The following is a 115343-nucleotide window of genomic DNA, read 5'->3' as shown; positions in this document are numbered from 1 at the left end:
TCCCGCATGCTGGCCAAACTCGGCGTCGAGCGACGCATCCAGGCAGCGATGATCGCCAGTCAGGCCAAGGGGGCGAACGCGGACGGCAAGCGGCCGGACGGTCGCCACTGACCCGCCCGTGGCGGGCGGCCGCCCGCGTCGCCGGGGTGCTCAAGGCCGGGCGGACCCGCCGGGGTGCCCGGGGAGAGGAACGCGCCACGCGAGCCGGGTGCCGCCGCTCGGCCGGGCGGTGGCCTCGAAGGTGCCGCCCAGTTGCGTCGCGCGCTCGCGCAGGTTGGCCAGCCCGCTTCGGCGCGTACCGGGGCCGAGGCCGCGGCCGTTGTCGCTGACCGTGAGCAGCAGCTCCGGGCCGGTGTCGAGCACGACCTCGGCGGCGGACGCCCGGGCGTGCTTGCCGATGTTGGACAGCGCTTCGCGCAGCACGGCCAGCAGGTGGACGCCGACCTCCTGGGGTACGGCGGTGTCGACCGGTCCGTCGAAGGTGACGGTGGGTGCGAAGCCGAGGGGGCGGCGGGCGGCGGCGACCGCGTCGAAGATCTGCGCCCGCAGGCTCGTGGCCTGCCGCGGGGCACGGTGCAGGTCGAAGATCGCGTTCCGCAGCTCCTGGATGGTGGCGTCGAGTTCGCCGACGACTCCCTCGATGCGGCCGACCGCCCGGTCGTGGTCGAGGAGGGCGGTCACGCTCTGCAGCGTCAACCCGGCGGCGAACACCCGCTGGATGACCATGTCGTGCAGGTCGCGCGCGATCCGCTCGCGGTCGGCCATCACCTCACGCTCGGCGCGGGCGGCGGCCAGCTCGGACTGCAGGACCAGGCGGCGGCCGATGTCCTGGGCGACGATGGAGTAGCCGGTCACGGCCCCGTCGGCGCCCCGCATCGCGGAGACGGTGACGGACACGTCGACGAGGCCGCCGTCGGCGCCGTGCCAGCGGGTCTCCACCGGCTCGGCGTGCTCCCCCGACGCCGCACCGGCCAGCGCGTCCTCGAAGGCCGGCAGCGCATGTTCGGGAAGGAGTTCGTCGGCGGACCGGCCCACGATGGCGTCGGCGTCGTGGCCGAGAAGGCGGGCGGCGCCGGGGTTCCATGTCCGGATCATGCGCTGTGGATCGATGGAGATCACGGCGTCGCCGGAGGCCACGACGATGGCGGCGAGCCGTGCGGCGGCACCGCGCGCCTCCTCCAGTTCGGTGTGCAGGGCGATGAGGCCGTGGTCGGCGTCGCTCAGCTCGCGGCTCAGCTCGGCGATCTGCCGTCCGGCCTCGGCCAGTTCGGTCTCCCGCCGCCGGAGCGCCTCCTGCGCTTCGACGAGCGTACGCGGCGCGGGCGTGCTCTTCATTTCGCCTCTCCCGGGTCGTACGGGCCTCTTCGCTCCCATGACGGCACCTCGGTGACGATCAGTACGGTGGCGTCGTCGGCCGGCCGGCCGTGGTCGCGGTGGAGCACGGCGGCGACCAGCGCGGGGGCGTGCCGCAGCAGGCCGCGGTGCGCGGTGAGGTCCCAGCCGCTGCGGATCCCGTCGGAGGCCAGTACGAGGGTGGCGCCCGGTTCCCAGGGAGCGCGCTCGACGTGCGGGCTCGGCGGCGCCGGCCGCGTGCCGAGAGTGCCGGGCCGGCCGAGGAGCGGCCTGCTCCCCCCGCGGTGCAGGACGCGTCCGCTGACGTTGCCGATCCCGGCGAACGCCAGCGCGCCGCGGTCGGCGTCGATCCGGCACACGCCGAGCACGCCGCCGCGGGTCGCGCGCATCGCCTCGTGCGCACGGTCCAGGTACGCGGCGGGGTCGGTCACCAACTGGCGCTCGAACTCCGCCAGTGCCGCACGTGTGGCCACCGCCGCCGCGGGCCCGTGGCCCAGGCCGTCGACGACGACGGCGTCCAGCCTGCCGTCGCCGGGGCGTACCGCCCAGCCGTCGCCGGATTCGCTCTCGCCCGCGTACGGGACGTTGACGCCGCCGTAGCGCCAGCGGGAGGGCACGGGCCGGGGGGTCCGGTCGAGGCGGGCCAGGACGACGGTGCCGGCGCGAGTGCTGTAGCAGTCGAAGTCGCGGGCCAGGCGCCGTACGGCGGGGAGTCCGGCGCCCAGCCCGCCGCCGGCGCGGGACGGCCGCGGGCCGGGTGCGGGGGCGCGTGCGGGTGGGCCGTACGGCGGCGGGGGCATGCGCTCCGGCGGGATCCCGGGGCCGTGATCGACGGAGATCAGCTCGATGCCCCCGCCGGCCGGGCGGAACAGCACGTAACCGCCGGGGTGTGCGTGGCGCAGCAGGTTGGTGCCCAGCTCCGTCACGGCCAGCTCCGCCTCGCCGGCACGCAGCCCGGGCCGGCCGGCGGCGAGCCGGGCGACCGCCCGGCGCAGGGCGCCGACATCCTCCTCGGTGCCGACGGGGAAGCGCAGGTGCGGGGCGGCGGTCACCGTTGCCACTTCTCGATCACCACCGTGGTTCCGGAGCCCGGCGCCGAGGTCACCGTCAGCCGGTCCACCAGACGACGCGCGCCGGGCAGTCCGAGACCCAGGCTGCCGCCGGTGCTGAAACCGTCGGTGAGCGCGGCGTCGACGTCCTCGATTCCCGGGCCCTCGTCGGTGAACGTCGCGCGGACACCCCGCCGGCCCCCGGCCGCGACCTGCTCCGCGATCAGTCTGCCGCGGGAGCCGGTGGCGTACTTGAGGATGTTGCGGGCCAGCTCGCTGCCGGCGGTGATGAGCTTGGTCTCGTCCACCAGGCCCAGGCTCGCGCTCCTCGCCTGCGCGCGCAGGGCCTGGCGCACCCGTATCAGATCGGTCTGGTCGGCGATGACGATGTCGTCCGTGTCCGACACCGCTGTCCCCGGGTCAGCCCGCACGGCGGTCGGCGCGGCGCAGCCGCGCCAGCAGCGCCAGTCCTTGTTCGGCGTTGAGGGCGGTGTCGAGACCGCCCATCGGAACGCCGAGTTCCACCAGGGTGACGGCCACGGCCGGCTGGATGCCGACCACAGCCACCTGCGCGCCGAGGAGTCGCACCATGGCGACCATCCGGGTGAGCACCCGGGCGATGAACGAGTCGACCACGCTCAGCCCGCTGACGTCGATCAGCATGCCGCCGGCGCCGGTGCGGGCGACCTCGTTCGTCAGATGCTCCTCGATCCTGACGACGGTGGTGTCGTCGAGATCGCCCTGCAGCGCGACCAGCAGCGTGTCACCGATCTGCATGACCGGCACGGGCCCGCCGGTCACAGGACCCCCCGCAGAGGGTCCGCGGCCGGGGGAGCTCCCTCGTCACGCTCCCGGAGGAGAGCCAGCGCCAACTGCAGGGCGTCACGCAGGGTGTTGCGGGAGCGCAGCCGCCCCATGTCGATACCCAGATGGACCATGGACTGGGCGGTCTCGGGCCGTACGCCGCTCATGATGCTCTCCGTGCCCATCAGCGCGGCGGCCTGGACGGTCCGCAGCAGGTGCTGCGCGACCTGGGTGTCGATGGTCGGTACGCCGCTGATGTCGAGGATCGCCACCTCGGCCTGGGTCTCGGCGATACGCTCCAGCAGCCCTTCGGTCAGCCGGGCCGCCCGGACCGAGTCGAGGGTGCCGATGAGCGGCAGGGCCAGCACCCGGTCCCACACCTGGATCACCGGGGTCGACAGTTCCATGATCTCGTCGCGCTGCCGCATCAGGCGCTGCTCGGTCTCGCGGCGCTCGGTGACGTCGCGGATCGCCGCGGCGACCAGGACCCCCTCGTCGGTCCCCAGCGGGCTGAGGCTGATCTCGACGGGGAACTCGGTGCCGTCGCAGCGCAGCCCCCACAGCTCCAGGCCCACGCCCATGGGGCGTGTTCGGGGGTCGGCGAGGTAGCCGGCGCGGTGTCCGTAGTGATGCCTGCGGAACCGCGGCGGGACCAGGACCTCGATCTCCCGGCCGATGAGCTGCCCCTCGTCGTATCCGAAGAGGAGGTCGGTCTGCCGGTTGGCGAGCCTGATGCGGCCGTCGGGTCCGATGATGACCATGGCGTCCGGAGCCGACTCCAGCAGGCCCTGGAAGAGGGCGTCCGCACGCCGCTGCTCGCTGGCGTCCTTGACCACCTCGGCGAAGCCGGACACCTCACCGTTCGCGTCCCGGATCGCGGTGAGCACCGAACTCGCCCAGTACCGGGCGCCGTTCCCGCGCTGCCGCCAGCCCTCGGACGCGTACCTCCCGTTCTTCCGCGCGGCGGCCAGCGCCTGCTCCGGCCGCCCCGCGGCGCGCTCGTCGGCGGGGTAGAACAGGGCTGCCGGCTGCCCCAGGACCTCGTCCTCGCCGTAGCCGTGCAGCACCCGGGCGCCACGGTTCCAGCCGGCGATCCGGCCGTCGGCGTCGAGCCGGACGATGGCGTAGTCGGTGATCGCGTCCAGCAGCGACTCCAGGTCTCGTAGCCGTGCGTTCGCCTCAGGATCCTCCGCCGCAGCCTCCGTCACCTTCGGCCTCCCTCCCTACGGGACCATCGAACTCCAGTCCGTGCGCCGGATGCTACTCCGACCCACGTCCCGCGGCGCAGACGACCTGCGACAGCCCGGCCTCACGGGTGAGTGCCGGTGCCATGCGCATCGGCCCGTGGCGAGCGGCGATCGAGGCGACGGAATCCGGGACCGCGGACGAGGCCGGTGCGCTCTCCACGCCCGTGCCGGAAACGGCTGCCAACAGCCGCTCCACCTCATTGCGTCGGGACGGCGTGAGAGCAATACGCCCTTCGGTGGTGTAACCCTCGAAGAGCCCGCAGCAATTTGCCAGTTACCCGTAGATGAGACGCAAGAGTGACATTGGTCGCCCAATCTGCAAATTCCCTGACTTCAACGCCTCGCAGAGCGTGACCGCGCCGTGTCAAAATCCGCTGACCTGTTCACCCGACAGGGCCTCGCGTACGGAAATGGGGTACCACCCATGCTCTCCAGGCTGTCCGTGAGAACCATCCTCGCCACTCTCGCCATCACCGGGCTGGTCGCCACCGCGCCCTCGGCGGTGGCCACCTCCCCGGACACAGTCGCCAAACCCGCCACGACACCGGCGTCCGCCACGTCGCCGTCCGCCGGTGTCACCGTGAAGATGCCGGACAAAGTCGCCGACCGTCTCGGCGCCGGCCGCAAAGCGCTGATCGACGCCGTCTCCGCCGATGTCCTCTCCCGGTCCCACGACGCCAAGGGCCTCGCCCCGGCGGAGGCTGTCAGCAAACTCGCCGCCGAGGGCCGCGAGGTGGTCGTCGACGTCCGCACCGTCTCGCCCGGATGGGCCCGCGGTGTGGCGTACGTCGAAGCCTCACGCAAGGCCCACGGCCAGCCGGAGGGCTGGCTCTACATCGCCCACCGCAAGAACGGGCGCTGGGTCTCCGGTCTCGAAGGCGACCGCGAATTCGCCGACCACGTGGCGACATCACCGCTCGTCGGCAAGGCGGAGCGGAAGGCCATGACGGACTACGCGCAGCGCACGGCGACCCCGGACAAGAAGGCGTCACCGACGGGGGCCACGGCCAACACCGGCGGGCTGCTCCTGCCTTGGATGCCCGACTACTACATGACCGTGACCGGCGGTCCGCACTCCCACACCGGCGGGTCCGGCTACTGGAGCAGCCTCGACTTCGCCGGCGGCAACGCCAGCGGGCGGGTCCGATCGTCCCGTGAAGGCACGGCGACCTCGATGTGCGGAGCCGGCGGCGGCTGGACCAGGGTCATCCACCCCGGCGGCTTCTCGACGGACTACTACCACATGTGGAACACGACCTACTACAACGGGACATCGATCGGGCGCAGCGCCCTGCTCGGCACCATCGGCACCGACGTCTGCGCCGGCGGTTCGGCGACCGGCGCCCACGTGCACTGGAGCCTGCGCACGTACGACGCGAACCTCAATGGCCAGTACACCTGGCTGAACGGCCGCACCATCGGCGGCTGGACCTGGTGGAACGGCTCCAGCCAGTACACCGGCTGCGGCACCCGCCTCGGCTACTCCGGCTGCCCCGGCACGGCGATCTACAACCGCACCAGTTGACGGCGGCTCGGCAACTCGGCCTTGGAGCCCTCCCGCGGGCCGCGGCGGGGCTCCAAGGGTCGCAGATCCGTCGTAGCGTCATTCATCACTTGAGATCCACTGTCGGTGCACAGTTGCCTTGCTACCGGTCACCAGGCTTGCCGGCGGAACGTCATCCGCCACGACTGCGCCGGCGGCGACCACCGCGTCACGGCCGATGCTGACGCCGGGCAGGATGGTGGCACCGGCACCGATCCACACATTCTCCGCCACGTTGATCGGTGCGCCGGTGAGGTACAGCCGCCGCTCCCCGGGATCGACCGGGTGGCCGCTGGTGATGAACGTGACCTTCGGTCCGATCATCACGCGCTCGCCGAGGCGGATGCCGGCATAGTCCAGGAACGTGCAGTTCTGGTTGATGAAGACGCGTTCGGCGAGGTCGAGGTTCAGGCCGTGGTCCGTGAAGAAGGGCGGATAGATCGTGACTCTCGGCGGCAGTGGCTTGCCGAGGATCTGTTCGAACAGTTCCGCCTTGCCCGCTTCGTCGTCGAAAGGCAGGACGTTCAGGCGGGAAGTGAGCTCAGTGACCCGCACGACCCGCTCGGCCATGGCCTGGAACTCGGCACTGTGGATGCGCATGAGACGGTCGCTGGACATTGCCACGGTCCTTGTGGAACCAATCATCTAGTCGTCGCCGCTGGTGTTGCCGTTGCCTCCACGACGTCGGCCGCCCGCGGAGCTGCGCACGACGTTCCCCGCGGCGAGCGTCAAGGTCGCCGCGGCGCGGACCCATCGGGGCCCTCCACGTGCCGCCCACACCACACATGCGCACCCCCCGAGAACGAGCGCCAGGACGACAAGCAGTATCGGAATGATCAAAACTCTCCACCTCTGCGTTCAGTCCTTCGATCCTGCCGATCATCTCAGGCCCGGGGGGCGTTCGGTGAGACGGCTGACGGCTCCGCCCCGCGGAGCAGTTGCTCTGTCAGGGCGCGCGTCGGGCAGGTCCTTGCGCACCTTCCCAGCCCTATCACGGCCCCTGCCCCTGCCCGGCAGGGGCAGGGGCAGGGGCAGGATCCGGCGTACGGCGGGCGCTAGCGTGCCTGGGGTGGCACGGGGAGGGCCCTGTCGCGGTCGAGCTGGAGCAGGGTCAGGACGAACAGGGAGTCCGTCCAGCCGAGCGGAACGACCGACGCCGGGTTGCCGTCGTTGTCGACCTTCTCCGGCAACTCGCCGAGGACGTTGCGCTTGGAGAGCACCCAGTCGAGCACCCGGCCGGCCTTCTCCTGCTCGCCGAGGCCGGCCCATGCCAGCCCGAAGAACGACGTGCTCGGTGTCCAGGTAGACGTGCCCCAGTTGTGGCCCGGGTCGTCGCCGGGGACGACGCCACCGTTCGGGCGCAGCAGAGCGTCATAGGTGGAGTCGAGCGCGTCCGGCAGATCGGAGGGCGCGGTGTTGAAGGGCGGTGCCATGAAGGCGGCCGCACTGTCGCGGCCGTGCAGACCGTCCACGGTGCGCTGGTAGCCGAGGGGGGCGAAGCGCTCGGCGATCGCGTCCGACAGCTTGCCTGCGGCCTCTGCCCATGTCGCCGCGTGGTCGTCATGGCCGAGAGCCCGGGCAAGGTCCGCCGCGGCGTTGAGGCCGCTGAGCAGCGGTGCGGCGGTTCCGATGTTCGGGGTTGTGGTGCCGAGTTCCCAGTAGTCCGGCGACGCGGGCGGCAGTCCCTCGCCGTCCAGGGAGTCGGCAGCGTAGTCGGCCGCCTTCTCGATCGCCGGGTACAGCTTCTCCAGGTCCGCGTCGCGGGTCCTGCGCGGAGCGGCCTGGTACCACTGCCACGTGGACCAGGGAACCCAGCCGTTCGCGTCGAGCTGCCAATGCCGGTTGTCGGGCGGTCCCGCGCCGTCCAAGGTGGTACGCGCTTCCCAGGTGCCGTCCGGGCGCTGGGTGGAGGCGTTGTACGCCAGGATCCGGTAGGCGTCCTCCGGGTGTCCCGTATGCGCGAACGCCGCCGCGACGTAGCTGGAGTCGCGGGGCCACGAGTATTTCCAGATGGAGTACCAGGCGGCGGCGGAGGCTCCGTTGGGCTGGACGAGAGCCTTCATGGAGAGCAAGGCCCGTGCGGCGGCCTTGCGTTGCGGTCCCGTCTTGCCGGGGACGGTGCCGCGCTTCAGCCAGGCGCGTGACTCGCTGATCTGACGCCGTGCGTCAGGGTCGTTCGCCCGCACCGTCACCGGCTCGGTCCCGCCCGCGGGAAGGTAGCGCCAGCGGCCGCTGGGGAGCCGCAGCACGTTGCTGTCCCGCACGTACTCGGAGCCGTACGCCTGCACGGGCGTGATGGCTTCCGTGGTCTTCCCGTTGGAGTACAAGCCCGCCGTGGAGGCGGCGAAGATGTGGTCGGGCACGGCGCGGTAGCACGCGTCCGGATCGCCGCAGCCCTCGGCACCGGTCGGGTTGATGAAGAAGGCGGTACGGGTGGCGTATGCCCGCCAGCCTCCGAGGACCGGGAGGTCGTAGTTCCAGCTGGTGAGCGACCCCTCGACGGGTGACCTGGTGCCGTGCCAGGCGATCGCCTTGCTCTCCGTCGTGGTCGCTTGCGCGAACAGGTAATAGGTCGTTCCGGGGGTGACGTCAACGCCGAGCGGGAAGTCGACCCACCCCGCTCCGCCGCCGCCGAGCTGCGCGAGGTCCCGCGTGCTCGAAGAGATCGCGGAGGCGGGATCCTCACGCACCGTCCGAACCTCCACCGTGAGGGTGCCCGAGGTGGCACGGCTCGCCAGATAGAGAGAGGCCTTCTCCACACGGCCGTCAGCCGTGGTGAACTCCTGGGCCGCGGCGTTGTTCGGGCTCTTGATGCTGAACAACGCGGTGTCGAAGCGCGGCTGTCCGTCGTACGCCGGCGCTGCGGCAGCCGCATCACGGGGCCATCCCTGCGACGCCACGAAGACCACCGCCAGGGCGAGCAGCGCTGCCCAGCGATGCAGGCGGCCGGGAGGGCGGGCCCTCACCGGCACGGGAGTCGAAGCACTGTGCACGATCAACCTCCAAGTGTCGCCTCAGGCGCCCGGGAGCCGCGATGGCGCCGATGCCCTGACGTCCTGCTCGCTGGAACAGGCATCCGCACGTGCCTGAGTTCACTCAAGGGTCGCGAATCCTGACAGACGCTCTGCTTTGCCCTCCTAAGCCCTCGTTGGTGACGGCAGAAGCACATGCACACGGCGTCAAGGTGCAGGGGATCTCGCCGGCACATTGCGGCAAGATTGGACTACACCACTGACCCGACGAGGATGAACGTCTCCCCCTGGGCCGTCAAGCCTGCACGGCGAGATTGCTCCAACCACGGCAAACGTGCCACGGCCCTTGCGTACGTGAAATCGGTACGGCAGCGACCGCCGCTCGGCCTGACAGTCCGGCAGGCCGAGCGGCAGTACGCAGACAGTGGCCGGTGGCGGAAGGCGAGGAACCGGAACGCCAGGGCGCGGATACCGGCCGGCCGGGATCAAGTGAGGGGCTGTGTCACCGTCTTGCCGAGGTTCGCGCCGGAGCCCAGCTCGAAGGTGGCGCGGCGAGTGCGGCCGGGGGCGGCGAGGGTGACGGCGACGGTCAGGCCGGGCTGGTCGGGGTTGGCGACGCTCGTCACGGCCGAGCTGCCGGACTCCTTGAGTATGACGACGGCGGGCTGATCGACCCGCAGCGTACGGCGCGAACCCAGGTCGAGGGAGCCTGCGGCATGGAAGGTGGCCATCGTCAGCCTCAGCCGCGGGTGGAGGACCGCCTGAACCTGCTCGTCGTTGCGCAGGATCCTGACCGCCGGCCCGGCCGCGTAGGACCGTACCGTCGCCGGTGATGCGCCGGGCAGGACGATGTAGGCGTATTCCGCCCGCTGCGGGGCTCGGCCGTGATCGAAGTAGAGCGTGAAGGCATTCCGCGTGACGGGATCGCGGTCGATCCAGCTCCCGTTCTGCTCCTTGTTCGAGACCTTGAGCGGTCCCCCCTCGGGGAATACGTAACCGATCTCGTCGTTGTATGCCCATGAGGCACTGATGGCTGCGGAATCGGTCCCCAGGCGCACGCTCTTACCGCCGACGGTGGCATTCGACCGGGCCGCGCCCTGGTTCACGGTCGTGTGGACGGCGTGCTCGGAGCCGGAGCTGATTCCCGCGCCGAGAGCGACCATCTCGTCGTCGAAGTAGAAGTAGCTCTTGCGTCCGGTGGTCGAGGACCGGTCGAGGGTGAAGACGTCGGCTCCGTAGTGCCCGTCGGAGACACCGCCGGTGAAGCTGCCGGCGTTACGCTTTCCCGACGTCGACGTCACCTTGGCGTACGGCGCTGTGATGCCTGGGTAGTGGAACCAGTCGAAGGCGGGCACGAGGTCGTCGTATTCCCGGTTCGTGACCTGGATCGACGTGACGCCCTGCGCGTTCCAGTCGATCTCGTTGCCGACTTCCGGCCGGAAGGTGGAGCGGTACTCGCTGCCGACCATGCGTGGCGAATTGATCCTCGTGAAGATTCCGTACCCGTCGCGCAGGTGCGAGGAGAACTCTGAGCGCCAGAAGTACTTGTGCCCGGTCACGCCGTTCTCGCGGGTCTTCCCGCGGATGTTGTCGGCGAGCTTCTTGTAGGCCGCCGCGTTGCCCTCGTCGGCCCGCGCCATCCGGTCGAGCGGATCCAGGAAGTCCGCCGCATAGCTCGTGACGCCGTCGATCGTGTTGGCGGGACGGTACCCGAGGTACATCATCCCGATCTCCCCGCGGATCAACCAGCGCGTCCCATCGAGGATGTAGAAGGCGATGGCGTCGACTTCTTCGTCGGAGAGGGCGAAGCTCGTGCCGCGCGAGACATCGGCCCACGCGGCGACGATGGTGAACAGCGCCATGCCGTAGCCCTCGCTGTAGAGCTGTGCACCGTGCGCCCAGAAGCTGGAGTCGACCTGCACGGCCTCCTTGATGCCGCCGCTGCTGTCGACCGCGATCGTCTGCGACATGGTGTCGTAGCCCTGCTCGATGTCGGCGGTCGAGCGCTTGGCGACAGCCTCGTAGAGGTAGTTCTCCGTCCTCCAGGATCCGTTCGCCCCGACCGGATCGAGCCGGCCGGTGTTGTGTGCGTAGGTCACTTCGCGTGCCTCGGCGCTGAGTTCGCCGCCGACGAAGATCGACACGCGGCCCATGGCCATGGACTTGCCGATCTCGACCTCCCACCAGTTCGTGCTGGTCGGTTTGACGCCGTCCCAGTACAGAAGTGCACGGTTCAGGGCCTCGATAACCTCCGGCTTCCCGTAGCCGGGCGCGTCCGGATCGCGGTAGGCGTGGGCCATCGCCATCATGCGGTAGAGCGCGTGATACGGCGACCAGACCCGGCCGTTCGCGGAACTCGTGGTGTCGGCGTAGTCCACATTCGGCCACGAGCCGTCGGCGCGCAGCGACTCGACATACGTCAGCGCCTCGGACGTACGGGCGAGGTAGATGAAGTTGGCGAGCTTGATCTCGTCGCCCTGGGCGAGAAAGCGCTGTTGAATGCGTTCGATGATGAGCTGAATGTCGTCCGCCGCTGTGCGGTTTCCGCCGGCTTCGGCGGCCCGCGCGATAGCCGGTGCCGACAGCGTCAGACCGGCCACGCCTGCGGCAAGTCCGAGGCCGCCGAGGAGGACACGGCGTCGGTCGAGAAGGGGTGCGGCTCCGTTTTCGGGCATGCGGGCTCCTTAGACGCACCCGGTGGCGACAACGCTGCCGGGAGATGTGCGCCCGTCCACCGACGGGCGCTTCCGGGTGCTGATTCGGTCACTACCTGGATAGGTATGCACCAATATTCAAACCGGTTTGAAGCGATGCGTAAAACAGTTACCGGCTACAACCTGTGTCCGTCAACCGTTGCGACAGAACGAATGTGGGCGGGTGAAGCCGACTTGATTGCAGCGGCAGTCCGGCGGGCGGCCCGGAGCGGTTGCCGGGCCCGCAGGCTGCGCCACGACCGGGAAGGCCACGGGTGCGAAGGCGCGGCCCCCTACGGACCAGCGCGAGTGCCGCGGACCAACTGCCGGCACGGATCGGTAAGCCGGCGACTCGCAGCCCTCGGCGTGCCGACCCGCGTACCGGAGATCCAAGTCGTAGCGGTGAGGTCACGACCGCAGACGACAGCCGGTAGCAGGCACCCGGCCCGCTGTCCGAGTGGACCGCCCGGGGTCTGCACCGCAGCCGGGACGCCGCTGCGGCCCGCCCGCGGCCGGGTCGGTACGTCGGTCGGATTCAGCGCGCCGGCGGCGCCGTACTGGCGCGGGCCACGAACTCGACCGGCGGGAGGGCAGGCGCCTGGAAGGGGTGCCCCTGGGCGAGCGAGACCAGTTGCTGGGCCGCGGCACGGCCCCATGCGATCACGTCCTGGCGGATGGTGGTCAGCGGCGGGGCGATGTACTCGGCCAGCGGGATGTCATCGAATCCCACCACCGACAGATCCTCCGGGACACGCAGTCCGCGACTGGTCGCGGCAGCGATCCCGGCGATGGCCATCAAGTCGTTGGCGTAGAGGATGGCGGTCGGCGGTTCGGGCAGGCCGAGCAGGTCGTGGGTGGCGCGGGCGCCGCCGGCGCCGGTGAAGTCCGCGGCTTCGAGTGGTCCTTCGGGCAGCCCGGCGTCGGCCAGTGCGGTCGTCCAGGCACGCCGGCGGGCCTCGGCGTGCACGTAGCCCTCGGCGCCGCTGACGTGCCCGATCCGGCGATGGCCGAGCGCATGCAGGTGTTCGACGGCGCGGCGCACCCCTTCGGCGTCGTCGACGCCGAGCGCCGGCACCGGGCTGTCCGGGCGCTCCGGGCCGATGATCAACGCGGCCAGGCCCAGCCGGTCGGTGAGTACCGGGCGCCGGTCGCCGAGTTGCAGATCGGTGAGGAACACGCCGTCGGCCCGGCCGTCGTGGCTCAAGCGCTCGTACGCGTTGCGCTCGGCCTCCTCGGTCTCGACGACCTGGAGGACCAGGGCGTAGTCGAGTGGTGACAGGCCGCTTTCGACCCCCGCGAGGAACTGCGGGAAGAACGGGTCGGTACTGAGCAGCTCGGGGGGGCGGCGGATCACCAGGCCGAGGGCCTGGGCACGACGGGTGGACAGTGCCCGGGCACCGGCGCTGGGCTGCCAGCCCAGCTCGGCGGCTGCCTCCAGGACCCGTTGCCGCGCGCGGGAGCTGACGCCGGCCCGGCCGTTGACGACGAAGGAGACGGTCGCCTTGGACACCCGAGCCAGCGCTGCGACGTCCCCGATGGTGGGGCGGCTGCGCCGGCGCGGAGGCGTCGGCGCCGCAGGCTCTGGCGCGGTCTGCCCCGCGCTCGGCTCAGGTTGCTGGTGGGCCATGCTGTTCGCCTCCTTGCCGCCGCCCAGTACCCGTGAGCCCGGGGGCGGACGCGCAGCCGATTGCCGGAACGTTTCGTGCGATCTCTTGACGCTCAGATTTTAAACCGGTTTGAATGGCGCCCGTAACCCCGGCTCGATCATCTGCCGGGACCGGTCGACGGCGGCGCGGAACGGGCAGCGGCCGCTGCTTACAGCATCTCTCCACCCTCATACCTTGAAGGGGTCAGGCCCTATGAAGCGTCATACGCGCATTGCGGTGCTGGTGACCGCCGCGACGGTGGTCCTGCCACTGTCCGCCTGCGGATCGGACGACTCCGGCGGCGGCAAGCCGACAGCGGGGCCGATCGACATCTGGTACTCGACCAACGAGCAGGAGCAGGCGTGGGCCGAGGCGGTCGTCGACGCCTGGAACGCCGAGCACCCCGAGGAGAAGGTTACCGCCCGGGCGGTGCCCGCGGGCAAGTCCACCGAGGACGTCATAGGCGCGGCGATCACCGCGGGCAACACGCCGTGCCTGGTCTACAACACCGCACCCGCCGCGGTCTCCGCGTTCGAGAAGCAGGGCGGGCTGGTGAACCTCTCGAAGACGTTCAAGGACGCCGAGTCGTTCATCGAGCAGCGCTCAGGCGACGCGGTGGACGGCTTCCGGTCCCCGGACGGCTCGCTGTATCAAATGCCCTGGAAGACCAACCCGTTCATGCTCTATTACAACAAGGACGCCTTCGCCGAGGCAGGGCTGGACGCCGAGCATCCCAAGCTGCGCACCTACGACGACGTACTGGCGGCGGCCGAGGCGATCAAGAGCGCCAAGGCGGCGGACTTCGCGCTGTATCCGCCGGCGACCAGCGACTACACCAACTCGCTCTTCGACTTCTACCCGCTGTATCTGGCGAACTCCGGCGGCACCCAGCTCGTCGAGGACGACAAGGCCACCTTCACCGGCGAGGCCGGGCTGCAGACCCTCGGCTTCTGGCAGCAGATGTACGCGGAGGGGTACTCCTCACCGGAGGCGTACAGCGGCGACATGTGGGCGGGCCCGTTCGCCGACGGGGTGGCCGCCATGGGCATCGCCGGGCCCTGGGGCAAGGGGCAGTTCGACGGCAAGGTGGAGTACGGCGTGGTGCCGCTGCCCACCGCCGCCGGCGCGGAGGAGACCTCGACGTTCGCCGATTCGAAGAACGTCGGGATGTTCACCTCGTGCCGGAACCAGCAGACCGCCTGGGAGTTCGCCAAGTTCTCCATGAGCGAGGAGAACGACGCGGCCCTGCTGGAGGAGACCGGCCAGTTCCCCACCCGCACCGATGTGACGACAGTCGCCGCCGGCTTCCTGAAGACGAACCCGTTCTACGAGCCCTTCGCCGACGCCGTCCCGCGCGCTGTCGACGTGCCGAACATCCCCGGCTCCAGCGAGGTGTGGACGACCTTCCGCAAGGCGTGGGACGACACCGTGCTGTCCGGCAAGGGCGACGTGAAGGACGCCTTCGGCGAGGCCGCCCAGACCATCGACGACCAGGCCAACGGCTGACGAGGCGCACCACCATGACCGCACCGCATCCCCACCGGCAGGAGACGCGAGCCGCCGGCGGCTCGCCCTCCGGGCCGCAGCTCCCGGGCTCCTCGCCCCCCGTTCCCCGCGCGAGCGCCCGGGCCGGCCGGCCGCCACGGCCCGGGCGGGCACAGCGCCTTGAACGCTGGCTGGGCCGGCACCCGTTCGGGCTCGCGCTCACCGCCCCGTACACGATCTTCGTCCTGGTCGTCTTCGCGATCCCGTTCGGCTTCGGCGTGTGGATGGCCTTCCACGACTACTTCTTCACCGCCCCCGGAGTGTCGGTCCCGCACCCGTTCGTCGGGTTCGACAACTTCACCGCCGTCCTGGGAGACGGGGACACCCGGCGCGCCTTCCGCAACCTTGTCGTCTTCATGGCGATCAACATCCCGCTGACCGTCGTGCTGGCCCTGTCGCTGGCGGCGGCGCTGAACGCGGCCACGCGATGGCGGGTGTTCTTCCGCGTCTCCTACTACGTCCCGTACGTCACCGCCTCGGTGGCCACCCTCGCCGTGTGGCTGTTCCTCTTCAACGGCTCCGGCGCGGTCAACCACGCGCTCGGCGCCTGGGCGCCGGATCCGTCGTGGCTGGCGAACAAGCACCTGGTGATGCCGCTCATCGCGCTGTACGTGACCTGGAAACAGCTCGGGTTCTACGTCCTGCTGTATCTGGCCGCACTGCAAAACGTGCCCCGCGAGCTGCACGAGGCGGCGCTCACCGACGGCGCGGGGCGCTGGCAGGCCTTCCGCGCGGTCACCCTTCCGGCCGTGCGGCCGGTGACCTCCCTGGTCATCCTCCTGTCGCTGATCACCTCCGGGCAGATCTTCACCGAGCCGTTCCTGCTCACCGGCGGCGGCCCGAACGGCGCCTCGCTGACCCCGGCCCTGCTGATCTACCAGCGCGGCCTGGAACAGGGCGAGCCGGACGCGGCCGCCGCGATCGGGCTGATCCTCGTCACCGCGGTGCTCATCCTCGCCACCATCTCCCGGCGCGTCATGGAGAGGAACTGACATGGCCCGTACGCTGCGCCTGCTGCGTTACGGCGCGCTCGGTCTGGGCGCCGTCGCCGCGCTGCTGCCGTTCTACTACATGCTCATCGGCGCGCTGCAGAAGAAGCGCGACACCAGCCTGGGCGGGCTGCTGCCGGACCCGTCCAACCTGACCCTGGCCAACCTCTCCGGGATCGACGATTCCTTCAGCCTCACCACCGCTCTGCTCAACTCGCTCATCATGACCGCCGGAGTGGTGGCCTGCACCCTGGTCTTCGGGCTGCTCGCCGGATACGCGCTGGCGATCCTGCACTTCCGCGGTCGCGGCCTGGTGTTCGCCCTGGTGCTGCTGGTCCAGGCGATCCCGTTCCAGCTGCTGATGATCCCGCTCTACGTGATGGTGGTGCGCTACTTCCACCTGGCCGACAGCTACGCCGGGATGATCCTTCCGTTCGCCATCAACTCCGTCGCCGTGCTCATCTTCCGCCAGTACTTCCTGCAGATACCGAGGGAGATATTCGACGCGGCCCGCATGGACGGCGCCGGCGAACTGCGCATCCTGCGCTCGGTCGCGGTGCCCCTGGTGCGGCCGGCGATCCTCACCGCGATGCTGGTGACCTTCATCGGCCCGTGGAACGAGTTCCTGTGGCCGTTCCTGATCACCAAGAACCCGGACATGCAACCCCTCGCGGTGAGCCTCGCGAACTTCTCCCAGGCCAACTCCACGTTCCAGGCCAACCCCATGGGCGCCGTGCTGGCCGGCGCGTGCGTCCTCGCCGTCCCGGCCGTGGTGCTGTTCCTGCTCTTTCAGCGCCACTTCACCTCCGCCAACCTCGGCTCCGCGATCAAAGGGTAGGTATGACCCAGCTCAACGCCGAAACCGCACTCCCCTACGCCCTGAAGCGCATCGGCGTACTCATGACCGCCGACCCGGCCGACCCGCTGGAGGCCGAAGGCGTCCTCAACCCCGCCACCGCCTGGGGGCCCGACGGCCACCTCTACCTGTTCCCGCGGATCGTCTCGGCCGGCAACATCTCCCGCATCGCCCGGGCCCGCGTGGTGATCGAAGACGGCGTCCCGGTCGGCGTCGAACGCCAGGGCGTGGTCCTGGCCCCGGACGAGGGCTTCGAGCGCGGCGCGCACAACGCCGGCGTGGAGGACCCGCGCATCACCTTCCTCCCGGACCTGGGCGTGCACGTCATGACCTACGTCGCCTACGGCCCCCTCGGCCCCCGTCCGGCCCTGGCCGTCTCCGACGACACCGTCCACTGGCGGCGCCTGGGTCCGCTGCACTTCGCGTACCGGCCGGGCCTGTCCACCGACCTGAACTTCTTCCCCAACAAGGACCTGGTGTTCTTCCCCGAGGTGCTGCCAGGGCCGAACGGGCGGCCCTGCTTCGCCATGCTGCACCGGCCGATGTGGGAACTGGACTGGCTGCGGCCGGGCGAAGGCGCCCCGGTCCCGACCGGGGTCACCGACCCCCGGCCGTCGATCTGGATCGCCTACGCGGACGCCGAAGCCGTGCGCGCCGACCTGTCCGCGCTGACCTCACTGACCCATGCCGCGCCGGTCGTGGGGCCCGAGATGCCGTTCGAGGAGGCCAAGATCGGAGCCGGGCCGCCGCCGCTGCGCGTGCCCGAGGGCTGGCTGCTCATCCACCACGGGGTCACCGGACCGGTCGCCAAGGGCTTTGAGCTGAGCCACGGCTCCGTCTACCGGGCCGGCGGGATCCTGCTCGACGCCCTCGATCCGTCCCGGGTGCTGGCACGCAGCCCGCAGCCGTGGCTGTCCCCGCAGACCCGGGAGGAGACCGAGGGCACCCTCGGCAACGTCGTCTTCCCCACCGCCATCGAGGAGATCGACGGCATCCCGTACGTCTTCTACGGGATGGCCGACAGCTCCATCGGCGTCGCCGCACTCGAGCGCACCACCCCGTAACCCCCGTCCCGCCCCCACCTCGCAGAGAGGAGTCTCGTCGTGACCGTTTCACGCCGAGTCTTTCTGGGTTCCTCGAGCGCGGCTCTCGCCGCGCTGATCACGACTGGCGGCCCGCTGGGCCGCGTACCGTCGGCGTTCGCCGACACCAGCGGCGACCTCGCGGACATCCGCTCGACCCTGCTCGGGATCTACCTCGCACACGACTGGCTCGACGACGGCACCACCGCCCGGGTGGAATGGACGTACCAGAGCCAGGCCATGAGCTACCTGTCCGCCCTGCGGGCCGACGGCTCGTGGAGCGACGTGGACTACTCCGCCACCAACAGCGCCGCCAACGGCGCGGCGTGGTCGCCGTACCGGGCGCTGGACCGCATGCAGGCCATGGCCGCCGCCTACGCCAATCCTGCCGGACCGCACCACCGCGACCCCGCGCTGCTGGCCGGCGTGCAGAAGGGGGTCGAGCACTGGTTCCAGGTCAAGCCGACCAACGTCAACTGGTGGGAGCGGGGCATCGGCATCCAGCTCCGCCTGGGGCGCATCGGCCTGCTCCTGTACGGACAGCTCGGTGCCGCCCGCACCGCGGACATCGTCGGCGTCCTCCAGAGCAGTTCGTCGGGCACCGGCCAGAACGCCGTCTGGTACGCGCAGAACGTCGTCTTCCGCGGCCTGCTGACCCCCGACCCCGCCCTCGTCGCCGCCGGACGCGACGCCATGGCCCGCGCGATCCTCCTCAACACGGGCGACGGAATCCAGAGCGACCTCAGCTACCACCAGCACGGAGACCAGCTCCACTCTGCCGGGTACGGCCGCAGCATGCTCACCGACGTCGCGCAATGGCTGTACGTCCTGCGACGCACCTCCTACGCCTTCACGCCCGTGTCGGTCTACGACTATGCGAGCTGGGTCCTGGACGGGACCCGCTGGATGATCAACGGGGACCACGCCGAGTTCAACGTCTTCCTCAACCCCGCCCCCCGGTACCGCAGCAACGCCGAGCGCACCCTCGAAGCGCTCCGGCGGATGGACGACGTCCTGCCCGGCCAGGCCGGCCACTTCGGCCAACTGCGGCGCAACATCGCCCTCCAGAGCAGCGATACGGGGCTGAGGGGCCACAAGTACTTCTGGCGCTCGGACTTCGCCGCCCACAAGCGCCCCGAGTGGGGCGTGACCGTCAAGATGGTCTCGGCGCGCACCATCGGCTCCGAGTGGCGCTCCTCCAACCCCCGAAGACTCAACTACCTGTACTGGGTCCCCTTCGGCACCACGTTCATCGCCCGCAGGGGAGACGAGTACCGCAACCTGTTCCCGGTGTGGGACTGGTCCCGCCTGCCCGGCTGCACCAACCCCGCGGTCGTGGTCCCCCTGGACGCGGGCAACCCCTACCGGCAGTCGACCACCTTCGTCGGCGGCGTGGACAACGGGCTCTACGGCGCCGCGGCCCTGGACATGGACAAGTACGGCACCACCGCCCGGAAGGGCTACTTCTGCTTCGACGACGAGTTCGTCGCGCTCGGCGCGGGCATCACCTCCACCGACCCGAACCCCGTCGTGACCACGCTCAACCAAGCACGCCGGGTGGGCGAGGTCGTCGCCGCCGGAAGCACCGTCGAGCCGGGGGCCACCCGCACCCGTACCGGAACGTGGGCCTACCACGACGGCACCGGATACGCCTTCTTCGAGCCCGTCGCCATGACCGTCAAGAACGAGACCGTCACCGGGTCCTGGGCCGACATCGCCACCGGCCAGGACCCCGCCCCCGTCACCCAGGACGTGTTCGGCCTCTGGCTCGACCACGGCGTGGAGCCGAGCGACGCGACCTACGCCTACGTCGTCCGGCCCGGCGTCAACCAGGGCCAGGCCGTGGCATACGCGCAGCACCTGCCCGTGCGGGTGCTCGCCAACACCACATCCCTGCAGGGCGTACGCCACGACGGCCTGGGCATCTCCCAGCTCCTCTTCTACTCCCCCGGCACCGCCGAAGTCCGCAAAGGGGTGACCCTCGCCGTCGACCAGCCCTGCATGGTCATCCTCGACGAGTCGGGGCCCGGCGCTCCCGTCATCACCGTCTCCGCCCCGCAGGCTCCGGGCGTCACCGTCGCCGTCACCCTCACGCGGTTCGGAAAGGTCACCCGCCGGACCGCCACGCTCCCCGACGGCGACCGCCAGGGAGCGGGAGTCACCCTCGGCGCAACGGCGAACAACGTCGCCCTGCGGCGCCCGGTGCTCACCTCCTCCGAACAGGACACCACCGTCGGGGCCCACTTCCTGACCGACGGCAACCCCCGCACCCGCTGGGGTTCGGCGCCTTCGGACGACGAATGGGCCATGGTCGACCTCCTGACGCCGCAGTTCGCCGACGCGGTGACGCTGCACTGGGACACGGCCTACGCGCAGGCGTACGCCGTCGAGGTCTCCCCCGACGGGGAGACCTGGCGGACCGTCCACTCGACCACCGCAGGAACGGGCGGCACCCGGACCCTGGCCATCACCCCCCAGCCGGTGCGGTTCGTCCGCCTGAACCTCACCAAGCGGCACACCGGGCGGGGCTTCTCGCTCCGGGGCCTGGAGGTCCATGCGGCTCCGGACCTGGCACGCGGCAAGCCCGCCACCGCCTCCTCGACCCGCGCCGCCGAACTGGCCCCGGCCAACGCCACGGACGGGCAGGACCACACCCGCTGGGGATCCGACTACGCGGACCCGCAGTGGCTGGGCATCGACCTGGGTGCCACGACGGCCATCGGCACCGTGAAACTCCACTGGGAGACGGCCAGCGCCAAGAGCTACCGGCTCCAGGTCTCGGACGACGGCAGTGACTGGACCGATGTCCACTCCACGACCAGCGGACCGGGCGGGGTGGAGACGATCGCCGTCTCCGCCGACGCACGTTACGTCCGCATGTACGGGACGCAGCGCAACACCCAGTACGGGTACTCGCTGTTCTCGTTCGAGGTGTACGGACGTTAACCCGGTGTCCCCACGCCGGCTCCGAGCTTGAGCGAGCGCCACCCTGCGCGGACACGCCGCGACAGGGTGGCGCCGTCCAGGCCAGGGCGCACCACCGCCTGTTCGCTGCGCCCCGGCTCCGTTCCTTGACAGGCTTACCCGCCGCTGTGACAGTTGAGAGCGCTCTCTAAGTCATGTACACGCCAGGAGGATCTGATGCGCCCTTCCCGTTGGCTCGCCGGTGCCGTTCCGTTAGGGCTGATCGGCGTCCTCGCTCTCGGACAAGCCGCCACCGCCGCCCGGCCCGGTGACGGACCCACCGGCCAAGTGGCTCAGGAGACAGCGACGGCAGCGACGGCGGATCCGCCCTCCACGCTCGGCAGTGCCCTGGTGGGCGGCGCCGACCCCAGCGTCATCAAGGTGGGCAGCCTCTACGTCTCCGCCAAATCGGTGGACGGCGGGATCGCGGTGCGGACGGCGTCCACTCCGGAGGCCGTGGCCACCGCCCCCAAGCACCAGGTGTGGCAGGACACCGCAAATCTGGGCGAGGTCTGGGCGCCGGAGATCGTCCATCACGACGGCCAGTACCGCATCTACTTCGCCGCCGGCCGCGGTGCGGCCCACCGGATGTACCACATCGGCTCCCCGAACCCGACGTCCGGATACTCCGCGGCCGTCAAGGTGGCCCTGCCCGGCGACAAGTGGGCCATCGACGGAGTGCCCTTCACGTTCGGCGGGCAGCGCTGGTTCGTGTGGTCGGGCTGGTCCGGCGACACCAACGTCGAACAGAACCTCTACGTCGCCCGGATGAGCAGCCCCACGGCCTCCACCGGCGGCCGCTTCATCATCTCGCAGCCGCGTGAGCCATGGGAGCGCGTCGTCGGCAACCCGTACATCAACGAAGCGCCCCAGCCGATCGTCGACCCCAGCGGCCAGTTGCATGTCGTCTACTCCGCGAACGGAAGCTGGAGCGACAAGTACTGCATCGCCGACCTGCGGCTGAGGGCCGGCGGCGATCCCACCTACGTCTGGGACTGGTACAAGAGCAACGGCTGCCTGTTCGGCTCGCACGCGCCGTCCATGATGTCCGGGTGGACACCGACGGTGAACGTCAACGGTCCCGGCCACCACACGTTCATCCTTCCGCAGGGCGACGTCAACGCCGGCCCGCCATCCGGCAACCGCTTCCCCACCCTGTTCCACGCGGTGGCCAAGGGCACCCCGTACACGTGGTCCAACCGCTTCTGGTACTCCGGGACGGCGGTCTGGTGGAGCAACACCACCTACCGGCGCGCCAACGTCCCCGGAAGTACCACCAACGTGGGCTACAGCCTGAAGTTCTTCGAGTAGCTACCGGGAATCGCCGGACGGGGTGCCCCCGGTGGACGGCACCCCGGTGTGGTCGTCGTTCCGCGTCGGTGTGGGAACCCCGCTGGGGACCTCCGACGGAGGCGCGGACGGCGTGGACGGCGTGGGTGACGCCGGGGGGCCGCTGGGCGGGGTGGCGGGCCTGGAGCGGTCCTCGGCACCCAGGCCGGGCAGGCCGGCCGCGAGGGTGACGGCGAGGGCGGCCACCGCCAGCGCGCTGCCGGCGGTGGCCACGGCACGACGGCGACGGATACGGCGTCCGCCGGTGACGGCCGCGTCGGTGACGCTGGGCATCGGCGGCGCCGCGGGATCGTCCACCATCGCCGCGAAGGCGCGGTGCAGGTCAGCGGATTCAGGCTCGTTCGTCTCCCGCCTCACCTTCCGTTCACCTCCTGGGCGAGCGTTCCGAGGAGCTGGCGCAGCCGGCGCAGTCCCCGCGCGCTCTGGCTCTTGACCGTTCCCGGGGTCACCCGGAGCGCCTCGGCGGTCTGCTCCACACTCCAGTCCTCCCAGAACCGCAGCACCAGCACCGCCCGGTAGCGGGGCGGCAGTTCCATCAGCGCGGACTGCATCACCAGCCGCAGTTCCTGAGTGGACGGTGGCGCCGGCTGCACCTCGGGCACCGCCTCCATCAACTCCTCGCGCCAGGCCCGGCGGCGGAGCTGGTCGATGAAGACGCGGGTGAGGATGGTACGGGCGTAGGCGTCCACATTGCCGTCCCGACGGACCCGTCCCCAGGCCGCGTAGAGCTTCATCAGCGTGGTCTGGGTCAGGTCCTGGGCCTGGTGCCAGTCACCGCAGAGCAGGTACGCGCTGCGTCTGAGGTCCGCCTGCCGGGCCTCGGCGAACTCCCGGAACTCCCGCTCCCGTACCGCTTCCCTCACCCACCCCGCCCTTTCGGATGACACGACGCCGCTCACAGTCCTCTACGTGAGCGGGCGCCGGGAGGTTGCACGTTGCCGGGCGGAAATTCTCCGGGACAGGCGGTGCAACCCGCGACGTCCCCGACCCCGTACTCCTCTCATGCAAGGGCTTCGGCAACGGCCGGGGCCGGTCCACACCTCGCATCAGGAGTCACCTTGACGACACCTCACCGCAGGCGTCCGCGCCGTCTGATCCTCGCGGCATCCGCCGCGGGTGTCCTGACCATCGGCGGCCTGGGCGCCCTCGCCCACGCCACCACCGGCACCGAGAAGCCGGCCGGCGGCCCCGGCTCGCGGGAGTCCGCGATTCCGAGCGAGATGCCCAGCGAACCGACACCCGTTCCCTCAGAGCCCGGCACTCCCAGCGAGCTGCCCAGCGAGCCGACACCTGTCCCCTCGGGGGCTGAAACTCCGAGCGAGATGCCGGAAGAGCCGACAGCCGTTCCCTCGGAGCCCGGCACTCCGGACAACGAGACCGGAGAGCCGACGCCGGCCCCCGAAGAGACCGGCACTCCCACGCCTCTCGCGTCCGGCGAGCCCTCCCCCGAGTGGTAGAGCCGACCGTGCGGTGACCGCCGCGTCCCCGGTGACCGGAGTGGGCCGGCCCCCGGGGACGAGGAGGCCCTTCGGGCTCAGCGAGGGGCTCCCACTTTCGCCTCACAGTGGAGAAAGTTCGCCCTCTCCTCGCCAAAGATGTTGGCGGCCTGATGAAAGTCTTCTATGGTCGACATGTTCCTGTCATGGGAGAGAGGCGGGGCCATGATGCCACCGAACATTGTCGTGGTTCTGGCGGACGACCTGGGCATCGGTGATCTCGGCCCTTACGGCTCACGCCTCATCCGCACGCCCGCGATGACCCGGCTAGCGGCCGACGGCGTTGTCTGCGAGGCGATGTACGCCGCCGCCTCGACCGACACGCCGTCGCGCGCCGGCTTGCTCACCGGGCGCTACGGGGCACGCTACGGCCTGCCCGCCTCCACCGCCCCCGGCACCGACGCCGGCCTGCCGCCGGACGCGGTCACCGTCGCGAAGCTGCTCGGGAGCGCGGGCTATGCCACCGGGCTGTTCGGTCAGTGGCGGCTCGGCGCGGGGCCGGGCCGCCATCCGCTCGATCACGGCTTCGGCCGTTTCGAGGGCACCCTGTACGGCACCGACGTCACGCCGCTGGCCTGGTACGAGGGGCGGAAGGCCGTCGTGGACGACGCCGACTCCGCCCTGGCCGCGCGCCGCCTCACCGACGCCGCCCTCGACTTCGTCGACGACCACCGCGACGGCCCGTTCCTCGCCGTCCTCTCCCACCTCGGACCGCACGCCCCCTACCGGGTCGAGCCCCGCTTCCACGGCGCGTCGGCCGCCGGCGCCTACGGCGACCTGGTCGAGCAGCTCGACCACTACCTCGGCGTGCTCCTGCGTCACCTCGACCGCAGGAGACTGACCCGCCGGACGCTGGTGATCGTCACCAGCGACAACGGCCCGCGCTACGAGGGACGCAACCAGGAGCGGCGCGGCCGCAAACCCGAGGTCTTCGACGGCGGCGTCCGCGTCCCGTTCCTCGCGTCCTGGCCTTCCGTCACCCGCCGCACCCGCGACGGGACGCCGCGCTCGTTGCTGGACCTGACGCCGTCGCTGTGCGCGCTCGCCGAGGTGGAACCGCCGGACGGCCTCGACGGCGAGGACATGTCCGCGCTGCTGTCCGGCCGGCCCTCCCCCGGCCGGGGACCGGTCTACCTCTTCTTCAACGAGTGGCTGAACGCCGTGCGCAGCGACTGCTGGAAGCTGCACGTCGCGTTCGGTGCCCACAGGACCGCGTACATGCCGCAACTGTTCGACGTCACGGCCGACGTCCGCGAGGCGTACAACCTGGCCGCGCTCAACCCCGGCGTCGTGGAGCGGCTGCGCGGGCCGTTGGAGCAACTGCGCGACGACGTCGCCGCCGAGGCCGCGGCGCGGAAGGAGACGACGACCGTATGAGCGTCCAACCCGGCGAAGCCACTTCTTCTACGCCGTCCGCCACCCGACGGACGGTCCTCAAGGGGTCCGGCGCCGTGGGCCTGGCCGCCGTCGCCGGCGTCGGCGCCGCCGTCCCCGCCCACGGCGCGGGAGGCACCGCTCCGAACGTCGTGATCGTCTACTGCGACGACCTCGGCTACGGCGACCCCGGTTGCTACGGCTCGCCGCTGGTGAAAACGCCCGTCATCGACGGCATGGCGCGCCGCGGTATGCGGTTCACCGACTTCTGCGCAGGCGCTCCCACCTGCACCCCGTCCCGCGCCTCGCTGCTGACCGGCTGCTACGCGCCGCGGGTGAACCTCGCGACCGTGCTCTTCCCCGACCACACCAATGGGATGTCGTCGCGGGAGACGACGCTCGCCACGTACCTCAAGGGAGCGGGCTACGCGACGGCCCACCTCGGCAAGTGGCACCTCGGCAACCCCGCCGTCGACCCCGGACTGCACCCCATGGAGCACGGCTTCGACCGCTACTTCGGTCTCCCCTACTCCAACGACATGGCGCCGCTGCCGCTCTACGACGACCGTGAGATCGTCGAACAGCCTGTGGACCAGGCGAGCCTGACGCGGCGTTACACGGAGGAGACGGTCTCCTTCATCCGCGCCCATGCCGACCGGTCGTTCTTCGTCTACCTCGCCATCACCCAACCGCACGAGCCCCTCGCCTCGGAGTTCGCGGGCCGCTCGGCGGCGGGCCCGCACGGCGACTCGGTGGAGGAGATCGACCACTACGTGGGCGTGCTGCTGGACGAGCTCGACGCCCTCGGCGTCCGCGACAACACCTGTGTGATCTTCACCAGCGACAACGGACCGTGGTACGTCGGCAGCGCCGGGGACCTGTACGGCCGCAAGGCCGAGACGTACGAGGGCGGCCAGCGCGTGCCGTTCGTGGTCGAGTGGCCCGCCGTCGTGCCGGCCGGGGTCACCTACCGCGAGCCCACCTCCCTCGTGGACCTTCTCCCGACCCTCCTTGAGGCCGCCGGCGTCGAGCCCGACCCGGATCGCACCATCGACGGCCACAGCATCCTGCGTGCCCTGACCACCGGCCGCCGGGTGGACCGCGGCGACCTCTTCTCCTACGACGACCAGCGGACGCCGTCCGTCGGCAACTGCAACGCCGTACGGCGCGGCGACTGGAAGCTGCACGTGGGCCGCGTGCCCGGACCGTACTTCACCGGCCGCTCCTTCTCCCCCACCGAGGAACTGCCGCAGCTCTTCAACCTCGCCCGCGATCCCGGCGAGTGCTACGACCTCTCCCAGCACTACCCCGAACTCGTCGCGACGCTCACAGCCCGCATCGAGGAGTTCGACGCCGCCCTGCGGGCCGACCACGCCGAGCGCTACGGCGCCCCTTGACGCCTGCCGACGACCGGGCTTCCCCACCGGCTTGGCGTTGCGGAGCAGCCCCCCGGCAGGAGGGGCAGCACATGAACCATCCGTTCCCCGCCGAGTGTCAGAGGCGTGATCAATAATGGCGCGCCATGGGATGGATGGGGATAGCGACGGGCCACGAGCTCACCGTCGAGGGGACGCGGCGGCCGGTGCTCGCCTGCCGGACGGCCGCGGGCCGCGTGCTGGCCAAGGTGCCCGCCGACGTCAGAAAGGATCCGACCGCGGTACGGCTCACCGCCCTCTGCGCCCGGCTCGGCGAGCACGCGACGGCGGTCCACGACCAGGTGGAGTCCTGGATGGTGCGGTCACTGCCCGTCCCGGCCGCGGTGTTCGCGGCCGTGTGGGACGACCCGGTGTGGCGCGAGACGCTCACCGACCTGGTCATCGCCCCGATCGTCGACGGCGCGCCCGACGTCGGCCGCTGCGTTCTCCTGTGTGAGGGCGCGTGGACGGATGCGGACGCCTTCGCGATCCCGCACCCGCTGCTGCTCGGTGACGAGTTGGCCGTCTGGCGGGGACGGAACCTCACGCAGGTGGTCGAGCAGGTGGGCCGCGAGGTGTGGACGCGTCCCGCGAGCATGGACCGTACGTTCGGCGTGGTCGACACCTTCGGATACGTGGACGCCCGCTACGAGAGCGGCGCCGCGTTCGAGCGCCGCGTGCACGAGTTGCGCGGGCGCATCAAGAGGGACAGAGCGCGGTTCACCGTGCATGCGCCCGAGCCGCTCGGCGTCGAGATCGAGCTGGACTGGAGCGGGCCGATGAGCCCGGCCTCCATGTCGTGGCTGAGCTTCACCGCGGGCGGCCGGGAGATCGGCGACATCGCCTGGTCCGAGGGCGTCCGCATCCTCATGGCCCTCTACGCCGACCGCACCGTGGACGGGACGGAGCCGGCGATGGAGGCAGCCGAGGCGTACGCCCACTACTGCGACGCCTGCCAAGGCGAGCCCGGCACCGTGGTGCCCTCCCGCATCGCCGGCCCGACGCGCGACGTGCTGCTGAGTGCCGGGGCGGTGCTGCCGGGCACGCCCACCGGCTCCGACGAGGACACATGCGTCGCCGTCCGCTACGCGCACTCCGTCCTCGACGAGCCGGTCGTCGAACTCGTCCGGCACGCGGCAGTCAGCGGCGACAAGGCCGAGAAGTCGGTGTACGACCTGGCCCCCGTGGCGCAGAACGGCGTCGGCACCGTGCACGCGGGCCCGCTCGGCTTCCTCGCGTCCGCCCTGCACCGGTACCCGAAGCAGCGCGCCCGCATCCTGGCCGCGCACACCGACCTGCGGGCCGCCCGCGGCGTGGCCGCACGCAAGCCCGGCCTCGCGCGCACCGCGCTCATCCGCACCGGCGACGATCTGGAGACGCACGAGCCCGAGTTGCTGCCGCCGTTCTTCGAGGAGTGCGCGCGGATCCTGGCCGACGCGGGCAGCGTCCGTTTCGCCGCCGCCTTCTTCGAGAAGGCCCGCGCCGCCCAGGACGCACACGCGCTGCCGGTCGACGAGGCTGCGCTCGTCGCGGCGCACCTCGCCGCGGGAGCGGACACCGCCGGGACGGCCACGCTCAAGAAGCACGGCAAGCGGCTCGCCGCCCGGCATCCCGCCCCCGATGCGTACTGCTGGCACCGCACCCTGCTCACCGCGTGGTGCGAGGAAGTCCCCGACGGCGCGGACGGCGCCCTGGCCCTGGCCGACGGCTGGGCGGAGCTGGCGAAGGCCGCCGGGCACGCGCCCGGCGGCCCCGAGGACGAACGCGCCGTACGGGCCCTGCTGGACAGCGGCTGCATGGAGTCCGCACCGCAGGCCCTCTGGAAGTTCGTCCTTCCGTTGCTCGGCCCGATGGCACGGGCGGACGCCGGCATCGGCCGTGCGCTCGTCGGCATCCTGCCGCTGCCCGCCAAGGACACCCCCCGGGCGAAGAGCGCGGCTGCGTCGCTCCTCCTCGCCAACCTCGCGGGCGCGGGCCTGACCGCCCCGTTCACCCGCTCCCCCGGGCTGGCGGGGGCCGCCGCGCAGGACTGGCTCGGCCGCTTACTGAAGCGGTACGCGGGGCTCGCACTCCCCGTCGCCGGTCTCGGCGACCTCCTGCACGACGCCGGTACGAAGCTGCGCGCCGAGGGCCTCGCCTGCGACGCCCATGAGGCGGTGCTGGGAGTGGACGAAGACGAGGTGAACCGCTGGGAGGAGACCGCCGCGGACCTCCCGCTGCTCGATCTCCTCCTGGACAGCGGCGTCCCGCTCGCGCGGCCGAAGCTGCTGCACACGTTCAAGCTGTACGACCGGCTCGCCGCCGGAACGGGCACCGATCTGGCGGCCGTTGCCGCCGACCCGCACTGGGCTCCGCTGCTGCGCGACGCGATCGTGGGCAACGTGACCAACCAGCTCAACGTCACCGAGCCCACCGTCCCGAAGCAGGCCGCCCCCGAGACCGTACGGGCCCTGACCGCGACGCCGGGAACCGCGCAGATCGTCGCCGCCATCCTTGCCGAGCATGCCGAACGGATCTCCCTTCAAGGGCTTCCGGATGCGCACGCCGCCCTGTGCGACGCCGAACGGTTCACCGTCGCCGGCGTCCCCGGCCCCCTCCTGGAGAGCGTCCGGACGATCGCGACCGGAACGGACCCGGTCCGCTCCCTCGCCGCCACGCTGAGCGGCGGCATCCTCGACGAACTGGAGCTGCCCGCCTTCGTCCCCGGCCACGTCCACACCATCACCGACTACCTGGAAGAGAGCGGCACCGATCTGCTGCTGATCGAGTCCGGCCGGCTCTGGGAGCACAAGTTCCGCGCCTGCGTCGTCACACCGCGGGGAGTCGGGCCGTCCCACGGCTTCGGCACGTACGAGCCCATCTCCAGCCGGTCCCACGAACGGACCGAGGCGCGCGACCTCTACGACCGCTGCCTGATCGCCGTGAACGGCCGGGTGACCGTACTGGACCACGGCGGCCCGCACTGCCCGCACGGAAGCGCGCACCCCGCCGCCCGCCGCGTCCTGCCCGCCGACGGTGAACGGGTCGCCTTCCCCGGCGGCGCCGAGGCCACCGTGTGGCGGGGCCAGGACCGGATCATCGAGCTGCGGGACCCGGCCGGGCGGACCATCGGCCGCTACGTCCGCGGCTGGGGCCGCGTGCCCGAGCACGATGGCGCCGAGAACATCAGCACCGTCGCGGACCACCGCTACGCTGCCGGGACCCGCCTGGTCGCGCCCCCCGGCCGGTGGTCGGCGATGTCGCCGCGCGACCCCGAAGGATCCAGGGCGCTGCGTACCGTCGACGAGAAGAAGGCGCAGGCCCTGATCGACGTCGCGGACGCCGCACTCACCGCCGACCTCATGCGGGTGCTGGACCCCGAGAGCGATTACCGGGAGAAGACCGCCGTGCGCGACGAGTTGGCGGGACGGCTCCGCCCGCTCCTGCCGGAGATCACCGACGACTCGCTTTGGACGGGCGTCACGTTCCTGGTGTGGACGGCCGTCGAATGCCGCGAGCGCGCGTTCGCCCTGCTGGGACGTCTGGGGGCCACTCCCCCGCCCCACCTGCGCCCGGCGCCCGCCTCCGCGGCACCCGCCGTCCGGCCCGAGGCGTCCGCTGAGTTGGCCGATCCGGGGCCTGAGTCCGCCTACGAGAGGATCGTCCACTTCACCCGTGCCGCCGTCGGTGTGCCGTACGACAGGAAGATCGCGGTGTTCGACTCCTCCGCCGTCAGGGGGGTCGAGAACACGCTGGGCCGCCTGGGCGCCGCCGTTCTCAAGGCCGCGTGGGGCAACGGCGGCGGGCGCGCGCAACTCCTGAGACTGGCCGCCGTCCCCGAACTCCTCCGTACCGACGGCACCTGGCACGTCGCCCGGCTGCGCCCGGAGTACAACCTCGGGCAGATCCACTCGGGCCGCGGTCCCCTCGCCGCCGCCGCGGTCGCCGACTACGAGAAGGTGGGCCACGGCTATGCCGTCACGGCGCTCCTCTACACCCCGGACGGCCCCGACCAGCTCCTGTTCACGCGCAACCGCGTCGTCGAGCTGCGGACCTGCCGTGGCTGGGGCGACCCGGAGCGGCTCAGGCGGGCACTCCGCCTGATCGCCGAGAACGGCCCGCCGCCGGTGGACCGGGAGGCGACCGTGCGGGCGTTCGCCCAGGCCACCGGCCTGTCATCGGCCCAGTGCCTGATTCTGCTGTCCCCCTCGGCCCGCACGCTCTCCTGGCCGGACGGCTGGGCCCGGGGCCGCGTCGCCGCCTTCCGCAAGGACGACGCCGACCGTGCCCGCGAACTCGGCCTGAACGAGCACGAACTGCGCATCGCCGCGCTCTCCCTGGAGGCGCTCACCACCACCGACGAGGCCGTCGAAATCGTCGAGTCCCTCATGCCCGACGACCCCGCCGGCCTCTGGCGTACGGGCCCCGACCTGGACCGGGCGGTCGCGTACTGGACGGAACGCCACCCCAGGCTCACCCCGCTCACCGCCGCGCAGTGGGCCACCCTCGCCTCCGGCGCCGAGGACGCCCTCAAGGCGCTGTGCGCCCTGCTCGGCGAGCGTCCGTCCGCTCCGCCGCTGGGTCACGTCGCCCGCGCCGCAAGGCTTCTGGCCGACCGCCTGCCCGAGGACCATCCCGCCCGTACGACCGCCGCCACCCGCCTGCGTGACCTGCACACGCACGTCACCGCCCCGGACACGGACCTGACCATCGCCTCCGGGGTCACCTCGGTCGACGCCCTGGAACGAGCCGCCGGAGCGACCGCGGTCCACCTTCCAAAGAGCAGGCTGGCCATCGGCGAGGCACTCACCCTGGAGCCCGCCGGGGACGGCTACCGCGTCTGCCTCCGCCCGTCCTGCTGGTCCGACCTGTCCGTGCTGCCCCCGGCACTCCGCCGCAGCGGCGCCACCGATGCCGCCCTGGTCATGGAGGACCTGCGCTTCCTCCGTTCGTCCGAGCCACTGGAGGCGGCGGCCCGGCTGGAGCGTCGCCGCTCGGGCGACGACGGGGGTCCGATGCGCGTACCAGACGCTCCCTGACTCACGCTTCCGCTTCGCCCCGAAGGCTTCCCGCCGCCGAGGAACCGCCGGCCTCCCCACCAGGAGGGCGGCTGCTTCCTGCTATACGCGGTTCGCGTATTGCCATACCGGTTGCTATGGCAGCGTGCCCGGCCGGTTCCTAGTCTCGTGCACTACTTCAGCGTTGAGCCTCACTGGCACACGAGCCACAGCGGCTCATGCATGTGATTCGGTCATGGGGAGAGCTGAAATGGTCTTTCGCAAGCACCCGACTCATCTGGGCGTGCTCTTCGACTGGCACGCGGAGTCCAAGCAGCAGACTGTTGCCCACCTGGACCGACCCTTCGACATCGCTCCGGACGGCGGGGAGCGCTACGACGCCGTGCAACTCGCCGAGGTCGTACGGGATCTCTCCGCCCGACTGCACGCTGCGGGCGCCCGGCGCGGCGACCGGGTGGCCATCATCAAGGACAACCACCTCGACCTGGTGCTGATCGCCGCCGCGGCGGCCCGGTTCGGCGCCCTGCCCGCCACCATCGCCGCGATCAACAAGCCCGAGGCGCACCGGAAGATGCTCGAACGCCTCGAACCGTCGGTCCTGGTGGTCTCCCCCGGCCCGCTGGCCCGTGCCGCAGCCGCAGGCATCGAGCTGGCCGGGCCGGGCACCCGCGTCGTGGTCGTGGGCGAGATCGGCGAGGGGGCTCCGCAGGACGCGCTGACCCTGGCAGAACTGGACGGCTCGAACACCCCGCCGGTGCACCTGGGCGGGTCCAAGGAGCCGATGCTGGTCATGCACAGCTCGGGCACCACCGGCACGCCGAAGCTCGTCGTGCATTCCGCCGGGACCCTGCTGGACGGCGTCGCCAAGATGGAGCGCATCCGGTTCCCGGTGCTGGCCAGCAAGCACCGCGACGTGGCGGCCACCTCGATATCCTTCGCGCACGGCCGCTCCGTCTCCTGGCTGACCGGGCAGTTCGTCCTGGCCCCGGAGAAGATCGTGATCATCTCCCGGCACGACACCGGCACCGCGCAACGGATGATCAGCCGCCACAGGCCCACCGCGCTGGAGGCGAGCCCCAACGTCTTCCAGCGCTGGGAGGAACTGGTCCGCGACGAGCCGGAGCTGTTCGCGCGCGTCCGGCTCTACGTGGGCACCTTCGACGCGGTGCACCCGCGGACCGTCCGTACCTTCCTCAACGCGTCGGGCCGCCGCTTCCCGGTGTGGCTCCAGGGCTGGGGGCAGAGCGAGGTGGGGCCGATGTGCTTCACCCTGTTCACCAGGGGCCGGATGCGCAAGGCCCCCGAGGGTTCCTCGGTCACCAGTGACATCGGCTGGCCCTCGCCCGGTCTCACGCGCGTCCGGCTGGTCGACGCCGAAACCGGCCGCCGGGTGGGCCGGGGCAAGCCCGGCATCATGCTGGCCGCCACCAAGGCCCGTTGCCTGGACTACCTCGGCGAGTCCGAGCGGCACCGGGAGAAGGTCAGCGGCACCTGGTGGAACACCGGCGACGTGGGCGAGCGCGGCCGGTTCGGAAGGCTGAAGCTGGTCGACCGCGAGGTGGACATCATCCCCGGCGTCAGCGGCATCGAGCTGGAGAGCCTCCTGCTGGACCGGCTGCCCGACGCCCAGGAGGTGACGGTGCTCGGAGTGCCGGACGGCCCGCCCGTACCGGTGCTCTGCATGACCGGCGACCGCCTGGACCCCGGCCAGTGGCGTACGGCGACCCGGGGGCTGCCCGAACTCGGCGAGCCGCGCCTGGTGCCCTTCGACGACGTGCCCCGTACCGCCACCTGGAAGGTGCGGCGGATCGACCTGCGGGAACAGGTGCTCGGCAGCAAGGAGGGCCTCGGCACCGGCCGTTGGACCTGACCGCCCGCCCCGGACACCGCGGGAGCGCCCGCACGCACACCCGGGAACCGTCGTCGGCGCGCCGCGTCGCCCGAGGAGAGGAAGAGCTTTGACCGATATCGACATCGCGGTGGTGGGGGCGGGGATAGCCGGGTTGACCACCGCGCACCGGCTCGCCCGGGAAGGCCACCGAGTCGAGGTGTTCGAGTCCGAGGACACTGCCGGCGGGCGGATGCGCTCCGCGCGGATCGACGGGTACACCATCGACCGTGGAGCGGAGACCATCAGCCCGTACGGCTACCCGGCCACCTGGGAGTTCATCGAGGAGCTGGGGCTCGAACGGCGCGGGGAGCTGCACCGCATCGAGCACCCGGTGGGGCTGTGGCAGGACGGGCGGACCCACCCGTGGGTGGGGCACCCCAAGTCGCTGCTCACCGGCGCCGGACTGAGCTGGCGCGGCCGGGCCCAGATGGTGCGGATGCTCGTTTCGGGCCGGGGCAAGGGCGCCGTCGACCCCGATCGCCCGGAGGAGTCCGCCTACGGCGGCATGACGCTGGAGCAGTACGGCGAGAAGTACGGCGAGGAGCTGGTGAACCGCTGCCTGGGCCCGGTGGCCACGGCGGCGTTCGGCTGGCTGCCCGAGCGGAGCGCGGCATCCCCCATGCTGGCGGTCATGCAGGGCACCCGGGGCATCTACCGCTGGCAGACGTACCGGGACGGCCAGGACACCATGGCCCGGACGCTCGCCGAACGGCTCAAGGTGCACGTGTCCACGCCTGTCCAGCGGATCGAGCGGGAGGGACGGGGCGTCCGGCTCGGCTTCGGGGACGGCACCGAACTCACCGCCAGGGCCGCCGTGCTGGCCCTGCCGGCCCCGCAGATCTCCGCGCTCCACCCGGGGATGCCGGAGGAGGAAAGGGCGTTCGTGGAGGCGTCGACCTTCACGACCATGATCCGGGTGGGCGTCATGCTGGACCGCCCCCTGGAGCCCCGCCGCAGCGGCCGCCGGCCGCATCTGTACGCGTTCGTGATGGCAGCGGGCGAGGACTCGCTGCTGTCCGGCGGCACCGCGGAGCACAACAAGTGCCCGCACCGGGTCCCCCCGGGCCGCGGCCTGGTCACCCTGCTGGTCTCGCCGCGCCGGGCCGCCGAGGTGTACGACCTGCCCGACAAGCAGGTCCTCGACCGGGTCCTCGACGAGAGCGAGCGGTTCATCGACGGGATGCGTGAGGCGTACGTGGGGCACCAGGTGACCCGCTGGCGCCACGGACTGCCGGAGGCGCCGCCGGAGGCACTCGCCCTGCGCGGGGCGTTCACGCGCCGCGAGGCACAGCCGATCGAGTACGCGGGCGACTGGCTGTACCTGCGGCCCAGCAGCGAGGCGGCGATCGCGTCCTCGAAGCCCGCGGCCGACCGCGTGCGTTCCTGGCTCGCGGACGACTGACCCGCCTCCCGCCGTCGCGGACCCCCACGCCCACCGGGGCCCCGCCCCGCGCCGGCGCACCCGTCGGCTCTGTCCTCCCCGGGCGACCACGTGCGCCCGGACTCACCGTCGATCTCCCGGCCGGACACGGTCGGGTGGGGCCGCCCGGTACTGCCCGTCCGGCCCCCCGCGGTGGCGTTAGCCGATGAGGGCACGCAGCACGGGCACGCTGCTGCCGGCGCTGAGGAGGCCCGCCAGCGCCGCACCGGCGGCCGGTGTGCCGCTGAGATACGCGAGGTTGCCGACGGCCTGGCCGATGACGACCGCTGTCACGAGGATGATGGCGGTGTGCTGCGTGATGAACGGATCGCTCCGGGGAGTCTGCGGCGGGCGCGGCGGCGTGGGGGTGGACGGCTGGCTCACGTACGGCTCCGGGGGTGTCGTCGGTGTCGGACGCCCGCTGGTACGTCAGGGCCGGCACGGCACCCCACGGAGCGCCTTTCGACGCCCACAGTGCTGAAAAAATCTTGAGGAGGCCCGTGGGCTCCTCCGGAGCGGTCCACGTACAAGGGGGAGTCTGTGTCAGCGCCGACCGGCCTGACGGCGACCGGAAGGGAGAGGCGATGCAGGGTGCAGACGCGGGCGGGCAGTCCGCGGCCGTGCCCGCCCGGGACCGACAACCTTCGGGTCGGCTCACGGTCCATGGCTCGGGCGCGCCCGTGCCCGACGACGAACTGCGCTACCTGGGCGACGAGTTGCAGGAGTGCATCGACCGGAGGACGGGTGATCAGCGGATCCTGGCGGTCCTGGCCAAGGACGGCTTCCAGGGACCGCGATACGACCGGTTCGTGAACGAGCTGGTCCGCTACGGCGTCTCCGTGCTGCGCGGGTGGATGCACTCCGGGTTCATCTTCCGGCTCGTCGCCGACCGCGGCTTCAGCCTCCACCCGCACGAGCAGGCCCTGGCGGAACTGGCGTCGGACAGCGATCTGCGGGAGGAACTGGCGACCATGACCGTGGCCCGGGCGCTGCCCCGCTTCCGGCAGCGCGCGTTCGTCGAGGGCGGCTGGTCCACCGAGGGCGGCGCGAGCATCACCACGTACTTCATGGGCGCCTGCGTGTACGAATTCCCCAACGAGTACCGGCGGTACCGGGCCGGGGAGGAGCGGCAGCGCCGCGCCGTGCAGGAGGAGCAGGTCTTCTACGGGGACCCGGCCTGCCCGACCAGCGTGGCCGACGACGTCCTGGGCGAACTGGCCGTACGCGAGCACCTGAACGGTCTCGACGACCCACGGACCCAAGCCGCGGTGGCGCTCACCATCGATGGCTACTCCCAGGAGGAGATCCGCCAACTCCTCGACGCGGCCTCGGTGAGGGCCATCGAAGGGATGCTCTACCGGTGGCGGACCAAGGCCAAGCGGGACAGCGAGGGAGGTGACCGGAATGGCCGGCGATCGAGACGATGACTTCGAGGCGCTGCTGGAGCAGTCGTCCCTGGGCAGCCCGGCGGCCCGGCGCCTGCGCGAGCGCACACCGACCAAGCGGGCATCATTCATCCGCATGATCACCGAGCTGCGCGGCGAGATCGCACATCCCGGCGATGACGCAGAGGAGGCCCGGGCCGCCCGCGACCTGCAGCACCTGCTGAGGACCGTGGGGTACCGCGCCCAGGTCGAGGTTCCGCACCGGCCGCGCGACCCGGCACATGCGCATGCTCCTGCGCCGGCCAAGACCGTCCTGGGCACGGTCGAGACCGACGACAGCATGACCGAGATCGAGATGTGCGGAGAATTGATCATCGCTGCCTCCTGCGAGCCGGGAGTACGGCTCAGCCTGGAGCGCATCGACGAGGTACTCGGGGTCAGGACCGACGAAGACAGCACCGCTCATTGACGGCCGGACCGGTGGTGCGTCAAGCACCTCGGTCCGCACCCGGTGGACCGGCTCAAGGTCGTGCAGGGGGCGTGGTGGGGCAATCGGTGCAGTCGTGCCGCCGGTGCGCTCGATGGATCGAGTGGGTTCGATGGGGATCAGCACTGCCGGTGCGGGCTGTGCGTAGCCGGCGGCGGCCAAATCGTCGAGGACGGCACCCCGCCGGCCGGCTTCACATGCCAGGGCGGGGACTTCGACGCTGCCCCGGTGATCCCCTGACCGCTGACCTGCGAGACCGGCCATCGTCCCCGTAACGCCGTGGGGGAGAGAGGTCTGCTGCTGCCCGGGGCACGCCCCGGGCAGCAGCGTACGGTCAGTTCTCCCAGGGCCAGCCGGTGGTGCGGTCGCTGCTGAGGAGGCCGACCATGCGGAACAGCGCGTCGCTGAAGCCGCCGATCTCGTACCGGTGCGGCCGGTCGGTGTCGATCGACGCCTTTCCGTAGCCGGTGGTGTCGATGCCGAACATCGGCACCTCGGCCGGGATCGCGTCGGACACCGACTTCCCCCGGCCCCGGCCCGGGTACGCGAACGCCTGCATGTCCGAGACGATCACGACGCGGTCGGGGCCGCCGTACGTCGCCCGCAGCGCGGCAACGGTCTCGGTGCCGTGCCCGACCTCGCCGACGCGCTCGCAGAACTCCTCCGCCTGCCGCAGCACGCTGCCGCCCTTCGCCAGCGGGTGCCGGAACACGCCGTCGGCGAAGCCCACCAGGTCGATGTCGCAGCCCCGCACGGCGAGTGCGGTGCCGAACAGTGCGCCGATGTCGACGTGCCGCACCCGGCTCTTCGCCGACACCCCCATGCCCATCGAGCCGGACGTGTCGACCAGAACGAGGGTGCGCCCCGGCAGGGCCGGGCTGTTCCCCGTGGACGCGGCGAGCGCCTGCTCCAGGGCGTGGCCCCAGCGCAACGACGGCGCCGCCCGGTACGCGGACAGGAACCGGTAGGGGAACTGCCGCGAGCGGCGCACCTGCTCATGGTCCGACAGCCGCGCGGTCACCTGTGCGGCGACCTCGTCGGGCACACCGGCCTCGTCGAGGTTCCGCAGGTTGCGGCACAGCGCCATCAGCCCCATGTGCGGGATGATCGCCGTCCACGCCGCAGCGTCCATCGGCCCGAGGGATGACAGCTCCTCCCAGGTCATGCCGGCTGTCTTCAGCCGGTCGGGGTCCGCGAGGAACCATGCCCGGCGCTCGGCCGGCGGCATGGACATCGCGGCCCGGTACGCCGAGAGCACGGGCAGGCGCTCGGTGACGCGCACCGTGTCCCGCTTCCAGCGGCGGTCGGCGAGGTAGTCGAACAGGTCGGCCTGCCACGGAGCCGCCGGAGTGGGCTTGGCCAGGGTCACGACGTCGGCCATCCGCCACTGCGCGTTCGCCCCGTCGTACTTCAGGGCGGCCCGCTCGGTGAACAGCCGCGCGGCGGCATCACCGACGCCGCGCTGCACTCCGCCGGGCAGCGTCGCCTTCCCGGTGCGCTGCTTCCAGTACGCGATGAACTCGGCCGGCTCGTCGGCGCGGAGCACCGCGGACGCAACCATCTTCCGTACCGGGACGGTGGGTTCGCGGTCGGTGCCGCCGCGGCGCGCAAGCGCGGACACCGTATCCAGTTGTCGAATCCCCGAAGGGTGCTGTGAGTACCGGTCGCCCGAGGAATTCTTCTTTGTTGAAAGGAAGTAACTTCCGGGCTTCGCTTCGCGGCGGTCTCCACCGTAACAGCGCGCGGCAGAAAGGGCGTTGGATTTACTTCCGCCACCGACTCCTCCCCGCAGGCGGGCTCCGCCGCCGCCGGGGGCGGCGGAGCCCGCGTGCCGGCGTCAGCCGTGGGCCGGCTGTCCGGCGGTCCTCTTGTCGGCCAGCCACTGCTTGATGAACTGGCCCTGGTGTTCACCGCCGAGCAGGTTCCAGTTGTGGTCGTACATCATGGGCTTCCAGTAGTTGCTGTAGGCCCACGCCACCCAACTGATCTCCGGACGCGCGTCCAGGTACTGACGCAGCGGCGTGCCCCAGCCCGAGGTGGTGCCCTTGGTGACCGGGTCGGACCACGGGCCTTCCGGGTTCCAGCCGAACTCCGTGAGGATCACCGGGATCCTCTTCGCCGCGTTGCCGAACTTGGCGTCGAGGTTGGCGGCGGTCGCCGCGCCCTGGTTCGGGTAGAGGTGGTAGACGTACGCGATGTTCCCGCCGCTGATCGGGTCGGCGGCAGCCTGGTTGACGCGGGTGCTCCACTGCGGGCCGCCCATGAGGATGAGGTTCTTCGGGGCGGCGGCGCGGACCTTGTTCACGACGGGCTGGATGTAGCTCTTCCAGGTCGCCCACGAGTCGGGGTTGATGGGCTCGTTGTAGACCTCGAAGATCACGTTCGGGATGTCCTTGTACTTCGGCGCGACGTACGACCAGAAGTCCAGGACGCGCTGTTGGGGCATGCCGCCCGTGCCGCCGTAGTCCTGCACTTTGTGCAGGTCCACGATGATGTAGACACCCCGGGCGACGGCCTGCTGGACGTACGGGTCGATGTGCTGGCGGAAGTTCTCCTCCAGGCTGAGCGAGTCGTTGGGCGCCCATTCGGTGACGGGCAGCCGGATCACCTTGGAGTACCAGCCCAGAGCGGGTTCGGTGGCCCGGTTGATGAGCTCCGACATGGGCTTGGGGTTGCACTCGGTGCACTCGCCGTTGTGCCGCGGCCCGATCATGGACACGCCGCGCAGCGTGACGGGGTTGCCCGCCGCGTCCTTGATGCGGTTGCCCTCGGTCTTCAGCCAGGGCACGGCCGCCTCGGGGGCGGCGTCTTCGGGCGCCGGTCCGGCGGTGGCCTGCCCCGGGGCGATGACGGTGACGAGCACGGCCACCGCGGCCAGCAGGGCGAGCAGGAGCTTTCGTGCCTTTCTGTGCATGCGGCTCTCCTCGGAACGAAGGTTCGGTGGGGGGTGGTGCCGATGCGGGTTGCGGTCCTCCTCTCCGGAGCGGGTGGATTCAGCGGATCCGTACGGTCTCGGTGACCACAGGATCCGCCGAGCTGAAGCCGAGGTGCACCAGGTAGTCGCCGGGTTCGGTGCGCCAGGCGCCGTCCCAGTGCTGGAAGGCGCGGGCCGGGATCGTCAGGGCCGCGGTGACGGCCTCCCCTGGGCCGGCCGTCACGGTCGCATGGCCGGCGAGCCAGAGCGCCGGCCGGTCGACGGCGCTGTCCGGCCGGGACAGGTACGCCTGGACCACCTGCTTGCCGCGGCGCTGCCCGGTGTTGCGCAGGCCGACGGTGAGCAGGAGGTCGTCCCCGGGGGCGAGTTCGCCGGGGATCCGGGCCGCCGGCGGGGTCCAGGTGGTGTATCCCAGGCCGTGTCCGAACGGGTACGCGGGCACGGCACCGGACTCCAGCCAGGCGCGGTGGCCGATCCGGATGCTCTCGTCGTACGGCAGCCGCCCCGCCTCCGGTGTGGTGGAGAGCACGGGTACGTCCGCCTCGTCCGCGGGCCAGGTGGTGGGCAGCCGGCCGCCGGGCTCCACCGTGCCGAGGAGCACGTCGGCGAGCGCGTGACCGAACTCCTGGCCGCCGAACCAGGTGAGCAGCACGGCGGCGACGTCGTTGCGCCACGGCAGCAGCACCGGAGCGCCCGCGTTGACGGCGACCACGGTGCGGGTGTTGGCCGCCGCGACCGCGCGGACAAGGTCGTCCTGCCGGCCGGGGAGGGCGAGGGAGGTGCGGTCGAAGCCCTCGCTCTCCACCTCGGGACCGGTGCCGACGACGACGAGGGCGGCGTCGGCGTCACGTGCCGCCGCGGCCGCCGCTGCGATCTCGGCATCGGGTGTGCCGGTGTCGAGGTCGAGCCCGGCGACGAGGGTGACGCCGGAGTCCGGGCCCTGTCGCGGCGGCAGGTCGAGGCGGACGGCGATGTCCACCGGCTCGCCGGCGACGAGTTCGACCGGCACGCTCGCGTGCGGGGGCGCGACGAGTCCGCCGCCGAACTCCTCACCGGTGTGGACGAGTTCTCGGAGGAGTTCGGTGCCGTCGACGAGCAGCCGGAGCGTACCGGCGCCCGCGACCCCGATCCGTACCGGGCCGGACCGGTCCGGCAGGTAGCGCGTGGTGACCTCGACGGTCGCGGTGGCGCCGAGCCGGGCGGAGCCGAGGCGGGCGAGGTTGGTGTCGCGCCGGTGTTCGTCGAGGATCGCGGCGCCGTCTGCGCCGCGGCAGACGAGACGTGCGCCCGGCCGGCCGCTGACCGGATCGGTGAGGTCGCCGCCCGCGAAGGGGGCGATGCCGCGCTGTGCGAGGGCGCCGAGGTGCCAGGTGACGCTGGTGTCGGGCAGTGCGGCCCGTAGTCCCTCCATCGGCGAGACGGCCCGGGAGGGCTCGACGGTGGCGCTGCCGCCGCCCTGGGTGCGGGGCTGGAGGGCGAGGTGTCCGATGACGGCCAGGGAACGCAGGCCGCCCGCCGGCCAGGGCAGCTCGCCGCTGTTGCGTACGAGGACGGTGCCGGCGGCGGCCACCTCCCGGGCGAGCGCGGGCCCGTCCTCGGCGGCCGGCGGCTCGGGGACGGCGGGCACGAAGCCCTCCAGTGCGCCGACCCGGGCCGCGAGGCGGAGGATCCGCAGCACCTTCTCGTCGACGGTCTCTTCGGGCACGCGGCCTTCCCGCACGGCCGCGGTCAGCTTGTCGCCCCACGGGCCGTCGGGGCCGGGCATCACCAGGTCCTGGCGGGCCAGGGCCGCGGGCGCGGTGCTGCGGACGGCCCACCAGTCGGAGACCACGACACCGTCGAAGCCCCATTCTCCGCACAGCGGCTCGGCGAGCAGCGGGTGCTCGGTCATCGTGGTGCCGTTGACGGAGTTGTAGGCGGACATCACCATCCAGGGCCGCTCGTCGACCACGGTGTCTTCGAAGGCGGCGAGGTACAGCTCGCGCAGGGCGCGCTCGCCGATGCGGTTGTCGACGGTGAGGCGGTCGGTCTCCGCGTCGTTGGCGACGTAGTGCTTGGGTGTGGCGCCGACGCCGCCGCCCTGCACCCCGCGTACGAACGCGGCGGCGAGCCGTGAGGTGAGCAGCGGGTCCTCGGAGTACGCCTCGAAGTGCCGGCCGCCCAGCGGGCTGCGGTGCAGGTTGATGGTGGGGCCGAGGACGACGTCGACGCCCATGCGGCGGGCTTCGTGGGCGATGATCGCGCCGTAGCGGTAGGCGAGCCGTAGGTCCCAGGAGGCGGCCAGGGCGGTGGCGGAGGGCAGGTTGAGCGCCGTGAAGCGGCCGTCCCAGCTCTCGCCACGGACACCGCTGGGTCCGTCGGACAGGACGATCCGGCGCAGGCCGACGGCGGGCTCGGCGTGCAGGGCCCAGTTGTCGGCGCCGGTGAGCAGCCGCACCTTCTGCTCCAGGGTGAGCTTGCCGACGAGGTCCCGGAGCGCTGCCGTGGCGGGCTCCGACGCGGTGGTGTCGGTCATGCGGTCGCTCCAGGGGTTTCGTGGACGCCGGTCAGCGTGAGTTCGGCGGCAAGGTGGCAGGCGACCCGGTGTCCCGCGTCGGCGCGACCGGGGGCGGGCGCCGGCCGGGGCGGTTCTTCCGGGACGTCGCAGACGCCGGGGCGGGCGAAGCGGCAGCGGGTACGGAACGCGCAGCCGGCCGGCGGGTGCGCCGGGTCGGGCAGATCGTCGGAGAGCCGGATACGGCGGGCGCTGCCGCGCAGCCGCGGGTCGGGGCGGGGCACCGCGGACAGCAGTGCCTCGGTGTAGGGGTGGCGGGGGCGGGCGTACAGCTCGTCCGTCTCGGCCAGCTCGACGATCCTGCCGAGATACATCACGGCGACCCGGTCGCACACGCTCTCCACCACCGACAGGTCGTGGGAGATGAACAGGTAGGTCAGCGCCAGCTCGTCCTGCAGGTCGCGCAGCAGGTTCAGGATCTGGGCGCGGACGGACACGTCGAGGGCGGAGACCGGCTCGTCGGCGACGACCAGTTTCGGGTCCACGATCAGCGCGCGGGCGATGCTGACGCGCTGCCGCTCGCCGCCGGAGAAGGCGTGCGGGTAGCGGTGCAGGTACTTCGGCGACAGCCCGACGCGGGTGAGCATGTCCGCCACCCGGTCCTCCAGTTCCGCGCCGGTGGCGATGCCGTACGAGCGCAGCGGCTCACCGACGATCTGCAGCAGGGTCATGCGGGGGTTGAGGGAGGAGAACGGGTCCTGGAAGACGACCCGTACCTGCCGCTGGTACGCGCGCAGCCCGCGGCCGGACAGGCCGGCGACGTCCACCGGCTCCGCTTCCGCCGCGGGCCGGTAGGTGATCCGGCCGGCGGTGGGCTGCAGGATGCGGGCGACGCTGCGGCCGAGGGTGGTCTTGCCGCAGCCCGACTCCCCCACCAGGCCCAGGGTTTCGCCGGGCCGGACCGACAGGTCGACGCCGTCGACCGCGCGGACGTGGCCGACGGTGCGGCCGAGGAAACCGTGCTTGACGGGGAAGTGCGTGCGCAGGCCGCCGATGTCGAGGACCGGGGCCGTGCGGGCGGCGGGGGCGGTGTCCGGGAACGCGGTGTGGGTCATGGCCGGCCTCCTTCGGCCGTGGCCGCCGCGGGGACGGCCGGTGGCGTGTCGCCGTGCAGCACGCAGCGGACCCTGCGGTGTTCGGACAGTGCCGTCTCCGGCGGCTCCGCCGTGTCGCAGACTCCGGCGACCGCGCTCGCGCAGCGCGGGTGGAACGGGCAGCCGGCGGGGCGCTCGGAGGGGTGCGGGACGTTGCCGCGGATGGTGGCGAGCCGCTGCCGGGCACCGGCGCCCATGCGGGGGACGGAGCCGAGGAGGGCCCGGGTGTAGGGGTGGGCGGGGTCGTGGAAGATGGCGTCCACGGGGCCCTGCTCGACCACCGTGCCGAGGTACATCACCACCACCTCGTCCGCGACCTCGGCGACCACACCGAGGTCGTGGGTGATGAAGAGGACCGACATGCCGGAGTCGGCCTGGATCTCGGTCAGCAGGTCCAGGATCCGGGCCTGGGTGGTGACGTCCAGCGCGGTGGTCGGCTCGTCGGCGATGAGCAGTTCGGGCTCGCAGGACAGCGCGATGGCGATCATCACGCGCTGGCACATGCCGCCGGAGAGCTGGAAGGAGTAGGCGTCCATGCGCCGCTCGGCGCCGGGGATGCCCACCCGCTCCAGCAGGTGTACGGCACGCGCGCGGGCCGCCTCCCGGGTCAGCGGCAGGTGCAGCCGGATGGCCTCGACGAGTTGGTCGCCGACGGTGTACATGGGCGACAGGGCGGCCATCGGTTCCTGGAAGACCATGGCGATCCGGCCGCCGCGTACGGCACGGATCTCCTCGCCCCGCGGGTCGAGCGCGGCCAGGTCGACGGATGCGGCCTCCGCGGCGTCCGCGGCGTCCGCGGTGCCTTCGGCGTCCGCGGCGGCCTTGACGGAGAAGCGGATCGAGCCGCCGACGATCCGGCCCGGCTCCTCGATCAGGCCGAGTACCGAGCGTGCGGTCACGCTCTTGCCGCAACCCGACTCCCCGACGACGCAGACGATCCTGCCGCGCGGGACGGTGAAGCTCACCCCGTCCACGGCGCGGACGGTGCCCTCCTGGGTGTCGAAGTGCGTCTTCAGGTCGCTGATGTCGAGCAACGGGGGGTCCGGTTCAGGGGCCATCGTCTGGTTCCGTCACTTCCTGTAGGGGTCCGCCGCGTCGCGCAACCCGTCGCCGGCGAAGTTGAGGGCCAGTACCGCGGTGACGACGGCGAGGCCGGGGAGCATCAGCCACGGGGCGTCGGAGAGCACGCGGATGTTCTGCGCGTCCTGCAGCAGGACACCCCAGCTCACGACGGGCGCCTGGAGGCCGAGGCCGAGGAAGCTCAGCGCGGTCTCGGCCAGGATCATCGCCGGGATCGACAGCGAGAGCTGGGCGATGAGGTGGCTGCTGGTGGACGGCAGCAGGTGCCGGAAGATCACGCGGCGCCGGGTGCAGCCGTCCAGGCGGGCCGCGGTGACGAACTCCTCCTGGCGCAGGGCGAGGAAGCGGCCGCGTACCTCCCGGGCCAGATGGGTCCAGCCGATCATGGCCAGCACCACGGTGATGGCGAAGTACCGCCGCAGTGGACCCCAGTCGGGCGGCAGGGCCGCCGCCAGGCCCAGCCACAGGGGCAGATGGGGCAGGGACATGAAGAACTCGACGAGCCGCTGGATCGCGGTGTCGGTCCTGCCGCCCAGGTAGCCGGAGATCCCGCCGAGCGTCACGCCGAGGAGGAAGGCCACCACGACGCCCACCAGTCCGATGGTCATGGACACCCGGGTGCCGTGGATGAGTTCGGAGAGCAGGTCGTGGCCGTTGCGGTCGGCGCCCAGCAGGAACATCGCGGCGCCCGGCTCCTTGGGGCCGATGAGGTGGCGGTCCCAGGGGATGAGGCCGAAGAGGTGGTACTCGTCGCCCTTGACGAAGAAGCCGATGGGGACGTCGGCCGACGGATCGGTGGTGAAGGTCTGCTCGTACGTCTCGTCGTCCACGGTCGTCGTGTAGCCGTCGACGTGCAGGCCGCCGCTGAACCGGATCGTCTGCGGCGGGGCGTACGGGTAGTCGTCGTCGAGGTAGTCCGTGCCGTAGGGCGCCAGGAACTCCGCGAACAGTGCGACGAAGTAGAAGGCGAGGGTGACGACGAGGCCGGCCATGGCGAGCTTGTGCCTGCGGAACCGCCGCCAGATGAGCCGCCATTGGGAGGCTCCGTGCCTGCCGGTTTCTGCGGCCGGCGCGGGCCGGGTGCGTATGCGCATGGTCGTCCCTCATCCCTGGGCCAGCCGGACCCGTGGGTCCAGCCAGGCCAGCAGTACGTCGGAGAGCAGGGTGCCGATCACGGTCAGCATGCTGACGATGAGAATGATCGAGCTGGCCAGGTACATGTCCTGGCTGCGCAGCGCGCCCAGCAGCAGCGGCCCGGTGGTGGGCAGCGACAGCACCTGGGAGACGATGACCTCGCCGGACACCAGCGCCGGCAGCACGTAGCCGACGTTGGAGACGAACGGGTTGAGCGCGACCCGCAGCGGATACTTCAGAACCAGCCTCCGCTCCGGCATGCCGCGCGCGCGGGCGGCGACGACGTACGGCTTGCGCAGTTCGTCCAGCAGATTGGCGCGCAGCACCCGCACCAGGCCGGCGGTGCCGGCCGCTCCCAGCACCAGGACGGGCACCCACAGATGGCTGAGGAGGTCGAGGAACTTGCCCAGGTTCCAGGCCGCGTCCTCGTATTCGGGCGAGTAGAGTCCGCCGACGCTCATGCCGAAGACGCTGTGGCCGAGGTACATCAGGACCAGCGCGATCATGAAGTTGGGGATGGCCAGGCCGAGGAACCCGACGGTGGTGGCCAGGTAGTCGCCGACCGAGTACTGCCGGACCGCCGAGTACAGGCCGACGGGGAAGGCCAGGAGCCAGGTCGCCAGGAGGGTGGAGACCGCGAGCACCACCGTGAGCGGCAGCCGGTCCATGACGAGGCTGGAGACGGACTTGCCGTACTCGAAGGACTCCCCGAAGTCGCCGTGCAGCACGATCGCGGTGACCCACTTCGCGTACTGCTCGTACACCGGCTCGCCGAGCCCGTAGCGCTCGCGCAGCGCGGACATCTGCGCCTCGTCCATCCGCTCGCCCTGGTTCTCCAGCCGGGCGGCGAGGGTGGTCAGGAAGTCACCCGGGGGTAGCTGGATGATGGCGAAGGCCACCACGGAGATCCCGAAGAGCGTGGGGATCATGTAGAGGCACCGACGTGCCAGGTAGCTCAACACTGCTCGACCGTCCCGTCAGCCGTGTGCCGGTCACGCGCCGATGGCGAACTGCTCGGGGTTCATGGCGCCCGGCATGGGGAACTTGGCGGCGAAGAAGCTCTTCGGGGGTACGTTGCGGAAGGTCTCGCCCACGACGCCGTAGCCCGGCAGCGGGGTGCTGATCCCGATGGTGTAGAACTGCTCCTTCGCGATGGCGAGGATCTGCTTCATCGTCGCCGCACGCCGCTTCTCGTCCGTCTCGGCCGCGATCTTCTCGTGGTAGAGGCGGTACTGCTCCTTGGCGTGCGCCGGCGGTTCCATGCCGTCCTGCCCGCCGGTGGCCAGCCAGGTGAACCACTCGGGGCAGAAGGAGTTGTTCTCGCCCCACTCCGGCATGAAGAAGGCGGGGGTGCTGACCGGGTCCAGGGCACCGTCCCCGTCCCAGGCGAGTGCCTCGTGGCCGTTGCCCTGGATGAGCTGCATCCGCAGGGTCTCGTCCTCGGCCTGCACGCTCATCCGCACGCCGACGGCCTCCCACATGGGCTTGATGATCTCCAGCGCGTCGGCCAGCTCGGGCTTCCCCGCTCCGGCGCTGACCAGGATGCGGAAGGAGACCGGCTCGCCGTCCGGGCCGAGCCGCAGCCCGTCGCCGTTCTTCCGCAGACCCGCCCGGTCCAGGTGCTCGTTCGCCTTGTCGATGTCGTACGCGGTGTACTGCTTGGCCATCTCCTCGTCGAAGAAGCCGGATTCGCGCGCGGGCGCGACCTGCCAGGGCTCGCCCTGGCGGGCGTGCACCGCTTTGATGACCTTCCTGCGGTCGATGGCGTACGACAGGCCGATGCGGAAGTCGCGGTTGCCGAAGACCTCCCGCTTCGTCTCGTCCTTACAGGTGAGGTTGAGCATGATCGTCAGGGTGTTGAGCTTGTCCGACGCCAGGTCGAAGAAGCGGTAGTGCCCCTTGGCCCGGTCCCGGGCCAGCACCGGCTTGTTCTTGGTGGTGGTGACGTTGCGCTCGATCATGTCGATGTCGCCCCGCAGCACGTTGAGCAGCACCACCTCGGCGTCCTGGGCCATGGCGAAGTCGACGCCGTCCAGGTAGGGAAGCTGGTTGCCCTCCGGATCGACCTTGAAGTAGTAGGGGTTGCGGGTGAACCGCATCCGCGTGCCCTCGCCGATCGCGTCGTCGGGCAGCCAGGCGTGCAACCGGGGCAGCCGCGCGTCCTTCCAGAGCATGCCGGCGTACAGCGCGTCCTGGAGCAGCTCCATGGGCCCCGCGTAGTCCATCTCCGTGGCCGCCTTCTCGGCGTCAGGGCTCAGGTCGGGGTGGAACCGGCCGAGGTAGTGCTTGGGCAGCCGGGTCAGCATGTCGTACACCTCGTTGGCCATGCCCGTCAGATAGAGGGCGTTGGGCCCGGCGAAGGTGAACTCCACGGTGTACGCGTCGATCTTCCGCAGCTTCGCCGGGCCGCCGCCGACGGTGTACTGGCCCGGCGTGTCCGGGATGATCTCCTTGTTCATGATCAGGTCCCGGAAGGCGAACTCGATGTCGTCCGCGGTGAAGGGTTCGCCGTCGGACCACTTCAGGCCCTTGCGGAGCCTGAACGTCACCCGGGTGGCGTCCGCGCTCTCGGTGAAGGACTCGGCGACGTTGGGGATGATCTTCTGCCAGTCCCGGTCCCAGCGGACCAGGTTCTCGTAGGCGAAGGCGTAGCCGAGGCGGCCGGCGTCGCCCGCGCCGATGAGCGCGTTGCGCCAGGTGCCGCCGTAGGCGGCCACCCGGTCGACGGGGCGGACCACGAGCGGCTCCGCGGGAAGCCGCTTCGACAGCGCCGGCAGCTTCCCCTCGTCGACCAGCCGCTGCAGCTCGGGCGCCTGGCCCCTGCCCTCGACCGGTCCCGTGTCCCCGCCGCCCGCCGGATCCGTACTGAAGTCGCAGCCGTTCAGCGTGAGTCCGCCGACGGCCCCGGCCGCCACCAGTGACCCGCCGGCCATCAGCAGCCTTCTCCTGTCGATGCGTCCCGTCATCTTCTCGCTCCCTCGGGTTCAGTAACCGCGGATGTCGGGCCAGGCGAGCTCGACGCCGTGGCCGGTCAACGCGCTCTGGTAGTCCGCCAGTCGGGCGGGCTCGGCGCGGACCTGGTGCGGGGTGGTGCGGTGGCGCAGGCAGTACGCGGCGAGCAGGCCGGCGGCCTCGCCGGCGTTCCACTCGACCGGGTGCAGCCGGTAGCAGCCGTTGGTGAGGTGGGTGGTGCCGATGTTCTTGGCGGCGGGCAGCAGGTTGCGCACCCGCTCGGGCAGCAGGGCGCCCAGCGGGATACGAAAGGGCGAGGAGCCCACGTCGATGTAGTTGTCGCCGCCGGTGGAGGGGTGCAGGTCGATGCGGTACGAGCCGATGCCGACGGAGTCCTCGTACGCCACCGCCCCGCGATCACCCCGCACCGCGAGGGACACGTCCTGTTCCGTCACCGTGTAGACGGCCCGGATGCGCCGGGACTCGCGGATGTACGGGCCCTTGCACAGCCCGTCCGCCGTGCCCACCACGTCGCCGCGCAGCCGCAGCCCGGGCAGGCCGGTGCTCCCGTCGGGGCGCGGCATCTCCGTCTGCATCCAGTACAGGAAGGACAGGCTCATCTGGCGCGCGCCGGCCAGGTGGCGCGCGACCGCCGCGGGCTCGACCTCGTAGAGCGGCCCCTCGACGTAGTCGATCATCGGCCAGTTGACGATGACGACGTCACTGGCGAGCGTGCCCTCCTCGAAGGCGGAGCGGGCGAGGACGCGGCGGAAGGCCCACAGGTCGAGGTCGCCCGCGAGGCCCTGGACGGCGGGCTCGCCTGGCGCGGGGTTGGGAACCAGCACGCGGGTCGTCGCCCGCAGCGTCTGCGGCTTGGGCGCGACCATGCTGAACATCCGGTCGGGCCAGTACGGGGGGCGGTAGTCGCGCCAGAAGCCGTAGTCGTCCGGCTTGTCGATGGTGTGGTCCTCGCCGGCCCGGTGCTCGACGGCGAAGCACCAGGAGGCGGCCTGCATGTTGAGCGGCTGCCGCCGCGCGGGGGCGCTGGGCTCCCCGGTGTCGGCCTGCGACTCGAACCCCGTGACGTACTCGGTGCCGGTGAGCGGCAGCAGCTCGCCGGTCTCCGTGGCGTCCAGGAAGTACGCGGCGGTCACCGTGGCGTCGGCGCCGGAGTCGAGGTCGCGGAGCGTCACGCTGGTGACGGTGTCGCCGTCGGTGGTCGCCGAGACGGGGCGGTGCCTGACCCGCAGATCCAGCAGGCCGCTCGCCTGGTGCGGCGCGAGCATGGCCCGCAGCACGGCGTGCGCCGCGCTCGGCTCCGCGCACAGCGCGCTCACCCGGCCGGCGCCGGGGTTGAGGGCCGGCTGCCGGCGCGCGGCCGCCGCCAGCGGGTACCACCGCCGGTAGTAGTCGCGGATCCCGTCCCGGAGCCGGCGGTAACTCGCGGTGCAGCCGAACTGCTCGATCCACGGGTGCTCGTCGGGCGGCGTGCCCTGGACGGTCAACTGGCCGCCGATCCAGTCGTACTCCTCGGTGAGGACCACCCTGAGGCCCGAGCGGGCGGCGGCCAGCGCGGCGGCCACGCCGCCGAGCCCTCCCCCGACGACGGCTATGTCGGCGTGCAGCTCCGTCATGCTTCTCCCCCCGCAGCGCTCGTCGGGGCCGCGGCGACGGTTTCCCCGCCGGGCGGCGTGCAGGGCAGCAGGATCTGGTCCTCGCCCGGCGCGTCGGGGGCGTCGAGCAGCCGCAGGAGCAGCCGTACGGCCTCACGGCCGATCTCCCGGCGGGGGATCTCCACGCAGCTCCAGCCGGTCCCGGGGTACGGGCCCGTCTCCGTACCCCGCAGCACGACGAGCGAGAGCTGCGCGGGTATGACCAGGCCCCGCGCGGCGGCGAAGCCGGCGATCCGGCCGGCGAACGACTCCTCCTCGGCGACGAACGCCGTCATCCCGGACGCCAGGGCCAGGTCGAACCACTCCTGGGTGAGGTCCCCGTCGTTCATCAGCACCGGAAGCTGAGGGATGCCGGCGTCCGCGCAGGCGGCGCGGTAGCCGGCCTCGCGGTCGGCGACGGCCTCGACCCGGTGCGTGATGCCGAGGTAGCCGACCCGGCGGTGGCCCAGCGAGACCAGCCGGGCGACGGCCTCCCGGGTCGCCTCGGCGTAATCGGCGCTGACCCAGGCGATGTCGGCGCCCGGCACCTCGCGGCGGCCGATATGCACGAAGGGGTAGCCCTCCCGGCTGAGCCGGGCGAGGTCGGAGTGGTCGTGCGCGACGCCGAGCAGCACGCTGCCGTCGGCGACGTTGAGCCGGTTCGAGCCGTCGCTGTAGAGCTGGCGCTGACCGTCGGGGCCCTCCGTGGAGGTGAACAGAACCAGGTCGTGTCCCTCGGCGACGGCCTGCTCCTCCACTCCGACCAGGAACTCGTGGTAGAAGTCGCGGCTGGCGATCGGGAAGACCGACTCGAAGGTGTGCACCCCGATCATCCGGTTGCGCTTGCCCTTGAGGCTGCGCGCGGCGGGATTCGCCGCGTAGCCGAGGTCGCGGACGGCCTGGCGGACCAGTTGCTCCGTCTCGACCGGAATCCGGTGGTCGGTGGCGCGACCGTTCACGACGGCGGAGACGGTCGCCTGCGAGACGCCCGCGCGGCGGGCGACGTCGGCCTGGGTCGGTGCCCCACGACGGCGTTTGACTGACAAAGGAACCCCTTGCTGTTACGTATCAGCAGATGGCCAACAGGACTTGAGTCCTCATTGCTGTTTCGTAACAGCGACCATAGGAGCGGGTCATGACCCCGTCAACAGGCGGTGGCGAACGAATTTCCGGCGGGTTTCCCGGTGTTGAGGACGGCACCGCTCGCACGCGTGGAGCGGCCCGGGTAGCGTGGGCCGAACGGCGGTGGCGGGCGGGAGACTCGGGTGGTGCGGACGGGCGGTAGCGGTCATGACCACCGCCCGCCTGGGCGGACAGCCGGCCTGGCACACGACCTGCCCTTCGATCCCACCTACGGATACGACCTGGACCGGTTGCTCGCCGTGCCCGCCCCCGACGCCCCCTCCGGCTTCCAGGAGTTCTGGCGCTCCTTGTACGCCGAAGCCCGCTGCACGCGGGTCGCACCCCGCCTCGGCACCCGCGCGGGGACGATCGGCCGGCGGGAAGCGGTGGCGGTGCACGAGGTCGCGTACACCTCGCTCGACGGGCGCCGCATCGGCGGCTGGCTGACCCTGCCCGCGGACGGGCAGGTGCGCCAGGGCTGCGTCGTCACGCACGGCTACGGCGGCCGGGAGGGCCCGGATCCGGCGCTGCTGCCGCCCGGCACGGCGGCCATCTGGCCGTGCCTGCGCGGACAGGGCGCACGCAGCCTTCAACCGGACCTGCCCTCCGACCCGGCCGCGCACGTCCTGCACGGCATCGCTTCCCGGCGGTCGTACGTGCACGGAGGCTGCGCCGCCGACGTCTGGTGCGCCGCGACGGCGCTTGCGGAACTCGTGCCCGCGACGGGGCGGCGGCTCACCTACGTGGGGGCGAGCTTCGGCGGCGGCATCGGAGCGCTGGCGCTGCCGTGGGACGACCGGTTCGCAGCAGCCGTGCTCAACGTGCCCAGCTTCGGCAACCACCCGCTGCGGCTGACGCTGCCGTGCACCGGGAGCGGTGAGTCGGTCCGGCGGCACCACGCCGTGCACCCGGAAGTCGCCGACGTGCTGGCGTACTTCGACGCCGCCACCGCGGCGCGGCGCATCGGCATCCCTGTCCACGTCGGAGCCGCACTCTTCGACCCGGCCGTCCCGCCGCCGGGCCAGTTCGCCGTGCACAACGCCCTGCCCGGCCCGAAGAAGCTGCACGTCCTCACGGCGGGTCACTTCGGCCACGCCGGCCAGGCGGCGGAGGAAGCGGATCTCCTCGCCGCCCAACGCCACTTCCTGGCACGGGCCTAGCGCTCCGGCCGGAAATCGCGGCCCGGGCTGGTCAGGCCCGGCGTGCGCGCCTGGACGGCAGTTGAGTGGCGGCGGCCATGCAACCACGCCCGTTCCGCTTTCACTTGCAGCAAGGCTTGACGTGTTGCACATGACGGTTGAAGCATGCGCATCGTGAGTTTCCCTTGCACACATCGGCAAGTTGGAGGCACGTATGAAGGTCCCGGCACTCGTCACCGTCGGTGTGCTCTGCTTGGGCGCGCTCCCGGGGACCGCCGTCGCGGCGACGGCCGAGCCGTCCGCCGTCAGCAGCCTGGCGCCCGGTGATCCACGGGCCGCCCAGCCGGTGCTGCTGAACCAGAGCGGGTTCGGTCTGGGCGAGCCGAAGCGGTTCACTGCCCCGCGCGCCGAGGACGGGGCGGCCTTCACGGTCAGCGATGCGTCCGGGAAGGTCAGGTACCGGGGCGAGGTCGCCGACGGCGTCGGGGACTTCACCGCGTTCGACCCCCGGGACAACGGGGATTTCGTCGTCACCGTCAACGGTGCGACAGGCGTGGGCGCCTCGGTGCCGTTCGGCATCGGGGCGTACTGGATCGACCGGGTCTCCTACCGCCGGGCCATCGAGTTCATGTCGGGCAGCCGGTGCTACTTCGGCGATCTCACCCGCAAGAAGGACGGGCCGGGACTGATCAGCGACGAGTACGGCCATCGTGAGTGCATGAAGGCGGTGACCTGGCGGGACGGGGCCCAGTACTCGAAGGAGATCCAGACGCTCGTCGACCTCTACCTGGCCAACCCGAGCGCGTTCGAGCAGATCACCGTCGACGACGCGATCTACACCGGCCTTCCGGTGACGCTTCCCGACGACACGCCGGAGATCGTGCGGCTCATCCACTGGGGCGTTGAACTGCTCCTCGAAGCAGATGTCAGCGACCCCCAGCTGAAGGAGCAGCTCGCGGCCTTCCTCTACGCCTATCCCCAGCTCGACGGGTACATACCGGCCGACGTCTACCAGCGCGCCCGCGACCACCTCTTCGCCGCGTGGGGGGATCCCGCCCGCGACCGCTACTACTGGCAGGCGTTCACGCCCCACACCGGTGACCTCTTCCAGACGTACACCCAGGTGGGCACCGGAAAGGGCGAGCTCGCGCCGGGCCACTCGGTGTGGCCGAACCTGATGATGTACGAGGTCGCGCAGCGGGAGGGCCGTGACGACGCGCAGCGCTACCTGCGCGCCGCGTACGAGCAGGCCGCATGGCTGATCGAGAACCTCGACGTCGACGACCCGCGGACCACCAAGGGGCAGCGGCAGAGCGAGCACGTGCTCATCACCGGTCTGGTGCAGTTCGCCGAGACGTACCCGGACCGGGCGCCCGAGGGGATCGAGGACTTCGTCCGCGACTGGGCGCAGACCGTGACCCGCCGCTCGGACAACCTCTGGGACTTCCGCCGCTACTCCGACGACCGCTGGACCATCCCCGCCTTCACCGGCGGCGGCGCCGACGACCCCAACGAGACCGGCAACGTGGCCGGCTTCCCCGCGCCGGCGCTCGCCGCGGCCCGGCTGCTCGGCGACGACCCGCTGGCCGGCCGGCTGCGCGAGATCGCCGCGGCACACGTCGACAACATCTTCGGCCGCAACCCCACCGGGCGGCACGCCTCGTACGACGCGCCCAGCGACGAGGCCGGCTTCGAGGGTGTGGAGCACGGCTGGTTCTCCGAGTACCGCGGCGGCGCCGGCCTGCTGGAGAACCTGCCCGGCGTACTCGACGGCAGCCCCAAGAACGGCCACTACCCCTTCAACCCGGACCAGGGGAACATCGGCCACACCGAGGGCTGGGTGGCGTTCAACAGTTCCTGGAACGCCTCCCTGGCCTGGCGCGCCGCCGACCAGACCGGCATCGAGGTCCGTACCCGCGGCGGCGGCCCCGCCCGTGTGGTGCCCCGGCACGCGAAGGTGACGGTGGAGCTGACGGCGCCGCTGAACCTGGACGCGGACTCCGTCGACCGGGGCTCGGTCGAGGTGCGGGTGGGCGGGCGGCCGGCCGTGCCCCTGACCGTCACGCAGACCGGGCCGAACGCCAGGACGTTCCGCGCGACCCTCGACCTGAGCACCGTCGACGCGGGGCACGGCGACAAGATCACGGTGTCGTACGGCCACGGCTCCTTCGCGGTCTCCTTCACCTTCACCGCGGTCGGCTGAGCCGCCGGGCCACCGGCACCGCCCGGCGGTGCCGGTGGCCCGTGTACCTGCGGAACGCGCTCCGGGCGTCGGCCGGTCGGAGGTCTCCATGGCGAAGGGGCCGCCATCGCCGAAGGCGAGGTGGGCGTGTTCTCTGCGTCACGCCCCTCTCTTCTGCGGACGGCTCGTGCGCGGGGCCTCCGGGTGCGGCGTAACCACGGCTTGTTCCACGTTTCCCACGACGGTGACTCGGCCGCCATCGCCGGGATCGGGATCGGGCATGATCGTTTCCGGGTCGACGAGGTACACGTCGTGGCCGTCCAGCGTGAGCCGGCGCGCGACCTCCAGCAACATGCGCCGTGCCACGTCATCGATCGAGTAGACCATCGTGAGGTCCAAGGCCACCCTGGCTTCCGCGGGCGCCGTGTCCACGGTTTCCCGAACGACTCTCTCTGCCGCGGAGAAGCCGATCCCACCTTGGAGTTGGAGGACCCGGAGCGCATCCGGTCCGGTGCCGACGACATGGTTGGATCGTACGACCGCACGCGCGGCGGGCGGGACCTCCATCACGTGCAGGCCCATGTCGGAGGAGAACCGTTCGAAGAGCGACACCCCACGAACGCTGTTCCCGTGCGCGTCCAGTCGTGGCGAGAACGTGGCGATGCCGATCTGGCCGGGGAGCGCGCCGATCAGGCCCCCGGCCACGCCGCTCTTCGCCGGAATGCCGACCTGGGTCGCCCAGTCACCGGCGGCGTCGTACATGCCGCAGGTGGACATGACACTCAGCACCTGACGCACCACCGGTTCGCGTACCACTTGCTCACCCGAGAGTGGATTCACCCCGCGGTTGGCGAGCGTCGCGGCCATCATGGCCAGATCTCGCGCGGTGACGAGCACGGAGCACTGGCGGATGTAGCCGTCGACGACCGCCCTCGGGTCCTCGGTGAGGATGCCGTGGCTGCGGAGCATGTGCGCGATGGCGAGGTTGCGGTGCGCGTGCTCCATCTCCGACGCGCACACCGCCTCATCGATCTTCAGCGGACGACCGGCGAACGCGGACAGTCCCCGGACCACGCGCTCCACGCGCTCTGCCGGACTCAGGTCCGCCGAGCCGGCCAGCGAGTGGGCGGTGATCGCACCGGCGTTGATCATGGGATTGAGAGGGCGCCCGGTATCGCTTTCGAGGGAGATCTGGTTGAACGCCTCTCCCGACGGCTCGACACCGACTTTGGCGAGCACGGGGTCGAAGCCGCGATCAGTCAGTGCCAGCGCGTACGTGAACGGCTTGGAGATCGATTGGATCGTGAACTCGGTATCGATGTCGCCGGCACCGTAGACCTTGCCGTCAACGGTGGCGAAGACCGCGCCGAGACGATCGGGGTCCGCTGCCGCAAGCTCGGGGATGTACCCCGCCGGCTTTCCGGAAGTGTCCGACTCGACGTCTCCGAGTGCCTCGGTCAGATAGTCGGGAACGACCGACCGCATGCGTACTCCTCCGTGCAGATGGGAAACCTCTGCGCTGCGACGTCAGCGCTGAGGCCGCCGTAGTGCGTGTGTCTTGCGGACGCCTGCGGGCGCCTCACCGAATCACCACATCGATGCGTGGGCCAATCCATGCGCTCTCTCCTGGCTAGACCGTGATCGGCAAGACACCCTCGCGTCAGCGAACATTCGCTCGGACCGCCTCCTCGATCGGTGTGGAACCCGTGTTGAGTTCGAGGATCTGCCGACCGATACGGGGCTCGTGGAGCAGTTCGGCGAGGGTGCCGGCGACGTCTTCGCGGGTGATCCGGCCGTGGAACTCCGCCGGACCGAGCGACACGGTTCCGACTCCTGGACCGTCGAAAAGCAGTGAGGGACGGAGAATCAGCCAATTCAGCTCACTGCGGCTGAGCGCGACGTCCGCTTCCTTCTTCACGGCGAAGTAGTACTCGACCTCCTCGCCGAGCTCGCGTTCCCGCCATGATTCCGGGAGTACCGAGACCAGCGCGAAGCGCTCGACACCGGCCAGGCGTGCCGCCGCGATCGCTTTCGCCACCCCCTCGCCGTCGATGGCCTTCGTCACCTCCTTGCCCCCGCCATTCGATCCTGCGCTGAAGACGATCGCGTCGGCGTCGCCGAACGTTGCCGCCAGCTCCTCCACGGTCATGCCGGAGAGATCGCCGACTCGTGCGCTCATACCTCGCGCTGCGAGCTCGGCCCGCTGGTCGTCCCGGCGAACGAGCCCGCCAACGGTGTCTCCCCGTGAGCGCAGTTCCTGCGCGAGCAGTCGACCGACGCCGCCGGTGATACCGATGATGAAAACGTCTGCCATGGAAGCTCCGTTCCCTCAAGGCGGCCCGCCGGCTCATTCGTCCGTGCGGCTGATTCCCGAGCATGCAACGGCCTGAGTCCTCGCCAGCATTCCGGGTCGGTTCCTCCCCGCCGGTCTGCCGTCAGACCATCGGGTTGCCGCTGACGGTCGCGTCCGGAGAGGTGAGGTCCTGGACGACGTCCCAGTGCTCGACGATACGGCCGCTCTCCCACCGGAAGATGTCGACGATGACGACGGGGTTCGGTGCCCAGCCATGGACGATGCTGTGGGTGAATACGAGGTCGCCCTGCGCGGCGATCCGCTGCGGCTCCCACGAGAAGCCCTGCAGACCCGGCACCACGGTGCGGAGCGTGTCCAGACCGCTGGGCATGCGGGGACTGTGCTGCACGCAGGGCTCGGCCCAGTACCGGTCGAGCGCGGTGAGATCCTTCTCCTCGAAGAGCTCTCGCATTGCGGTACGCACGATTTCGGTGTTGCGCTGCGCCAGGTCAGTCGCGGTATTGCCGGTCATGGTCATGCTTCCTCGATAGTCACGACAAAGTGGTGGTGCGCCCAGGTTGGACTTCTGGCTTTTACCTACTGACTGCTCGGCAGGGACGTCTTCCCGACTCCCGGTTCTTCTGGGGCGCTTACGTGTGAGGGGCCGGTCAGCCCGACGCCGTCCGGCCGCACGGCCCCCCGTGGTCGCAGTACGGCTGAAGGCGGCTCTGCCCGCAACCGCACAGGGTGACCCGCGTCTCCGCGCGCGGGCCGGCCGCCGTGTCCACGCTCAACTGGCCGCGGACGATCACCTGCCCGTCGGCGTTGCGCGTGATCTGCGTGGGCCGGTCCGGGGTCTCGGCCGCTCCGTCCACGAGTGCGTACTGCAGCGCGCCCGAGGGACAGCGCCGCACCACTTCGGCCAGGCGCTCGGCCTCGGCGCCGTCCGGCCGGATCCACGGGCGCATATCCGGGTCGAAGACCTCCGGCAGACCGCTGACGCATTCGGCGGCGTGCAGGCATCGCCCGGCCTCGAAGGTCACGGTGATCGACGTGCCCTCGTACGCCTTCTTCTCGGTTCGGCTGCTCATAGCGCCTCCGTCGCTGCCATGCCCGCGCTCTCAGTCGCTGACTTTGCTGCGGGCCTGATACAGCAGGTCCTGGTACTCGGGGTGACGGGCGATCCACCCCGCGAAGAACGGGCAGGTGGCCAGCACCCGCAGATTCGCGGCACGTGCCTCGTCGAGGGCGGTGCGAGCCAGCGCTCCCCCCACTCCCCTGCCCTCGTACTCCGGCAAGACCTCGGTGTGCACGAACGCGACAAGTTCTGTCGTACGGATATAATCCGCGAAGCCCGCGGCCTTGGGCTCTCCCTCGACCCGGGCCTCGTACCGATTGGCCCCGGGAACGTCACTCACTTCGACTGACACGCGTCCTCCATGTGCTTTTCGCGCGGGCAGTGCTCCGCGCGAACCCAATCCAGTTGTTTTCCATCGACTTGCAGAACGAGTGATGCCTCCACTGGTTCGTCCCCGTCACTCGTCGGCGAGAGCTTCCGCACCTGGGCGTGAGCCGGATGAGTCATGTAGTGACCCAGGAGGTCGACACTCGCCCCAGACCTACCGAGATCCGGCCCGGTAGTCACATCAGTCGGCGCTTCCGGTGGGCGTGGCCAGGAGCTGCATCTCCCAGGCGAAGGCCACACCGGAGGCGCCACCGTGCTGCGCCTGGACCTCGGCGGCACCCGGGACGGTCTTCTCACGGGCCCAGTCGCGCTGCCACTCGCCCATCACGGCCAGCCAGGTGATCGGGACCACGCCCGCCTGGACCATGCGCCGCACGGCCATGTTGTGGGCCTCCTTCGAGACGCCGCCCGAGGCATCGGTGACGACGAAGACGTCGAAGCCCTCCCCCGCCGCCTGTATGGCCGGCATCGCCACACAGATCTCCGTCCAGAGTCCGGCGATGATCACCTTCTTGCGCCCGGTCGCCTTGACCGCATCGACGACGCGCTGGTCCTGCCAGGTGTTGATGAAGGTCCTGTTGATCGGCTTCTGCTCCGGGAAGACGTCCTGCACTCCCTGGACGAGAAGGCCCCCGCGCTCCTCCAGAACGGTCGTCAGAATGGTCGGGACGTCGAACACCTTGGCGGCCTTGGCGAGCCCGACGACGTTGTTGACGACCATCGTCGGCTCGTGGCTGTTCAGGTTGGCGAACTGGAACGGCTGGTGGTCGATCAGTACGAGAACGCTCTCCTCGGGCGTCAGCAGCGCGTCGAGTCCTGCCTTGTTGTCGGTGCTCACGGGATTCCCCTTCTTGATCTTCGCATACGTGGCCGGCGGCCCCGCGCTCATATGGTTGACGTAACAACTACACCGTACGAGCACGATGATTGACTCGTCAACTAGCGCCCGAAAATGTCGACTTGCCGATATTCGTCGGGCGGATGGACGCCGGGCCGAGCCGCCCCTGCCGGAGCCTTTGCGGGGCAGATCGCGCCGGCGCGTACGGGAGGGTGGGCGAGGGAGAGGAGGGAGCCGCCTCCGCGGTCGGCCGCAGACCGTGAGGGGGCGAGGGTGCCGAGGTTCGCGGCGTCCACGACTTTCAGGACCGGTTCGGAATTGGGCGCGTCCGCCGGATAGATGACCTGTCGGCACCCTCGTTACGCTCCCCTCCATGAACGCAACGCCTCGCTGGCTGACCTCGGAGCAGAACGCTGCCTGGGACAGTTTCATCCGGATGCAGGAGCGGCTCATCGGGCGGCTCTCCCGCCGGGTCCATGTCGACTCCGGCATGTCGGCCTCCGACTACCTCGTGCTGGCCAGACTCACCGAAACCGGCGGTGGGCGGATGCGCTTCATGGACCTGGCGAAGCTGGTGGAGTGGGAGAAGAGCCGTATGTCCCACCAGGTCGCGCGGATGGCGAAACGCGGGCTGGTGGCCAAGGAGGAATGTCCCGACGACGGACGCGGAGCGTTCATCGTCGCCACCCCGGCCGGCTGCAAGGCGATCGAAGACGCCGCTCCCCTGCACGTCGCACACGTCCGCCGACTGTTCATCAACGCCCTCACCCAGGAAGAACTCGACACGCTCGCCCGGATCTCGAACCGCGTGCTCGCACATATGGAGAAGCAGCCCGACTGACGGACCGGACAGCAGGATGGTGCCGACGAGGCGGAAGGAAGGGCTTCGCCGGACACGGGTGGGTGGTGTTCCACCGCGGACCCCGGGCGCGGTATCGGGCGCCGGTCACCAGGAGAGTCGGGAGAGGTTCCCCCGGTGGGGCCTGATTCGGGCGACCTCCTACCGCCCGGCGGCGCGAACGCGCGCGTGCAGGCGCCGGGTCAACGCGCCCCGTCTTTGTCGGTGCCGAGACGGATTCCGTCGCTCACATTGTCGAACACCGGCTCGTGGCGATCCCAGTCCGCGCTGGGCGTGGAGAGGTAGATGGCGTACTCCTTCTCCCCCGGTTGTCCGAACCCGAGGTTCCGGGCGCGCCACTCGCGGGCGCGGCCCTGCCAGGTGAACTCCCAGATCGCCGCCGGTATCTCCCGGTAGGTCGTACTCTGCATGCGGAGTTGACGGTAGCCGGGCAGCTTGCCCTCCTGGATGGACTTGGCCTCGTTGTCCTTCATGTGCTGCAGAGGGTCGCTGCTCGCGTAGTCGAGGGCGACGACACGCAGACCGGCCATTCCGGTCGGGTCTATGTAGGCGATGCCCTCGCCTTCCTCGTCCAGATCCTTGCGGGTCCAGCCTTCCGGCACGGGGAAGGAGATGTCGAACTCCTCTTCGCGCACCAGGTGGTAGCCCTTCGGCACGGGGGCGGGACCGGGCTTCTCGGGGGCGGCGCTCGCGGAAGGCTCTTTGCCGCGTGCCTTGCCGGGACTCTTGTCGTCGTCCTGCAGCGCGAGGTACACGCCGGCGAGCGCCGCCGGCACCGTGACGGCCAGGACGGCCGCCCACACGCCGGTTCGCCGGCCTCGTCCGCGCCCGTGCCTGACCGTGGCGGCGTCCGCTCCGTAATCCGGGGGTGGCACCGGCGCGGGGGCCGCCGGTTGCCGGGGAACACTCGGGCGCGCCTCCGGGACGAAGCCGGTGTCCGCCAGATGCCGCAGTCGCCGCTCCACCTCCGGTGCCGTGGGCCGGTCCTCCGGCTCCTTGGCGAGCAGCTCCGCGATGAGCGGAGCCAACGTCTGGTCGCCGGCCGGCTGTTCGAGGGGATCCACGGCGATCGCGTAGGCGGTTTCGAGCGGCGTACCCCGGCGGAAGGGCGGCCGCCCCTGCACGGCCTGGTAGAGGGTCGCGCCCAGGGCCCACAGGTCGGAGGCGGGAGCCGGGTCCGCGCCCTTGAGGCGTTCCGGGGCGCAGAAGTCGACGGAGCCGACCAGTTCTCCGGTGCGCGTGAGGGTGGAGGTGTCGGCGACGACCGCGATCCCGAAGTCCGTCAGGACCACACGTCCGTCGGCTCCGAGCAGTACGTTGGCGGGCTTCACATCGCGATGGAGGACTCCGGCGGCATGCGCGGCCCGCAGCGCCGCGATGACGCCGAGACCGATTCTGACCGCCTCGGCGGTGGTCAGCGGGCCGTCCTTCTTCAGCACCTCGTCGAGTGCGGGTGCGGGCACGTACTCCATGACGATGCAGGGCAGCCCCGCGTCGTCCACCACGTCGTGCACGACCACGACGTGGGGATGCGTGATCCTGGCGGCGCTGCGCGCCTCACGCCTCGTACGCTCGAAGAGCGTGGCACGCTCGGCGTCCTTCAGGTGCGGCGGCAGATGCAGCTTCTTGATCGCGACGTGCCGGCCGAGAACCTCGTCCTCGGCCTGCCAGACGGTGCCCATGCCACCGCGACCGATCCGCTCCACCAAGCGGTACCGCCCCGCGATCAGCCGCCCCGGCCCGTCAGCCACCGTGTCGTCCCCCACTGCTTGCTCCTCATCCTGTCCCCGTGTACAAAACCGGCTCCGGTGTCGTGACCTCGACACGATAGCCGTCCGGCTCCCGGCGAACCGACGTACGCGCAGTCCGACCGGGCGTCAGCCCGGAGGCCTGCAACACGCCTCCGTTTGGCCACGGTTGGAGAGGCCGCCGGGCGAGAAGCTCGTGAACGCCGGTCAGGGCGCGTTCGAGACCGGCCGTTTACGCATCGGGGCCGGGGCCCGCACCGGGCCCGACGTCCCGAGGTCGGGCCAGTCTGCCGCGTCGGAACCGGAGCCGCATGCCGAGTCGGTGCTTCAGGCCCTGTGCGGGGCCGCCGTGGAGGCACGGACCACCAGAGTCGCCGGGAGCTGTACGGGGGTGACCTCGCGGCCGTCCAGCAGGGCCCGGAGGGTCTCCCCGGCCTGGCGGCCCTTGTCGCGGTGGGGCTGGTGGACGGTGGTGAGGGGCGGGCCCGTTCAACTTCGAGCTGCTCTTCCTGCCCTGGACGGCCTCCGCGCTGCGGGAGTTCATCGCCGCCTACGACGCCGCCCTCCCCCCGGACGCCTGGCCGAACCGGGAGCTCGGCAGCCACGACATCTCCCGGGTCGCCACCCGCCTGGGCCCCGCCCGGGCGCGGGCCGCGCTCGTGCTGCTGCTCACCCTGCGCGGCACCCCCGTGCTGTACTACGGCGACGAGATCGGCATGGCGGACGTCCCCGTGCCGCCCGCGCACGCACGCGATCCGTGGGGGTCGGTGGAGCCGGGCGCCGGGCGGGATCCGGCTCGTACCCCGATGCGCTGGGACGCCACCTCCAGGGCCGGCTTCACCGCTGCCGGAGCCGTTCCGCGGCTGCCGATCCGCGCTGCCGGCGAATCGCCCGGCGCGGGCCCGGATGTCGCGTCGCAGGCCGCCGATCCCTCGTCGACGCTGCTCCTGGTCCGCGATCTGCTGCGGCTATGCAAGGAACACCCCGCGCTGGGCCACCGGCGACCAGCGGCTCGTACCCGCGCCGCTCGGGGTGCTCGCGTATCTCCGTCAGCAGGGCACCGCCCGGTTCCTGGTCGCCGTCAACACCGCGGACGCCGCCGCCGACCTGCCCCTCGCCCACGAGGGCCTGACAGAGGTGTCCACGGATCACCGCCGGCGCGGTGGGCGGCGAGACTGCTCACTGCGACCCGGCCCGCACGAGGCGTGCGTGGTGCGCCTGGACGCGCCCTGACGAGACGCCGTCGAGAGGAACATTTCTGGAGCTCCGGTCTCGGTCTCGACGTCCAGTACCGGCACACGGCGGACGGCACTCCCGGCCGGCACTCGCTCCTCATGGTCGGCTGGCCCGAAGCCGGCTGGCACCTCGAACTCGTCCACCACCCCGCCGCCCCCGTCGATCCGCGGCCCACCGTCGAGGACCTGCTGGTGATCTACCTCGGCGAACCGGTGCCCGGCACCCTGGTGGAACGGCTCGAACAGCACGGTGGCAAACGGGTACCCGCTCACAATCCGTACTGGGACACCTGGGGCGTGACGGTCCAGGACCCCGACGGATGTCTGCTGGTGCTGTCCACCCGCGTCTGGCCCGGTCAGCCACAGGGATAGCGGGCCGACGGTGAAGCCTGGAGTGCCTCAGCGGTAGGCGGTCAGGCCGTCCGCGAGTTCTCCTTCGTCGCCGTCGCGGATTGCGTAGAGGGCTTGCTGCAGGGCGAATGTGCCACGGATCGCGTCGATACGAGCGGAGAGGCCGTCGTTCGACCAGCCGCCCAAGGCGAGTACCCGCTCCAGGAGTTCGGGGCCGTAGCCGACGCCGATGGCCGCGAGGTCCTCGGCCGGGTCGCCGAGCGTGACATCGTCCCAGTCGAGAACTCCGCAGAGGTGCGGCAGGCCGTGCGCCCACTCCCATAGGACGTTTTCGGCACCGAGGTCACCGTGCACCACTGCCCGGGTGAGGTGGGGAAGGCTGTCGAGCGCGGCGAGTTCCCGCTCGGCCCGCCGGCGTCCGCTCCCGGACATGAGCGGGAACAACTCCGTCCGCACGTCCTCCGCGAACTGCCGCCACTGGCCTTCCGGCGCCTGAGGGAGACCAGCCCGTACGGCCTCGCCGGCGCCGGCACGGGCAAGACCGGAGAGCAGTGTGGCGTACTGCGCCGCCACGGTCTCGACCACTCGGGCATCGACGAGTGCGTCGGCCTTCAGCGGTTCTCCGGGAATGCGGCTGAGTACCAGGAACGGCGTCTCGTCGGTGCAAAGGGCGCCGCCCTGGAGCAGCGGCTCAGGTGTACGGAAGCCGAGGTCGAGACCGGCGAGTGCATGGAGTCCGGCCGCCCGCTGGGGCAGCCGGGCGGCCGCTGCCCGGGTCCGAGGAAGGCACACGACGCGGTCTGAGCCCATGACCACGATGTGGAACTGCCCCTGACGTACGGCAAGATTGTCCGGTTTGTCGTCGGGCAGCAGACGGCCCAGCAGCGCGCGATGCGCCGTAAGGATGCTCACGAGTGTCCTCCCGGCAGCGCCGGAATCAGGTCAGGGGGCCGTCTCGATGGTGAGGCGCCGCGCCTCGGCGAGTTGGTCGGCGTCGGCGTTGATGTGGCCGAGGATCAGCAGGTCGGCGGAGGCGGAGGGGCCGTTCTTGTAGAAGAGGGCGAGGTTGTCCCATGGGGCGTAGTAGGCGAGGTCCCCGGCTTTGGCCGCGGCCGGTTCTGTGGCGTCATGGGTGGTGAGTTCGCGTGGGGGGGTCGGCGATCCGCTCGATTCCGTGGAAGTCCTCCAGGTCCAGGGTGAGCGGGAGCGGGGAGGCAAGGTCGCGGGCGGCGGGGCTGTCGTTCAGTGTGGCGTCGGCGGGCTGCCCGTCGAGGGTGACGCGGATGTCCATCGGGGTGTTCCTGTCTGAGCCGGGCCGGCTGCTGGATGCCGGGGTCTCCGGCCGCCCCGCCGACTCTTGCGAGGGCGGTGGCGAGGCGGCGTGCTGGGATGTGTCGTCGGAGCAGGCGGTCACCGCCAGCAGCAGCGCGGCGGCGGCGCTGGCCGGAGCCCGGCGGAGTGCGGTGGTCGGTGCCGTCCCGGGGGTTCAGCCGGGCAGGGGCTCGGCGTAGTGCCGGAAGGTGCCGCGCTCGGTGTGGAGGGCGTACAGGCGCTCGGCCAGCGCCGTCGGGCTGGAGTGCTCGGCGTCAGGGCTGATCGCGCCGGGGATGATCAGTTGGGCGGCGTGGATGTTCTCCGGGGCGAGTGCGTCGTGCAGCATCGCCGCGTAGGCGCTTTCCGCGGCGAACGCGATCGAGGTGCCGGCCCGGTCGGGGTGAGGGCGTACCGCGGTGCCGCCGTTGACGAACAGCAGCGTGCCGCGTCCCAGATCCCGCATCCCGGGAAGGACTGCGTTGACGCAGGTGACAGGGCCCTTGACGGAGAAGGCGAGCGGGGCGTCCAGGTCGGCGGTGGTGGTGGCCAGGACCGGCTTCATGAAGTCGGCGTGAGGTACGGGGCTGTACTGGAGGACTTCGATCACGCCGAGAGTGGCGGTCGCGGCATCGAGGGCCGCGGTCAGGGCTTGGTGGTCGCGTACGTCGGCGGTGAAGCCGCGGGCGTGGACCCCGTCCCGGCCCAGTGCGGTGGCGAGGGCGTCGAGGCGGTCCTGGTTGCGGGAGATGAGGGCGATGTCGAAGCCTTCGCGACCGAAGCGGCGGGCGGTCGCCAGTCCCAGACCGGAGCCGGCACCGACGAGGGCGAGTGTGGTCACGGTGTGCCTTTCGCAGGAAGACGTGGGCAAGAAGGAGGCTGTGGGGGGACAGGCCGGGCCCGGGGTCAGTCGGTGGCCGGGACGGCGGCGTATTCCTCTTCCTCGTCGGTGACGGGGGTCAGCCAGTGCACGAGATCGTGGTCGGCGTCGGCTTCGTTGAGGGCCTGGTGGACCATGAGCCGGTTCGGAGCGGCACCGTGCCAGTACTCCTCGTCCGCCTCGAACAGGACGCGGTCGCCCGGCCGGATGACCTCGACGGGCCCGCCGCGGCGCTGGCAGAGCCCGACGCCTTCGGTGACGAAGACGGTCTGTCCCAGTGGGTGGCGATGCCAGTGGGTACGCGCGCCCGGCATGAAGTGCACCAGGCCGGCGCTGACCCGGGACGGGGCGGGGGCCGCGGCGACGGGGTCGATGTAGACGTCGCCGGTGAACCGGTCGGCGGGGCCCTTGGCGGTGTCGAGGGAGCTTCGGGTGATCTGCATGATCGTTCTTTCTACAGGGTGTGTCAGGGGGTGAGGAGGGTCTTGATGGCGCGTCGCTCGTCCATCGCCCGGGAGCCCTCGGCGACCTGGTCGAGGGGCAGGGTGAGATCGAAGACCCTGCCCGGGTCGATCCGCCCGTCGAGGACCCGGTGGATCTGGCGCAGGCGCTGCTACGGGCCGTACCGCAGGACGATCCGGAGGTGCGGGTGGCCGCGGAGGGGCTTGCTTCGCCCGCGGGGCGCCGCCTGGCGGACCGGCTCCGGACCGGTGGAGGGCGGGGCACGGATCCGGGCGCCTGGCCCGAGCCGTTCGCCACCTTGCTGGCAGGGCCCGGGCCCATGAAGGGACGCAGTCCCGTCCATGCGCCCTCGGTGTTCCCCTGCCGCCCGGAAGATCTCCCTTGTGATCCGGAGGTCCAGGCCGAGTGGGCCTGGTACGTCACGAGCCGCAACGGCGCGGGGGGGTTGGACTGCCGGACCCTGGAACGGGTGGCGGGTCTGCCGGGGCCCAAGGGCGAGGCGGTGCACCGTGCACTGGCCGCCGGGCTGAACGACCAGCGCCGCGCGCACCGGACCGCCGCGGTGGACGCATTGATCGTCATGGTCTCGCGCGAAGAGCTGAACCCCGATCGGCTGGCCGCCGCCCTGGGTGAGCTGACGGTGCCGGTGGCCTCCCGCCTCGCGTCCGTGCTGCGGGACGCCTCGGCGGCGGTGGGCGCCAGGGCGGTGTGGCCCGTGCTGCCGGGAATCCTGCCGCGGCTGCTGCCGTCCGGCGCGCGTGTCCACGGCCTGAGTGATCTTCTGGCACTGGCGACCGACCTCGCCCGCCCGCACCGGAGCGGGCGAAGAGATACCCGGCTTGGCGGAGGTGGCGGCGCGGCCGCCGAAGTCCCGCCTGGTGAAGGAGGCGCGCCGACTGCGCGACGTCCTGGCCGGGTGAAGAACGGGCCGGAGGCGGAGAGGCGGCGCCTTCGGCCGCGCGTCCGCGGCGCAGCACCCGTGCCTCGGGGCCGGGGCACCGGGCCCCGCCGGGGGCCGGGCCCGGTGCTGTGCAGGTGTCAGATCAGACCCCAGAACTGCGCCGTGTAGTAGCTGGAGCAGATGCGGTCCGGGTAGTACGTGCCCGTGGTCCCGCACTGCCCGGGTGCCGTGCCCGGGTCGACGGCCAGGCCGTGGCCCATGCCGGAGATCGTGTACGTCTCCACCACGGAGCGGCCGGATGTGTCCGTGTAGGAGGCCTTCGTCGTGCCGCCGGGCAGCGTCGTCGTCCCCGCCGGTGTCTGGCCCGTGCCCCAGACGTCCGTCCACTGGTCACGCGACTCGGTCGCGTTCGCCGGCACCACCGTGGTGTCGCTCGTGCCGTGCCAGATCGCCACCCGCGGCCACGGCCCGCCCCAGCCGCCCGAGGCGGCGCGCGCCAGGTCGCCCCATTGCCGCGGGGTCTTGCCGGGCGAGACGTACATGCACGTGTAGGCGTCGACGAGGCTGCGCGCGCAGCCCGCCGGGATGCCCGCGGCGATGGAGCCGCCCGCGAAGACATCGGGGTACGCGGCCAGCAGCCCCGCGGTCATCGCGCCGCCGGCGGACAGGCCGGTGACGAACACGCGGTCGGGGTCCGTGCCGTAGAGCGCGGTCGCGTGATCGGCCATCTGCTTCACGGACAGCGCCTCGCCCTGACCGCGTGCGGTGTCCGCCGACTGGAACCAGTTGAAGCAGGAGTTGGCGTTGTTGACGCTCGTGGTCTGGGGGTAGACCACGGCGAAGCCGTACGCGTCGGCCAACCCGGCCCAGCCGGAGTGGCCGTGGTAGTCGCTCGCGCTCTGCGTGCACCCGTGCAGCGCGAGGACCAGCGGCGCGCCGGAGGGCAGGCCGTCGGGCACGTAGGCGTACATGCCGAGGTTGCCGGGGTTGGAGCCGAAGCCGGTGACCCGGGTGAGGTCGGCCGACGAGGCGCTCGCCGGCACCGCGAACACCCCGGCGACCAGCGCGAACAGCGCGAGCAGCACGGCCCGGGGGCGAGCACGGGTACGGTCACGAACCGCCATGACGTTCTCCCGTCGTGAGGGGGGTGAGGGAGGGCACCCGGCCAGGCCGTCCCTGAGCCGGGTGCCCGATCCCGCACGCTAGGCACGCACCGCCGCCAGGCCATCGGAGACGACACACACACCTGCGGACTCCTGCCTGTGGCCGGACTCCAGCGTGGGGGCGGTGCGTGAGGTCAGCGCACCGCGGGCGGTCGCAGCCTCAGATAGGCGGCCACCGCGGAGACGAGCAGGATCACGCATCCGGCGAACACCAGACCGGCGTCGCGCACCCCCAGCTCCACCGTCAAGGCGCCGACCCCGACCACGGGCAGCGAGATCCCCACGTAGGCGAAGACGAAGAACGCCGAGAGCGTCGCGCTCCGCTGCAGCTCCGGTGCCGCCGAGCCGATCACGGTCAGGCCCGCCCGGAAGGACAGGCCCTGTCCCACGCCGCCGGTGACGGCGCCGACGACGAGGATCGGCAACGACTCCACCAGCAGCGAGGCCCCGATGAACAGGAGGCCCACGACCAGCACCACACAGCCGAGGGGAAGGGCCTTGACCGGGCCGACTCGGCCCATGAGCAACTGGCCTCCGGTCGAGGCGCAGAAGACGGAGAAGACGACGCCGCCGACGACTGCGAGGTTGTCCACGCCCAGCACGGTCGCCATGAAATCCGCAGCGACCGCGGTGAACACCCCCAGCATGGAGAAACCGGCGAAGGCCGCCAGCGCACAGGGCACGAAGACCCCGCGGACGACAGGGGGGATCGTCATGCCCTGAGGTCGCAGGGCGGGCCGAGGACGGCGGCGGTGCACGGTCTCCGGAAGCATCCAGACGACCGCGGCGGCGACCGCGAGGAGAGCCAGGTGCACGAGGAACGGCAGCTTCAGCGGCCAGGGCGCGTACTGGGCCAGGATGCCCGAGATGAGGGGGCCGAGGCCGAGGCCGCCCATGTTGGCGGCGGTCGCCGCGAAGGCGGCGCGGGCGCGGCGCCCCGGCGGCGCCAGGTCCAGGACGGCCGCGGTGGCCGTGCCGCTGAACAGGCCCGCGGAGAAGCCGGAAAGGACCCGGCCGGCGAAGAGTTCGGGCAACCCGTGCTCGAACACGAAGAACACCGCGCTCCCCGCGGCCAGCAATGCGGCACACAGCAGGATCGGCCGCCGGCCCAGGATGTCGGAGAAGTCGCCGGCCACCAGCAGGGCGACGATGACACCCACCGCGTAGACGGCGAAGACCACCGTGACGATCAGCTCGGAGAATCCGATCTGCTGCCGGTAGAGCCCGTACAGCGGGGTCGGCAGCGTCGTGCCGAGCATGCCCACCGCGAAGGCACCCGCCGCTGCCAGATATCCGGGCCGGCGGGCGGGTGGACGGCGGTGGAGCTTGCGATCGGCCACGCTTCACCTGCCTAGCCCACGGAGCAGGAAAGGCGGGGGAGGCTCGCGTTCAGCTCACCCCGACGGACGCACACCTCGTTCACCGGTACGGGAACGCCCTCTGTCCCGGGTTCGGTCAAGCCCGCACCGGTCGAGTGCGGCGTGAACCCTTTTGAGCCCCTCCACTCTCCGGTGGGCCCGGTCGGGCATGTGGTCGTCTCGGCGCCAGCGCCAGGCCGAAAAGATCGCCCAGCCCAGCGCGCGGCACTGGTGGATGAGGTCGTGGTCAGCTCCCGCGTAGTGCCTTCCCACGTCTTCCGGCGCATGGGCGAGGTCGAACTCGACCGGCCCGCGGCAACACGTGGCGAGGTCTACGAAAAGCGGCCCTCGCCTCGTGTTGAGGAGGTTGCCCGGATGCGGCTCGCCGTGCAGCAGTTGGTCGCCCCCGCTCCCGATGCTGATCGCGGCGGTCAGTCCACTGAGGGTGGTGCTGAGGAATTCCCGGTCGGCGTCGGACAGCTCGGGGGAACGCTCCCGGTCGTTCACCTCTCTCAGCGCCCCTGCGACGCGATCGGTGAAGTGCGGTGCGCCCAGATCGATCTGGTGCAGGGCGGCATGGTGTCGCATGAGCACGTCGGCGTAATCGGCCGGCGCGATCTCGGGTCCCACAGGTTCGTAGTAGCTCCAGAGCGAGATGGCGAAGGCATCACGCACATACACTCGCGGGTCGACCCGAGGCTCAAGCTCGGCCACCGGAGCGTCGACGTCGGTGAGACGGCGAGCGACCTCGACTTCGAACTCGGAATCAGCCAGTTGCTCCGAAGGTGCGACCCGGGCCAGCACCTCGCACGGGACCAGGCGCAGCACGACGCGGTCCGAGTCGTGGACGACGATCACATCGTCGACCTGAAGGCCCAGTTCCGCAGCGGTCGCCCGGCCCGCCTCGACTGCGCGACGGAGATCCCGTGGCTCCATGCGTCCCCCTCGTCTCCGGGACCGTGAAGGGCCCGGGGCCGAGAGTACTTGAGCACGTCAACGGTCGGCATCAGGGTTTACGAGGGCCGGGCTGCCACGGGAAGGCCGCTCTCAGCGCCGGCTTCAGCGGCGCGCGCGCCTGGCCACGATGACGTGCCCACCGGCCAGGCCGAGAGCGGTGTCGAGCTCGGGCGGGCACGGCTGGTCGGTGATCAGGGTGTCGAACCCGTTCAGCTCACACACCCGGTGCACGGCCGTACGACCGAGCTTGCTCGAATCGGCGAGCACGCAGCGGTGCGAGGCGTTGGCGAGCATGACGCGCCTGGTGGCGACCTCGTCCAGATGGAAGTCGGTCAGGCCGTACTGGGCGACTCCGCCGGAGCCGACGAACACGATGTCCGCGCGCAGATCGCTGAAGAACTCCACCGCCCGGACGTTGGAACAGGCCAGGTCCCCCGCACGCAACCGGCCACCGCTGACCAGTACCTCGACTCCCGGGCGAGTGCTGACTTCCGCGGCCACGAGCAGGGAGGGGGTGGCGATGACACCGGCGTGGTCGGCGGGCAGGGCGCGTGCCACCTCCAGGGCGGTGGTGCCGACATCGATGACGACGGTCTGGTGTTGCTTGATCAGGGCTGCCGCGGCCTTGCCGATCGCCACCTTCTCGTCGGCGAGGGTGCCGCTGCGCTCCGCGAAGGACGCCTCCTCCCCGACCGGTTCCTGGCGGCTGGTGGCGCCGCCGTGGACCCGGGTGAGGGCGCCGCGCCGTTCGAGGAGGGCGAGGTCCCTGCGGATCGTCTCCTGGGACACACCGAGCAGGGTGGTGAGGTCGTCGGTGGTGACGAACTTGCGCCGGGAGATCTCGGCGACGATCTTGCGGTGTCGCTCGGCAGCGAGCACGACTCACCCCTTGGATACGTGACCGTTTTTGTGGAGCTGTGACTGCATCCTAAGACCGCATCGGCCCGACGCCGGACCAAGCCGACCTGTCTCAGCACGGAGGACGCCCACATCGAGCCCTTGACTATGCTCGGGCACGGATCCACAATCACAGGAATCTTCGGTCAGATATCCACATGAACGGTCAGGCGGTCGAGCTATGGCAGACGTAGAGGCACGTCCCCCGGGAGCGGAGCCGGCCCGCCAGGACGGCGGCCCGCCCCAGCAACGGATGGCGCGCGAGCTGGGCTGGTACGCCTCGTTCTCCGTGGCCTTCGGATTCGTCTCCATCGCCACCGGTATCTTCACCACCTACGGGGCGGTCCTGAGCACCTCCGGCCCCCGTGGCATCTGGGCCTGGCCGATCTCCGTGATCGGCCAGCTGTCCATCGCCCTCGTCTTCGGCGCCCTCGCGGCCAGGATCCCGATCAGCGGCTACTCCTACCAGTGGGTGTCGCGGATCGTCGGGCCCGTATGGGGCTGGATCATGGGCTGGGTCTCGTTCGCCTTCCTGGGGGTGGTCCTCGTCGCCGTGGACTACACCATCGCCTCGACCATCCTCCCGGAGCTGTTCCAGTACGTCGGCACCACCCAGAACGCCTGGGTGATCACGGCCGTCGTGGTACTGCTCCAGGCCGTCCTGGTGGCCGCCTCGACGCGCGTCACCCACCGGGTCAACAGCACGGCGGTGACCGTGCAGCTCATCGGCATGATCGCCCTGACCGTGCTGCTGTTCGCCGTCGGAGCCCTCACCGGCAAGCTGGACTTCGGTCACCTCTTCGAGGCCGGGCCGGTGCCCGAGAGCGGGTACTACGCGCTGGGCGGTGCCACCGAGGCGGGGCCGTTCGCCCTGGCGTTCCTGCTGGGCGCGTTCACCATCGTCGGGTTCGAGTCGGCGGCCAACCTGGCGGAGGAGACCAAGAACCCGGCCCGCGTCATCCCCAGGGCCATGGTGCAGGCCGTGATCTCCCTGGGCGTGCTCGGTCTGCTCTTCCTGGTCGCGATCACCGCCGCGGCCGGTCGCGTCGACGGCGTCGGCACCTCGGCCACCCCGGTGGCCACCGTGATCACCGCCGTGCTCGGCTCGGTCGTGGGCAAGATCCTCCTGGTCCTCGTGGTGATCTCGATCTTCTCGTGCGGGCTCGTGATCACCCTCAGCGGCACCCGGCTGGTGTACGCGATGTCCCGGGACAAACGCTTCCCCGGCTGGCAGCTGCTGCGCCGTATCCACCCGCGCACCGCGACGCCGCTGAACGCCTCGGTGTTCATGATGCTCATCGCCCAGATCATCCTCGCGGTCTTCTCCCAGTCCACCGACGCACTGTTCGAGCTGTTCTCCGCCGCCACCCTGCTGCCCGCCCTCATCTACGCGGGAACCGTCGCGATGTACGCGGCCAAGCGCCGCTCCCTGCCGCCGTCCCGGGGATTCACCCTGGGCCGCTGGGAGATCCCGGTGCTCGTCGTCGCGACCGTCTGGCTGGTCTACGAACTGCTGATCTTCCGCGACGCCTCGTTCCGGGCTCCGTGGATCTACGTGCTGGTCCTGTTCGCGATCGGCGCCGTGTACTTCGCCGGTCTGCTGCTCCGCAGCGGCCGTGCCGGACTGACCATGCCCGATCTGGCCGACGTCGACCGGTCGCTGGACACCGCCGACACCGCGATCCCGCGGCCCAAGGCCGCGGAAGGGAATGCTCGATGAGCGCGATCCTCGCCATCGACCAGGGCACCTCCGGCACCAAGGCCATCGTCGTCGACGCCGGGGAGGGGATCGTCTCGATCGCCGAGGAGACGATCCGCCCCACCTACCTCCCCGGCGGCGGCGTCGAGCAGGACCCGCAGGAACTGCTCGGCTCCGTCCTCGGCACCGGCCGCCGAGCCGTCCGCGAGGCCGGCCGGCCGATCGACTGCGTAGCCCTGGCCAACCAGGGCGAAACCGTCCTGGCCTGGGATCCGGCCACCGGATCACCGCTGTCCCCCGCCATCGTCTGGCAGGACCGGCGCGCGGAATCCGTCTGCGCGGAACTGGCCGACCGGGCCGGCGACATCGCCCGGCGCACCGGGCTCGTTCTCGACCCCTACTTCTCCGCGCCCAAGATGGCCTGGCTACGCCGCCACCTCACCCGCGACGGGGTGGTGACGACCACCGACACGTGGCTGGTGCACCACCTCACCGGCGAGTTCGTCACCGACGCCGCCACCGCCAGCCGCTCCCTCGTCCTCGACCTCGACAGAGCCACCTGGGACCACGGGCTGCTCGATCTGTTCGGCCTGGGCAGCGAGCGACTGCCCCGCATCGTGGCGTCCGACGAGATCGCCGGTACCACCTCGGCCTTCGGCCCGGCGGTGCCCGTCGCCGGTCTCGTCGTCGACCAGCAGGCCGCGCTGGTCGCCGAAGGCTGCCTGGAGCCGGGCTCCGCGAAGTGCACGTACGGAACCGGAGCGTTCCTGCTGGCCAACACCGGCCGGAACCCGGTGCGCTCCGGCGCCGGGCTGACCACGTCGGTGGCCTGGCAGCGGCAGGGCGACACCACGTACTGCGTGGACGGGCAGGTCTACACCGTCGGCTCCGCCGTGCGCTGGCTGCAGGACCTCGGCCTCGTACGGTCCGCGACCGAACTGGACGCGCTCGCCGTTTCCGCTACGGAGGGGGTGCTGTGTGTGCCGGCGTTCGCCGGGCTTGCCGCCCCCTGGTGGGCCCCGGACGCCACCGCCTCCTTCACGGGCATGACCCTGGCCACCCGCCGCGAGCACCTCGTCTCGGCGGTGCTGCAGGGAATCGCGGCACAGGTCGCCGACCTGTGCACACTGGTGGCCGGCGACATCGGCCGGCCGCTGAGCAGGCTGCGCGCGGACGGCGGCCTGACCAACTCCGCGGCCCTCATGCAGGCCCAGGCCGACATCGCGCAGATCCCCGTGGACGTCTACCCCCACGCCCACGCCACCCCCCTGGGCGCGGCCGCCCTGGCGCGCTGCGCCCTCGACCCGACGCTCACCCTCAAGGAAGCCGTCGGCGACTGGCAGCCGACCACCGTCTACGAACCCCGCTGGTCCCGGGAACGGGCCGACGAGTTCCGCACCGCCTGGGCCGCCGCGGCCGAAGCCGCCAAGGGAGATCGCACATGACCGCCACCCCCCATCGTCCGCACGACGACATCTACGACGTCGCCGTGATCGGCGGAGGCATCGTCGGCGCGGCCATCGCACGCGAGCTGTCCGGCTACGACCTTGCCGTCGCCCTGCTCGAAGCCCGCGACGACGTGGGCGACGGCACCAGCAAAGCCAACACCGCCATCCTCCACACCGGCTTCGACGCCAAGCCCGGCACCCTCGAGTCCGAGCTGGTCGCCCGCGGCTACCGGTTGCTGGGCGCGTACGCCGAGGCCACCGGCATCCCCGTGGAACGCACCGGAGCCATCCTGGTGGCCTGGACCGGCGAAGAGCTCCAGGCTCTGCCCGAGCTGAAGGAGAAGGCCGAAGCCAACGGCTACGAACACTGCCGGATCGTCGGCGCCGACGAGGTCTACCGGATGCTGCCCGACCTCGGCGAGGGGGCACTGGGCGGTCTGACCGTCCCGGACGAAGCCATCATCTGCACCTGGACCACCAACCTCGCGCTGGCCACCGACGCACAGCAGCGCGGCACCACCCTCCTGCTCCAGCACGCCGTCACCGGCATCGACGGAGGAGACGAGGCGACCACCCTGCACACGGCGGCGGGTGACGTACGGGCACGCTGGGTCGTCAACGCGGCCGGCCTCGGGGCCGACCACATCGACCGCCTCCTCGGCCACGACCGCTTCACGGTCACCCCCCGCCGCGGCGAGCTGTTCGTCTTCGACAAGCTGGCCCGCCCGCTCGCCGACAAGATCATCCTTCCGGTGCCCACGTCCCGCGGCAAGGGCGTGCTCATCGCCCCGACCGTCTACGGCAACGTGATGCTCGGCCCCACCGCCGAGGACCTCACCGACCGCACCGCCACGGCCACCTCGGAAGAGGGCTTCGGCTTCCTCCTCACCAAGGGGGAACGCCTGATGCCGCGGCTGCTGGCCGAGGAGGTCACCGCCAGCTACGCAGGTCTGCGCGCCGCGATCGACCACCCCGACTACCTCATCGAGACGACCCCCGAGCAGCGCTACGTCCTCGTCGGAGGCATCCGCTCCACGGGGCTGACCGCGGGCATGGCCATCGCCGAGCACGTCCGCGGACTGCTGGCAGCCGCCGGTCTGGCCATGCGGGCCCGCGACACACTGCCCGAACCGCCGCGGATGCCCAACATCGGCGAAGCCTCCCCGCGCCCGTACCAGGACGCCGACCTCATCGCCCGCGACCCCGCCTACGGCACCCTCACCTGCTTCTGCGAACGGGTCACCGAAGGCGAGATCCGCGACGCCTGCCACGCCGCCGTCCCCGCGCGGACCCTGAACGGCCTGCGCCGCAGAACCCGCGCCATGAACGGCCGCTGCCAGGGCTTCTACTGCGGCGCAGCCGTGGCCGCCCTGCACGAGCAGCACCACACCCACGACGGCTGCCACCACCCGAGCGGGGACGACCGATGACTCACCAGCCGCTTCTGCTCACCCCCGACGTGCTCGTGATCGGTGCCGGTCCCGCAGGGCTGACCGCCGCCGCCGAGCTGGCCGCCGACCACGGCGGCAAGGTCCTGGTCGTCGACCGCGAGCCGGCCGCCGGGGGCGTCCCCCGGCACAGCGACCACACCGGCTACGGGCTGCGTGATCTGCACCGCGTGCTGTCCGGGCCCGCGTACTCCCGCCTCCTCGTCGGCCGGGCCGCCGCGGCCGGGGCCGAGATCCGCACCCGTACCACCGTGACCGGCTGGTCCGACGGCGATACGGTCGAGGTCACCAGCCCCGAGGGCCGCTACCGCATCCGCGCAAAGGCGATCGTGCTGGCCACCGGCGCACGCGAGCGCCCCCGCACAGCCCGCCGCGTCCCGGGAGACCGACCCGACGGCGTCCTCACCACCGGCCAGTTGCAGAATCTCGTCCACCTCCACCACCGGCCCGTCGGCAAACGCGCCGTGATCGTCGGCGGCGAACTCGTGAGCTGGTCCGCCGCCCTCACCCTCCGCGAAGCCGGCTGCACCCCCGCCCTGATGATCAGCGAGCACCCGAAGGCGGAGTCCTACGGCGTATTCAACGCCGCCGGGCGGACGGCGCTGCGCGTACCCGTGGCCACCCGCAGCCGCGTCACCCGCATCATCGGCAAGACCCGCTGCGAGGCGGTGGAGATCGAGCACCTCGACACCGGCCGCCGCCGCACGGTCGCATGCGACACCGTGGTCTTCACCGGCGACTGGATCCCGGACCACGAACTGGCCCGCGCAGCCGGGCTCACCCTCGACCCCGGCACCCTCGGCCCGCTCACGGACACCGCGCTGCGCACCAGCCGCCCCGGGATCTACGCCGCCGGCAACCTCCTCCACCCGGTCGACACCGCGGACATCGCCGCTCTCGACGGCCGCCACGTCGCCGAGCAGATCCGGCGCGACCTGCACGGCGAGAATCAGCCGACCGACGGCGTCCGCCTGATCGCGAATGAGCCGTTCCGCTGGATCACCCCGCAGATCCTGCGCCCCGGCGATCCCGCACCACCCCGCGGGCGGCTGCTGCTGTGGACCGACACCTTCATCCGCTTCCCCAAGATCACCGTCCGGCAGGACGCCGGAACCGTCGCCACCCGCCGGCTCCCCTGGCCGGCCGCCCCCGGCCGCGCCTTCCGGATCCCCTCGACCCTGCTGAACGACGTCTCGCCCCGGGGCGGCCCGGTCCACGTCGGCGTGGAGTAGCCACCGGGCCACGGCACTTGGCGGTGTCACGTCGCCCTGGCGAGCGCGGGCGATGCGTGCAGCGGATCGATTCGGGTGATGCGCGCGCGGTGAAACGATGCACGCGCGGACTTCTGCTGCGGCCGGGATGGGCCGGCGGGAAAATCGCCCGATGAGTGGTTCATGCATTAAGCCTCATGTGAGTGTCTGCACTGCAGCAGGCGGGAGTTGGGCCACGCCGTGGTGGAGCGGGCTGCCGGGGTGTCGGACACGGCCCCGCTGCCCGTCGGGCCGCCCGTACACGTACTCGTGGTGCCCACCGGGCGGTCGGCGAACCTGCGGTGGTCCGCGGACGGGGCGGCGCGCCGCGAGCGGTTCCGCTCCGGGGAGGCGCTGATCAACCCGGCGGGCTGGGCCTCCCGGCCGCGGTGGCAGGAGGACGTCGAACTGCTGCTACTGGGGCTGGAACCGACGTGGCTGGAGCAGATGGCGGCCGAGGAGGGCCGCCGGAGGCGGTTCGAGCCGGTGCCGCGCTTTCACTTCACCGACCCGCTGCTGACGATGCTGATGGAACGGCTTGCATCCGAGTACGCACGCCCAGGACCCGCCGACTCGCTCTATGCACAGTCGCTGGTGCAGGCCGCGTCCATCCACACATACTCACCAACGACCTACGGGAGTTGCGCATGACCGCCCAGACCCTCGACCCGGCGGTGGCGGTCTTCGTCGCCGCCGTCAACGCCGGCGACCGCGGCGCCTTCTTCGCCGTGCTCACCGACGACGCCACGATGTCCGACGACGGCACCGAATACGGCCTCGTGCCCTGGACCGAGCGGGAGATCTTCTCGGCCGAGGGCCGCATGGACCTCGAAGCGGTGTCCGCCGACGGCCGCTCTCTGGTCGCCACGTACACGAACATCACCTGGGGCAGCATGCATACCCGCTGGACCTTCACCATCACCGACGGCAAGATCAGCCGCTTCGAAACGGGCCAGGCCTGACCCCGCGCCGCAGACTCACGCCGTCCCCGCACGGGTACGGTCGGCGGAGATCCCCACCGTCCGACGCAAGGCCACCCCAAGACCTGGCGGTCGCGGCGGCGCCTCATCTTTCCGCGTTCCGTATGTAGGGGGCGCTCTTAGCAGCGTAGGGGTACAGCGGCTCGGTGGAATCGAGGCGGTCCTGCGGGGAGTTGAGGCGCATGGTCGGTTGGCGTTCCGCCCGCCTGTGCCAGGGGCCGTCCGGGGTGAGGAATCTGGACGCGCGGTCCGTGCCGTGTGGGGCGTAGAGGAGGAGCGGGGCTCCGAGAGAGGCGTCCGAGCCGGCGTAGGGCATGGGCGCGGTCTGCCCCCGGGCGGAGATCAGCGGTGGGGCGTTGCCGATCTCCGCGTGGCTTCGGGATGCCCTAGAAGAACGAGCTGTCGCCGCCCAGTTGGACCGCCTCGGTACACCTCGGCAGCGTTGATGCAGGTGAGGTGAGGGAGGCGGGAGGTGTCGCGGTCGTCGCAGATGCGGCGCATTTCGGTGCGGAAGCGGCCGTCGATCCAGTTCTTCGTTTCGCGGGTGGGGCTGAGCTGCAGTTCGTGGTTGTCGCCGTAGTTCCGGTAGCCGAAGTCGTGGAGGACGCACGCGGGGTGGAACACCTCGCTGTACGGGGCGTAGCCGGTGGGGACGGAGCAGCCGTCGGTCGTCCAGTTGAACAGGGGGACGTGCGGGGTTTCGGCGAATTCCCCGTAGGTGAGGTTCATGATGGCGTCGGCCTGCTCGCGCAGCGTCGGCGCTGCTACGGGAGCGGTGGGCGTCGTGGGCGCGGAGTCGGTGTCGGCGGCCAGGGCGGTGGCGGCGCCGGGAAGGGTGCCGCCGAAGGTGGCTGCCGTGACGAGCGCCAGGGTGGCGACGGCGGTCGACAGCTTCGCGCGCAGGAAGCGGGTGATCTTGTTCATGCCGGCAGACTGCGCGCCCGTGCCGCGATCATGCGGCCCGGGGCGCTGATCCGCCCGCACGGGTCCGGTGGACCACCCGGTCGGCCGAGCGGGCCCGCCCGGCGCGCAAGGCGTACGCGCCCTCGCGCCAGGCAGGCTCCGGTTACGGTCAGGGAGCGTCGAGGGAGTCCTCGATGCCCTTCATCTCCTCTTTCGCGACCTCCTGAGCCAGACGCTCGGCGGTCTTGTCATCGATACCCTCGCAGTCACCGGGACGCTCGTCGGCGGCGTTCTCGTCGCCCGCCTGGTAGTCCTTCAACTGCTTGGTGATGGCGTCCTTGCAGGCTGCCTCATCCGGCTCGCTGTCGCTACCGCAACCGGCCACGGCGAAGGTCAGAGCCGCCGCAGCCGCAGCAAGAGCGGAAACACGGGCAGTGCGCTTGTGCATGATTCCCCTAGCAAATACGTGTTCGGACCGGTGAATCCTGTCCGACTGCGGCGGCTCGTGTCTTCCGGTGTGACTGTTTGGTGACCTGACCGGGACACGATCACAAGGATTCGGATCGTCAGGTTCGAAGAGACGGCACTTCTACGCGTGTCACTCGAACGGCCCGGCCCGGGGAGTCCGCCGTATCTGCCTGGCAGAGGCTGGTATCACGGCACTTACCCCCGTGGGAGGACCCGCATGGCCACGCCCGACCCCAGCGACCCCGCGGACTTCGAGGCCGCCGACCGCGGCTTCCTCGCCGGCCCCGTCGATCGGCAGGTCACGGCCGCGGACGGGCGGGTGGTGTGGGACTTCGACGACACCGCCTTCCTCGGTTCTCTTCCCGATGGCAACCATCCCGACACCGTCGACCCCAGCCTGTGGCGGCAGGCGAAGCTGTGTGCGCGTGCCGGGCTGTACGAGGTGGCCGAGGGCGTTCTGCAGGTGCGCGGGTACGACCTGTCGAACATGACCCTGATCGAGGGCGATCGCGGGGTCGTCGTCGTGGATCCGCTGATCTCGCGGGAGACCGCCGCCGCGGCGCTGGCCCTGTATCGCGCGCAGCGGGGCGACCGGCCCGTCACCGGCGTGGTCATCACGCACTCGCACCTCGACCACTTCGGCGGCATCCTCGGGGTCCTCGACCCGGACGCGGACGTGCCGATCCTCGCCCCGGCCGGGTATCTGGAGCACGCCGTGGCGGAGAACGTCTACGCCGGCACCGCGATGCTGCGCCGCGGCTTCTACTACGGCGGCATGAACCTGGAGCGCGGTCCGGCCGGGCTGGTCGGCATGGGACTGGGCTTCACCGCCTCGACCGGTACGCCCGCGCTGCTGCCCGCCACGACGGACGTCACCCACACCGGGCAGACCGAGACCGTCGACGGCGTGCGGTTCGTCTTCCAGATGACGCCCGGCACCGAGGCCCCGTCGGAGATGAACTTCCTGCTGCCCGATCACCGGGCGCTGTGCATGGCCGAGAACGCCACCCACAACCTGCACAACATCCTCACCCTGCGCGGCGCCCTCGTCCGCGACGCCCGCGTGTGGGCCCGCTATCTCGACGAGGCGCTACGGCTCTTCGCCGCCGGCGCCGACGTGCTGTTCGCCTCCCACCACTGGCCGACCTGGGGGCAGGGGGCGATGCGCGACTTCCTGACCGAGCAGCGGGATCTGTACGCCTATCTGCACGACCAGACACTGCGGCTGGCCAACCAGGGCTACACCGGCACCGAGATCGCCGAGATCATCGAGATGCCGCCGTCGCTCGCCGCGGCCTGGCACACGCATGGCTACTACGGCACCGTCAGCCACAACGTCAAGGCGATCTACCAGCGCTATCTCGGCTGGTACGACGGCCACCCCGCCTCGCTGTGGGAGCACCCGCCGGCCGAGACGGCCAAGCGCTATGCCGAGTGCATGGGCGGCGTCGACGCCTTGGTGGCCAAGGCCAGTACGTACGCCGAGAACCAAGATCTGCGCTTCGCGGCGCAGCTCCTCAAGCACGCGGTCTTCGCCGATCCCGACCACACCGGCGCCAGGAACACGCTCGCCGGCGTCTTCGAACGGCTCGGCCACGGCGCCGAGTGCGCCACCTGGCGCAACTGCTATCTCGTCGGCGCCCGCGAGCTGCGCGAAGGCGTCGCGCGGACCGATATCGCCGCGAGCAGCCTGATGGCCGCCCTCAGCGTGGACCAGCTTCTCGACTCCGTCGCCATCCTCGTCGACGGCCCCCGGGCGTGGGATCTCCATCTCACCCTGGACTGGCACGTCACCGACCTCGGCGAGCGCCACCGCGCCGCGCTCTCGCACGGGGCCCTCACCCACCACCGTCTTGACGGCCAGCCCGCAGAGCCGGCCGACGTGGTGCTGACGCTGACCAAGCCCCAGTTGCTCACGCTGCTGGCGGGTGAGGATCCGGAGGACATCGAGCACACGGGCGACCTGGGCGTCCTGCGCACCCTGCTCTCCGTCCTCGACAAGCCCGACCCCGACTTCGCCGTCGTCACCCCCTGACGGATTGCGCGGAAACGGGAGTCATCCCGCGGGCGGCGGGCCCCAGCCGCCGTGCGGCTGCTGCGGGGGCGGCGGGGCACCGTAGGGCTGCTGGGCCGGGTACGACGGGGGCTGCTGCGCAGTGTGCCGGGCAGCGCCGCCGGGGCTGCGGTCCAGTACGCCGCAGGCGACCGCCCCGATCATGAGGCCGATACCCAGGAACGAGCTGGACTCGCGGATCTGCTGGAACTCGATGCTCTCCACGTCCGATCGCTCGGCGATCATCGGCATCACGAATCCCTGCACGAGAAAGTACAGGCCGCAGACGAAGAGCACCCATCCGAAGATTTTCATACGCGGCACCCTACGTCGGGCATGCGCGCCGCCAGGCCGGATTCCGCTTCCCGAAGTCCGGGCGGCCACACCGGCGTTCAGGCTATGTCGCCCGCCCAGTCCCAGCGCGCCGGAGAACCGGGCGCGGGGGCATACGTGGCGCGGCCGCCGGCGCCGAAGCGGCCCAGCTCGGTGGGCAGGGCCGCACCGGCGGCGATCTCCCGCGGGCTCCAGCCGGTGATGTCGAGCAGCAGCCCGTCCAGAGGGCCGCCGACCAGCTCTGCATAGTCCCGTCCCGGCCGCGGCCCCGGGTGCGGATCGTCGTGTTCCGTGCCGTAGACCCGGCCGCGCAGCAACTCCTCGTCCCTGTCCATGACCCCAGCCTCTCAGCCGCCACTGACAGTCCGCCCCGGGCGCGCGGCCGCCCGCGCGGGGCCGGGGAGCGGCCCGTATGCTGCGCACATGGCATGCCGAATCACCGAACTGGTCATCGACGCCGCGGACCCCGAGCGGCTCGCCGCGTTCTGGAGCGAGGTCCTCGATTACGTCGAGCTCGACCGGGACGACGACGGCACCATCGAGATCGGGCCGCCCGACGCCGGTTTCGGCGGGCTGCAGCCTACGCTCGTGCTGAGCGCGAGCAGCGAGCCGCGCAAGGGGAAGCTGCCCCTGCACATCGACGTCAACGCCACCGACCGCGACCAGGAAGCGGAGCTGGAACGGCTGCTCGCGCTCGGGGCCAGGCACGTCGACATCGGCCAGACGGGCACCGAGAGCTGGTACCCGCTGGCGGATCCCGAGGGGAACGAGTTCTGCCTGCTGCGCTCCCGGGTGCAGCCCCTGACGTGAGGTCCGTGACCGCTTCCGACCTCAGGTCGCCTCAGGCGTCGAAGCGGCTGCGTGCGTCCTCGATGTGGCCCAGATACTGCTGGGTCCAGCCGCACATGGCGTCGACCGTGGCGCGCAGGGCGCGGCCCGGCTCGGTGAGGGTGTATTCGACCCGCGGCGGCACCGTGGGGTAGACCCTCCGGTCGACCAGGCCGTCGCGTTCCAGCGTGCGCAGGTTCTGGGTGAGCATCTTGTGGCTGACGCCCTCGACCTCCTTGCGCAGCTCGCTGAAGCGCAGGGTGCGCTCGCCGAGCGCTTCGATGATCAGCAGCGCCCATTTGTTGGCGACGTCGGAGAAGATCTCCCGCGCCAGGGAATCCGCGCGCCTGAGGTCGGCGTCCTCGGGGAGGCCCCCGAGTTCGTGCTTGGTCACCATCTGGTTCCTCGGTTACCGAAAAGTGCGTTCTTCCAGGTCAGCGTTCACTCTCTTACAGTTTCCGAGTAACCGCAAGAGAGCACAGAGAGGACCCTCACCATGGCCACCACCGACGCCTTCCACCACGGCGTGGCACCCGAGAACGACTTCGGCTACGCACAGGCGATCAGGTCCGGCGACCTGATCCATGTCTCCGGGCAGGTCGCCTTCGACGAGACGGGCGAGTTCGCGTACGCGGACGACTGCGCCGCGCAGCTCACGCTGACGTACGCCAACCTCGACAAGGTCCTGGAGCACTACGGCGCCACCCGCAACCAGATCGTCTCGCAGACCGTGTACGGGGTGCGCCTGCAGCAGAACGCCGAGGCGATCTCCGCCGGCAATCTGGCGTACTTCGGCGCCCACCGCCCGGCCAGCACCGTCGTCGGTGTCACCGAGCTGGCCTTCCCCGGCCAGCTCATCGAGATCGCCGTGGTCGTGGACACCCGGCTCGCCGCCTGAGGGGCGCGCGCCACATCCGTTCGGCGCCCGCCCTGATGGCGTCGCGGATACGGACGTAGGTGCCGCAGCGGCAGATGTTGCGCAGGCTGTCGAGGTCGTCGTCGGTGATCTCGCGGCCCTCCGCGGCCACCCGGCGCACGAGGGCCACGGCGGCCATGATCTGGCCGGGCTGGCAGTAGCCGCACTGGACGACGTCGTGGTCGAGCCATGCCTGCTGCATGGGGTGGCAGCGCGCGCACGGCGTCGATGCACTGGCCGAAGGTCCCGGCGCGTACGGCGACGCCGGTGTCGATCGGCACGACGTCGGTGACGCCGGGCATGGCGGCGACGTCGGCGAGGTCGGCGACGGCGCCGGGCTCGCCGTTGATGGTCGGCGGGCGGCAGACCATCGTGGGCTTCGCGTCGGGGACGTCGAGGTCCATCGCGAACTTCTTGCGGCCGGTGACCGCGTCGCGGGCGTCGATACGGTTGTGGGGCCGGCCGATGACGGTGAAGTCCTCGCGGGCGGTGAGGCGGACCTCGACGGGCCGGGAGCGGGTGGCGGCGGCCTTGGGGGCGAGGGTGCCGAGGTCGACCATGGCGCCGGAGCGGCCGCGGACGGCGCCGTCGCGCAAAGTCAAGTGCGCGATGGGCGAACCGAGTTCGGCCGCGGCGGCGGTGAGCAGCCGGTCGCGGGCGACGGCGGCGGCGACACGGATGGGCGTGTAGGTGGCGATGGTGGTGTGGGAGGCGCCGGTGAGCTGGTTGAACAGCAGCTCGGGGCGGGCTTCGGCCGGCGTGACCCGTACCCGCTCGGCCGGTACCGACAGATCTTCGGCGATGAGCATGGCGGTGGAGGTGGTGACTCCCTCTCCGACCTCGGCGCGGGGCAGGGCGAAGGAGACGGTGCCGTCGGGCTGGACCTCGACGGTGATGAGGCCGGCGGTGGGCAGGGCGGCGGCGGTCATCACGTCGTTGAGGTCGAGGAGTTCGGTGAGGTCCGCTGAGGCGGGGGCGGCGCCCGCCCCGGCGGCGGGTGTGAGCTGGGCGGCTGCCACGAGGGTGGGGGCGGCCAGCACGTAGCCGAGGAACCTCCGCCGGCCCGGTCCTTCGTGCGGTCGTGCGCCGTTCGGTCCGGTCATCGTCCGGCTCCTTCCGCCCGGTTGCCCTGGGTGCCTCCGCCGCGGGCGACGGCCCGCGGCGGGGAAGTACCAGAACGTACCGGCCGGGGCGCCGCCCGGCACAGAAGAGATCCGGCCCCGCGCCGTCGGTCGCCGCCGCCCGGCCCGCCGACGGCGGCCACCGCGAGCGCGCGGGTGGTGCCGGTGAAGGACCGCTCGGCGGCGCGGCGTTCCTGCTCGTCGCCCGGGACGGCTACCGCGCCCCGGCCGCACGGCGTCTCCGAGCGTGCGGACCTGACGACGGGCGCGGTCTGCTCGCTGTTCGGCCGGGTCGGGCATCAGGCTGCGGCGGCGCCGGTGCTCGGTGTGCTGCCGGCTGCTGCCCGTTCCGTACGGCCGGACGGTGCTGTCCGTACGGAGGGCTCGGCCGCCTGACGCGGGTGGCCGTCCCCGGCCGCCGCTTCGGCGTCGGGCAGCAGTGCGCACAGGTCACCGAACCAGGCGTCCAGGTCCTCCGCGCGCAGCAGCCCCGCGCCGATCAGCAGGCCGCGGAAGCCGGCCCCGAGAAGGGCCGCGGCCCCCTCGGGGGTGTCGATGCCGCCGGCGCTGACGGTCAGGCCCGCGCCGGCGGCCCGGACACGGGGCAGCAGGTCGTGGCTGCGGCCCAGGTCCGGCTCGTTGCTCTCACGCGTGCGGATGTCCTTGTTGTTCACCGCCACGACGCAGGACTCGGCCCGGGTGAGCGCGGACAGTTCCGGGCCGGAGGTGATCTCGACGAACGGCGTGACGCCGTGGGACAGGCAGGCGTCGATCAGCACCGCCATGAGCCGGTGCGGCAGGATCGTGGCGGTGAGCAGCACGGCCGCCGCACCGGCCTCGGCGACCTGCCGGATCTGCCTCTCCTTGGTGAAGAAGTCCTTGACGAGGACCGGCAGCGACGTCGCCTCGACCACCTCGTCCAGGAGCCGGGCCGTGCCGCCGAGCCACGAGCCGGTGACGACGGAGAGCGCGGGCACGCCCAACTCCTCGTAGCGGCACACCAGATCGCCGGCGGTACGGCCCCGCAGCAGGTCCTCACCGCCCGCCCTGGACTGATTGATCTCCATGATCACCGGCAGGTCCGCCGCGGCCAGCGCGTCGCCGAAGCGCTGGTCCGTCGCGTTCACGGGGGTGATGTCAGCCGGAAAGGGCATGCTGTTCCTCCTACGGGGCCTGCCGCCACGCCGTGTGCCAGGCGTGACGGATGTCGCCGACGAGCGCCGGCGCGAGATGTCCGGCGGCATCGCGCGCGCCGTTGTCGACGTCGATGCCGACGTCGTGTTCGTGCGCCAGGGCGGCGCGCTGGTGCTCGGGGCTGTCCGCGGTGATGCCGCACGCCGTGAACCACACGGGACTTCAGCCCTTCCGCGCGGTGGCGTCGGCGTGCAGCGAGCCCGCGACCAGACGGGTGCTGCCGGGGGCCGCGAAGATGCCCGGGTGCGCTGCGCGCATGCCGGCGATGAGCCGCTCGTACGGCAGGTCGTCGAACTCGCCGTGCTCGTGGACGACTTCCATGTAACGGGCGCCGTGGGCGTCGTACGGGTGGTGGACGCTGTCGGCTCTGCCGTCGAAGTCGAGCGGACGCATGCCGTGCAGTCGGCACAGCAGCCGGTTGAAGACGGGGGTCGCGCGCACCCATCTGCCGTCGAGGTGGAGCGAGGTGAAGGTGTGGTAGCAGAAGGTGTCCCCGCCGACGAGCGTGCGCAGCGCGGGCGACGACAGATGGTTGCGCACGTCGGTGAGCACGAGCCGCGCGGGGATGCCGACGGCGCGCAGGGCGGCGGCGTAGAGCACGGACTTGTGGATGCACATGCCTTTGCCGGTACGGGCCACCTCCCCGGCGGTGACGCCGGTACGGGACAGGTCCACGCCGTAGACCTCGTAGTTGATGCCGTCGCGCACCGCGTAGTAGAGACGTACGGCCATATCCCTGCTGTCGAGCCCGCCCTGCGGCAGCGCGCGGCGGACGAAGTCGCCGACGTCGGGATCGTCGGAGTTCAGGAACTCGGTGGGGGCGAGGGCGCTTTCCAGGTCTGTCGTCGTCATCGGTGTTCTCCCGCATCAAGCGGCGCGCCCCAGGCCGAGCGTCGCGGCTATCCGGTTGTACTGGGTCTCCGTGGTGCCGGAGTAGATGGTTCCGGCGACGGCGCTGCGCAGCTCCTGTTCGAGGCCGTACTCCGCCATGGAGCCGTTGCCGCCGAAGACCTGCACGGCGCCGAGGGCGGAGTCGAGGGCCGCGCGGCTGGCGACGAGCTTCGCGGTCGCCAGGTCGGCGGTGACCTTGCCGCCCGCGGTGAACTTCTCGGCCGTGCCGTAGAGCCACTTCCTGGAGGTCTCCAGGCCGATCTTCATGTCGACGATCCGGTGGGCGACGGCCTGGGAGCCGCCGATGGCCCGGCCGAAGGCGCTGCGCTCCCCCGCGTACTCGACGCAGCGGTCGAGGCGGCGGCGCATCTCGCCCGTGCTGACGATGAAGCAGCACAGGATCTCCCACGTCATCACGTGGTCAAGGACGAGGAATCCGGCGCCCTCGCGGCCGAGGACGTGGGTCTTGGGCACCCGGCAGTCGTCGAGGTGGAGCGAGCACAGCGGCGAGGACTGCAGCCCCGTCTTCTCGATGGGGCTGCCGAAGGTGAGGCCGGGCGTGTCGCGTTCCACGAGGAAGGCGGTGGCGCCGAGGGGTCCCGCGGCGGGTTCGGTCCTGGCGTAGACGACGAGGTCGGCGACGGGGCTGACGCCGATGTCGTCGGCCTCCGGAAGGAGGCGACGGCTCATGCCGTTTCGCCACTCGACGCTGAGGGCGTCCTTGAGTCCTCTCCCCCTCACGTTGCCGCTCCCTTCGCGGTGTCGCCTTCTTCGGGGCGGCGGCCGGCCGCGGGCCGCAGTCCGGTGACGAACTGCTCGATGTCCCGCACGAGATCGCCGCCCTGCTGGTGGGCCTGCGCGATTCGGCCGACGAGGGCGCTGCCGACGATCGCGGCCTGTGCGCCGAGCGACCCGACCGCGCGTACGTCGTGGCGCGTGCGCACCCCGAAGCCGACGGCGACCGGGACGTCGGTGGTGCGGCGCAGGGCGCGTACGGCGGGGCGCAGGCGGGCGGGGGCGGGCGGCGCGGCGGTGCCGGAGCGGCCGTAGCGGGCGACGAGGTAGACGTACGCGGTGGAGCGCCGGGCGGCCCGCAGCAGGACGTCCCCGGGGGAGTTGGCGTAGCAGGTGGTGACGACGCGCTGGCCGGTCTGTTCGGCGGCTTCCCAGTAGGCGGCGGTCGCGCGCGGCGGGAGGCCGTGCAGGAGTACGGCGTCGGCGCCCGCGGAGCGGCTGCGGCGCAGGAACGGCTCGACGCCCAAGGGGCGTACGGAGTGACGCCAGTCGGCGAGCAGCGCGACCTTGGTGTGCCGCAGCCGGGGCCGTACCCGCTCCAGCACGTCCATCACCTCGGCGACGCCGGTGCCGGCGGCGAGCGCCCGCTGCGCTGAGGCACGGACGACGGGGCCGTCGGTGGCGGACTCGGGGGACGGGACGGCGATTTCGACGCAGTCGACGCCGAGGCCGTCGAAGAGCAGCAGGAGGTCGCGGGTGCGCTCCAGGCCCGGGTCGCCGGCGTTGAGGAAGAGGGCGAGGCCGGGGTTCCGGGGGGTACGGCCGGGGAAGAAGGGGTCGTCGCTCGGCCGGGGCGGCGGACGGCGGGTGAGGTGGTCGCTAGGCGCGGACACCGGCCACCTGCCTCGCCGGCTCGGTCACGCGGCGGGTGTGCAGCCGCTCGACGAGCCGTACGGCGGCGCCGTCGTGCAGCGCGTCCTCGGCGGCATGGAACGCCTCGGGCAGGCTCCGGTCCGCGCCCGCGGCGAGGGCGGCGACGGCCGCGTTGAGGCAGATGCTCTCCCGCGCGGCGGCCGGGCCCTCCCCGCGCAGGAGCGTCAGCAGGTGCGCCTCGACGGGCTCGCCGGGGCCGGCGGGGCAGGCGGCGGGGAGGCGGTCGCGCCGGGCGTCGAGCGAGTCGGGCAGGGCGACGACGGAGTCCGCGTGGGGCAGCCGGGTGGAGCGGGACGCCACGACGCCGACTGCCTCGCCGGGGCGCAGGCCCTTGTGCGCCGCCCGCTCCCACAGGTCGTGCCGGCTCGCCTCGTCCACCGGACGGCGCCCGACGAGGGCGGGCAGTACGCCGGTGGGCACGGTCAGCCGGCCTTCACCGTCGGGACGGCGGACGCCACGAAGGCGTCGGTCGACGCCGTGGTCCTGCAGTTGTCCGGGACGACGTCCATGGCGTCGATGCGGGACATGCGTCGTTCCTTCCCTGTACGGGTGGTGCGATCAGAGGCTGTTGGCCACGGTGCGGCGGTCGATCTTCCCGGTGGCGGTGCGCGGCAGCGGCGCGTCGACGAACTCGATGCCGCTGGGGATGCCGGCCCGCGGCAGCTCCGCGGCGACGTGCTCCCGCAGCCGCAGGCTGTTGAGCAGGGATCCGGCGGCGCGGTGCACGACGGCATGCAGCCGTTTGCCGGTCCGCTCGTCGGGCAGGGCGATGACCACGGCGTCCGCCACCTCGGGGTGGGAGCGCAGCGCGCCCTCGACGGCGGCGGTGTTGATGCGGATGCCGCGGACCTTGACCATGAAGTCGCTGCGGCCGTCGAGGGTGAGCACGCCGTCGGGATGGCGGGTCACGAGGTCCCCTGTGCGGTAGTACGGGCCGGGGGTCACGCCGTCGGGATGGCTCACGAACGCCTCGGCGTGCTGCACCGGGTCGAGGTAGCCGCTGGTCTGGAAGGGGGAGGTGACGATCAGCTCGCCGCGCCCCGGTCCTTCGAGGACGGTGCCGTCCTCGGCGAGGATGTCCGAGGCGACGCCTTCCACGGGGCGGCCGATGGGCACGGCGCCGTAGCGGCCGAGATCGCCGGCGGGGTCCATCTCGTGGACGAAGGTGTCGTTGGTCTCCGTACAGCCGTAGACGTTGCGCATACGTGCCCGGGGGAAGAGGCCGGGCAGCGCGGCGAGGCCGGCGGAGGACAGCGCGTCGCCGGTGACGAGGACTTCGGTGACCGGGGCGAACTCGTCGCCGCGGGCGTCCTTTTCGGCCGCGGCGAGGAGCTGGAAGAGCATCGGCACGCCCTGGATCACGTGCACGGGGCACTGCTGCAGCAGCGTGAGCAGGTGGCCGGGGTAGGCGGCGCGGTTCTGCTCCACCAGGGCGACCTGGCCGCCGTGGGAGAGGGTGGTCCAGACGTCGAAGAGGCTGAGGTCGAAGTGGAGCGGCGCGTAGCTCAGTACGGCCGTGCCGACCCGGACGCGGAACGTCGCCGCGGCCCACTCCACGAAGGCGCCGATGGCCGCACCGGGCAGGGGCACCGCCTTGGGGAAGCCGGTGGATCCGGAGGTCGTGAGAACCAGCGCGGTGCCGTCGGGCACCCGGCTCTCGGCGGGCTTTCCGGCGACGGCAGGTCCCGCGGTGCCGGTGGTGAGGGCGCGCGGGTCGGGGAGTACGACGGCGCCGGTGTCGGCGAGGAGTCCGTCCAGCGGCTTTCCCGCCACGTCGGCCGAGGGCACCAGCACCGGCCTTTCGGTGCGCATGCAGGCGAGCACGACGGCGATGGACTCGGGCGACTTCGCGGCGACGACGGCGAGGGGATTCCCCTCCGGAATGCGGAGCGCGGCGATGCTCTTCTCCGCCGTGCGGGACATCGCCAGCAGATCCCGGTACGACACCGCGCGGCCCTGCCAGAACAGGGCGGGGCTCTCCGGGTGCCGACGCGCGACCGTCGCTATGCGTTCCGCCAGCGGGAGAGCCATGCGGGAGTCCTCCACATTCCTGTCCGACGAGCTGTCCGCCGCACCCAGGATGGGAACAGATTGCGGCGTGCCGCATCTCGATCGACGCTGTCCGGTCCGCCCGTCGGACGACTTCCGCTGCCGTGTCGAGTCCGCTGATCAGCCACGTTCCCCGGAAAACGGCAGCGGCGGCCCGGGGCAGGGGATGTCCGCGCCGCGCGCGGTGGTGCGCTGAACGGGTGAGGGAGATCAGTGTGATGCTGTGCGAGAACTCCCCCGCACCGCGATCGGAAAGGACGCCGCGGCCACTGCCGTACGCGACCGGCCGCCCTCCGGGCAGCGCATGGGCTGTGTCGAGGACGAGAGGTGACCGGCGGGCCGCCGGTCAGCCCCGGTCCGGGTAGGGCCAGGGGTTCGTCTCGCACCGCGCGCCGTCCGTGCTGAGGGTGAGCGTCTGCTGCATCATGACGGGCGCGCGCGCCCCGTCCCGTCCGCAGAAGGCGTGCAGGTGCCCCAGCCGGTGCCCCACCTCGTGGTTGATGAGCATCTGGCGGTAGCCGAACATGTCGTCGCCGTAGGTCGTCGAGCCCTGGGCCCACCGGAAGGCGTTGATGAGGACGCGCTCGGTCAGGGCGGAGTCGCACGAGACGTTGTCGACGGTGGTGTCGAAGCCCGACCTGGCGCACCACTCCCCCGTGGTGCCGGGGCTGGCGAGGGTGACGGCGAAGTCGACGGACCCGGCCGAGACGCGCTCGAAGGTCCGCCGGCCGGACCCGCCCCAGCTCCGCGCGTCGTTGAGGGTTTCCTGTACGGCGCGGGCGAACATCCGGCCGTCCAGGGGCACGTCGTCCTCGACATCGACGCGGTAGCGCACCACCCGGCCCGGTCCCTGGGCCGGGTCGTAGCCGGGCACGGTCTCGAACGTGCCGGGGCCCGCCAGTTCGGCGGGGAGGGGTGACGTCTCGCTCATCCGGCGCCGGTAGAGCAGGTCGCCGAGGGCCGGCATGTCCGCCGCGCCGCCGGCGGCGAAGCCGGAGCTGTGCGGCAGCCCGGCGGCCGGTGCGCGGTACGGCACGTGAAAGCCCGACGCGCGTTGCTTCACCTGGAGGGGCGGAGGCTTGGCGTCGTCGACGATGCCCCGCGGCGCGTGGGAGCGCAGGGCGTCGGGGACGAGGTTCGGGGGGAGCGCGAAGAGCCAGAGCGCCACCCCGGCGGCTCCGAGGAGCGCGAGCGCCGCCGCGCCCGCCGCGAGGCGCGTCGACGTCCCTGTACGACCGGCCACCCCAGACCACTCCCCCTCTACTCGAACGGCACCGACAGGCAGGCCAGCCACGCACCCGCCACACCGGCCTCGCCCGGCTGCCTCATCGTCGCGTGCTCGTGGATGACGACGGAGCGGGCCTGGCCGGCCCGGAACCGCCAGTCCTGGTGCGCCGAGGATTCGGCGCTGCCCCGGGGGCCGGTGGTGACGTCGAGCCACGCCTCGTTCTCGGGGTTGGCGTACGCGGGGTCGGTGGACGGCTGCACGGGGGCCGGCTTGTTCTGGTAGTGCGGGCCGGCCTCGTCCGGGCTGCTGCCGCAGGGGCGGGTGTGGACGTGGGCGCCGTACGTACGGTCGGGCAGCAGGCCGGTCAGGCTGAGCCAGATGCGCGTCTTGCCGTTACGGGCCACCTCCACCACCTCGGCACCGGCGCCCGCGGGCACCAGCGCCGGGTCGTACGTGAGCCCGTCGCCGGGCTCGGCCTCCGCCGGCGGCAGGAAGTACGCCTCGCGCGCGACGACGTCGGGGCCCTTGCCTTCTGCGGCCGACGCCGGCGCGGGGCCGGCCGCCGCGGTCACCAGCAGCGCCACCGCCGCGGGCACCACCGCCAGCGCCGCCGCCCTGCCCCGGTGCCGCCTCACCGCCTTCACCCCTGTCGCCACCGTCTGCACCGCCACCACTCCTCGCCGCCGCTCCACGCACCTGCACGTACGCCTCCACCCTGGCGGCGACGGCGGTGGCAGCCGTGTCGTACGCGCGTGGCGTCCGGGTGACGCGGAGGGCGGCGGGGCCGCGGGCGGCGCCTACTTGCCGCGGTGCGGACCGCCGGAGTGGCTGCGGCTCCAGGTCTGGCAGCCCCGGCTCCGGACGAACTCGCCGTCGTGGACCGTGAGGTGGGTCGGCCCCCAGGTGGAGCCGCTGAGGATCGCGACCAGTTCGCCGCCGTGGTGGGCCAGCCGCGCCCACCGGCAGCCGCCGGGCTCGCCGTCGGAGCCCTGCGTCGTGTACGTGCCGGGGGCGATGGCGCCGCCGACGAAGAACGTGCCGTTGCCGAACGAGGTGGCGAGCCGGTGTCCGTCACCGGAGGAGCGGCGCGGCGGGTGGGGCTCGCCACGGGTCGCGGAATCCTCGGGCCGGCTCCGGGTTTCGGCCGCCCCGTCCTGGCCGGACTCCTTCCCGGCCTGCTCTTCGGGCCGGGCGGTCTCGGCCGCGGTCTCCCGGACGGCCGACTTGGCGTCGCTGACCGGTTCGGTTCCGCCGGTGGTCAGCATGGCGGCCACCACTCCCGCCGCCACCATGAGGGCGCACGCGGCACCGATCGCCAAGCGGTTGTCCAGGAACCGCTGCACCAGCGGCAGGTCAAGGAATTCGGTGAGTTTCTTCATGGCCCCATCGCTCGCATGCGCATAGTGGATGATTAGCTACATAACTTACTTTTCGCATGCAGAAACCCGGCCCTCCCCCGGCTGCGCCACGGCGGGTGTCACCGCATTGGCGCAGGGAACTCCGTGCGCACCCGCCGGTGTCGGCGCTCGCTGCCCACGGAGGGGGTCAAGCCCGGCGAGTACCGCACGGAGGGCTTCATCCCGGGTGGGCGGGCACGGAGGCGGCCGCGGCGGATTCCGGGCGAACGGGGCACGCGGCGGCGGGCGGCGCAGGGCGCTCGTCCGGTCGGGCGTCCGGGCGCCGGCGGCTGGATCAAGCGGCCCGGGGACTCCGACGGAACCTGCCGCGGCGGCCCGTCGGCGGGCCGGTGGCGGCCGCGGCACGCCCTGGGCCTGGCCCGCGCCGCCGCGGCGAACGACGGCGGGACGCCCGGCGGCTGAGCGCGGCGGCGGGTCCCGCCGATCCCGGCGGCGCAGCCGGGGGCGCGGGCGTACCGCGGGGGGCGCTTTAGTGCACGCGCTTTCACTTTCAGTGTCCGTATGGATGCTATGGGTAATCAATCGACGATCTCGTGGCGCGTCCATCGCCCCGGATCGGCTCGCCGTCCCTCGTATCCCGCCCCGGGCTCCGCCCCCGTCACCGGCGGGAACCTCTCGGAGGTGTCCCTGGTGGAATTCACCGACACGCCCCTGACGCCGAACTGCGCCCGGGTGTTCGACTCCGGCGCGCACGTCGTCGTCGGAGTCAGCCTGGGCAACAGCTACTTCAACGGCGACGTGCTGCGCGGGCTGCTGCGGTGGCTGCACGCACGCTTCGAGACGATCGACGTCGTCGTCCCCGACTCCTCGTACCACGACAACCTGCTGGTCGCGGGCCATCCGGCGGCGTACGCGAAGCGGAAGACCACCCGGGAGACGGCCACCGCGCGCAGCCGGATCCTGCGGTCGTGGCAGCAGGCGGGGATCGGCGCGCCGGGCGCGGAGCACCTGCATCTGCTGTCGACGCTCGCCGGTGACGCCGTCTACCGGAGCCTGCGCGCACAGGTGGCGCGGGGGCTGGCGGAGGACGCCGAACTGCGGCGCTGCTGCCTGGAGATGAGCGCGTCCGCGCTGCGTTCGCAGTTACGGGGTGCGGAGCCCTCACCGGCCCAGGCCGAGGCGGGCCTGGGGTACCTGGAGGCCGAACTGCCGTTCTTCCTCGGCTCCGCCGACGTGTTCGGGGTCGCCTCGTCGGTGTGCTTCTACCACCGGCCCATTCCGGCGGCGGAGCTTCTCTTCTCCCGCAGCGGGAGCCTGCGCCCGCCGTCTTCGCAGGGGTACGCGCTGATCCGCCCGGCGCACGCGGCCGGCGCGGTGCCGGCGGAAGGGGAGGTACAGGGTGTTCGCCCATGAACTGAACGCCGCCGGGCTGCGCGGCGCGGAAGCGGAGGCCGCATACGCCGCCTGCGGGCGGTACTTGAGGCGCCGCAACTCCGCGGCGTTTCCCGTGGCGCGCTTTCTGCTGCCGCCCGGCAAGCGACCGTACTACGACGCGATGCTCGCGTTCTGCGGCTACGCGGACGACGTCCTCGACACCACCGAGCAGAGCACGCACGAGCGCGCCGAGCGGTTCGACGCCCTGCGGCACGAGGCGCTGCGCAGGATCGACAGGGGCACCGCCACGGCCGCGGGCACCGGCGCCGGGCCCGTGACCGCCGAAGCCGTGCTGATCTGCCGGGCGCTCGCCCACACGGTGCGCACCTGGGACATGGACCCGGAGGGGATCCGCCGCTTCCTGCGCACGCTGCGCACGGACCTCGACACCGACTCGTACGCGACGTTCGAGGATCTGGAGCTGTACATGCGCTCCGTCAGCGGCGACATGAGCATCTGGGTCAACACGCTGCTCGAACCGGCCGACGACGAGGCCACGGTGAAGGCCATCGCCCTCGGTTACGGCGTCTACATGCTGGACTTCCTCGACGACATCGCCGAGGACGCCGCCCTGGGCCGCGTCTACCTCCCCCTCGCCGACCTCGAACGCCACGGCCTCAGCCGCGACGACCTCACCACCGCGGCCGCCCGGCAGCGGATGACCCCGTCGCTGAAGGAAGCGGTCCGCTTCGAGGCCGACCGCGTCCGGCGCTTCTTCCGGCTCGCCGACGGCTGGCACCGCCACGTCCACCCGTCCGGGCAGGAGCTGCCCCGGCAGTACCTGGAGCTGGGCCGTACGGTGCTGGCCGAGCTGATCCGCGACGACTACGACATCTTCCAACGCCGCCGCAGCACCCGCCTGCTGTGCACGGCGCGCGCCGGTGGCACCACCGCGCGCTCGTATCTGCGTACCCTCCGGCATCGCCGCGCGCACCCCCACCGCATCCCGCCCATCCCCGCGCAGAGCGCGGGCGGGGACGGTCAGGGCGCGTAGGGCCCGGTCCACGCGAACGCCCGGCCGGTGCGACCGGCCGGGCGTAGCGGCGGGGGTGAGCCGCGGCGGGGTCACCGCCGGCAGAAGGGAATCTGGTCCAGGTTCAGCACGTAGCGGGCGGACATGTAGCCGTGGCGACTGGAGTTCAGCGGCACGCGGTACCAGATGTCGTTGCCCCCGACGTTCTGGCCGATCACCTTGCACTCGATGTGGACGATCGACCCGGAGCGCGCGTGACCGAGGATCTCGCTGCGCGTCGTCGGCTTGGCCCGCTTGTAGACGACGCTGTTGCCGAGCACCTTGCCCCGGTACGGGGCGTGCTGCACCTCGGCGACCGGCGCTGCCTCCGCTTTCTGCCCCTCGGAGTCGGCTGCGGCGAGCGAGGGCGTCGTGGCGAGCGCGCCCAGGGTCAGGGCGGCGGTGGCCACGAGGGTGGCGGCAGCCTTGCGGATCGACATCGGGGATCTCCTTTCGCGGTGCTACGCGCACCAGAGCGGGGAGGAACGTGAGAACCGTAGGAGAAGCCGGTCGCGACACCGCCCTATTACGGTCAGACACACCCAACTGCCCCCCGTCCAGCCCAATCCGGGCGGGACCGTGGGCCACGGGTGGGTACGTCCGTGACGGATTCCGTGGTCGGCACGGAGGCGTTCCGCGGCTCCCCGGGGCGAGGCTGTGCTCACGACGAGCGGCCCGGCGAAGGACGGGCCGGATCCGAGAGCACAGGAGTGATCATGGGCAAGAGCGGGACGGACGCGTACGAGGGCTTCTCGGCCGAGGAGCGGGCCGCGATGAAGGAGCACGCCCAGGAGCAGAAGAAGGCGGCGCGGCGCGCTTCGCGGGCGGACAAGGCGGCGGAGGCGGTGCGTGACGTGCTCGCGAAGATCGCAGAGATGGACGATTCGGACCGGGCCATGGCCGAGCGGGTCCACGCGGTCGTCACGGCCACGGCGCCGGAGCTGGCGCCGAAGACCTGGTACGGCATGCCGGCGTACGCGCGGGACGGCAAGGTCGTCTGCTTCTTCCAGAGCGCGGGGAAGTTCAACGCGCGCTACGCGACGCTGGGGTTCAGCGATCTGGCGAACCTGGACGACGGCACGATGTGGGCGGCGGGCTTCGCGCTGACCGAGGTGACGGACGAGGTGGAGGCGCGGATCGCGGCGCTGGTGAAGCAGGCGGTCACCTAGCGGGACGCGGCTGTGCCGGACCCGGCGCTTGCCGCGGCGGTCGTCCGTCGTCCTTCGGTACGAGGCCGAGACCGGCCAGCGCCGCCTCGCCCGCGGCGGTGTTCTCGCCCCCGGCGAGCAGCAGCGTACGGGCCGCCTGGTACGGGCTCCCCGCCGCGGCGAAGGCCGCCGCGAGGGCGGGCAGCCGCGGCAGGTCGCCGTCGAGCAGCGCCTCGGCGCGGTCCACCTGGGCGGCGGCGACCGGGTTCCCGGCGACGACGGCGCGGGCCGCGGCGATCCGCTCGCGGGCGGCCGGGTGGCCGGCGAGCACGGCAGCCTCCGCGCGCAGCGCGACGTACCAGTGCAGCCAGATCCAGCACACCCACTTCCACACCTCGTCCGGCTCGGGCGCGACGCGCGCCGACGCGGTCTGCGCGTCGCCGTGGTGGAGCAGGACCATGGCGTCGAAGACCGCGCCGTAGCCCTGCCGGTGCTCCGGCGTGGTGTCCGCGCGGGCGGCGAGGTCGAGCCAGGCGGCGCGGGCGGCGGCGTCGCCGCGCAGCCCGTGGACCATGGCGACCGACGCGGCTCCGGCGGCGAGGGAGAGCGACTGCTGCCCGCCGCTGTGCTCGAAGGAGTCGCGGAACCGTACGGCGTGGGCGAGGGCTTCGCCGGCGCGGCCGGCGAAGGCGTCGGCGACGAGCAGCCAGGAGGTGGCGTGGTGGCCGGCTTCGGCGAGCAGCGGGTGGTCGGCGAGCTCCTTGCCCCAGTGGCGGGCGCGCTCCAGCTCGCCGGCGCCGACCGCGGTGCCGGCGGCCATGGCGAGGGCGTCCATCCGCTCGTGGGTGGCGGCGGGGGTGGGCGGCAGCGGCGCCAGCGCCTCGGTCCTGCGGCGGGTGGCGGCGGCGGTGGCGAAGGCGTCGCCTGCCCAGCTCAGGGCGCCGGACAGGGCGTCGAGGGCGGCGGACTCCGTCACCGGGTCGGCCGCGCGGCGGGCCAGCTCGACGGCCCGTTCGACGCGCTCGATCGTCTCGCCCACGGCGTTGTCCGCGTCGCCCTGCACGGCGCCGTACGCGTCGGTGACCACCGCCGCCTCGGCCAGCGCGACGGCCGCACCCGCGCGGGGGTCGGCGCCGGCCAGGTCGCGGGCGCGGGCGAGCAGGGCCATGACCTCGGCGACGGCGGGGAGCCGGGTGAAGGAGGTCGAGAAGCGGTACGCGACGGTCGCGGCCTCGGCGAGGTCGCGGCCGGCGCCGGGGGCGTCGCCCGCGCGCTCGGCGGCCTCGGCGGCGGCGCGGTGCAGGCGGTACATGTCGTCACCGAGCCGCCGGCAGCCGGCCACCGCCGCGGCGTGCCGCAGCGCGACCGCGGCGTCCGTGTCGTCGGCGAGCGCGGCGGCCTGCTCGTAGCGCTGCTGGGCCTCACCGAGCAGGGTGCGGGTGAACGCCAGCCCGGCCAGCGACAGGGCGAGCCGGTGGGCGTCCGCGCGTAGCTCCGGCCGGTCGGCGGCCCAGCCGAGCGCGACCCGCAGGTCCGCGGCGAGGTCGTCGAACCGGGCGCGCCACTCCGGGCCGCCGGCGTCGGCCAGCGCGCCGGCGGCGGTGGTGCACCAGCCGAGGTGGCGGGTGCGCACGTCGGTCTGCTCGCCGGCGGCGGCGAGCCGTTCCGCGCCGTACTGGCGGATGGTCTCCAGCCCCTGGTAGCGGGTCCCGGCGGGAGACGGGGTGACGGCGAGGAGGCTCTGCTCGGCGAGCCGGCCGAGGCCGTCGGCGACGGCGGCGGCGTCCTGCGGTCCTGGCCCGGCGACCTCGGCCGCCGCCGCGGCCGTGAACGGCGCGGCGAACACCGACACCCGGCGCAGCAGCGCCTGGTCCTCGGGTGGCAACAGGTCGTGGCTCCAGTCGAGGACGGCGCGCACCGAACGGTGGCGGTCGTCGGCGCGGGCGCCGCCGCTGAGGATGCGGAGCTGGTCGCCGAGGCCGGCGGTCAGGCCGTCGAGCCCGAGCGTGGCCCAGCGGGCGGCGGCCAGCTCGATGGCCAGGGCCATGCCGTCGAGCCGTTCGCAGACGGCCACCACGCCCGCGCTGGCGCCGGGTCCCGGCGGCCAGCCGACCGCGGCGGCGCGGTCCATGAACAGCGCCACGGCGTCGGATTCGTCGCCGCCGTCGCGGGACAGCGGGGGCACCGGGAAGGCGCGCTCGAAGGGCACCAGGAGGCGGGCCCGGCTGGTGGCGAGCACGCGCAGCCGGGGGCAGGCGGCGAGCAGCCGCTCCAGGAACGGCGCGACGCCGTCGCGCACGTGCTCGCAGTTGTCCAGGACGAGCAGCGCGTCGTGGTCCGCCAGCGCGGCGAGTACGGCGTCGTCCACGTCGCGTCCGGGCTGCTCGCCCACGCCCACGGCGGCGGCGACCGCGGCGCCCACCCGCGCCGGGTCGGTGACCGGGACCAGGTCGGCGAACCACACGCCGTCGGCGAAGTCGCCGGCCAGGTCGCCGGCCACCGCAAGGGCGAGGCGGGTCTTGCCCACACCGCCGGGGCCGACCGCCGTGACCTGCCGGTGGGCCGTTACCGCGGCGGCCAGGTCGGCGCGCTCCCGGCCGCGGCCGACGAACGCGGTCAGCGGCGCGGGCAGGGCGGGCCCGGCCTGGCCCGGGCGGGCGGTGGAGGCGGCGGCGTGCCGGGCGAGGGCGCGCCGGTCGGGCAGGTGCAGCTTGCGCAGGAGGGAGGAGACGTGCGATTCGACGGTGCGTACGGAGATGAAGAGGCGGCCGGCTATCTCGGCGTTGCTCAGGTGCTCGCCGAGGAGCGCGAGCACCTCGGCTTCGCGGGCGGAGATCGGCGGGGTGGACACGATCTCATTATCCGCGGTGTTCTCCGTGGTCAGCACGGAGGCGGTGCGGAGATGGGCGGGGCGAGGCTGGGGCGCAGGCGATCGGGCCCGGTCCTGAGCGGCGGGCGGATCGCGTACGAGCCTCACGACGACCAGGAGCGAGAGATGACCGCAGGCACGCACCCCGCCGAGCCCCGCACCCGCGCGCTGCGCCGCCGGGACACCGAGCACCGGCTCGCACACGATGTCGACGTCTGGGTGGCGAGCGCGGCACCGGACGGCATGCCGTACCTCGTACCGCTGTCGTTCTCCTGGGACGGCGAGGCGCTGTGGGTGGCGACGCCGGCGGAGAGCCCGACCGGCAGGAACCTGGCCGCCACCGGGGCCGCACGGCTGGCGCTGGGGCCCACCCGGGACGTCACGGTGATCGACGGCGAGGTCGAGGTCTTCGAGCTGGACGCGCTGCCGCGGGAGCACGGGGACCGCTTCGCGGCCCGTTCCGGCTTCGACCCGCGCGGTCTGGCCGCCCGGTATCGCTGGTTCCGGATCACCCCGCGGCGGATCCAGGCCTGGCGCGAGGTGAACGAGCTGCCGGGGCGCGAGCTGATGCGCGGGGGCCGTTGGCTGGACTGAGGCCACGCCCCGCTGTGTCGCGCTTCACACCCTCCCGGACGGGGACATGGAACAACCGGAGGTCACCTCCCGTTGAACAGGGTGCGGGTACGGAGGGAACTGTGACCCCGGGCCTCACCTCTCGCCCGTGGGGAAGATCGTTCGGCTGAAGCCCCACGGAGCCTTTCGCCGCGAGGGCGACCGCCCTCCGTATCCCCCTTGACCGCCCCGGTCGGATCCCCCCTCCGACCGGGGCTTCCGCTTGCCCGCACCGCCTGCGACGGCTCCCCCGCCCTCATGCGCGCCCAGCCCGGGACCTGACCGCCGGTCCGTGCGGCTACGCGCCCGGACTCTTCTCCTCGCCGAGGGAGTCGGGCAGCGTTATGTCGTCCAACTGGCGGCTCAGGGCCTCCTCTTGCTCCGTGAGCGGGAGGTCGGGGCGCAGGCGCTCGGGGTGGCCCGGAGCGGGGCCCGGCAGGGGTGCCGGCGGAGCGGGGGGCGGCGGTGGGATGAAGAACCAGACCCGGCCGAGGGACGTCAAGGCTTCCTGCAGCGCGCGCAGCAGCCAGGTAAGGGCAGCAACCATCCGGGCAGACTGTTGCGCCGCGCCAAAGTCCCGCCAAAATCTCGCTGCGCCACACCCCTACGGACCGGCCGCGGCGCACGATGGGTGCCCGCGGGCGCACCTCGGGGGCTCACGCATCGTCCGGTACGCCCGCGTTCGCTCCCGTAAGTCGGAAGCGCCGCTCGTGGGCCGATCCGATTGTCCCAGGGGATGTATACTCCGCAAGACCACAACAAGGGCCGGGATGAATGGCGCAAAACGGACCTAGGCATTATCTCGCGACCTGAGAAAACCCGGCCTTGCGTAACCAAACTCAACCTGTGAAACTACTAACCGAATACGCGGTACGGCGCTTCCCTTGAGCGCCGTATGACCTGGACTTGCTCAGGTGCATTGATTCTCACGACGAATCAATTGCGCCAACGGGAGGTGAGTAATCCGGTATGGCTTTCGTCATCCGTGCGGCCGAATTCGAGGCGCTGCGGTCTGCTTTCTCTCGCTGTCTCCACGGAATGTCGCGCACAATTCTGATCGAAGGCGGCGTGGGTTGCGGCAAGAGTGCACTTTTACACGCCATCACAGAACACGCGGCCGACATGGGCGCGACCATCCTCAGCGTCCAGGGCAGGAGCACCGCGGCGCACCCGCCCATCTCCCTGTTCCAGCAGCTCGTCGCGCAAGTGCCCGCCCCGCCGCCCGGCGAGGGTCCCGCGGGGGCCACGCCCGCGCTGCAGTTCAGCGCCGCGCTGCCGCACATCGCGGAGAACGGCGCGGTGGTGATCAGCATCGACGACGTGCAGGACATCCCCTGGTCCGAGCTGGACTTCCTGCTCCAGACGATCGGCTGGCATCGCAGCCGGCGCACCCTGATCCTGCTGTCCCACTGCCCGCACCTGCGCCACCGCGACCAGCCGGTCAAGACGGAGCTGCTGCGGCGGCCGAACGCCCAGCGCATCCACCTGGGTCCGCTGGACGAGCGCGGGGTGCGGGCGGCGGTCACCACGCGTGTCAACCGCCCGCACGAGCAGTGGATCGAGCTGCTGCACCACCTCAGCGGCGGCAGCCCGCTCCTGCTGCGCGCCCTGCTTGAGGACCTGCGGGACGAGGACATGGAGGCGCGGCCGACGGGCGCGGAGTCCGCGGCGAAGCTGGGCATGTACGGCCGTGCCGTCGTGTCCTGCCTTTACCGCAGCGGCGCCACCGCCGTGGAGCTGGGGCGGCTGATCTCCGTTCTGGGGGATTCCGCGGCGCCCGAGCTGCTGTCCGGCATGACCCGTATTTCACCGGCCGTCATGGAGCAGCAGTTGGAGGCACTGCGCCACTCCGGCGTCCTGGACGGCACGAATTTCCGGCACGAGAGCGCTCCCCGGGAAATTCTTGCGGACCTGGGCACCCTCCAGCGAAACGAACTGCACCGGCGCGCGGCCGTCGTCCAGAACAATGCCGGCAGCCCCACCACGGAAGTGGCCCGTCATCTCCTCGCCGCCCGGCACGCGGCGGAGGCCTGGCAGCGTTCCGCGTTGCGCGACGCCGCCGAGACGGCCATCGACCAGGAAAACATCCGGCTCGCCGTCAGGTATCTCGAACTGGCACTGGAAAACAGCCCGAGCAATCCGGACCGTATCGAGATATACATGCGCCTGGCGCTCATCACGCAGCGCATCAGTCCCGCGGCCACGGAAATCCGGCATCTGACCGCATTGCTCAGCGCGTTCCACGCGGACAAGATGCCCAGCACGGCGTACGACGGGCTCGCGGACCTGCTCTTCAGCTACGGCAAGGTCCAGGAGGCGTTCGCCGTGCTGCAGCGGCAGGGGGCCGAGTCGAGCGCCGCCGACGTACGCGCCGGCGATCACCCCAGCATCGCCTGGCTCTGGGCCTGGTACAGCCACCACTCCGACGGGCAGGAGGGCGAGGGGCAGCCCGCGCGGCACCCGCCCGCCGACGGCGGCACGCGAAGCCCGTACGCGTCGGCGAGTTCCCTGTTCCAGACCTTCGAGGGCTCGTTCCTCTTCGGGGGCCGCGCCGACTGGGCGGCCGCCGCCGAGAACCTGCTGGAGGTCTCGACCCTCTCCGACTCCACCGTCTGGTCGCTGGCCAGCTCGATCAAGGCGCTCGTCATCGCCGACCGGCTCGACGCGGCCTGGCAGTGGTGCGAGTGGCTGGTCAAGGAGTCGGCGAGCCGGGACGCGCCCGGCTGGCAGGCCATCTTCTCGCTGCAGCAGGCCATCGTCGCGCTGCGGCAGGGCAAGCTGGCGGCGGGCCTGGACTGCGTCCGGCTGGTGGAGAGCGTCATCACCGAGCGCAGCACGGGCTACGCGTGCGCGGCCGAGGCCGTACTCGCCGCGCTGCACATGGAGATGGGGCGCTACGACGAGGTGGCGCGGGTGTTCGCCAAGCCCATTCCCCCGGCATGGGAGAAGAGCGTCTACTGGCTGAGCTACCTGTGCATCCGCGGCTGCTTCCATCTCGCCACGAACAGGCCGCACTCGGCGCTCGCGGACTTCCTGCGGATCGGGAAGGTCGCCGAGCGCAGCCTCGTCGACCACCCCACGCTGGTGCCGTGGCGGCTCTACGTCGCCCAGGCGTGGCTGCACCTGGGAGACAGCCAGATGTCCGCCCGTATGCTCGCCGAGCACGCCGAGCGCGCTCCCGGCCACGGCGGTCGCGACCACGCGATGATGCTGCGGCTACGGGCCCGGCTGGCGCCGCCGCACAAGCGCCCCGGGCTGTTGTTCCGGGCGATCGACGAACTCCTCGCCACCGGCGACCGGTTGGACCAGGCACGTGCGCTGCACGAGCTCGGCGTCGCGCTGCGCGGGCTCGGTCACGAGACCTGGGCAGCCAGGGCGCAGGCCGCGGGGGCGCACATCGCCCGCAACTGCCTGCCCGACCAGGCCGTGGCCCGCACGCCCGCACCGGAGCGGACCAGCAAGGCGCTGCACGACGCGCTGGGCAAGGAGAAGCTGCTCACCCGGGCCGAGCACCGCGTGGCCGCGCTCGTGGCCAAGGGCCTGACCAACCGTCAGGTCGCGAACAGGCTCCACATCACCGTGAGCACCGTCGAGCAGCACCTCACCCGCATCTATCAGAAGCTCGGCATCTCCCAGCGTGCCGACATAGGGACGCGGCTGAAGAGCCTGTCGGCCTGACACGGCGTCCGGTACGGGCGCGGAGGTGCAGCCTCCGCGCCCGTACGCCTTTAGAAGCCCTTTGTCGGCCTTCAACCGAGGCCGGTACTTTCGGAGATGACAAACGAGTCGGAGTGCTCAAGGTGCGCTTTCCACCGTGTGCCGCTCTCTCGCACCCGGGAGAAGCGCGGGAAGGCATGGCCACGGTGCCCGCACAGATCCCGTTGGACGACACGTGGCTGCGCCGCTTCGGCTCAGCCACCCGGCCGAGCGTACGGCTCGTCTGCCTGCCTCACGCGGGCGGCGCCGCGACCACGTTCTTTCCGCTGCAGCGGGCGCTGCCGGCGTCCGTCGACTTCGTCGCCGTGCAGTATCCGGGCCGGCACGAGCGCCGCCACGAGCAACCGCTGCGTGACGTCCACACGCTGGCCGACCGGGTGGCGGACGTCCTCAGGCCGCTCACCGACCTGCCGCTGGTGCTCTTCGGGCACAGTATGGGCGCGGTCGTCGGCTTCGAGACCGCCGCCCGGCTGGAGAAGGACGGCGCCAACGCGCCGGCCGGCCTCGTCGCCTCGGGCCGGCACTCGCCGGCGACGCCCCGCGACGAGAACGTGCATCTGCGCGACGACGACGGGCTGATCGCCGAGATCACCTCGCTCAGCGGCACCGACCCGCAGGTGCTGGCCGACCCGGACATGCGGGCGATGATCCTGCCGGCGCTGCGCGCCGACTACACCGCAGTGGAGAACTACCGCTACGCCGGCGGCTTCGAGCTGACGTGCCCGATCTCGGTGTTCACCGGTGCCGACGACCCGCGGGTGTCCGCGCAGGAGGCGGCGGCCTGGGAGTCGCTGACCACCGGCGCCTTCCGTATCGAGACGTTCCCCGGCGGCCACTTCTACCTCGACGGCGCGGAGCCGGCGGTGGCCACGGCGCTCATGCGCGACGTCCGGGCGTTCACGGCCACGGACCCGGCTCCGACACGCTGACGGCCCGTCACGGGCCGCGTACGGCAGACCGCGTACGACGAAGGGCCGGTCGGATGTCGCTGCGGACATCCGACCGGCCCTTCGTACGGGCCCGGCCTGCTCAGGACTCCGGGTCCTCCGGGCCGAGCAGCTTGTCAGGGGCCTCCAGCTGGGCCTTGAGCCGCTGGAGGAACAGCAGGGCGTCGCGGCCGTTGAGGAGCCGGTGGTCGTAGGCGAGGCCGAGGTTGGCGACGGTACGGACCCGGACCGTGTCGTCCGCGTCCTGCACCAGCTCCTGCTGCGGCCCGGCGAGCGCGAGCGCGCAGACCTGCCCGGGGAAGACGAACGGCACGGCGGCCACCACGTCGGCGTCGTTGTGCAGGGTGACGGTGATGTTGCCGCCGGACAGCTCGGACTCACGAAAGGTGCCGGACATCGCGGTGCGCCGGAAGCCGGAGACGGCTTCCACTATCTCCTCGAAGGACCGCTCGGAGGCGCGCTCGACGACCGGGACGAACAGCCCCTTGCCCACGTCCATCGTCACTCCGACGTGCGCGGCCTCGGACTTCACGGCCGTACGGTCGTCGACCAGGCGCGCGAAGAACAGCGGGAAGGCGTCGTGGGCCCGGGACACGGCGGTGAGCAGCAGCTCCGGCAGCCCGACCAGCCGGCGCAGCCGCCGGGCGGCGGCCGAGGCGCGCCGCTGGGCCTCGCCGACGTCCATCTTCACCACGGTGTACGCGGCGGGGATGGTCTGCTGGGAGCGGACCACGGAGCGGCCGACGGCCTGCTGCACGGGGGGCAGCGCATGGGCGAGCGCGGGGTCGACGGCCGAGTCGTCCGCCCCGGCCGGCTCGGCGCCGGCCTGCTCCTCCTGCCGGATGAGGGCGGCGAGTTGCTCGACGTCGGTGCGCCGGACGACCTTGACGCCGAGGGCCCGGACTCGTTCCTCGGGCACGCCCAGCTCGGTCATCACCGCCCGGGCGGGGTTGGTGATGGTGACCGCCGCGGCGGCCGACGCCGACGCGGAGGCCGCGGCCGGCTCCGGGGCCGCGGGGGCGAGGCTCTCCCCCGGTGCGAGGACGTGCCCGATGACGTCACCGGGCGCGCAGGTCGAGCCGGTGGGCACCGCGTGGTGCAGCGTGCCCTCCGCGGCGCACTCCAGTTCCTCGGCCGCCTTCGACGTCTCCAGCACGACCACCGGATCGCCCTCGGCGACCGGCTTGCCCTCCTCGACCAGCCAGTCGACGAGCGTGTACTCGGTGTCGTTGTTGTTCAGTTTGGGCACACGGATCTCAGTCACGCAGAGCCTCCACAACCGCTCGCCGAATCGTGTTCCCGGACACCAGCACCCGCTCCTCCAGGTGCGCGGCGCTGGGGATGATGCTGTCCTCGGAGTGCACGAGGGCCACCGGGCGCGGCAGCTTCCGCCACAGCCGCCGGTGCACCTGCTGCGCCACCTCCGCACCCCAGGTGCCGCCCGCCGTGCTCTCCTCCGCCACGCACACCGCCTGCGCCGCGCCCAGCGTGCCGAGCAGCGGGCCCGGGTCGAAGGGGTACAGGCGGGTGGGGACGAGGAGCAGCGCGGTGATCTCCTCCTCGACCAGCAGGTCGCGGACCGCCTCGCACGCCCGGTGCGCCATGCCGCCGGGCGCGATCAGCACGACGTCGTACGTGTCCGGGTCGTCCACGTACACGCGGGTGACGTCGGGGGCGTCGGGGTGCCGGTCGTAGGAGAGGAGGTCGTCGACGGCCCCGTCCTCGAACATCTGCCGCGTGTAGAGCACCTTGTCCTCGAAGAGCATGGCCGGTTCGGCCCGCGCCACGATGTCGGACAGCAGCTCGTACGAGTCGTGGAAGGGCGACATCTCGTACAGCGACAGCCCGGGTGCGCCGATGAAGTGCTTCTGCAGGCTCTGGCTGTGGGTGGCGCCGTAGCCGCGGCGACCGCCCATCGGGCAGCGCACCACCAGCGGCATCGGCACCCGGCGGCCGTACATGGAGACCGACTTGCTGGCGAAGTTGACGATCTGGTCGAAGGCCAGGGCGACGAAGTCACCGAACATGATCTCGACGACGGCCACGTCGCCCGCCAGGGCGAGGCCGGCGCCGGCGCCGACGATGCCCGACTCGCTGATGGGCGTGGTGATGACCCGCTCGGGGTAGCTGTCGCTCAGCCCCTTGGTGACCTTGAAGGCGCCGCCGTAGGGGTCGGCGATGTCCTCGCCGAGGACGTACGCCTCGGGCACCGTCTCCAGGAGCCGGTGCAGCGACCGGTTGATGTTCTCCGCTACTCGCACGACCCGCTCCACACCGCGGGCGGCCGGCCGGCCACGTCCCGCGCGATCTCGTCCACCTCGGCGCGTATCTTGGCGTCCCACCGCTCGAACTGCTCGGGGAACGCGGTCCGGTAGCGCCCGTACCAGTCGTGCTCGCGTGCCCGGTCCACCTGAACCTGCGGCCGGGTGTCGTCGCCCTTGCTGTGCGGGCCGACCCGGTGCGTGGCGAACTCGACGACCAGCGGGGCCCGTTCGGACCGCACCTGGCCCAGCAGCGGCGCCAGTTCGGTCCGGATGACGTTGACGTCGACCGACTCGATCCGGTGGTGGCGGACGCCGAAGGCGGCGGCGCGGCCGGCGACGGTGCCGGCCATGTTCGTCTCGGCCGGCGTGGACTGGGCGATGCCGTTGTGCTCCACCGCCACCAGCAGCGGCACGCGCCAGAGCTGGGCCATGTTCAGGGCCTCGTACACGGAACCCTCGCCCCAGGTGCCGTCGCCGATGAACGCGCACACCAGCGCCCCCGGCTCGGCCCGTACCTGGTGCAGCCCCACGCCCACGGCCACCGGCAGGCTCTCGCCCTGGACGCCGGTGGACAGGTAGCGGTCGCGCAGGATGTGCTGGCTGCCGCCGACGCCGGAGCAGACGGCGCCCTGCCGCCCCATGATCTCGGCCAGCAGCCCGGCCGGGTCGCGGTAGCGGGAGAGGTAGTGGCCGTGCCCGCGGTGGTTGCTGAAGACGTAGTCGCGCTCGTCCAGCAGCGGACGCAGGGACACCGGCACGTACTCCTGGCCCAGACAGGTGTGCGTCGTGCCGTTGAGGGCGCCCTGCCCGAAGAGGTCGAGCAGCTTGCTCTCGAAGTGCCGGATGAGCAGCAGAAGTTCGAGGTCCTCGTCCGCCGGCTCGGAGAGCGGGGCGAGCGCCGCCGTGGCGGCGCGGGTGGCGACCGGTGCCCCGGTCATCGCGCCGCCGCCCCCGGGTCGATCTCCACGATCGCCCGGGCCAGGTCGGCGATGGTCTGCGTCTCGATGAACGTCTCCAGCGGTACGTCCACACCGATCTCCCGCTGTATGCGCATGGCGATCTCGATGATCAGGATCGAGCGCGTGCCGAGGTCGGGCAGGTTGCCGTCGACGCTCAGCCCGCCGACGTCCACCTGATGGGTCTCCAGGACGTCCCGCCAGATGGCGAGCAGCCGCTCGGACAGCGGCACGGGCGTGAGGGTGCTGGTCATCGTGAGGACTTCCTGTGCTCAGTCGGATTCGTACGACGGGCTCGTTCGCACACGCCACGACGGCGGGGCGCCACGCCGAACTCAGCGTGACCGCGCGCACTAAAGCCCAGCTAAGACCACCCGTAGCTCCCCGAACCGCCTCGGACGGGGCTTAGCTGGGCTTTAGTGACCGTGCTTAGCGTCGAGCCGCTTCCATGGATCAAGTAGCGCTCTCCTGCGTACCGGGACTCCGCTCGCCGTCACTCGCCGATCCCCTGTACGGACCCACGCAGGCGGCGCAGGCCGATCTCTGCGCGGCTCGGGATCGGGCCCGCGAACGCTGTGAAAGGGCTGACGGTAGCCGATGAGCATGAGCACCGAAGACAAGCTTCGCGACTACCTGAAGCGCGTCACCGCGGACCTCCGCCGCACCCGGCAGCGGCTCGACGCCGCGGTCTCCGGTGAGCAGGAGCCCATCGCGATCATCGGCATGGCCTGCCGCTACCCAGGCGGCGTCGCCTCCCCCGACGACCTGTGGCGCGTGGTCCGGGAGGGCGAGGACACCGCCTCGGCGTTCCCCACCGACCGCGGCTGGGACATCGCACGCGCCCTGGACAGCTCCGCGTCGCTGCTGCCCGAAGGGCGCGACGCCGAGGGCTTCTTCCTGGACGACATCGCCGGCTTCGACGCCGACTTCTTCAGCATTTCGCCGCGCGAGGCCCTGGCCATGGACCCGCAGCAGCGCGTCATCATGGAGATCGCCTGGGAAGCACTCGAACACGGCCGCCTGGTCCCCGCCTCGCTGCGCGGCAGCTCGACCGGCGTCTTCATCGGCGCCACGCACCAGGACTACGGCCCCCGGCTCAGCGACCCCGCCGAAGGTGTCGAGGGCCAGCTCATGACCGGCTCGCTGCCGAGCGTGATCTCGGGCCGGGTCGCCTTCGCCCTCGGCCTAGAAGGCCCGGCGCTGAGCGTCGACACGGCCTGCTCGTCCTCCCTGTCCGCGCTGCACCTCGCGTGCCAGTCGCTGCGGCAGAAGGAGTGCAACCTCGCCCTGGCCGGCGGCGTCACGCTCATGCCCACGCCGGGCATGCTGGTCGACTTCGAGCACCAGGGCGGCCTGGCCCCCGACGGCCGCTGCAAGGCGTTCGCGGACGCCGCGGACGGCACGGGCCTGGCGGAGGGCGCCGGGATCGTCCTGGTCGAACGGCTGTCGGACGCCGTACGCAACGGGCACCGGGTGCTCGCGGTGGTGCGGGGCTCGGCGATCAACCAGGACGGCGCGTCCAACGGCCTCTCCGCGCCCAACGGCCCGTCGCAGCAGCGGGTGATCCGGCAGGCGCTGACGAACGCGGGGCTGTCGGCTTCGGACGTCGACGCCGTGGAGGCGCACGGTACGGGAACGACGCTGGGCGACCCGATCGAGGCGCAGGCACTGCTCGCGACGTACGGCCAGGAGCGGGCAGCGGACGCGCCGCTGTGGCTGGGGTCGGTCAAGTCGAACATCGGGCACACCCAGGCCGCGGCCGGGGTCGCGGGCGTGATCAAGATGGTGCAGGCCCTGCGGCACGGGGTGCTCCCCCGGACGCTGCACGTGGACGAGCCGTCGACGCACGTCGACTGGTCGTCGGACGCGGTGCGGCTGCTCACCGAGGCCACGGACTGGCCGAGCGCGACGGAACGACCGCGGCGGGCGGCGGTGTCGGCGTTCGGAATCAGCGGGACGAACGTCCACGTGATCGTCGAGCAGGCGCCGGGCGTGGAGGACGGCGCTGCTGCCGAGGCGGTGGCGGAGCCGGGCGGGGTGACGGCGTGGCCGGTCTCCGGGCACACGCCGGAGGCGTTGGCGGAGCAGGCGGGGCGGCTGCACGCGTACGTGAGCGAGCGCCACGAGATCAGCCCCGCTCAAGCCGCGCACAGTCTGGTCGCGACGCGTTCCGCCCTGGGTCACCGCGCGGTGGTCGTGGGTGGTGAGCGGGACGAGCTGCTGGAGGGGCTGGCCGCGGTGGCGGCGGGTGACCCTTCGGCGCGGGTGGTCAGCGGGACTGTGCGGCCGGGTGGGAAGACGGTGTTCGTGTTCCCGGGTCAGGGTGCGCAGTGGGCGGGCATGGCGGCGGATTTGATCGAGGCCGAGCCGGTGTTCGCCCAGGCCATCCGCGAGTGCGAGGCGGCCCTTGCCGTTTACGCGGACGACTGGTCGCTCACCGACGTCCTGGCCGATCCCGAGGGCGCGTTGCTGGAGCGGGTGGACGTCGTCCAGCCCGCGCTGTTCGCGGTCATGGTCAGCCTCGCGCGGCTGTGGCAGCACCACGGCATCAGCCCGGATGCGGTCATCGGCCACTCCCAGGGCGAGATCGCCGCCGCCCACATCGCCGGGGCCCTCACACTGGACGACGCGGCGAAGGTCGTGTGCCTGCGCAGCCAGGCCATCCGCGTCCTGTCCGGCCAGGGCGCCATGGCCTCCGTCGCACTGCCGCACACCCAGGTCGCGGAAGAGATCGCCGCATGGGACGGGAAGCTGTCCGTCGCCGTGGTCAACAGCCCCACCGCCACCGTGATCTCCGGCGACACCGACGCCGTCAAGGCGTATCTGGCCCAGTGCGAAGACGCGGGCGTACGGAACCGGCTGCTGCCCGTCGACTACGCCTCCCACGGACCCCACGTCACCACACTCCGCGAGACACTCCTCGACACGCTGGCGGGCCTGGAACCGGTCGAGGCATCAATCCCCTTCTACTCCACCGTCACCGGCGAAGAGTTCGACACCACCGGACTCACCGCCGACTACTGGTACACCAACCTCCGCGAGACCGTCCGCTTCCACGACACCCTCACCCGGCTGATCGCCAGCGGCCACACCACCTACGTCGAAACCAGCCCTCACCCCACGCTGACGACCGCCATCACCGACACCGACCCGGCGGCCATCGCCACCGGCACCCTCCGCCGCCACGAACACTCCCCCACTCAACTCCGCCTCGCGCTGGGCCATCTCCACACCCACGGCACGCCTGTCGACTGGCACACCACCCCCACCGACCCCGCCGACCTTCCCACCTACCCCTTCCAGCACGAGCGCTTCTGGCTCGACGTCCCCACCGGCGGCGGCGACCCGGCGTCCCTCGGCCTCCAGGGCGCCGAGCACGCCCTCCTCGGTGCGACCATCCAACTCGCGGACGACAACAGCCGGTCCACCGTCTTCACCGGCAGCCTCAGCCTGGGCAGCCACCCCTGGCTCGCCGATCTCCAGGTGGGCGGGACCGTCGTCCTTCCGGCGGGCGCTTTCGTGGATCTCGCGCTGCACGCGGGTTACCACACGGGTCACCAGCACCTGTCCGCGCTGGAGATCCACCGCCCGCTGCCGCTGACCGAACAGCGCAGCGTTCAGCTTCAGGTGATGACCGCGCCCCTGCCGGACAGCACGGAACGTCGCGTCACCGTGCACGCGCGGGAGGAAACCGACGAGCCGTGGGTCCTGTACGCGACGGGCTCGCTGACGCCGACGGTTTCCTCCCCCAGCGCCGATCTCACCGCCTGGCCGCCCGCCGGCGGGCAGCAGCTCGCGGTCTCCGAGGTCTACGCCGAGCTGGCCGCGCGGGGTTTCGAGTACGGGCCCGCCTGCCAGGTGTTGACGGCGGCTTGGCGGGCGGGCGACGACCTGTACGCCGAAGCCCGGCTGGACTCCGACGCCGCACCGCAGGGGTACGGGCTGCACCCCGCCCTCCTGGAAGCCGCCGTCCAGGTCTTCGGCGCCGCCCCGCAGCCGGCCGGGCGCGGCGGCGCATGGCTGCCGCTGCGCTGGCAGGGCGTCAGCCTGCACGCCGTCGACGCTACGTCCCTGCGCGTTCGGCTCCGTCCGACCGGGCCGGGTACGGCCTCCCTGCTGCTGGCCGACGCCGCGGGGCGTGCGGTCGCGGAGGTCGAAGGCGTCGTCCTCGGCGAGGTGGACACGGCGGAGCTGTCCTCCGCCGACACGGGCGCCCGCAACCGGCTCTTCGCGGTGGAGTGGTCACCCACGTCCCTACCGCGCACCATCGACGCCGTCCCGGAGAACCGGTCGGTTCTTTCCCTCGGTGCGGCGGCGGACGTCGTGCCGTCTGCGGCGGCCGTTCCGACCCCGGAGCCCGCGGACCCGGAAAGCCCGCTGCCGGAACAGATCCACCACGTCACCGGCGAGGCGCTCCGGCACGTACGGGAATGGCTCGCGGACGAGACGAACGCGGACAGCCGCCTCGTCGTCGTCACCCACGGGGCCGTGGCCACCACCCCCGACGAGGACGTCACCGACCTCGTCCACGCACCCCTCTGGGGTCTGATCCGCAGCGCCCAGAGCGAGAACCCCGGCCGCATCGCCCTGGTCGACACCGACGGGCACCCCGACAGCCGGGCCGCGCTGCCCGCCGTCCTCACGCTGGACGAGCCCCAACTCGCCCTGCGCGCAGGCACCGCGTACGCCCCCCGGCTCACCCGCCACACGCCGGCCGCGGACGGGTTCGCCCTCAACGCCGAGGGCACGGTCCTGATCACGGGCGGTACGGGCACCCTCGGCGCCCACACCGCACGCCACCTGGTCACCGCACACGGGATCCGGCATCTGCTGCTCACCAGCCGGTCCGGGCCGGACGCCCCCGGAGCCACCGAACTCCGTGACGAGCTGGCCGCCCTGGGCGCCGACGTACGGATCGCGGCTTGCGATGCCGCCGACCGCGACCGGCTCGCGGCGCTCCTCGACACCGTTGCGGACGACCGGCCCCTGACCGCCGTCTTCCACACCGCCGGCACCCTCGCCGACGCCACTCTCGCCAACCTCACCCCCGACCAGCTCACCGCCGTCCTGCGCCCGAAGGTGGACGCCGCCTGGCACCTCCACGAGCTGACCGGGCACCTGGAGCTGGACGCCTTCGTCCTGTTCTCCTCGGCCGCCGCGACCTTCGGCAGCCCCGGCCAGGCCAACTACGCCGCCGCGAACACCTTCCTCGACGCCCTCGCCGCCCGCCGCCGCCACCGCGGCCTGCCCGCCGCCTCACTCGGCTGGGGCCTGTGGGCCGAGACCAGCGGCCTGACCGGCCGGCTCGACGACACCGACGTCGCCCGCCTGGCCCGCAGCGGCCTCACACCGCTCACCACCGAGCAGGGCCTCGCCCTTCTCGACGCGGCCGTCGCCGCCGCCCACCCCCACCTCCTGCCCATCGCCCTCAACACCGCGGCCATCGACCCGGACATCGCACCGGCGGTCCTGCACGGGCTCGCCCGCCGGCGGCGTACCGCGGCCGGGGGTACGGGCGCGGGGGGCGGCTTCGCGGAGCAGTTGCGCGGGCTGTCGGAGCCGGAGCAGCGGGAGCGGCTGCTCGGCCTCGTCGTCTCCCACGCTGCCGTCGCCCTGGGCCACGCGAGCAGCGCCTCCCTCGATCCGCACCGGCCCTTCCGGGAGCTGGGCTTCGCCTCCCTCACGGCGGTCGAACTGCGCAACCGCCTCGCCAAGGCGCTGGGTGTGGCGCTGGAGACGACCGTGGTCTTCGACTACCCGACGCCGCACGCCCTCGCCGATCACCTGCGCGAGACGCTGCACCTCACCGGCGCCGCGCCGCAGCGGCCGACGGCGACGGTGCGGACGGTCGAGGACGAGCCGGTCGCCATCGTGGGCATGGCGTGCCGCTTCCCCGGCGAGGTCCGCTCGCCGGAGGACCTGTGGAAGCTGCTCCTCGACGGCGGCGACGCGGTCGGCGACCTCCCCGTCAACCGCGGCTGGGACGTGGAGTCGCTCTACCACCCGGACCCGGACCACCCGGGGACCTCGTACGTCCGCAAGGGCGCCTTCCTGCACGAGGCGGCCGACTTCGACGCCGAGCTGTTCCACATGAGCCCGCGCGAGGCGCTGGCCACCGACCCGCAGCAGCGGCTGCTGCTGGAGACGGCGTGGGAGGCGTTCGAGCGCGCGGGCATCGACCCGCAGTCGCTGGGCGGTACGGGCACGGGCGTGTTCACCGGCGTGGTCAACCACGACTACCTGAGCCGCCTTTCCTCCGTCCCGGACGAGTTCGAGGGCTACCGGCGGATCGGCACGGCACCGAGTGTCGCGTCGGGGCGGGTGGCGTACACCTTCGGGCTTGAGGGTCCGGCGGTGACGGTGGACACGGCGTGTTCGTCGTCGCTGGTGGCGCTGCATCTGGCGTGCCAGTCTCTCCGTCAGGGCGAGTGCGACCTCGCGCTGACGGGAGGGGTCTCGCTGATGGCGAGCCCGGACCTGTTCGTGGAGTTCAGCCGGCAGCGCGGGCTCGCGCCTGACGGGCGCTGCAAGGCCTTCGCGGGCGCGGCCGACGGGACGGGCTGGTCGGAGGGCGTGGGGCTGCTGCTGGTCGAGCGGCTCTCGGATGCCCGGCGGAACGGGCACGAGGTGCTGGCCGTCGTACGCGGCTCTGCGATCAACCAGGACGGCGCGTCCAACGGGCTCACGGCACCCAACGGTCCTTCGCAGCAGCGGGTCATCCGGCAGGCGCTGGCCAATGCTGGTTTGTCGACATCGGATGTCGAGGCGATCGAGGCGCACGGTACGGGGACGACGCTGGGGGACCCGATCGAGGCGCAGGCGCTGCTGGCGACGTACGGGCAGGACCGGGCGGCGGACGCACCGCTCTGGCTGGGCTCCGTGAAGTCCAACATCGGGCACAGCCAGGCCGCCGCCGGTGTGGCCAGCGTCATCAAGATGGTCATGGCGCTCCAGGAAGGCGTCCTCCCCAAGACGCTGCACGTGGACGAGCCGTCGCCGCACATCGACTGGTCGGCCGGCTCGATGCGACTGCTCACCGAGCACGTCACGTGGCCGGAGACGGCGGGGCCGCGGCGGGCCGGAGTCTCGTCGTTCGGGATCAGCGGCACGAACGTCCACATGATCCTGGAGCGCGACACCGAGCCCGAGGCCGCGTCCGACGCCTCGGGTGGTACGTCGCCGGTGCCGGTCGGTCGGGTGGTGTGGCCGGTGTCGGGGCACTCGGCGGAGGCGCTGGCCGCGCAGGCGGGGCGGTTGCGGGCGTGGCTGAACGAGCGCCCGGAAACGGACGTGCACGCGGTATCCGCGTCGCTGGTGCGTTCGCGTGCCGTCCTCGATCACCGGGCGGTGGTCTTCGGTGCGGACCGCGCGGAGCTGCTCGCGGGTCTGGACGCCGTCGCACGTGGTGAGGAGTCGGATCGGGCCGTGG

97 protein-coding genes and 6 pseudogenes (1 of these 103 running past the window's edge) are annotated in these 115343 nt (G+C 71.8%); 39 read left to right on the top strand and 64 right to left on the bottom strand.

Going from position 1 to position 115343, the window contains the following annotated elements; genetic code table 11:
• Positions 1–111: the 3' portion of a response regulator transcription factor gene (locus tag ABGA99_RS12080; RefSeq protein WP_347582622.1), read on the top strand. 597 nt of this gene lie to the left of the window's left edge; 111 of the gene's 708 nt are visible here — the last part of the coding sequence; its start codon lies beyond the left edge, outside the window; it ends in the stop codon at positions 109–111.
• Positions 112–150: 39 nt separating this feature from the next.
• Here the strand turns inward: ABGA99_RS12080 and ABGA99_RS12075 are convergent, their stop codons facing one another.
• Genes ABGA99_RS12075 through ABGA99_RS12050 form a run of 6 tightly spaced genes read right to left on the bottom strand, consistent with a single transcriptional unit; the run spans position 151 to position 4637 of the window.
• A complete protein-coding gene (locus tag ABGA99_RS12075) occupies positions 151–1335 on the bottom strand; it encodes a PAS domain S-box protein (protein ID WP_347577658.1) in 1185 nt (394 codons plus the stop codon).
• On the bottom strand, positions 1332–2414 hold the full coding sequence (locus tag ABGA99_RS12070) for a SpoIIE family protein phosphatase (RefSeq protein ID WP_347577659.1): 1083 nt from the start codon (positions 2412–2414) through the stop codon (positions 1332–1334). The genes ABGA99_RS12075 and ABGA99_RS12070 overlap by 4 nt, the downstream gene beginning before the upstream one ends.
• A complete protein-coding gene (locus ABGA99_RS12065; protein ID WP_347577660.1) occupies positions 2402–2809 on the bottom strand; it encodes an ATP-binding protein in 408 nt (135 codons plus the stop codon). Before ABGA99_RS12065 ends, ABGA99_RS12070 begins: the two co-directional genes overlap by 13 nt.
• Before the next feature lie 13 nt (positions 2810–2822).
• Positions 2823–3203: an STAS domain-containing protein gene (locus ABGA99_RS12060; RefSeq protein ID WP_347577661.1), complete on the bottom strand. Its 381-nt coding sequence runs from the start codon at positions 3201–3203 to the stop codon at positions 2823–2825.
• Positions 3200–4414, bottom strand: a complete 1215-nt coding sequence (locus tag ABGA99_RS12055) for a PAS domain S-box protein (RefSeq protein WP_347577662.1) — start codon at positions 4412–4414, stop codon at positions 3200–3202. Before ABGA99_RS12055 ends, ABGA99_RS12060 begins: the two co-directional genes overlap by 4 nt.
• Before the next feature lie 52 nt (positions 4415–4466).
• A complete protein-coding gene (locus tag ABGA99_RS12050; protein ID WP_347577663.1) occupies positions 4467–4637 on the bottom strand; it encodes a hypothetical protein in 171 nt (56 codons plus the stop codon).
• A gap of 240 nt (positions 4638–4877) precedes the next feature.
• On the opposite strand from ABGA99_RS12050, the gene ABGA99_RS12045 reads away from it, so the two are divergent.
• A complete protein-coding gene (locus ABGA99_RS12045; protein WP_347577664.1) occupies positions 4878–5978 on the top strand; it encodes a M23 family metallopeptidase in 1101 nt (366 codons plus the stop codon).
• A gap of 78 nt (positions 5979–6056) precedes the next feature.
• Here the strand turns inward: ABGA99_RS12045 and ABGA99_RS12040 are convergent, their stop codons facing one another.
• The 4 genes from ABGA99_RS12040 to ABGA99_RS12025 all read right to left on the bottom strand — a co-directional run bounded on the left by ABGA99_RS12040 (position 6057) and on the right by ABGA99_RS12025 (position 13288).
• The gene (locus tag ABGA99_RS12040; RefSeq protein ID WP_347577665.1) at positions 6057–6614 is read right to left on the bottom strand and encodes a DapH/DapD/GlmU-related protein; all 558 of its coding nucleotides are present in this window, start codon (positions 6612–6614) and stop codon (positions 6057–6059) included.
• Between the two features lie 437 nt (positions 6615–7051).
• Positions 7052–8989 (bottom strand): hypothetical protein, encoded by a 1938-nt coding sequence (locus tag ABGA99_RS12035; RefSeq protein WP_347577666.1) that lies wholly within the window; start codon positions 8987–8989, stop codon positions 7052–7054.
• Positions 8990–9453: 464 nt separating this feature from the next.
• Entirely contained in the window at positions 9454–11643 is a 2190-nt protein-coding gene (locus ABGA99_RS12030) for a polysaccharide lyase family 8 super-sandwich domain-containing protein (protein WP_347582621.1), read from the bottom strand.
• Positions 11644–12196: 553 nt separating this feature from the next.
• Positions 12197–13288: a LacI family DNA-binding transcriptional regulator gene (locus tag ABGA99_RS12025; RefSeq protein WP_347577668.1), complete on the bottom strand. Its 1092-nt coding sequence runs from the start codon at positions 13286–13288 to the stop codon at positions 12197–12199.
• A gap of 232 nt (positions 13289–13520) precedes the next feature.
• On the opposite strand from ABGA99_RS12025, the gene ABGA99_RS12020 reads away from it, so the two are divergent.
• From ABGA99_RS12020 to ABGA99_RS11995, 6 genes are all read left to right on the top strand, one after another.
• Positions 13521–14813: an extracellular solute-binding protein gene (locus ABGA99_RS12020; protein ID WP_347577669.1), complete on the top strand. Its 1293-nt coding sequence runs from the start codon at positions 13521–13523 to the stop codon at positions 14811–14813.
• A 14-nt stretch (positions 14814–14827) separates the two neighbouring features.
• Entirely contained in the window at positions 14828–15844 is a 1017-nt protein-coding gene (locus ABGA99_RS12015) for a sugar ABC transporter permease (protein ID WP_347582620.1), read from the top strand.
• Position 15845: 1 nt separating this feature from the next.
• The gene (locus ABGA99_RS12010) at positions 15846–16679 is read left to right on the top strand and encodes a carbohydrate ABC transporter permease (RefSeq protein ID WP_347577671.1); all 834 of its coding nucleotides are present in this window, start codon (positions 15846–15848) and stop codon (positions 16677–16679) included.
• A 2-nt stretch (positions 16680–16681) separates the two neighbouring features.
• A complete protein-coding gene (locus tag ABGA99_RS12005; RefSeq protein WP_347577672.1) occupies positions 16682–17761 on the top strand; it encodes a glycosidase in 1080 nt (359 codons plus the stop codon).
• Positions 17762–17800: 39 nt separating this feature from the next.
• Positions 17801–20725, top strand: coding sequence for a polysaccharide lyase family 8 super-sandwich domain-containing protein (locus ABGA99_RS12000; RefSeq protein ID WP_347577673.1), 2925 nt, complete (start codon positions 17801–17803; stop codon positions 20723–20725).
• 369 nt (positions 20726–21094) lie between these two features.
• Complete coding sequence (locus ABGA99_RS11995; protein ID WP_347577782.1) at positions 21095–22054, top strand: glycoside hydrolase family 43 protein; 960 nt, start codon at positions 21095–21097, stop codon at positions 22052–22054.
• Here the strand turns inward: ABGA99_RS11995 and ABGA99_RS11990 are convergent, their stop codons facing one another.
• Together ABGA99_RS11990 and ABGA99_RS11985 are read right to left on the bottom strand one after the other, a co-directional pair.
• Positions 22055–22450 (bottom strand): hypothetical protein, encoded by a 396-nt coding sequence (locus ABGA99_RS11990; RefSeq protein WP_347577674.1) that lies wholly within the window; start codon positions 22448–22450, stop codon positions 22055–22057. It lies immediately after the preceding gene.
• Complete coding sequence (locus ABGA99_RS11985; protein ID WP_347577675.1) at positions 22447–22956, bottom strand: SigE family RNA polymerase sigma factor; 510 nt, start codon at positions 22954–22956, stop codon at positions 22447–22449. The genes ABGA99_RS11990 and ABGA99_RS11985 overlap by 4 nt, the downstream gene beginning before the upstream one ends.
• Positions 22957–23151: 195 nt before the next feature.
• Between ABGA99_RS11985 and ABGA99_RS11980 the strand changes: the two genes are divergently transcribed.
• The 6 genes from ABGA99_RS11980 (at position 23152) to ABGA99_RS11955 (ending at position 34668) form a co-directional block, all read left to right on the top strand.
• Positions 23152–23550, top strand: a complete 399-nt coding sequence (locus ABGA99_RS11980) for a hypothetical protein (RefSeq protein WP_347577676.1) — start codon at positions 23152–23154, stop codon at positions 23548–23550.
• Between the two features lie 204 nt (positions 23551–23754).
• Complete coding sequence (locus tag ABGA99_RS11975) at positions 23755–24966, top strand: sulfatase-like hydrolase/transferase (RefSeq protein ID WP_347577677.1); 1212 nt, start codon at positions 23755–23757, stop codon at positions 24964–24966.
• A complete protein-coding gene (locus tag ABGA99_RS11970; RefSeq protein ID WP_347577678.1) occupies positions 24963–26360 on the top strand; it encodes a sulfatase in 1398 nt (465 codons plus the stop codon). Before ABGA99_RS11975 ends, ABGA99_RS11970 begins: the two co-directional genes overlap by 4 nt.
• 134 nt (positions 26361–26494) lie before the next feature.
• Positions 26495–31396, top strand: a complete 4902-nt coding sequence (locus ABGA99_RS11965) for a DUF4132 domain-containing protein (RefSeq protein ID WP_347582619.1) — start codon at positions 26495–26497, stop codon at positions 31394–31396.
• 214 nt (positions 31397–31610) lie between these two features.
• On the top strand, positions 31611–33245 hold the full coding sequence (locus ABGA99_RS11960) for a class I adenylate-forming enzyme family protein (RefSeq protein WP_347582618.1): 1635 nt from the start codon (positions 31611–31613) through the stop codon (positions 33243–33245).
• 88 nt (positions 33246–33333) lie between these two features.
• Positions 33334–34668, top strand: coding sequence for an FAD-dependent oxidoreductase (locus tag ABGA99_RS11955; RefSeq protein WP_347582617.1), 1335 nt, complete (start codon positions 33334–33336; stop codon positions 34666–34668).
• Between the two features lie 177 nt (positions 34669–34845).
• Here the strand turns inward: ABGA99_RS11955 and ABGA99_RS11950 are convergent, their stop codons facing one another.
• The gene (locus ABGA99_RS11950; protein WP_347582616.1) at positions 34846–35070 is read right to left on the bottom strand and encodes a hypothetical protein; all 225 of its coding nucleotides are present in this window, start codon (positions 35068–35070) and stop codon (positions 34846–34848) included.
• A gap of 200 nt (positions 35071–35270) precedes the next feature.
• On the opposite strand from ABGA99_RS11950, the gene ABGA99_RS11945 reads away from it, so the two are divergent.
• Both ABGA99_RS11945 and ABGA99_RS11940 read left to right on the top strand, forming a co-directional pair.
• Positions 35271–36113 carry a hypothetical protein gene (locus tag ABGA99_RS11945; protein WP_347582615.1) on the top strand — a complete coding sequence of 281 codons (843 nt, stop codon included), beginning with the start codon at positions 35271–35273 and terminating at the stop codon, positions 36111–36113.
• Complete coding sequence (locus ABGA99_RS11940; RefSeq protein WP_347577787.1) at positions 36091–36540, top strand: hypothetical protein; 450 nt, start codon at positions 36091–36093, stop codon at positions 36538–36540. Before ABGA99_RS11945 ends, ABGA99_RS11940 begins: the two co-directional genes overlap by 23 nt.
• Before the next feature lie 352 nt (positions 36541–36892).
• Here the strand turns inward: ABGA99_RS11940 and ABGA99_RS11935 are convergent, their stop codons facing one another.
• The 10 genes from ABGA99_RS11935 to ABGA99_RS11890 form a co-directional block, all read right to left on the bottom strand.
• Positions 36893–38179 carry a TROVE domain-containing protein gene (locus ABGA99_RS11935; protein ID WP_347582614.1) on the bottom strand — a complete coding sequence of 429 codons (1287 nt, stop codon included), beginning with the start codon at positions 38177–38179 and terminating at the stop codon, positions 36893–36895.
• Positions 38180–38395: 216 nt separating this feature from the next.
• Entirely contained in the window at positions 38396–39472 is a 1077-nt protein-coding gene (locus tag ABGA99_RS11930) for a glycoside hydrolase family 5 protein (protein WP_347582613.1), read from the bottom strand.
• Between the two features lie 79 nt (positions 39473–39551).
• On the bottom strand, positions 39552–42008 hold the full coding sequence (locus ABGA99_RS11925) for a glycoside hydrolase family 3 C-terminal domain-containing protein (protein ID WP_347577687.1): 2457 nt from the start codon (positions 42006–42008) through the stop codon (positions 39552–39554).
• Complete coding sequence (locus ABGA99_RS11920) at positions 42005–43102, bottom strand: oligopeptide/dipeptide ABC transporter ATP-binding protein (protein WP_347577688.1); 1098 nt, start codon at positions 43100–43102, stop codon at positions 42005–42007. The genes ABGA99_RS11925 and ABGA99_RS11920 overlap by 4 nt, the downstream gene beginning before the upstream one ends.
• Positions 43099–44199, bottom strand: coding sequence for an ABC transporter ATP-binding protein (locus tag ABGA99_RS11915; protein WP_347582612.1), 1101 nt, complete (start codon positions 44197–44199; stop codon positions 43099–43101). The genes ABGA99_RS11920 and ABGA99_RS11915 overlap by 4 nt, the downstream gene beginning before the upstream one ends.
• Before the next feature lie 12 nt (positions 44200–44211).
• A complete protein-coding gene (locus tag ABGA99_RS11910) occupies positions 44212–45315 on the bottom strand; it encodes an ABC transporter permease (RefSeq protein WP_347582611.1) in 1104 nt (367 codons plus the stop codon).
• A gap of 9 nt (positions 45316–45324) precedes the next feature.
• A complete protein-coding gene (locus ABGA99_RS11905) occupies positions 45325–46317 on the bottom strand; it encodes an ABC transporter permease (protein WP_347577691.1) in 993 nt (330 codons plus the stop codon).
• Between the two features lie 30 nt (positions 46318–46347).
• Positions 46348–48321, bottom strand: a complete 1974-nt coding sequence (locus tag ABGA99_RS11900) for an ABC transporter substrate-binding protein (RefSeq protein WP_347582610.1) — start codon at positions 48319–48321, stop codon at positions 46348–46350.
• A gap of 18 nt (positions 48322–48339) precedes the next feature.
• A complete protein-coding gene (locus tag ABGA99_RS11895; protein ID WP_347577693.1) occupies positions 48340–49941 on the bottom strand; it encodes an FAD-dependent oxidoreductase in 1602 nt (533 codons plus the stop codon).
• Positions 49938–51005, bottom strand: coding sequence for a LacI family DNA-binding transcriptional regulator (locus tag ABGA99_RS11890; RefSeq protein ID WP_347577694.1), 1068 nt, complete (start codon positions 51003–51005; stop codon positions 49938–49940). The genes ABGA99_RS11895 and ABGA99_RS11890 overlap by 4 nt, the downstream gene beginning before the upstream one ends.
• 222 nt (positions 51006–51227) lie before the next feature.
• Between ABGA99_RS11890 and ABGA99_RS11885 the strand changes: the two genes are divergently transcribed.
• Positions 51228–52241, top strand: a complete 1014-nt coding sequence (locus ABGA99_RS11885) for an acetylxylan esterase (RefSeq protein WP_347577695.1) — start codon at positions 51228–51230, stop codon at positions 52239–52241.
• 193 nt (positions 52242–52434) lie between these two features.
• Positions 52435–54423: a hypothetical protein gene (locus ABGA99_RS11880; protein WP_347582609.1), complete on the top strand. Its 1989-nt coding sequence runs from the start codon at positions 52435–52437 to the stop codon at positions 54421–54423.
• Positions 54424–54561: 138 nt separating this feature from the next.
• Here ABGA99_RS11880 and ABGA99_RS11875 read toward each other — a convergent pair whose 3' ends face one another.
• The 6 genes from ABGA99_RS11875 to ABGA99_RS11850 form a co-directional block, all read right to left on the bottom strand.
• Positions 54562–55887 carry a glutaminase gene (locus ABGA99_RS11875; RefSeq protein ID WP_347577697.1) on the bottom strand — a complete coding sequence of 442 codons (1326 nt, stop codon included), beginning with the start codon at positions 55885–55887 and terminating at the stop codon, positions 54562–54564.
• Between the two features lie 175 nt (positions 55888–56062).
• Positions 56063–56716, bottom strand: a complete 654-nt coding sequence (locus ABGA99_RS11870) for an NAD(P)H-binding protein (RefSeq protein WP_347577698.1) — start codon at positions 56714–56716, stop codon at positions 56063–56065.
• A gap of 121 nt (positions 56717–56837) precedes the next feature.
• Entirely contained in the window at positions 56838–57227 is a 390-nt protein-coding gene (locus ABGA99_RS11865; protein WP_347577699.1) for a nuclear transport factor 2 family protein, read from the bottom strand.
• A 136-nt stretch (positions 57228–57363) separates the two neighbouring features.
• Complete coding sequence (locus ABGA99_RS11860; protein ID WP_347577700.1) at positions 57364–57786, bottom strand: (4Fe-4S)-binding protein; 423 nt, start codon at positions 57784–57786, stop codon at positions 57364–57366.
• Between the two features lie 30 nt (positions 57787–57816).
• On the bottom strand, positions 57817–58125 hold the full coding sequence (locus ABGA99_RS11855) for a GNAT family N-acetyltransferase (RefSeq protein WP_347577701.1): 309 nt from the start codon (positions 58123–58125) through the stop codon (positions 57817–57819).
• Between the two features lie 216 nt (positions 58126–58341).
• On the bottom strand, positions 58342–58998 hold the full coding sequence (locus ABGA99_RS11850) for an isochorismatase family protein (protein ID WP_347582608.1): 657 nt from the start codon (positions 58996–58998) through the stop codon (positions 58342–58344).
• A 373-nt stretch (positions 58999–59371) separates the two neighbouring features.
• Here ABGA99_RS11850 and ABGA99_RS11845 point away from each other — a divergent pair, with 373 nt between their 5' ends.
• Positions 59372–59839 carry a MarR family winged helix-turn-helix transcriptional regulator gene (locus ABGA99_RS11845; protein WP_347582607.1) on the top strand — a complete coding sequence of 156 codons (468 nt, stop codon included), beginning with the start codon at positions 59372–59374 and terminating at the stop codon, positions 59837–59839.
• A gap of 200 nt (positions 59840–60039) precedes the next feature.
• On the opposite strand, the gene ABGA99_RS11840 is transcribed toward ABGA99_RS11845, so the two are convergent.
• A complete protein-coding gene (locus ABGA99_RS11840; RefSeq protein WP_347577704.1) occupies positions 60040–61623 on the bottom strand; it encodes a serine/threonine-protein kinase in 1584 nt (527 codons plus the stop codon).
• Positions 61624–62511: 888 nt separating this feature from the next.
• Here ABGA99_RS11840 and ABGA99_RS11835 point away from each other — a divergent pair.
• Both ABGA99_RS11835 and ABGA99_RS11830 read left to right on the top strand, forming a co-directional pair.
• Positions 62512–62838: a hypothetical protein gene (locus ABGA99_RS11835; protein WP_347582606.1), complete on the top strand. Its 327-nt coding sequence runs from the start codon at positions 62512–62514 to the stop codon at positions 62836–62838.
• Positions 62811–63212 (top strand): VOC family protein, encoded by a 402-nt coding sequence (locus ABGA99_RS11830; protein WP_347582605.1) that lies wholly within the window; start codon positions 62811–62813, stop codon positions 63210–63212. The genes ABGA99_RS11835 and ABGA99_RS11830 overlap by 28 nt, the downstream gene beginning before the upstream one ends.
• A gap of 27 nt (positions 63213–63239) precedes the next feature.
• Here ABGA99_RS11830 and vph read toward each other — a convergent pair whose 3' ends face one another.
• The 3 genes and pseudogenes from vph to ABGA99_RS11815 form a co-directional block, all read right to left on the bottom strand.
• Entirely contained in the window at positions 63240–64103 is an 864-nt protein-coding gene (vph, locus tag ABGA99_RS11825) for a viomycin phosphotransferase (RefSeq protein ID WP_347582604.1), read from the bottom strand.
• A 30-nt stretch (positions 64104–64133) separates the two neighbouring features.
• A complete protein-coding gene (locus ABGA99_RS11820) occupies positions 64134–64409 on the bottom strand; it encodes a cyclophilin-like fold protein (RefSeq protein ID WP_347582603.1) in 276 nt (91 codons plus the stop codon).
• Positions 64405–64482, bottom strand: a pseudogene (locus ABGA99_RS11815) (hypothetical protein); the annotation flags it as partial. The pseudogene ABGA99_RS11815 and the gene ABGA99_RS11820, both read right to left, overlap by 5 nt.
• On the opposite strand from ABGA99_RS11815, the gene ABGA99_RS11810 reads away from it, so the two are divergent.
• A complete protein-coding gene (locus ABGA99_RS11810) occupies positions 64475–64702 on the top strand; it encodes a hypothetical protein (protein WP_347582602.1) in 228 nt (75 codons plus the stop codon). The pseudogene ABGA99_RS11815 and the gene ABGA99_RS11810 overlap by 8 nt on opposite strands.
• Here ABGA99_RS11810 and ABGA99_RS11805 read toward each other — a convergent pair.
• The 7 genes and pseudogenes from ABGA99_RS11805 to ABGA99_RS11775 all read right to left on the bottom strand — a co-directional run bounded on the left by ABGA99_RS11805 (position 64678) and on the right by ABGA99_RS11775 (position 71102).
• Positions 64678–65343, bottom strand: coding sequence for an SDR family NAD(P)-dependent oxidoreductase (locus ABGA99_RS11805; RefSeq protein WP_347582601.1), 666 nt, complete (start codon positions 65341–65343; stop codon positions 64678–64680). The two genes, ABGA99_RS11810 and ABGA99_RS11805, sit on opposite strands and share 25 nt — an antisense overlap.
• Before the next feature lie 65 nt (positions 65344–65408).
• On the bottom strand, positions 65409–65825 hold the full coding sequence (locus tag ABGA99_RS11800; protein WP_347582600.1) for a cupin domain-containing protein: 417 nt from the start codon (positions 65823–65825) through the stop codon (positions 65409–65411).
• Positions 65826–65848: 23 nt separating this feature from the next.
• Positions 65849–65980, bottom strand: a pseudogene (locus tag ABGA99_RS11795) (IMP dehydrogenase); the annotation flags it as partial.
• 902 nt (positions 65981–66882) lie between these two features.
• Positions 66883–67869, bottom strand: a complete 987-nt coding sequence (locus ABGA99_RS11790) for a PHB depolymerase family esterase (protein WP_347577710.1) — start codon at positions 67867–67869, stop codon at positions 66883–66885.
• 173 nt (positions 67870–68042) lie between these two features.
• Positions 68043–69173 (bottom strand): MFS transporter, encoded by a 1131-nt coding sequence (locus tag ABGA99_RS11785; protein WP_347577784.1) that lies wholly within the window; start codon positions 69171–69173, stop codon positions 68043–68045.
• A 129-nt stretch (positions 69174–69302) separates the two neighbouring features.
• Positions 69303–70202: a phosphotransferase gene (locus tag ABGA99_RS11780; protein WP_347582599.1), complete on the bottom strand. Its 900-nt coding sequence runs from the start codon at positions 70200–70202 to the stop codon at positions 69303–69305.
• Positions 70203–70325: 123 nt separating this feature from the next.
• Positions 70326–71102: a DeoR/GlpR family DNA-binding transcription regulator gene (locus tag ABGA99_RS11775; RefSeq protein WP_347582598.1), complete on the bottom strand. Its 777-nt coding sequence runs from the start codon at positions 71100–71102 to the stop codon at positions 70326–70328.
• Positions 71103–71301: 199 nt separating this feature from the next.
• On the opposite strand from ABGA99_RS11775, the gene ABGA99_RS11770 reads away from it, so the two are divergent.
• From ABGA99_RS11770 to ABGA99_RS11745, 6 genes are all read left to right on the top strand, one after another.
• Positions 71302–72840, top strand: coding sequence for an amino acid permease (locus tag ABGA99_RS11770; protein ID WP_347582597.1), 1539 nt, complete (start codon positions 71302–71304; stop codon positions 72838–72840).
• Positions 72837–74264: an FGGY family carbohydrate kinase gene (locus tag ABGA99_RS11765; RefSeq protein ID WP_347582596.1), complete on the top strand. Its 1428-nt coding sequence runs from the start codon at positions 72837–72839 to the stop codon at positions 74262–74264. The genes ABGA99_RS11770 and ABGA99_RS11765 overlap by 4 nt, the downstream gene beginning before the upstream one ends.
• Positions 74261–75697 carry an NAD(P)/FAD-dependent oxidoreductase gene (locus ABGA99_RS11760; protein ID WP_347577715.1) on the top strand — a complete coding sequence of 479 codons (1437 nt, stop codon included), beginning with the start codon at positions 74261–74263 and terminating at the stop codon, positions 75695–75697. The genes ABGA99_RS11765 and ABGA99_RS11760 overlap by 4 nt, the downstream gene beginning before the upstream one ends.
• Positions 75694–76947 carry an NAD(P)/FAD-dependent oxidoreductase gene (locus ABGA99_RS11755; protein WP_347577716.1) on the top strand — a complete coding sequence of 418 codons (1254 nt, stop codon included), beginning with the start codon at positions 75694–75696 and terminating at the stop codon, positions 76945–76947. The genes ABGA99_RS11760 and ABGA99_RS11755 overlap by 4 nt, the downstream gene beginning before the upstream one ends.
• Positions 76948–77187: 240 nt before the next feature.
• A complete protein-coding gene (locus tag ABGA99_RS11750; protein WP_347577717.1) occupies positions 77188–77616 on the top strand; it encodes a hypothetical protein in 429 nt (142 codons plus the stop codon).
• On the top strand, positions 77613–77927 hold the full coding sequence (locus ABGA99_RS11745) for a nuclear transport factor 2 family protein (RefSeq protein ID WP_347577718.1): 315 nt from the start codon (positions 77613–77615) through the stop codon (positions 77925–77927). The genes ABGA99_RS11750 and ABGA99_RS11745 overlap by 4 nt, the downstream gene beginning before the upstream one ends.
• 360 nt (positions 77928–78287) lie before the next feature.
• On the opposite strand, the gene ABGA99_RS11740 is transcribed toward ABGA99_RS11745, so the two are convergent.
• A complete protein-coding gene (locus ABGA99_RS11740; RefSeq protein WP_347582595.1) occupies positions 78288–78869 on the bottom strand; it encodes a phospholipase A2 in 582 nt (193 codons plus the stop codon).
• A 148-nt stretch (positions 78870–79017) separates the two neighbouring features.
• On the bottom strand, positions 79018–79296 hold the full coding sequence (locus ABGA99_RS11735; protein WP_347577720.1) for a hypothetical protein: 279 nt from the start codon (positions 79294–79296) through the stop codon (positions 79018–79020).
• A gap of 237 nt (positions 79297–79533) precedes the next feature.
• Between ABGA99_RS11735 and ABGA99_RS11730 the strand changes: the two genes are divergently transcribed.
• Complete coding sequence (locus ABGA99_RS11730; RefSeq protein WP_347577721.1) at positions 79534–81351, top strand: alkyl sulfatase dimerization domain-containing protein; 1818 nt, start codon at positions 79534–79536, stop codon at positions 81349–81351.
• A gap of 21 nt (positions 81352–81372) precedes the next feature.
• On the opposite strand, the gene ABGA99_RS11725 is transcribed toward ABGA99_RS11730, so the two are convergent.
• Positions 81373–81684, bottom strand: coding sequence for a hypothetical protein (locus ABGA99_RS11725; RefSeq protein WP_347577722.1), 312 nt, complete (start codon positions 81682–81684; stop codon positions 81373–81375).
• Positions 81685–81761: 77 nt separating this feature from the next.
• Positions 81762–82037: a hypothetical protein gene (locus tag ABGA99_RS11720; protein WP_347577723.1), complete on the bottom strand. Its 276-nt coding sequence runs from the start codon at positions 82035–82037 to the stop codon at positions 81762–81764.
• Between the two features lie 88 nt (positions 82038–82125).
• Between ABGA99_RS11720 and ABGA99_RS11715 the strand changes: the two genes are divergently transcribed.
• A complete protein-coding gene (locus tag ABGA99_RS11715; protein ID WP_347577724.1) occupies positions 82126–82512 on the top strand; it encodes a VOC family protein in 387 nt (128 codons plus the stop codon).
• Positions 82513–82543: 31 nt separating this feature from the next.
• On the opposite strand, the gene ABGA99_RS11710 is transcribed toward ABGA99_RS11715, so the two are convergent.
• Positions 82544–82927 carry a helix-turn-helix domain-containing protein gene (locus ABGA99_RS11710; protein WP_347582594.1) on the bottom strand — a complete coding sequence of 128 codons (384 nt, stop codon included), beginning with the start codon at positions 82925–82927 and terminating at the stop codon, positions 82544–82546.
• Positions 82928–83026: 99 nt separating this feature from the next.
• On the opposite strand from ABGA99_RS11710, the gene ABGA99_RS11705 reads away from it, so the two are divergent.
• Positions 83027–83428, top strand: a complete 402-nt coding sequence (locus tag ABGA99_RS11705) for a Rid family hydrolase (protein ID WP_347577726.1) — start codon at positions 83027–83029, stop codon at positions 83426–83428.
• Here the strand turns inward: ABGA99_RS11705 and ABGA99_RS11700 are convergent.
• The 12 genes and pseudogenes from ABGA99_RS11700 to ABGA99_RS11645 all read right to left on the bottom strand — a co-directional run.
• Positions 83385–83654 (bottom strand): annotated as a pseudogene (locus ABGA99_RS11700) (2Fe-2S iron-sulfur cluster-binding protein); the annotation flags it as partial. The gene ABGA99_RS11705 and the pseudogene ABGA99_RS11700 sit on opposite strands and share 44 nt — an antisense overlap.
• Before the next feature lies 1 nt (position 83655).
• Positions 83656–84549: pseudogene (locus ABGA99_RS11695) on the bottom strand (molybdopterin cofactor-binding domain-containing protein); the annotation flags it as partial.
• A gap of 317 nt (positions 84550–84866) precedes the next feature.
• Positions 84867–85721 carry an indole-3-glycerol-phosphate synthase gene (locus ABGA99_RS11690; protein ID WP_347582593.1) on the bottom strand — a complete coding sequence of 285 codons (855 nt, stop codon included), beginning with the start codon at positions 85719–85721 and terminating at the stop codon, positions 84867–84869.
• A gap of 10 nt (positions 85722–85731) precedes the next feature.
• Complete coding sequence (locus tag ABGA99_RS11685) at positions 85732–85917, bottom strand: hypothetical protein (RefSeq protein ID WP_347577728.1); 186 nt, start codon at positions 85915–85917, stop codon at positions 85732–85734.
• 6 nt (positions 85918–85923) lie between these two features.
• On the bottom strand, positions 85924–86613 hold the full coding sequence (locus tag ABGA99_RS11680; RefSeq protein WP_347577729.1) for a transglutaminase-like domain-containing protein: 690 nt from the start codon (positions 86611–86613) through the stop codon (positions 85924–85926).
• Positions 86614–86628: 15 nt separating this feature from the next.
• Positions 86629–87297: pseudogene (locus tag ABGA99_RS11675) on the bottom strand (acyl-CoA dehydrogenase); the annotation flags it as partial.
• Positions 87298–87389: 92 nt separating this feature from the next.
• Positions 87390–88280 (bottom strand): tryptophan synthase subunit alpha, encoded by an 891-nt coding sequence (trpA, locus tag ABGA99_RS11670; RefSeq protein ID WP_347582592.1) that lies wholly within the window; start codon positions 88278–88280, stop codon positions 87390–87392.
• Positions 88267–88740, bottom strand: coding sequence for a hypothetical protein (locus tag ABGA99_RS11665; RefSeq protein WP_347582591.1), 474 nt, complete (start codon positions 88738–88740; stop codon positions 88267–88269). The genes trpA and ABGA99_RS11665 overlap by 14 nt, the downstream gene beginning before the upstream one ends.
• Positions 88741–88878: 138 nt before the next feature.
• Positions 88879–90351 carry an AMP-binding protein gene (locus ABGA99_RS11660; RefSeq protein WP_347577732.1) on the bottom strand — a complete coding sequence of 491 codons (1473 nt, stop codon included), beginning with the start codon at positions 90349–90351 and terminating at the stop codon, positions 88879–88881.
• A gap of 364 nt (positions 90352–90715) precedes the next feature.
• On the bottom strand, positions 90716–91612 hold the full coding sequence (locus tag ABGA99_RS11655) for a DUF3152 domain-containing protein (RefSeq protein ID WP_347577733.1): 897 nt from the start codon (positions 91610–91612) through the stop codon (positions 90716–90718).
• Positions 91613–91629: 17 nt separating this feature from the next.
• Positions 91630–92268 carry a superoxide dismutase family protein gene (locus ABGA99_RS11650; protein WP_347582590.1) on the bottom strand — a complete coding sequence of 213 codons (639 nt, stop codon included), beginning with the start codon at positions 92266–92268 and terminating at the stop codon, positions 91630–91632.
• A 126-nt stretch (positions 92269–92394) separates the two neighbouring features.
• Positions 92395–92976 (bottom strand): hypothetical protein, encoded by a 582-nt coding sequence (locus ABGA99_RS11645; RefSeq protein ID WP_347582589.1) that lies wholly within the window; start codon positions 92974–92976, stop codon positions 92395–92397.
• 309 nt (positions 92977–93285) lie between these two features.
• Between ABGA99_RS11645 and ABGA99_RS11640 the strand changes: the two are divergent.
• The 3 genes and pseudogenes from ABGA99_RS11640 to ABGA99_RS11630 all read left to right on the top strand — a co-directional run.
• A pseudogene (locus tag ABGA99_RS11640) lies at positions 93286–93417 on the top strand (endoglucanase); the annotation flags it as partial.
• Between the two features lie 228 nt (positions 93418–93645).
• Positions 93646–94368 carry a tRNA-dependent cyclodipeptide synthase gene (locus ABGA99_RS11635; protein ID WP_347577736.1) on the top strand — a complete coding sequence of 241 codons (723 nt, stop codon included), beginning with the start codon at positions 93646–93648 and terminating at the stop codon, positions 94366–94368.
• A complete protein-coding gene (locus tag ABGA99_RS11630) occupies positions 94355–95383 on the top strand; it encodes a squalene/phytoene synthase family protein (RefSeq protein WP_347577737.1) in 1029 nt (342 codons plus the stop codon). The genes ABGA99_RS11635 and ABGA99_RS11630 overlap by 14 nt, the downstream gene beginning before the upstream one ends.
• A 71-nt stretch (positions 95384–95454) precedes the next feature.
• On the opposite strand, the gene ABGA99_RS11625 is transcribed toward ABGA99_RS11630, so the two are convergent.
• On the bottom strand, positions 95455–95841 hold the full coding sequence (locus ABGA99_RS11625; RefSeq protein WP_347577738.1) for an SH3 domain-containing protein: 387 nt from the start codon (positions 95839–95841) through the stop codon (positions 95455–95457).
• Between the two features lie 276 nt (positions 95842–96117).
• Between ABGA99_RS11625 and ABGA99_RS11620 the strand changes: the two genes are divergently transcribed.
• Entirely contained in the window at positions 96118–96570 is a 453-nt protein-coding gene (locus ABGA99_RS11620) for a DUF1801 domain-containing protein (protein ID WP_347577739.1), read from the top strand.
• Here the strand turns inward: ABGA99_RS11620 and ABGA99_RS11615 are convergent.
• Complete coding sequence (locus ABGA99_RS11615) at positions 96563–99400, bottom strand: LuxR C-terminal-related transcriptional regulator (protein ID WP_347577740.1); 2838 nt, start codon at positions 99398–99400, stop codon at positions 96563–96565. The genes ABGA99_RS11620 and ABGA99_RS11615 overlap by 8 nt on opposite strands.
• A 144-nt stretch (positions 99401–99544) precedes the next feature.
• Between ABGA99_RS11615 and ABGA99_RS11610 the strand changes: the two genes are divergently transcribed.
• The gene (locus ABGA99_RS11610) at positions 99545–100012 is read left to right on the top strand and encodes a pyridoxamine 5'-phosphate oxidase family protein (protein ID WP_347577741.1); all 468 of its coding nucleotides are present in this window, start codon (positions 99545–99547) and stop codon (positions 100010–100012) included.
• Between the two features lie 316 nt (positions 100013–100328).
• Here ABGA99_RS11610 and ABGA99_RS11605 read toward each other — a convergent pair whose 3' ends face one another.
• A complete protein-coding gene (locus ABGA99_RS11605) occupies positions 100329–100577 on the bottom strand; it encodes a DUF6059 family protein (protein ID WP_347577742.1) in 249 nt (82 codons plus the stop codon).
• 422 nt (positions 100578–100999) lie between these two features.
• Here ABGA99_RS11605 and ABGA99_RS11600 point away from each other — a divergent pair, with 422 nt between their 5' ends.
• Together ABGA99_RS11600 and ABGA99_RS11595 are read left to right on the top strand one after the other, a co-directional pair.
• Positions 101000–103708 (top strand): AAA family ATPase, encoded by a 2709-nt coding sequence (locus ABGA99_RS11600; RefSeq protein WP_347577743.1) that lies wholly within the window; start codon positions 101000–101002, stop codon positions 103706–103708.
• A 176-nt stretch (positions 103709–103884) separates the two neighbouring features.
• A complete protein-coding gene (locus tag ABGA99_RS11595; RefSeq protein WP_347577744.1) occupies positions 103885–104676 on the top strand; it encodes an alpha/beta fold hydrolase in 792 nt (263 codons plus the stop codon).
• Between the two features lie 100 nt (positions 104677–104776).
• On the opposite strand, the gene ABGA99_RS11590 is transcribed toward ABGA99_RS11595, so the two are convergent.
• From ABGA99_RS11590 to ABGA99_RS11575, 4 genes are read right to left on the bottom strand one after another with little or no spacing between them, the layout of a single operon-like run.
• The gene (locus tag ABGA99_RS11590; RefSeq protein ID WP_347577745.1) at positions 104777–105958 is read right to left on the bottom strand and encodes a 2-oxo acid dehydrogenase subunit E2; all 1182 of its coding nucleotides are present in this window, start codon (positions 105956–105958) and stop codon (positions 104777–104779) included.
• Positions 105951–106955: a transketolase C-terminal domain-containing protein gene (locus ABGA99_RS11585; RefSeq protein WP_347577746.1), complete on the bottom strand. Its 1005-nt coding sequence runs from the start codon at positions 106953–106955 to the stop codon at positions 105951–105953. The genes ABGA99_RS11590 and ABGA99_RS11585 overlap by 8 nt, the downstream gene beginning before the upstream one ends.
• Positions 106946–107896, bottom strand: a complete 951-nt coding sequence (locus ABGA99_RS11580; protein WP_347577747.1) for a thiamine pyrophosphate-dependent dehydrogenase E1 component subunit alpha — start codon at positions 107894–107896, stop codon at positions 106946–106948. Before ABGA99_RS11580 ends, ABGA99_RS11585 begins: the two co-directional genes overlap by 10 nt.
• Positions 107893–108168, bottom strand: a complete 276-nt coding sequence (locus tag ABGA99_RS11575) for an acyl carrier protein (RefSeq protein WP_347577748.1) — start codon at positions 108166–108168, stop codon at positions 107893–107895. Before ABGA99_RS11575 ends, ABGA99_RS11580 begins: the two co-directional genes overlap by 4 nt.
• 349 nt (positions 108169–108517) lie before the next feature.
• Between ABGA99_RS11575 and ABGA99_RS11570 the strand changes: the two genes are divergently transcribed.
• A partial coding sequence (locus ABGA99_RS11570) for an SDR family NAD(P)-dependent oxidoreductase (RefSeq protein ID WP_347582588.1) occupies positions 108518–115343 on the top strand: 6826 nt, incomplete at its 3' end.

It is taken from the genome of Streptomyces sp. B5E4, from assembly GCF_039871555.1.
Classification (GTDB): domain Bacteria; phylum Actinomycetota; class Actinomycetes; order Streptomycetales; family Streptomycetaceae; genus Streptomyces.
This window is presented reverse-complemented; position numbering and strand designations above follow the sequence as displayed.

Coding starts and splice junctions, on each gene's coding strand:
- ABGA99_RS11790 (WP_347577710.1), bottom strand. CDS start 67,869: ATGGCGGTTCGTGACCGTACCCGTGCTCGCCCCCGGGCCGTGCTGCTC.
- ABGA99_RS11940 (WP_347577787.1), top strand. CDS start 36,091: ATGGCCGGCGATCGAGACGATGACTTCGAGGCGCTGCTGGAGCAGTCG.
- ABGA99_RS11660 (WP_347577732.1), bottom strand. CDS start 90,351: ATGGCTCTCCCGCTGGCGGAACGCATAGCGACGGTCGCGCGTCGGCAC.
- ABGA99_RS11875 (WP_347577697.1), bottom strand. CDS start 55,887: ATGCGGTCGGTCGTTCCCGACTATCTGACCGAGGCACTCGGAGACGTC.
- ABGA99_RS11680 (WP_347577729.1), bottom strand. CDS start 86,613: ATGACGACGACAGACCTGGAAAGCGCCCTCGCCCCCACCGAGTTCCTG.
- ABGA99_RS11725 (WP_347577722.1), bottom strand. CDS start 81,684: ATGAAAATCTTCGGATGGGTGCTCTTCGTCTGCGGCCTGTACTTTCTC.
- ABGA99_RS12005 (WP_347577672.1), top strand. CDS start 16,682: ATGACCCAGCTCAACGCCGAAACCGCACTCCCCTACGCCCTGAAGCGC.
- ABGA99_RS11760 (WP_347577715.1), top strand. CDS start 74,261: ATGACCGCCACCCCCCATCGTCCGCACGACGACATCTACGACGTCGCC.
- ABGA99_RS11965 (WP_347582619.1), top strand. CDS start 26,495: ATGGGGATAGCGACGGGCCACGAGCTCACCGTCGAGGGGACGCGGCGG.
- ABGA99_RS11860 (WP_347577700.1), bottom strand. CDS start 57,786: ATGAGCAGCCGAACCGAGAAGAAGGCGTACGAGGGCACGTCGATCACC.
- ABGA99_RS11810 (WP_347582602.1), top strand. CDS start 64,475: ATGTCCATCGGGGTGTTCCTGTCTGAGCCGGGCCGGCTGCTGGATGCC.
- ABGA99_RS11610 (WP_347577741.1), top strand. CDS start 99,545: ATGACCGCAGGCACGCACCCCGCCGAGCCCCGCACCCGCGCGCTGCGC.
- ABGA99_RS11835 (WP_347582606.1), top strand. CDS start 62,512: ATGTCGCGTCGCAGGCCGCCGATCCCTCGTCGACGCTGCTCCTGGTCC.
- ABGA99_RS11900 (WP_347582610.1), bottom strand. CDS start 48,321: ATGACGGGACGCATCGACAGGAGAAGGCTGCTGATGGCCGGCGGGTCA.
- ABGA99_RS11740 (WP_347582595.1), bottom strand. CDS start 78,869: ATGAACAAGATCACCCGCTTCCTGCGCGCGAAGCTGTCGACCGCCGTC.
- ABGA99_RS11730 (WP_347577721.1), top strand. CDS start 79,534: ATGGCCACGCCCGACCCCAGCGACCCCGCGGACTTCGAGGCCGCCGAC.
- ABGA99_RS11930 (WP_347582613.1), bottom strand. CDS start 39,472: ATGCACAGAAAGGCACGAAAGCTCCTGCTCGCCCTGCTGGCCGCGGTG.
- ABGA99_RS11595 (WP_347577744.1), top strand. CDS start 103,885: ATGGCCACGGTGCCCGCACAGATCCCGTTGGACGACACGTGGCTGCGC.
- ABGA99_RS11975 (WP_347577677.1), top strand. CDS start 23,755: ATGATGCCACCGAACATTGTCGTGGTTCTGGCGGACGACCTGGGCATC.
- ABGA99_RS11915 (WP_347582612.1), bottom strand. CDS start 44,199: ATGGCCCCTGAACCGGACCCCCCGTTGCTCGACATCAGCGACCTGAAG.
- ABGA99_RS11745 (WP_347577718.1), top strand. CDS start 77,613: ATGACCGCCCAGACCCTCGACCCGGCGGTGGCGGTCTTCGTCGCCGCC.
- ABGA99_RS11620 (WP_347577739.1), top strand. CDS start 96,118: ATGGGCAAGAGCGGGACGGACGCGTACGAGGGCTTCTCGGCCGAGGAG.
- ABGA99_RS11765 (WP_347582596.1), top strand. CDS start 72,837: ATGAGCGCGATCCTCGCCATCGACCAGGGCACCTCCGGCACCAAGGCC.
- ABGA99_RS11780 (WP_347582599.1), bottom strand. CDS start 70,202: ATGGAGCCACGGGATCTCCGTCGCGCAGTCGAGGCGGGCCGGGCGACC.
- ABGA99_RS11605 (WP_347577742.1), bottom strand. CDS start 100,577: ATGGTTGCTGCCCTTACCTGGCTGCTGCGCGCGCTGCAGGAAGCCTTG.
- ABGA99_RS11910 (WP_347582611.1), bottom strand. CDS start 45,315: ATGCGCATACGCACCCGGCCCGCGCCGGCCGCAGAAACCGGCAGGCAC.
- ABGA99_RS11710 (WP_347582594.1), bottom strand. CDS start 82,927: ATGGTGACCAAGCACGAACTCGGGGGCCTCCCCGAGGACGCCGACCTC.
- ABGA99_RS11715 (WP_347577724.1), top strand. CDS start 82,126: ATGGCATGCCGAATCACCGAACTGGTCATCGACGCCGCGGACCCCGAG.
- ABGA99_RS12040 (WP_347577665.1), bottom strand. CDS start 6,614: ATGTCCAGCGACCGTCTCATGCGCATCCACAGTGCCGAGTTCCAGGCC.
- ABGA99_RS11575 (WP_347577748.1), bottom strand. CDS start 108,168: ATGACCAGCACCCTCACGCCCGTGCCGCTGTCCGAGCGGCTGCTCGCC.
- ABGA99_RS11705 (WP_347577726.1), top strand. CDS start 83,027: ATGGCCACCACCGACGCCTTCCACCACGGCGTGGCACCCGAGAACGAC.
- ABGA99_RS12075 (WP_347577658.1), bottom strand. CDS start 1,335: ATGAAGAGCACGCCCGCGCCGCGTACGCTCGTCGAAGCGCAGGAGGCG.
- ABGA99_RS11720 (WP_347577723.1), bottom strand. CDS start 82,037: ATGGACAGGGACGAGGAGTTGCTGCGCGGCCGGGTCTACGGCACGGAA.
- ABGA99_RS11880 (WP_347582609.1), top strand. CDS start 52,435: ATGAAGGTCCCGGCACTCGTCACCGTCGGTGTGCTCTGCTTGGGCGCG.
- ABGA99_RS12015 (WP_347582620.1), top strand. CDS start 14,828: ATGACCGCACCGCATCCCCACCGGCAGGAGACGCGAGCCGCCGGCGGC.
- ABGA99_RS11600 (WP_347577743.1), top strand. CDS start 101,000: ATGGCTTTCGTCATCCGTGCGGCCGAATTCGAGGCGCTGCGGTCTGCT.
- ABGA99_RS11945 (WP_347582615.1), top strand. CDS start 35,271: ATGCAGGGTGCAGACGCGGGCGGGCAGTCCGCGGCCGTGCCCGCCCGG.
- ABGA99_RS11895 (WP_347577693.1), bottom strand. CDS start 49,941: ATGACGGAGCTGCACGCCGACATAGCCGTCGTCGGGGGAGGGCTCGGC.
- ABGA99_RS11865 (WP_347577699.1), bottom strand. CDS start 57,227: ATGACCGGCAATACCGCGACTGACCTGGCGCAGCGCAACACCGAAATC.
- ABGA99_RS11625 (WP_347577738.1), bottom strand. CDS start 95,841: ATGTCGATCCGCAAGGCTGCCGCCACCCTCGTGGCCACCGCCGCCCTG.
- ABGA99_RS11960 (WP_347582618.1), top strand. CDS start 31,611: ATGGGGAGAGCTGAAATGGTCTTTCGCAAGCACCCGACTCATCTGGGC.
- ABGA99_RS12020 (WP_347577669.1), top strand. CDS start 13,521: ATGAAGCGTCATACGCGCATTGCGGTGCTGGTGACCGCCGCGACGGTG.
- ABGA99_RS11645 (WP_347582589.1), bottom strand. CDS start 92,976: ATGAAGAAACTCACCGAATTCCTTGACCTGCCGCTGGTGCAGCGGTTC.
- ABGA99_RS11925 (WP_347577687.1), bottom strand. CDS start 42,008: ATGACCGACACCACCGCGTCGGAGCCCGCCACGGCAGCGCTCCGGGAC.
- ABGA99_RS11770 (WP_347582597.1), top strand. CDS start 71,302: ATGGCAGACGTAGAGGCACGTCCCCCGGGAGCGGAGCCGGCCCGCCAG.
- ABGA99_RS11845 (WP_347582607.1), top strand. CDS start 59,372: ATGAACGCAACGCCTCGCTGGCTGACCTCGGAGCAGAACGCTGCCTGG.
- ABGA99_RS12025 (WP_347577668.1), bottom strand. CDS start 13,288: ATGGCCCACCAGCAACCTGAGCCGAGCGCGGGGCAGACCGCGCCAGAG.
- ABGA99_RS11735 (WP_347577720.1), bottom strand. CDS start 79,296: ATGCACAAGCGCACTGCCCGTGTTTCCGCTCTTGCTGCGGCTGCGGCG.
- ABGA99_RS11800 (WP_347582600.1), bottom strand. CDS start 65,825: ATGCAGATCACCCGAAGCTCCCTCGACACCGCCAAGGGCCCCGCCGAC.
- ABGA99_RS11690 (WP_347582593.1), bottom strand. CDS start 85,721: ATGCCCTTTCCGGCTGACATCACCCCCGTGAACGCGACGGACCAGCGC.
- ABGA99_RS12045 (WP_347577664.1), top strand. CDS start 4,878: ATGCTCTCCAGGCTGTCCGTGAGAACCATCCTCGCCACTCTCGCCATC.
- ABGA99_RS11755 (WP_347577716.1), top strand. CDS start 75,694: ATGACTCACCAGCCGCTTCTGCTCACCCCCGACGTGCTCGTGATCGGT.
- ABGA99_RS11970 (WP_347577678.1), top strand. CDS start 24,963: ATGAGCGTCCAACCCGGCGAAGCCACTTCTTCTACGCCGTCCGCCACC.
- ABGA99_RS12010 (WP_347577671.1), top strand. CDS start 15,846: ATGGCCCGTACGCTGCGCCTGCTGCGTTACGGCGCGCTCGGTCTGGGC.
- ABGA99_RS11920 (WP_347577688.1), bottom strand. CDS start 43,102: ATGACCCACACCGCGTTCCCGGACACCGCCCCCGCCGCCCGCACGGCC.
- ABGA99_RS12030 (WP_347582621.1), bottom strand. CDS start 11,643: ATGCCCGAAAACGGAGCCGCACCCCTTCTCGACCGACGCCGTGTCCTC.
- ABGA99_RS11580 (WP_347577747.1), bottom strand. CDS start 107,896: ATGACCGGGGCACCGGTCGCCACCCGCGCCGCCACGGCGGCGCTCGCC.
- ABGA99_RS11870 (WP_347577698.1), bottom strand. CDS start 56,716: ATGGCAGACGTTTTCATCATCGGTATCACCGGCGGCGTCGGTCGACTG.